This window comes from Streptomyces sp. NPDC046876 (assembly GCF_040645035.1).
Taxonomy (GTDB): domain Bacteria; phylum Actinomycetota; class Actinomycetes; order Streptomycetales; family Streptomycetaceae; genus Streptomyces.
Map to the genome: position 1 here is coordinate 1 of NZ_JBEYXK010000025.1, position 82,407 is coordinate 82,407.

Annotated in this window: 82 protein-coding genes and 2 pseudogenes; 38 read left to right on the plus strand and 46 right to left on the minus strand. The window is 72.5% G+C overall.

Going from position 1 to position 82,407, the window contains the following annotated elements; all coding sequences use genetic code 11:
* Nucleotides 1-116: 116 nt before the first annotated feature.
* The 4 genes from ilvD to ABZ924_RS16210 all read right to left on the minus strand — a co-directional run bounded on the left by ilvD (nt 117) and on the right by ABZ924_RS16210 (nt 4,678).
* Complete coding sequence (gene ilvD / locus ABZ924_RS16195; protein ID WP_361909192.1) at nt 117-1,967, minus strand: dihydroxy-acid dehydratase; 1,851 nt, start codon at nt 1,965-1,967, stop codon at nt 117-119.
* 125 nt (nt 1,968-2,092) lie between these two features.
* Nucleotides 2,093-2,782, minus strand: a complete 690-nt coding sequence (locus tag ABZ924_RS16200) for a TetR family transcriptional regulator (protein WP_361909194.1) — start codon at nt 2,780-2,782, stop codon at nt 2,093-2,095.
* On the minus strand, nt 2,779-3,615 hold the full coding sequence (locus ABZ924_RS16205; protein ID WP_361909197.1) for a sugar phosphate isomerase/epimerase: 837 nt from the start codon (nt 3,613-3,615) through the stop codon (nt 2,779-2,781). The genes ABZ924_RS16200 and ABZ924_RS16205 overlap by 4 nt, the downstream gene beginning before the upstream one ends.
* A 115-nt stretch (nt 3,616-3,730) precedes the next feature.
* Nucleotides 3,731-4,678, minus strand: coding sequence for a Ppx/GppA phosphatase family protein (locus ABZ924_RS16210; RefSeq protein ID WP_361909199.1), 948 nt, complete (start codon nt 4,676-4,678; stop codon nt 3,731-3,733).
* A gap of 63 nt (nt 4,679-4,741) precedes the next feature.
* Here ABZ924_RS16210 and ABZ924_RS16215 point away from each other — a divergent pair, with 63 nt between their 5' ends.
* Nucleotides 4,742-5,575 (plus strand): hypothetical protein, encoded by an 834-nt coding sequence (locus ABZ924_RS16215; RefSeq protein WP_361909202.1) that lies wholly within the window; start codon nt 4,742-4,744, stop codon nt 5,573-5,575.
* A gap of 102 nt (nt 5,576-5,677) precedes the next feature.
* Here ABZ924_RS16215 and ABZ924_RS16220 read toward each other — a convergent pair whose 3' ends face one another.
* Both ABZ924_RS16220 and ABZ924_RS16225 read right to left on the minus strand, forming a co-directional pair.
* On the minus strand, nt 5,678-5,878 hold the full coding sequence (locus ABZ924_RS16220; protein ID WP_361909205.1) for an antitoxin: 201 nt from the start codon (nt 5,876-5,878) through the stop codon (nt 5,678-5,680).
* Between the two features lie 83 nt (nt 5,879-5,961).
* Nucleotides 5,962-7,698, minus strand: coding sequence for a hypothetical protein (locus ABZ924_RS16225; protein WP_361909208.1), 1,737 nt, complete (start codon nt 7,696-7,698; stop codon nt 5,962-5,964).
* Between the two features lie 208 nt (nt 7,699-7,906).
* Between ABZ924_RS16225 and radA the strand changes: the two genes are divergently transcribed.
* The gene (gene radA / locus ABZ924_RS16230) at nt 7,907-9,319 is read left to right on the plus strand and encodes a DNA repair protein RadA (RefSeq protein WP_361909211.1); all 1,413 of its coding nucleotides are present in this window, start codon (nt 7,907-7,909) and stop codon (nt 9,317-9,319) included.
* Nucleotides 9,320-9,467: 148 nt separating this feature from the next.
* The gene (gene disA / locus ABZ924_RS16235; RefSeq protein WP_361909214.1) at nt 9,468-10,592 is read left to right on the plus strand and encodes a DNA integrity scanning diadenylate cyclase DisA; all 1,125 of its coding nucleotides are present in this window, start codon (nt 9,468-9,470) and stop codon (nt 10,590-10,592) included.
* Between the two features lie 78 nt (nt 10,593-10,670).
* Here the strand turns inward: disA and ABZ924_RS16240 are convergent, their stop codons facing one another.
* Nucleotides 10,671-11,483: a hypothetical protein gene (locus ABZ924_RS16240; RefSeq protein ID WP_361909400.1), complete on the minus strand. Its 813-nt coding sequence runs from the start codon at nt 11,481-11,483 to the stop codon at nt 10,671-10,673.
* A 169-nt stretch (nt 11,484-11,652) separates the two neighbouring features.
* Between ABZ924_RS16240 and ABZ924_RS16245 the strand changes: the two genes are divergently transcribed.
* The 7 genes from ABZ924_RS16245 to ABZ924_RS16275 all read left to right on the plus strand — a co-directional run bounded on the left by ABZ924_RS16245 (nt 11,653) and on the right by ABZ924_RS16275 (nt 18,485).
* Nucleotides 11,653-12,267: a phosphatase PAP2 family protein gene (locus tag ABZ924_RS16245; RefSeq protein ID WP_361909217.1), complete on the plus strand. Its 615-nt coding sequence runs from the start codon at nt 11,653-11,655 to the stop codon at nt 12,265-12,267.
* Between the two features lie 22 nt (nt 12,268-12,289).
* On the plus strand, nt 12,290-13,255 hold the full coding sequence (locus ABZ924_RS16250) for an A/G-specific adenine glycosylase (RefSeq protein WP_361909220.1): 966 nt from the start codon (nt 12,290-12,292) through the stop codon (nt 13,253-13,255).
* Nucleotides 13,256-13,418: 163 nt separating this feature from the next.
* Nucleotides 13,419-13,979 carry a SigE family RNA polymerase sigma factor gene (locus tag ABZ924_RS16255; RefSeq protein WP_361909222.1) on the plus strand — a complete coding sequence of 187 codons (561 nt, stop codon included), beginning with the start codon at nt 13,419-13,421 and terminating at the stop codon, nt 13,977-13,979.
* A gap of 38 nt (nt 13,980-14,017) precedes the next feature.
* Nucleotides 14,018-14,638, plus strand: coding sequence for a hypothetical protein (locus ABZ924_RS16260; RefSeq protein WP_361909225.1), 621 nt, complete (start codon nt 14,018-14,020; stop codon nt 14,636-14,638).
* A 9-nt stretch (nt 14,639-14,647) separates the two neighbouring features.
* Nucleotides 14,648-15,340: a two-component system response regulator CseB gene (cseB, locus tag ABZ924_RS16265; RefSeq protein ID WP_361909228.1), complete on the plus strand. Its 693-nt coding sequence runs from the start codon at nt 14,648-14,650 to the stop codon at nt 15,338-15,340.
* Entirely contained in the window at nt 15,337-16,650 is a 1,314-nt protein-coding gene (gene cseC, locus ABZ924_RS16270) for a two-component system sensor histidine kinase CseC (protein ID WP_361909231.1), read from the plus strand. The genes cseB and cseC overlap by 4 nt, the downstream gene beginning before the upstream one ends.
* Before the next feature lie 383 nt (nt 16,651-17,033).
* Nucleotides 17,034-18,485 carry a LamG-like jellyroll fold domain-containing protein gene (locus ABZ924_RS16275; RefSeq protein ID WP_361909234.1) on the plus strand — a complete coding sequence of 484 codons (1,452 nt, stop codon included), beginning with the start codon at nt 17,034-17,036 and terminating at the stop codon, nt 18,483-18,485.
* Nucleotides 18,486-18,581: 96 nt separating this feature from the next.
* Here the strand turns inward: ABZ924_RS16275 and ABZ924_RS16280 are convergent, their stop codons facing one another.
* Both ABZ924_RS16280 and ABZ924_RS16285 read right to left on the minus strand, forming a co-directional pair.
* Nucleotides 18,582-19,229, minus strand: a complete 648-nt coding sequence (locus ABZ924_RS16280; protein ID WP_361909237.1) for a M23 family metallopeptidase — start codon at nt 19,227-19,229, stop codon at nt 18,582-18,584.
* A 475-nt stretch (nt 19,230-19,704) separates the two neighbouring features.
* Nucleotides 19,705-22,230, minus strand: coding sequence for an ATP-dependent Clp protease ATP-binding subunit (locus ABZ924_RS16285; RefSeq protein WP_361909240.1), 2,526 nt, complete (start codon nt 22,228-22,230; stop codon nt 19,705-19,707).
* A 451-nt stretch (nt 22,231-22,681) separates the two neighbouring features.
* Here ABZ924_RS16285 and ABZ924_RS16290 point away from each other — a divergent pair, with 451 nt between their 5' ends.
* Nucleotides 22,682-23,299 (plus strand): SCO3374 family protein, encoded by a 618-nt coding sequence (locus tag ABZ924_RS16290; protein ID WP_361909243.1) that lies wholly within the window; start codon nt 22,682-22,684, stop codon nt 23,297-23,299.
* Here the strand turns inward: ABZ924_RS16290 and ABZ924_RS16295 are convergent.
* The 7 genes from ABZ924_RS16295 to ABZ924_RS16325 form a co-directional block, all read right to left on the minus strand.
* On the minus strand, nt 23,278-23,616 hold the full coding sequence (locus tag ABZ924_RS16295; protein ID WP_361909246.1) for an Lsr2 family protein: 339 nt from the start codon (nt 23,614-23,616) through the stop codon (nt 23,278-23,280). The genes ABZ924_RS16290 and ABZ924_RS16295 overlap by 22 nt on opposite strands.
* Nucleotides 23,617-23,780: 164 nt before the next feature.
* Complete coding sequence (locus ABZ924_RS16300) at nt 23,781-24,311, minus strand: amino-acid N-acetyltransferase (RefSeq protein ID WP_361909249.1); 531 nt, start codon at nt 24,309-24,311, stop codon at nt 23,781-23,783.
* 9 nt (nt 24,312-24,320) lie between these two features.
* A complete protein-coding gene (locus ABZ924_RS16305) occupies nt 24,321-24,854 on the minus strand; it encodes a BlaI/MecI/CopY family transcriptional regulator (protein ID WP_361909403.1) in 534 nt (177 codons plus the stop codon).
* Between the two features lie 117 nt (nt 24,855-24,971).
* Entirely contained in the window at nt 24,972-25,145 is a 174-nt protein-coding gene (locus tag ABZ924_RS16310) for a hypothetical protein (protein ID WP_361909251.1), read from the minus strand.
* A gap of 13 nt (nt 25,146-25,158) precedes the next feature.
* Nucleotides 25,159-25,923, minus strand: coding sequence for a hypothetical protein (locus tag ABZ924_RS16315; RefSeq protein ID WP_361909254.1), 765 nt, complete (start codon nt 25,921-25,923; stop codon nt 25,159-25,161).
* A 347-nt stretch (nt 25,924-26,270) separates the two neighbouring features.
* Nucleotides 26,271-26,456, minus strand: coding sequence for a DUF397 domain-containing protein (locus ABZ924_RS16320; protein ID WP_361909256.1), 186 nt, complete (start codon nt 26,454-26,456; stop codon nt 26,271-26,273).
* Nucleotides 26,457-26,563: 107 nt separating this feature from the next.
* Complete coding sequence (locus tag ABZ924_RS16325; RefSeq protein ID WP_361909259.1) at nt 26,564-27,679, minus strand: beta-eliminating lyase-related protein; 1,116 nt, start codon at nt 27,677-27,679, stop codon at nt 26,564-26,566.
* 98 nt (nt 27,680-27,777) lie between these two features.
* Between ABZ924_RS16325 and ABZ924_RS16330 the strand changes: the two genes are divergently transcribed.
* Genes ABZ924_RS16330 through ABZ924_RS16350 form a run of 5 tightly spaced genes read left to right on the plus strand, consistent with a single transcriptional unit; the run spans nt 27,778 to nt 33,273 of the window.
* Nucleotides 27,778-28,752, plus strand: a complete 975-nt coding sequence (locus ABZ924_RS16330; RefSeq protein ID WP_361909261.1) for a DUF2520 domain-containing protein — start codon at nt 27,778-27,780, stop codon at nt 28,750-28,752.
* Nucleotides 28,749-29,753 (plus strand): pantoate--beta-alanine ligase, encoded by a 1,005-nt coding sequence (gene panC / locus ABZ924_RS16335; RefSeq protein WP_361909264.1) that lies wholly within the window; start codon nt 28,749-28,751, stop codon nt 29,751-29,753. The genes ABZ924_RS16330 and panC overlap by 4 nt, the downstream gene beginning before the upstream one ends.
* Entirely contained in the window at nt 29,750-31,483 is a 1,734-nt protein-coding gene (locus tag ABZ924_RS16340; protein WP_361909266.1) for an L-aspartate oxidase, read from the plus strand. The genes panC and ABZ924_RS16340 overlap by 4 nt, the downstream gene beginning before the upstream one ends.
* The gene (gene nadC / locus ABZ924_RS16345) at nt 31,480-32,460 is read left to right on the plus strand and encodes a carboxylating nicotinate-nucleotide diphosphorylase (RefSeq protein WP_361909269.1); all 981 of its coding nucleotides are present in this window, start codon (nt 31,480-31,482) and stop codon (nt 32,458-32,460) included. The genes ABZ924_RS16340 and nadC overlap by 4 nt, the downstream gene beginning before the upstream one ends.
* Nucleotides 32,461-32,463: 3 nt before the next feature.
* Nucleotides 32,464-33,273, plus strand: a complete 810-nt coding sequence (locus tag ABZ924_RS16350; RefSeq protein ID WP_361909271.1) for a type III pantothenate kinase — start codon at nt 32,464-32,466, stop codon at nt 33,271-33,273.
* A gap of 21 nt (nt 33,274-33,294) precedes the next feature.
* On the opposite strand, the gene ABZ924_RS16355 is transcribed toward ABZ924_RS16350, so the two are convergent.
* On the minus strand, nt 33,295-33,504 hold the full coding sequence (locus ABZ924_RS16355; protein ID WP_361909274.1) for a hypothetical protein: 210 nt from the start codon (nt 33,502-33,504) through the stop codon (nt 33,295-33,297).
* A 201-nt stretch (nt 33,505-33,705) separates the two neighbouring features.
* Between ABZ924_RS16355 and ABZ924_RS16360 the strand changes: the two genes are divergently transcribed.
* From ABZ924_RS16360 to ABZ924_RS16370, 3 genes are all read left to right on the plus strand, one after another.
* On the plus strand, nt 33,706-34,104 hold the full coding sequence (locus ABZ924_RS16360; protein WP_361909277.1) for a peptidoglycan-binding domain-containing protein: 399 nt from the start codon (nt 33,706-33,708) through the stop codon (nt 34,102-34,104).
* Nucleotides 34,105-34,188: 84 nt separating this feature from the next.
* Nucleotides 34,189-35,310, plus strand: coding sequence for a DUF5937 family protein (locus ABZ924_RS16365; protein ID WP_361909280.1), 1,122 nt, complete (start codon nt 34,189-34,191; stop codon nt 35,308-35,310).
* Between the two features lie 186 nt (nt 35,311-35,496).
* Nucleotides 35,497-37,053 carry a M28 family metallopeptidase gene (locus ABZ924_RS16370; RefSeq protein ID WP_361909282.1) on the plus strand — a complete coding sequence of 519 codons (1,557 nt, stop codon included), beginning with the start codon at nt 35,497-35,499 and terminating at the stop codon, nt 37,051-37,053.
* A 328-nt stretch (nt 37,054-37,381) separates the two neighbouring features.
* Here ABZ924_RS16370 and ABZ924_RS16375 read toward each other — a convergent pair whose 3' ends face one another.
* A complete protein-coding gene (locus ABZ924_RS16375; protein ID WP_361909285.1) occupies nt 37,382-38,368 on the minus strand; it encodes an SAM-dependent methyltransferase in 987 nt (328 codons plus the stop codon).
* Between the two features lie 107 nt (nt 38,369-38,475).
* Here ABZ924_RS16375 and ABZ924_RS16380 point away from each other — a divergent pair, with 107 nt between their 5' ends.
* Both ABZ924_RS16380 and ABZ924_RS16385 read left to right on the plus strand, forming a co-directional pair.
* Entirely contained in the window at nt 38,476-39,675 is a 1,200-nt protein-coding gene (locus tag ABZ924_RS16380) for a sensor histidine kinase (protein WP_361909406.1), read from the plus strand.
* A 17-nt stretch (nt 39,676-39,692) separates the two neighbouring features.
* Nucleotides 39,693-40,367, plus strand: coding sequence for a response regulator transcription factor (locus tag ABZ924_RS16385; protein ID WP_361909288.1), 675 nt, complete (start codon nt 39,693-39,695; stop codon nt 40,365-40,367).
* Between the two features lie 19 nt (nt 40,368-40,386).
* Here ABZ924_RS16385 and ABZ924_RS16390 read toward each other — a convergent pair whose 3' ends face one another.
* From ABZ924_RS16390 to ABZ924_RS16400, 3 genes are all read right to left on the minus strand, one after another.
* The gene (locus ABZ924_RS16390; protein WP_361909290.1) at nt 40,387-41,007 is read right to left on the minus strand and encodes a hypothetical protein; all 621 of its coding nucleotides are present in this window, start codon (nt 41,005-41,007) and stop codon (nt 40,387-40,389) included.
* Between the two features lie 149 nt (nt 41,008-41,156).
* On the minus strand, nt 41,157-42,500 hold the full coding sequence (locus ABZ924_RS16395) for a PH domain-containing protein (protein WP_361909409.1): 1,344 nt from the start codon (nt 42,498-42,500) through the stop codon (nt 41,157-41,159).
* A 35-nt stretch (nt 42,501-42,535) separates the two neighbouring features.
* Nucleotides 42,536-43,027, minus strand: coding sequence for a PH domain-containing protein (locus tag ABZ924_RS16400; RefSeq protein WP_361909293.1), 492 nt, complete (start codon nt 43,025-43,027; stop codon nt 42,536-42,538).
* A 31-nt stretch (nt 43,028-43,058) separates the two neighbouring features.
* On the opposite strand from ABZ924_RS16400, the gene ABZ924_RS16405 reads away from it, so the two are divergent.
* Together ABZ924_RS16405 and ABZ924_RS16410 are read left to right on the plus strand one after the other, a co-directional pair.
* Nucleotides 43,059-44,201: an NADH-quinone oxidoreductase subunit D gene (locus ABZ924_RS16405; protein WP_361909296.1), complete on the plus strand. Its 1,143-nt coding sequence runs from the start codon at nt 43,059-43,061 to the stop codon at nt 44,199-44,201.
* Between the two features lie 44 nt (nt 44,202-44,245).
* On the plus strand, nt 44,246-45,166 hold the full coding sequence (locus tag ABZ924_RS16410; protein ID WP_361909299.1) for an arylamine N-acetyltransferase: 921 nt from the start codon (nt 44,246-44,248) through the stop codon (nt 45,164-45,166).
* A gap of 21 nt (nt 45,167-45,187) precedes the next feature.
* Here the strand turns inward: ABZ924_RS16410 and ABZ924_RS16415 are convergent, their stop codons facing one another.
* Nucleotides 45,188-45,505: a hypothetical protein gene (locus ABZ924_RS16415; RefSeq protein WP_361909302.1), complete on the minus strand. Its 318-nt coding sequence runs from the start codon at nt 45,503-45,505 to the stop codon at nt 45,188-45,190.
* A gap of 84 nt (nt 45,506-45,589) precedes the next feature.
* Between ABZ924_RS16415 and ABZ924_RS16420 the strand changes: the two genes are divergently transcribed.
* Both ABZ924_RS16420 and ABZ924_RS16425 read left to right on the plus strand, forming a co-directional pair.
* On the plus strand, nt 45,590-45,805 hold the full coding sequence (locus ABZ924_RS16420) for a hypothetical protein (protein WP_361909305.1): 216 nt from the start codon (nt 45,590-45,592) through the stop codon (nt 45,803-45,805).
* A gap of 91 nt (nt 45,806-45,896) precedes the next feature.
* Nucleotides 45,897-46,253, plus strand: coding sequence for a hypothetical protein (locus tag ABZ924_RS16425; RefSeq protein ID WP_361909307.1), 357 nt, complete (start codon nt 45,897-45,899; stop codon nt 46,251-46,253).
* A 33-nt stretch (nt 46,254-46,286) separates the two neighbouring features.
* Here the strand turns inward: ABZ924_RS16425 and ABZ924_RS16430 are convergent, their stop codons facing one another.
* Complete coding sequence (locus ABZ924_RS16430; protein ID WP_361909310.1) at nt 46,287-47,165, minus strand: NAD(P)-binding domain-containing protein; 879 nt, start codon at nt 47,163-47,165, stop codon at nt 46,287-46,289.
* Between the two features lie 114 nt (nt 47,166-47,279).
* Here ABZ924_RS16430 and ABZ924_RS16435 point away from each other — a divergent pair, with 114 nt between their 5' ends.
* Nucleotides 47,280-47,930, plus strand: a complete 651-nt coding sequence (locus tag ABZ924_RS16435) for a TetR/AcrR family transcriptional regulator (RefSeq protein ID WP_361909313.1) — start codon at nt 47,280-47,282, stop codon at nt 47,928-47,930.
* Between the two features lie 103 nt (nt 47,931-48,033).
* On the opposite strand, the gene ABZ924_RS16440 is transcribed toward ABZ924_RS16435, so the two are convergent.
* Both ABZ924_RS16440 and ABZ924_RS16445 read right to left on the minus strand, forming a co-directional pair.
* Nucleotides 48,034-48,351 carry a multidrug efflux SMR transporter gene (locus tag ABZ924_RS16440; protein WP_361909316.1) on the minus strand — a complete coding sequence of 106 codons (318 nt, stop codon included), beginning with the start codon at nt 48,349-48,351 and terminating at the stop codon, nt 48,034-48,036.
* A 62-nt stretch (nt 48,352-48,413) separates the two neighbouring features.
* Entirely contained in the window at nt 48,414-48,821 is a 408-nt protein-coding gene (locus ABZ924_RS16445) for a multidrug efflux SMR transporter (RefSeq protein WP_361909319.1), read from the minus strand.
* Between the two features lie 141 nt (nt 48,822-48,962).
* Here ABZ924_RS16445 and ABZ924_RS16450 point away from each other — a divergent pair, with 141 nt between their 5' ends.
* Nucleotides 48,963-49,409, plus strand: coding sequence for a MarR family transcriptional regulator (locus ABZ924_RS16450; RefSeq protein ID WP_361909322.1), 447 nt, complete (start codon nt 48,963-48,965; stop codon nt 49,407-49,409).
* A gap of 28 nt (nt 49,410-49,437) precedes the next feature.
* Here ABZ924_RS16450 and ABZ924_RS16455 read toward each other — a convergent pair whose 3' ends face one another.
* The 4 genes from ABZ924_RS16455 to ABZ924_RS16470 form a co-directional block, all read right to left on the minus strand.
* Nucleotides 49,438-50,628, minus strand: a complete 1,191-nt coding sequence (locus ABZ924_RS16455) for a hypothetical protein (protein WP_361909325.1) — start codon at nt 50,626-50,628, stop codon at nt 49,438-49,440.
* Nucleotides 50,629-50,725: 97 nt separating this feature from the next.
* On the minus strand, nt 50,726-51,715 hold the full coding sequence (locus ABZ924_RS16460) for an ABC transporter substrate-binding protein (RefSeq protein ID WP_361909328.1): 990 nt from the start codon (nt 51,713-51,715) through the stop codon (nt 50,726-50,728).
* A 68-nt stretch (nt 51,716-51,783) separates the two neighbouring features.
* Entirely contained in the window at nt 51,784-52,458 is a 675-nt protein-coding gene (locus ABZ924_RS16465; RefSeq protein WP_361909330.1) for an ABC transporter permease, read from the minus strand.
* 3 nt (nt 52,459-52,461) lie between these two features.
* The gene (locus tag ABZ924_RS16470) at nt 52,462-53,148 is read right to left on the minus strand and encodes an ABC transporter permease (protein WP_361909333.1); all 687 of its coding nucleotides are present in this window, start codon (nt 53,146-53,148) and stop codon (nt 52,462-52,464) included.
* Between the two features lie 152 nt (nt 53,149-53,300).
* Between ABZ924_RS16470 and ABZ924_RS16475 the strand changes: the two genes are divergently transcribed.
* Nucleotides 53,301-54,269, plus strand: coding sequence for an ATP-binding cassette domain-containing protein (locus tag ABZ924_RS16475; protein ID WP_361909336.1), 969 nt, complete (start codon nt 53,301-53,303; stop codon nt 54,267-54,269).
* A 106-nt stretch (nt 54,270-54,375) separates the two neighbouring features.
* Here ABZ924_RS16475 and ABZ924_RS16480 read toward each other — a convergent pair whose 3' ends face one another.
* Nucleotides 54,376-55,485, minus strand: a complete 1,110-nt coding sequence (locus ABZ924_RS16480; protein WP_361909339.1) for an alpha/beta hydrolase-fold protein — start codon at nt 55,483-55,485, stop codon at nt 54,376-54,378.
* Between the two features lie 153 nt (nt 55,486-55,638).
* Between ABZ924_RS16480 and ABZ924_RS16485 the strand changes: the two genes are divergently transcribed.
* The 6 genes from ABZ924_RS16485 to ABZ924_RS16510 all read left to right on the plus strand — a co-directional run bounded on the left by ABZ924_RS16485 (nt 55,639) and on the right by ABZ924_RS16510 (nt 60,615).
* Nucleotides 55,639-57,501 (plus strand): phosphatidylglycerol lysyltransferase domain-containing protein, encoded by a 1,863-nt coding sequence (locus ABZ924_RS16485; RefSeq protein WP_361909342.1) that lies wholly within the window; start codon nt 55,639-55,641, stop codon nt 57,499-57,501.
* 115 nt (nt 57,502-57,616) lie between these two features.
* Entirely contained in the window at nt 57,617-58,489 is an 873-nt protein-coding gene (gene folP / locus ABZ924_RS16490; protein ID WP_361909345.1) for a dihydropteroate synthase, read from the plus strand.
* A 40-nt stretch (nt 58,490-58,529) separates the two neighbouring features.
* Nucleotides 58,530-58,976 carry a nuclear transport factor 2 family protein gene (locus ABZ924_RS16495; RefSeq protein ID WP_361909348.1) on the plus strand — a complete coding sequence of 149 codons (447 nt, stop codon included), beginning with the start codon at nt 58,530-58,532 and terminating at the stop codon, nt 58,974-58,976.
* A gap of 130 nt (nt 58,977-59,106) precedes the next feature.
* Nucleotides 59,107-59,466, plus strand: coding sequence for a dihydroneopterin aldolase (gene folB / locus ABZ924_RS16500; RefSeq protein WP_361909351.1), 360 nt, complete (start codon nt 59,107-59,109; stop codon nt 59,464-59,466).
* Complete coding sequence (gene folK, locus ABZ924_RS16505) at nt 59,463-60,071, plus strand: 2-amino-4-hydroxy-6-hydroxymethyldihydropteridine diphosphokinase (RefSeq protein ID WP_361909354.1); 609 nt, start codon at nt 59,463-59,465, stop codon at nt 60,069-60,071. The genes folB and folK overlap by 4 nt, the downstream gene beginning before the upstream one ends.
* A gap of 55 nt (nt 60,072-60,126) precedes the next feature.
* Nucleotides 60,127-60,615 (plus strand): DUF3180 domain-containing protein, encoded by a 489-nt coding sequence (locus ABZ924_RS16510; protein WP_361909357.1) that lies wholly within the window; start codon nt 60,127-60,129, stop codon nt 60,613-60,615.
* Here the strand turns inward: ABZ924_RS16510 and ABZ924_RS16515 are convergent.
* The 7 genes from ABZ924_RS16515 to dacB form a co-directional block, all read right to left on the minus strand.
* Complete coding sequence (locus ABZ924_RS16515) at nt 60,612-61,028, minus strand: hypothetical protein (RefSeq protein ID WP_361909360.1); 417 nt, start codon at nt 61,026-61,028, stop codon at nt 60,612-60,614. The genes ABZ924_RS16510 and ABZ924_RS16515 overlap by 4 nt on opposite strands.
* 2 nt (nt 61,029-61,030) lie before the next feature.
* Entirely contained in the window at nt 61,031-61,636 is a 606-nt protein-coding gene (gene folE / locus ABZ924_RS16520; protein ID WP_361909362.1) for a GTP cyclohydrolase I FolE, read from the minus strand.
* A 109-nt stretch (nt 61,637-61,745) separates the two neighbouring features.
* Nucleotides 61,746-63,770, minus strand: coding sequence for an ATP-dependent zinc metalloprotease FtsH (gene ftsH / locus ABZ924_RS16525; RefSeq protein ID WP_361909365.1), 2,025 nt, complete (start codon nt 63,768-63,770; stop codon nt 61,746-61,748).
* A 231-nt stretch (nt 63,771-64,001) separates the two neighbouring features.
* Nucleotides 64,002-64,562, minus strand: a complete 561-nt coding sequence (gene hpt, locus ABZ924_RS16530) for a hypoxanthine phosphoribosyltransferase (RefSeq protein ID WP_361909368.1) — start codon at nt 64,560-64,562, stop codon at nt 64,002-64,004.
* 65 nt (nt 64,563-64,627) lie between these two features.
* Complete coding sequence (gene tilS, locus ABZ924_RS16535; RefSeq protein WP_361909370.1) at nt 64,628-65,683, minus strand: tRNA lysidine(34) synthetase TilS; 1,056 nt, start codon at nt 65,681-65,683, stop codon at nt 64,628-64,630.
* A gap of 205 nt (nt 65,684-65,888) precedes the next feature.
* Nucleotides 65,889-67,034 carry a zinc-dependent metalloprotease gene (locus ABZ924_RS16540; protein ID WP_361909373.1) on the minus strand — a complete coding sequence of 382 codons (1,146 nt, stop codon included), beginning with the start codon at nt 67,032-67,034 and terminating at the stop codon, nt 65,889-65,891.
* 65 nt (nt 67,035-67,099) lie between these two features.
* Nucleotides 67,100-68,539 carry a D-alanyl-D-alanine carboxypeptidase/D-alanyl-D-alanine-endopeptidase gene (gene dacB / locus ABZ924_RS16545; protein ID WP_361909375.1) on the minus strand — a complete coding sequence of 480 codons (1,440 nt, stop codon included), beginning with the start codon at nt 68,537-68,539 and terminating at the stop codon, nt 67,100-67,102.
* Nucleotides 68,540-68,722: 183 nt separating this feature from the next.
* Here dacB and ABZ924_RS16550 point away from each other — a divergent pair, with 183 nt between their 5' ends.
* The 3 genes from ABZ924_RS16550 to ABZ924_RS16560 all read left to right on the plus strand — a co-directional run bounded on the left by ABZ924_RS16550 (nt 68,723) and on the right by ABZ924_RS16560 (nt 71,682).
* Complete coding sequence (locus ABZ924_RS16550) at nt 68,723-69,214, plus strand: inorganic diphosphatase (protein WP_125541818.1); 492 nt, start codon at nt 68,723-68,725, stop codon at nt 69,212-69,214.
* Between the two features lie 212 nt (nt 69,215-69,426).
* A complete protein-coding gene (locus ABZ924_RS16555; protein ID WP_361909378.1) occupies nt 69,427-71,082 on the plus strand; it encodes a threonine/serine exporter family protein in 1,656 nt (551 codons plus the stop codon).
* Nucleotides 71,083-71,139: 57 nt separating this feature from the next.
* Nucleotides 71,140-71,682 carry an aminoglycoside adenylyltransferase gene (locus ABZ924_RS16560; RefSeq protein ID WP_361909381.1) on the plus strand — a complete coding sequence of 181 codons (543 nt, stop codon included), beginning with the start codon at nt 71,140-71,142 and terminating at the stop codon, nt 71,680-71,682.
* A 137-nt stretch (nt 71,683-71,819) separates the two neighbouring features.
* On the opposite strand, the pseudogene ABZ924_RS16565 reads toward ABZ924_RS16560, so the two are convergent.
* The 6 genes and pseudogenes from ABZ924_RS16565 to ABZ924_RS16590 all read right to left on the minus strand — a co-directional run.
* Nucleotides 71,820-72,455, minus strand: a pseudogene (locus ABZ924_RS16565) (VTT domain-containing protein); the annotation flags it as partial.
* A 165-nt stretch (nt 72,456-72,620) separates the two neighbouring features.
* A complete protein-coding gene (locus tag ABZ924_RS16570; RefSeq protein ID WP_361909384.1) occupies nt 72,621-73,379 on the minus strand; it encodes a MerR family transcriptional regulator in 759 nt (252 codons plus the stop codon).
* Between the two features lie 78 nt (nt 73,380-73,457).
* Nucleotides 73,458-73,970 (minus strand): DinB family protein, encoded by a 513-nt coding sequence (locus ABZ924_RS16575; protein ID WP_361909386.1) that lies wholly within the window; start codon nt 73,968-73,970, stop codon nt 73,458-73,460.
* A gap of 94 nt (nt 73,971-74,064) precedes the next feature.
* Nucleotides 74,065-76,143, minus strand: coding sequence for a penicillin-binding protein 2 (gene mrdA / locus ABZ924_RS16580; RefSeq protein ID WP_361909389.1), 2,079 nt, complete (start codon nt 76,141-76,143; stop codon nt 74,065-74,067).
* 104 nt (nt 76,144-76,247) lie between these two features.
* Nucleotides 76,248-77,705 carry an aldehyde dehydrogenase family protein gene (locus ABZ924_RS16585; RefSeq protein WP_361909391.1) on the minus strand — a complete coding sequence of 486 codons (1,458 nt, stop codon included), beginning with the start codon at nt 77,703-77,705 and terminating at the stop codon, nt 76,248-76,250.
* Between the two features lie 86 nt (nt 77,706-77,791).
* Nucleotides 77,792-78,670 (minus strand): helix-turn-helix transcriptional regulator, encoded by an 879-nt coding sequence (locus ABZ924_RS16590; RefSeq protein WP_361909412.1) that lies wholly within the window; start codon nt 78,668-78,670, stop codon nt 77,792-77,794.
* 344 nt (nt 78,671-79,014) lie between these two features.
* On the opposite strand from ABZ924_RS16590, the gene ABZ924_RS16595 reads away from it, so the two are divergent.
* Entirely contained in the window at nt 79,015-79,545 is a 531-nt protein-coding gene (locus tag ABZ924_RS16595; RefSeq protein ID WP_361909394.1) for an ATP-binding protein, read from the plus strand.
* Nucleotides 79,546-79,730: 185 nt separating this feature from the next.
* On the opposite strand, the gene ABZ924_RS16600 is transcribed toward ABZ924_RS16595, so the two are convergent.
* The 3 genes and pseudogenes from ABZ924_RS16600 to ABZ924_RS16610 all read right to left on the minus strand — a co-directional run bounded on the left by ABZ924_RS16600 (nt 79,731) and on the right by ABZ924_RS16610 (nt 81,996).
* Nucleotides 79,731-79,946: a DUF397 domain-containing protein gene (locus tag ABZ924_RS16600; RefSeq protein WP_360631634.1), complete on the minus strand. Its 216-nt coding sequence runs from the start codon at nt 79,944-79,946 to the stop codon at nt 79,731-79,733.
* 300 nt (nt 79,947-80,246) lie between these two features.
* Nucleotides 80,247-80,663 (minus strand): annotated as a pseudogene (locus ABZ924_RS16605) (FUSC family protein); the annotation flags it as partial.
* Nucleotides 80,664-80,820: 157 nt separating this feature from the next.
* Complete coding sequence (locus ABZ924_RS16610; RefSeq protein WP_361909397.1) at nt 80,821-81,996, minus strand: DUF2786 domain-containing protein; 1,176 nt, start codon at nt 81,994-81,996, stop codon at nt 80,821-80,823.
* Nucleotides 81,997-82,407: the final 411 nt, after the last annotated feature.

Here is an 82,407-nt window from a genome sequence, read left to right on the forward strand (position 1 = left end):
CGCGCCTCAAACGCCGGCGGGGCTGGAGTTGCCGGACCTCCGCTGCGAAAGCGCGGGGTAGCCGTGGGCTCCGCCCGGGGTGGTCGGGCGGAGCCCAGGGGTCCGGGCACGGCCCGTTAGGCCAGCTTGGAGACGTCGCGGACGGCGCCCTTGTCGGCGCTGGTTGCCATGGCGGCGTACGCACGCAGGGCCGCCGAGACCTGGCGCTCGCGGTTCTTCGGGGCGTACACGCCGCCAAGGGCCTCGCGCCGGGCCGCCAGCGTGGCCTCGTCGACCAGGAGCTCGATCGAGCGGTTCGGGATGTCGATGCGGATCCGGTCGCCGTCCTCGACCAGGGCGATGGTGCCGCCCGAAGCCGCCTCCGGCGAGGCGTGGCCGATGGACAGCCCCGAGGTGCCGCCGGAGAAGCGGCCGTCGGTGATCAGCGCGCAGGTCTTGCCCAGGCCGCGGCCCTTGAGGAAGGAGGTCGGGTAGAGCATCTCCTGCATGCCGGGGCCGCCGCGCGGGCCCTCGTAGCGGATGACCACCACGTCGCCGGGCTTGACCTGCTTCGTCAGGATCTTCTCCACCGCCTCGTCCTGCGATTCGCAGACCACCGCCGGGCCCTCGAAGGTCCAGATGGACTCGTCCACGCCGGCCGTCTTCACCACGCAGCCGTCTTCGGCGATGTTGCCCTTGAGGACGGCGAGGCCGCCGTCCTTGCTGTACGCGTGCTCGACGGAGCGGATGCAGCCGCCCTCGGCGTCGAGGTCGAGGGACTCCCAGCGCTCGGACTGGGAGAAGGCGGTGGCGGAGCGCTTGCAGCCGGGGGCGGCGTGCCACAGTTCCATGGCTTCGGCGGAGGCGGTGCCGCTGCGGGCGTCCCACGTGCCGAGCCAGTCCTCCAGGTTGGCCGAGTGGACCGTCGTGACGTCCTTGTTCAGCAGGCCGCCGCGGTGGAGCTCGCCGAGGATGGCGGGGATGCCGCCGGCGCGGTGCACGTCCTCCATGTAGTACGTGCCGCCGGGGGCGACGTTCGGGGCGACCTTCGCCAGGCAGGGGACGCGGCGCGAGACCTCGTCGATGTCCTTGAGGTCGTAGTCCAGGCCCGCTTCCTGGGCGGCGGCCAGCAGGTGGAGGATCGTGTTGGTCGAGCCGCCCATCGCGATGTCCAGGGCCATGGCGTTCTCGAAGGCCTGGCGGGTGGCGATGTTGCGGGGCAGGACGGAGTAGTCGTCCTGCTCGTAGTGGCGCTTGGTGATCTCGACGACCGTCCGACCCGCCTCCTCGTACAGGGCGCGGCGGGCGGTGTGCGTGGCGAGGACGGAGCCGTTGCCGGGCAGGGCCAGGCCGATGGCCTCGGCGAGGCAGTTCATCGAGTTGGCGGTGAACATGCCGGAACAGGAGCCGCAGGTCGGGCAGGCGTTCTCCTCGATGCGCAGGACGTCCGCGTCGGAGATGTTCTCGTTGGACGCGTCGACCATGGCGTCGATCAGGTCGAGCTTGCGGACGGTGCCGTCGACGAGGGTGGCCTGGCCGGCCTCCATGGGGCCACCGGAGACGAAGACGACCGGGATGTTGAGGCGCATGGCGGCCATCAGCATGCCGGGGGTGATCTTGTCGCAGTTGGAGATGCAGATCAGGGCGTCGGCGCAGTGGGCCTCGACCATGTACTCGACGCTGTCCGCGATCAGGTCGCGGGAGGGGAGGGAGTAGAGCATGCCGGCGTGACCCATGGCGATGCCGTCGTCCACCGCGATGGTGTTGAACTCGCGCGGGACCGCGCCGGCGGCGCGGATGGCGTCGGAGACGATCCGGCCGACGGGGGCGAGGTGGGTGTGGCCGGGGACGAACTCCGTGAAGGAGTTGGCGACCGCGATGATCGGCTTGCCGATGTCCTCGCTCGCTACGCCCGAGGCGCGCATCAGGGCGCGGGCGCCCGCCATGTTGCGGCCGTGGGTGACAGTGCGGGACCTCAGCTCGGGCATCGGGTTCACTCCCCATGAGTGCGGTGGCGTGTGTGCGCCGCCGCGACTGTGGATATGGCTCGGTTACGAGGCTACGCCCCCGGCCCGGGATACGGACAGCTCGTCCGGATGTCGGGACGGGAGGGTCAGTCTTCGGTCAGGTAGCGCTGCAGGGTGGGGGCCACCAAGGCGACGATCTCCTCCGGGTCGGCGGAGGCGAGGGGCTCGACCTGGACCACGTACCGCAGGATCGCGATGCCGACCATGTGCGAGGCGGCCAGCTCGGCCCGGAAGGTGGGCTCGGGGACGTCGAGGTCGGCGGCGACCCGCTCGAGGACGTGGCGCAGGACCAGCCCGCGCAGCACCTTGGCGGCGGCCTCGTGGGTGAGGGCCGAGCGGATCACGGCGAGGAGCGGTGCCCGGGTGACGGGGTTCTCCCAGATGCCCAGGAAGTAGCGGGCCAGGCGTTCGCCGATGCCGTCGGGGCCTTCGCCGAGGACGGCGGGGACGACGAGGGCGGGCTCCATGCTGAGCTCGATCGCGGTGGCGAAGAGCTCGTCCTTGCTGCCGAAGTAGTGGTGGACCAGGGCCGGGTCGACGCCGGCGGCTTTGGCGATGCCGCGGACGGAGGTCTTGTCGTAGCCGCGCGCGGCGAACTCGGAGCGGGCGGCGAGGCGGATGCGCTCCTGGGTGCCGGGGCCGTCGTCGGCCTCGTCCTGGCGGGGCCGGCCGGGGCCGCGGCGGCGGCGGACGGGCTTGGGGGGCTGGGGCGGCTCGGAAGCCCGGGGCGGCGGGGAGTCCTCGGGCTGCGGCGGCTCGGCGGCGGGCTCGGTCACGGGCGGCGGGCCGGGGTCGTACGGGAGGCGGAGGCCGCGGCCAGGTGGAGGCGGGTGAAGGCCAGGGCCTCGGCGAGGTCGGCCTCGCGCTCCGCCGACGACATGGCGCGGCGGGTGTTGACCTCGATCACGACGTGCCCGGTGAAGCCGTTCACGGCGAGGCGTTCCAGCAGCTCGGCGCAGGGCTGGGTGCCGCGGCCGGGGACGAGGTGCTCGTCCTTGGCGGAGCCGTTGCCGTCGGCGAGGTGGACGTGGGCGAGGCGGTCGCCCATGCGGTCGACCATGGCGGTGGCGTCGGTGCGGGCGGTCGCGGTGTGGGAGAGGTCGACCGTGAAGTGGCGGTAGTCGTCCTTCGTGACGTCCCATTCGGGGGCGTACGCGAGCATCTCGCGGTCGCGGTAGCGCCAGGGGTACATGTTCTCCACGGCGAAGCGGACGTCGGTCTCCTCGGCCATCCGCCAGATGCCGGTGACGAAGTCCCGGGCGTACTGGCGCTGCCAGCGAAAGGGCGGGTGGACGACGACGGTGCTCGCGCCGAGCCGTTCGGCGGCCGCCCGGGCGCGCTGGAGCTTGGTCCACGGGTCGGTGGACCAGACGCGCTGGGTGATCAGCAGGCAGGGGGCGTGGACGGCGAGGACCGGGATGCCGTGGGTGTCGGAGAGGCGGCGCAGGGCGTCGACGTCCTGGCTGACCGGGTCCGTCCAGACCATGACCTCGACGCCGTCGTAGCCGAGGCGTGCGGCGATCTCGAAGGCGGTCGCCGTCGACTCCGGGTAGACGGAGGCGGTGGAGAGGGCGACTTTCGCGGTCGGGATGCGGACTGGTTCTGCCACGGGGACAGGGTACCGATGGCCTGCCGGGCCGGCTCCGGGCCCGGCGCTCTCCCCCGGCGTCCGGGCGTCGGACCGGGCGTCGGACCGGCTGCCGGAACGAGCGCCGCGCCGGGCGTCAGGTCGCGAGGTGGGTGTCATTGGGCAGGTGGTCCAGGCGGCGCAGGATGACGCCCTCGCGCAGGGCCCACGGACAGATCTCCAGCGTCTCCACGCCGAACAGGTCCATCGCGCCCTCGGCGACCAGCGCGCCGGCCAGCAGCTGGGCGGCGCGCCCCTCGGAGACGCCGGGCAGGGCGGAGCGCTGGGCGGTCGTCATCGCCGCGAGCCGCGGCACCCACTCCTCCAGGTCCTTGCGGTTGAGGTCGCGCTGGACGTAGAGCCCGTCGGCGGAGCGGGCGGCGCCCGCTATGCGGGCCAGCTGCTTGAACGTCTTGGAGGTGGCGACGACGTGGTCCGGCGCCCCGAAGCGGGCGAACTCGCCGACCGTGCGGGCGATCTGGGCGCGGGCGTGGCGGCGCAGCGCGCGCACGTCGGCCGGGTCCGGCGGGTCGCCGGGGAGCCAGCCCGAGGTGAGGCGGCCGGCGCCCAGCGGGAGGGAGACGGCTGCGTCCGGGTCCTCGTCGATGCCGTACGCGATCTCCAGGGAGCCGCCGCCGATGTCGAGGACGAGCAGCTTGCCCGCGGACCAGCCGAACCAGCGGCGGGCGGCCAGGAAGGTCAGCCGGGCCTCGTCCTCGCCGCTGAGGATGGGCAGGTCGACGCCGGTCTCGGCCTTGACCCGGGCCAGGACCTCGTCGGCGTTGGTGGCCTCGCGCACGGCGCTGGTCGCGAAGGGAAGGACGTCCTCGCAGCCCTTGTCCTCGGCGGCCTGCACGGCGCCGGCGATCACCGCGAGGAGGCGCTCTATGCCCTCGGGGGTGACCGCTCCGTGCTCGTCGAGCAGCTGCGCGAGGCGCAGTTCCACTTTGTGGGAGTGCGCGGGCAGCGGGCGCGCACCGGGGTGCGCGTCCACCACGAGGAGGTGGATCGTGTTGGAACCCACGTCAAGGACACCGAGTCTCATACGAGGAAACGCTACTGTGCGGCAGGAGTATGGGTGGCGTAAGGGGCGCTTAGGCTTGGGTTTGTGCCAAATATGAAGAAGGCCAACAAGTCCAAGAACACCAAGAAGGCCAAGGCCGCCGCGGATGCCGCGGGTGCCGTGGCCGCAGTCGCCGGTGACGAGAAGGGGCTCGACTTCGCCCGGGCCTGGGTGGAGTTCCCCGACCCCGCCGACGCCGAGCAGGTCTTCCGCTGCGACCTGACGTGGCTGACCTCGCGCTGGACGTGCATCTTCGGGAGCGGCTGCCAGGGCATCCAGGCCGGGCGGGCGGACGACGGCTGCTGCACGCTGGGCGCGCACTTCTCCGACGAGGACGACGAGAAGCGGGTCGCCGAGCACGTGGCGCGGCTGTCGCCGGAGCTGTGGCAGTTCCACGACGTGGGCACCGCGTCGGGGTGGGTGCAGAAGGACGAGGACGGCGAGCGGCAGACACGCCGCTACGAGGGGGCCTGCATCTTCCTGAACCGGCCCGGCTTCCCGGCCGGTGCCGGCTGCTCGCTGCACATCCTGGCGCTGCGCGAGGGGCGCGAGCCGCTGGAGACCAAGCCGGACGTCTGCTGGCAGCTGCCGATCCGGCGTACGTACGAGTGGATCGACCGGCCGGACGACACGCGGGTGCTCCAGGTGTCGATCGGGGAGTACGACCGGCGCGGCTGGGGGCCGGGCGGGCACGACCTGCACTGGTGGTGCACGTCGGCGACCTCGGCGCACGGGGCCGGGGAGCCGGTGTACGTGTCGTACCGGGCGGAGCTGACGGAGCTGATGGGCAAGGAGGGGTACGCGGAGCTGGTGAAGCACTGCGAGGCCCGGCTGGCCTCCCTGCTGCCGATGGCCCCGCACCCCGCGGACCCGGTGTAGGTCCACCGGCGCTGACCCGGCTCCGGGCTGCGCGCGGCCCGGCCGGCCCTCTGGGGCTGCGGCCGGGCCGTGCTGGTCTGAGGGGGCGCCCGGAAGGGTCGGCTACGGCTGGGGCGGGTTCTCGCGGTCCTGCGGGTGGCCGGTGCCGAACTGGTGGCGGAGCTTCTCCTGGGCCATGTCGACCTGGGTCTGGTACTTGCTCTGGGTCTTCTCGTCGACCATGTCACCGCCCTTGTCGATGGCCTGGTCCGCCTGGGACTCGTGGCCCTTCAGCATGTGCTTGAGCTTGTCCAGCATGCTCATCTCGGCCTCCTCGGCCTCGGTGGTCCCGACCCCTCCAGGGTGGCCGCGGTGATCCCGATGCGCATGTCGTGGCCGCGGCGCACCTAGGGGGTGGCGGAGGCGGTGCCGTCCGGGGGTGCGGAAGCCGTTCCTTCGGATGCGGTCGGTGTCGGGGTGGGCGTCGGCGCCGGGGGCTCCGTGGGGGTCGGGGTCCCGGTGGGCGTGGGGGTCGGCTGCGGAGACTGCGTCGGCGGGGTCGGGGTCGGCGTCGGCTGCGGGGACTGCGTCGGCGGGGTCGGGGTGGGCGTGGGCGCGGGGCGGCCGCGGCCGCGGATGGCGATCACCGCTCCGGCCGGGTCCACGCCGACGCGGGCCGTCCAGGCGCCGACGGGCTCCTCGTCGGGGTCGACGGCGATGCGCACGGTGAGCGATGCGCCGGGGGCGAGGGTGCCGGCCGTGCGGTCGGCGCGCAGCCAGGGGGCGTCGGACCACAGCCGCCAGTCCACGGGGGCCCCGCCCGAGGCGGTGAGGGTGAGGGTGGTGGTGTTCCCGTACGAGGTGGCGGCGACGGTGAGGCGGCCGGGGGCGCCGGGTCCGCCGGGTCGGTCGGGCGCGGCCGGCGGGCCGGCGCTGATCACCTCGACGGAGACGTCGGCGGGGGGCGCGGCGCGGCCGGTGGGGAAGCCGGGGGCGCCGGTGGCGTGGGCGGTGCTGCCGGCGTTCTCGAAGGTCCTCATCGGGCGGCCGCCGGTGTGCGGCAGCGGCAGCTCGGACTCGCTGGCGGAGATCCGGGCTCCGTCGGTGCCGGGCTCGCCGGTGCTGGGCGCTCCCCGGTACGCGGCCCACAGGGCCAGGACGGGGGCGGCGACGACGGTGGCGACGACGGTGGTGGTCACGGCCCGGGCGCGCAGTCGGTCGCGGCGGGCGGCGCGGTCCCTGGGGTCCAGCGGGAAGCCGGTGCGGTCGAAGCGCGGGGCGGGGCGGCGGCCGCGGCCGGTGCGCTGCATGGCGGCGTGGACGGCGGTGCGGGGGGCTTGGACCAAGGGGAGGGCCGCGTCGACGCCGCAGGAGCCGGGCCAGGGTGCGGCGGCGTCGACGCGTTCGGCGACGCGGCGACATCGGGGGCAGTCGTCGACGTGCCGGACGAGTTCGGCGCGCAGGGTGGTGGAGAGCAGGACCTGTCCGTCGCCGGCGGTGAGCCGGGAGACCGAGGGGCAGCCGCCGGTCTCGACGACGGCGAGGGCGGCGCGGGTGCGCTCGACCTCGCAGGCGGCGCCGGCGAGGAGTTCGCGGGCGGTGGCGGGGGGCGTGCCGAGGACGGCGGCGAGCTCGGGGACGCCGAGCCGGTGGCGGACGGCGAGTTCGAGGGCCTCGCGCTGTTCGGGCGTGGTGCCGGCGGCCTCGGGCCAGGCGAGGCGGGCCAGCTCGGTGCGGCGGTAGGCGCTGACGTCAAGGGGGCGGTGTGCCTCCGGCGCCCGTTCCGCTTCGGTGTGCGCGGGCGTGCGCCGGGCGGAATGCGCCCCCTTGCGGAGGCGCCGCTGGTCGGTCAGCCGGCGCAGGCAGCCCCAGCGGGCGAGGGCGTACAGCCAGGCCCGCCGTTCGCCCTCGTCGGGGCAGCGGCCCGGGTGGCGGTCGGCGACGGCGAGGACCTCGGCCAGCACGTCGGTGGCGCTGTCGTGGTCGCACAGGACCGACAGGCAGTAGGTGAACAGGCCGTCCAGGTACGGCTCGTGCCGGAAGGGGGGCGGCTGCTGTCCTTCGGGTCCCTCGGGGGGCGTGCGCCCGTGCGCCCGTTGTGCGCCGGGGCGCCGGGCGGCGGTTTCCTGGTTGCGGCTGGTCACCCTGGCGAAGGTAGGCCGCCGTCCCGCGACGGCCGTGAAGCCTTGAGCTGTTTTAGCCCTTACGGGTGACGAGATCGAACATGCGCTGACCGCGGCCCTGACGCGTGGCGTGCGCAGCCGAGTACGCAGCCGAGTGCGGAGCCGGTCGGCAGCCGGCTGGGCAGCCGCACGGGCGGGACTGTCGGCGGGGCCCGATACCGTGGTCGGCATGGCTGCCCGTACATCCCGATCGTCCGCCAAGGACCGGCCCTCCTACCGCTGCTCCGAGTGCGGCTGGACGACCGCGAAATGGCTCGGGCGGTGCCCCGAGTGCCAGGCCTGGGGCACCGTCGAGGAGATGGGCGCGCCCGCCGTGCGGACCACCGCGGCCGGGCGCGTCTCCACCGCCGCGCTCCCCATCGCCCAGGTCGACGGCCGCACGGCGACCGCCCGCAGCACGGGTGTCGACGAGCTGGACCGGGTCCTGGGCGGCGGCCTCGTGCCCGGCGCGGTGGTGCTGCTGGCGGGCGAGCCGGGCGTCGGCAAGTCGACGCTGCTGCTGGACGTGGCGGCGAAGGCCGCGAGCGGCGACCACCGCACGCTGTACGTGACGGGCGAGGAGTCGGCGAGCCAGGTGCGGCTGCGGGCCGACCGGATCAACGCGCTCAGCGACCACCTGTACCTGGCTGCGGAGACCGATCTGTCGGCGGTCCTCGGGCACCTCGACGCCGTGAAGCCCTCCCTGCTGGTCCTGGACTCCGTACAGACCGTGGCCTCGCCGGAGATCGACGGCGCCCCCGGCGGCATGGCACAGGTGCGGGAGGTGGCCGGGGCGCTGATCCGGGCCTCCAAGGAGCGCGGGATGGCCACCCTGCTCGTCGGGCACGTCACCAAGGACGGGGCCATCGCGGGCCCGAGGCTGCTGGAGCACCTGGTGGACGTGGTGCTCAGCTTCGAGGGCGACCGGCACGCCCGGCTGCGCCTGGTGCGCGGTGTCAAGAACCGGTACGGGGCCACCGACGAGGTGGGCTGCTTCGAGCTGCACGACGAGGGGATCACCGGGCTCGCCGACCCGAGCGGGCTGTTCCTGACCCGGCGCGCCGAGCCGGTCCCGGGGACCTGTCTGACGGTGACGCTGGAGGGCAAGCGGCCGCTGGTCGCCGAGGTGCAGGCGCTGACGGTGGATTCGCAGATCCCCTCGCCGCGGCGGACCACCTCGGGCCTGGAGACCTCCCGGGTGTCGATGATGCTGGCGGTGCTGGAGCAGCGCGGGCGGATCACCGCGCTCGGCAAGCGCGACATCTACAGCGCCACCGTGGGCGGGGTGAAGCTGACCGAGCCGGCCGCGGACCTGGCCATCGCGCTGGCCCTGGCGTCGGCCGCGAGCGATGTGCCGCTGCCGAAGAACCTGGTGGCGATCGGGGAGGTCGGCCTCGCGGGCGAGGTGCGCCGGGTGACCGGGGTGCAGCGGCGGCTGGCGGAGGCGCACCGGCTCGGTTTCACGCACGCGCTGGTGCCGGTCGATCCGGGGAAGGTGCCGCCCGGCATGAAGGTCACGGAGGTCGCGGACATGGGCGATGCCCTGCGTGTTCTGCCGCGGCGGCGCTCCCGCCCGACGGCCCGCGAGGAGGCTCCGCAGTAGCCCCGCAGGAGCCGCGGGACGGCCCCGCGCAGGGGCCCCCGGGGGCGCACCTGGCCAAGCCACGGCGGGCGCGCAGCGCGCGCCGGTAGACTTTGTGCTGGTCCGCCCGGCCGTGTGCAGGCGGCGCAACCGCGACCGGAGGAGTGCAGTGGCAGCCAAGGACGGGGCAGCAGCATCCGGGAAGTCGGGCGCGAGCTCCAGGCAGGAGGCCATGATGCGTGCCTCGCTGAGCGCGGTCGCACCTGGTCAGCCCCTGCGCGACGGCCTGGAGAGGATCGTCCGCGGCAACACCGGCGGCCTCATCGTCCTCGGGATGGACAAGACCGTCGAGGCGATGTGCACGGGTGGTTTCGTCCTGGATGTCGAGTTCACCGCGACCCGGCTGCGCGAGCTGTGCAAGCTCGACGGCGCCCTCATCCTCGACAAGGACCTCACCAAGATCCTGCGGGCCGGCGTGCAGCTGGTGCCGGACGCGTCGATCCCGACGGAGGAGACCGGCACCCGGCACCGCACCGCGGACCGGGTGTCCAAGCAGTGCGGCTTCCCGGTCGTGTCCGTCTCGCAGTCGATGCGGCTGATCGCCCTGTACGTGAACGGGGAGCGCCGCGTCCTGGAGGAGTCGGGCGCGATCCTGTCCCGGGCGAACCAGGCGCTGGCCACGCTGGAGCGGTACAAGCTGCGGCTCGACGAGGTCGCGGGCACGCTGTCTGCGCTGGAGATCGAGGATCTGGTCACGGTGCGCGACGTGACGGCGGTCGCGCAGCGGCTGGAAATGGTTCGCCGGATTGCCACGGAAATCGCGGAGTACGTGGTCGAACTGGGCACGGACGGCAGGCTGCTGTCGCTGCAGCTGGACGAGCTGACGGTCGGGATCGAGCAGGAGCGCGAGCTCGTGATCCGGGACTACGTGCCGGAGCCGACGGCGAAGCGGTCGCGGACGGTGGACGAGGCGCTGCCCGCGCTGGACGCCCTGTCGCACGCGGAGCTGCTGGAGCTGGGCATCGTGGCGAAGGCGCTGGGGTACACGGGCTCTCCGGAGACCCTGGACTCGGCGGTGTCCCCGCGCGGCTACCGGCTGCTGGCGAAGGTGCCGCGGCTGCCGGGGGCGATCATCGAGCGGCTGGTGGAGCACTTCGGCGGGCTGCAGAAGCTGCTGGCGGCCGGCGTGGACGACCTGCAGACGGTGGACGGGGTCGGCGAGGCCCGCGCCCGCAGCGTCCGCGAGGGCCTGTCGCGGCTGGCGGAGTCCTCGATCCTGGAACGCTACGTCTGAGAAAAGCACCCCGCAGACGAGCCGAGGGCCCGGGCGCACCAGCGCGCCCGGGCCCTCGCCGTTGCGGTGGCCGTGTCCCTAGTCGTGCTTCAGCACGAAGGAGGTCCGTGCCACCGGCATGCCGGGGGACTTGACCTCCACCACGTAGGTGTCGGGGGCGGCGGTGCCCGCCGGGGGCGTCTGGCACTGGTCGGGAGCACTGAACCTGCGGTCCCACTCCAGGGACTGCTTCGTCTCGCCCTGCGCGGGGACGCGGAAGAAGGCGCTGCCGGCGCCCGCGGGGCAGTCCGCCGAGGACCACACCGCCTTGTTGCCGGTGGCCTGGAGGATGGTCAGCACGGCCTGCTTCGGGCCGAGGTCGACCTTGCAGGTGGTGCCGGAGACGTTGCGGGCGATCAGTTCCAGCCGGGGCTTCTCGTTGGCCTCGTACTCGTTCTTGACGCTCTTGACCTCCCACTGCAGCCCGCTCGTGGAGCAGGTGGGCAGCGGGGAGTCCGCGGGAATCGGGAGCGCGCCGCCCGCCGAGCCCGCGCCGCCGGCCCCGCTGCCGCCCGAGGCGCTGCCGCCCCCGGCGCCCGCGGCAGAACCGAAGCCCGCGCTCCCGCCCGAACCGGAACCGGCGCCCGGATCACCGTTCTTGCCGGCCGCTGCGCCCGAATCGCCGCGTCCGCCCGGGGCTTGACTGATCGCCGGGCCGCTGCCGGAGGGTCCGGGGGTGATCGAGGCGGCGGGGTCGGGTCCCTTCTGGCCCTTTCCGTTCGTACTCGACGTGCCCCCACCGGAACTGACGGCCCATACGGCGAGAAGCGCGATGAGCGCGACGACGGAAGCCAGCACGGCCCTCCGTCGCCAGTAGATGGAGGAGGGGAGCGGCCCGACCGGATTGCGCATAGATCCCACGGACGGAACTCTACGAGAACCGGCGGCCCGTTCCGTGCCCCACATGCCGCGCAACCGGCGCGTTTTGCCGATGATCATCTTGGGTGGCGGGAGCGGACCGACGAGATTCGGCCAGGGGTCCCGCACGGGGCCGCCGCCCCGTTGAGTACGGTCGGTGACCATGGATTCTTCCGGTCTTTACCGCGACATCACCGATTCCGCCCACGAGGCGCCCGGCTGGGTTCAGTCGGCGTTCGAGTCGTGGACCGAGTACGGCCTCCTGCTGTTCGGGCTGCTGTTCGTAGCCGTGTGGTGGCGGGCCCGCGGCCGCCGCGGCCCGCGCCCCCTCGCCCTGGCCGTCCTCGCCCCGCTCGCCACGGCCCTCGGGTACGTGGTCTCGGAGGTGGTGAAGTCCTTTGTGGAGGAGGAGCGTCCGTGCCGCGCGGTCGCCCGGGCCGCTGCCTCGCTCGTGCCGTGCCCGCCGCCCGGCGACTGGTCCTTCCCGAGCAACCACTCCGCGATCGCGGGCGCCGCGGCCGTCGCCCTGGCCCTCGCGGTGCGCCGGCTGGCGCTGCTGACGGTGCCGGTGGCGCTGCTGATGGCGTACTCCCGGGTCTTCGTCGGCGTGCACTACCCGCACGACGTGGGCATCGGCCTGCTGACCGGCGGCCTCACCGCCGCGCTCGCCGTCCTCGCCCTGGCCGGTCCGATCAGTACGATCACCGGCGCCATGCGGGCGAGCGACAACCGGGCGGCACGGTGGTTCACCGGGGCGGGCTCCGCGCGCCGGGCCTGAAACGTGCCAGGATTCCTGTGTCATGACTGCATCCCGGACATCCCACGAGACCCCCGAGACGACCGAGCCCATCGAGGCCGCCGAGGCCGCGGCCGCCGTCTCCCACGCGCTGCACTCCCCGGTCATCGCCTGGTTCGAGGAGCACGCCCGCGACCTGCCCTGGCGCCGCCCCGAGGCCGGGCCCTGGGGCGTCATGGTCAGCGAGTTCATGCTCCAGCAGACGCCCGTGAGCCGGGTCCTGCCCGTGTACGAGCAGTGGCTCGCCCGCTGGCCCCGGCCCGCCGACCTGGCGGCCGAGGCGCCCGGTGAGGCCGTACGCGCCTGGGGGCGGCTCGGCTACCCGCGGCGGGCGCTGCGCCTGCACGGCGCGGCCGTCGCGATAACGGAGCGGCACGGGGGCGACGTACCGCGCGAGCACGCGCAGCTGCTGGCGCTGCCCGGGATCGGCGAGTACACGGCGGCCGCGGTGGCCTCGTTTGCGTACGGGCAGCGGCACGCGGTGCTCGACACCAACGTCCGCCGCGTCTTCGCGCGGACCACGACCGGGGTCGAGTACCCGCCCAACGCCACGACGGCCGCCGAGCGGCGCCTGGCCAAGGCCCTGCTGCCCGAGGACGACACGACCGCCGCCCGCTGGGCGGCGGCCTCGATGGAGCTCGGGGCGCTGGTGTGCACGGCCAAGAACCCGGACTGCACGCGCTGCCCGGTTGCCTCGCTGTGCGCGTGGCGGCTGGCGGGCAGGCCCGCGCACGACGGCCCGCCGCGCCGCGGCCAGACGTACGCCGGCACCGACCGGCAGGTCCGCGGCAAGCTGCTGGCCGTGCTCCGCGAGGCGGTCGGACCGGTTCCGCAGGCCGTGCTCGACACCGTCTGGGACGAACCCGTCCAGCGCGCCCGGGCCCTGGACGGCCTGGTGTCCGACGGGCTGGTGGAGCCCCTCTCCGGCGGGAACTACCGCCTGCCGCAGCACCGCCCCCGAGCTGACTGATCCATTCCGCTTCCTCGTCCCGAAACCGCAGCTCACGGGCGTTGTTACACAACCTATGGGTGTCCGTGCGCCCACCGCAGGCTGGCCCGCACAGGCTCGTGACAACGCCTCCGTACCGTCGTCCCGTCGGGCAGCAGCGGTACGGAACGGGAGGCGGTCAGAGATGGCGCACGGCGAGGTACTCGGATTCGAGGAGTACGTACGCAGCCGGCAGGACGCGCTGCTGCGCAGCGCCCGGCGCCTGGTCCCGGACCCCACCGACGCCCAGGACCTCCTCCAGACCGCCCTGGTGCGCACCTACGGCCGCTGGGACGGCATCGCCGACAAGGCCCTCGCCGACGCCTACCTGCGCCGCGTCATGATCAACACCCGTACGGAGTGGTGGCGCGCCCGCAAGCTCGAGGAAGTCCCCACCGAGCAGCTCCCGGACGCCTCCGTCGAGGACGGCACCGAGCAGCGCGCCGACCGCGCCCTGCTGATGGACATCCTCAAGGTGCTCGCGCCCAAGCAGCGCAGCGTGGTGGTCCTGCGGCACTGGGAGCAGATGAGCACGGAGGAGACCGCTGCCGCTCTCGGCATGTCTACCGGTACCGTGAAGAGCACCCTGCACCGCGCGCTGGCCCGCCTCCGGCAGGAACTGGAGAGCCGGGACCTGGACATGCGCGCGCTGGAGCGCGGTGAGCACACCACCAGGTACGAGGGGCGTGAGCGGTGCGCGGCCTGAAAGGCCAAAGATTGAGCGGCAAAGGTCCGCTGGTATTGATGTCGGCGGGGACGGTCGTCCTCGTCGGCACTGTGCTGTTCGCGGCCGGCTGCTCGACCACCGGCACGGGCCTGCGCGACGGCGGCCCGGCCCGCACGGAAGCGGTGGCGAAAACGGGCGGGGCGAGCACCCCGCCGCCCTCCCCCACCCAGAGCCGCCCGTACAAGAAGGTCGACCCGATCGCCCTCCTCATGGCGGACCCGAAGGTGGGCCCCGAGGTCAAAAGGGACCTCAAGCCCTGCTCGGGCAAGGAGTACCCGGTGGACGTCAGCTACGGAAAGCTGACGGACAACACCGTCACGGACATCGTCGTCAACGTCCTGTCCTGCGCCGACGCACTGGGACGCGGCTCGTACGTGTACCGCTCCATGAACAACAAGTACGAGAATGTCTTCTCGGACGAGCAGCCGCCCGTCTACGCGGAGATCGACCGGGGCGACCTGGTGCTCACCAAGCCGGTCTACGGCAAGAGCGACGCGCTCGCCTACCCGTCCGGCGAGGACGTGATCACCTACCACTGGAACGGCGAGAAGTTCGCCGAACAGGACCGCGTGCACACCGACTACAGCAACATCGACGGCGGGGCCCAGCCCGCACCGGCGATCAGCCCGAAGAACTGAGGCCTGCGCATGACCCATGTCCTGTTCGTGGAGGACGACGACGTCATCCGCGAGGCCACGACCCTGGCGCTGGAGCGCGACGGGTTCGAGGTCACCGCCATGCCCGACGGCCTCTCCGGCCTGGAGTCCTTCCGGGCCGACCGGCCCGACATCGCCCTGCTCGACGTGATGGTCCCCGGCATGGACGGCGTGAGCCTGTGCCGCCGCATCCGCGACGAGTCGACCGTCCCGGTCATCATGCTCTCGGCCCGCGCCGACTCCATCGACGTCGTCCTCGGCCTCGAGGCCGGTGCGGACGACTACGTCACCAAGCCCTTCGACGGCTCCGTCCTGGTGGCCCGCATCCGCGCGGTCCTGCGCCGCTTCGGCCACGCGGGCAACAACACGGACAACCCCACCGACGACACCACGGAACGGGGCACCCTCACCTTCGGCGACCTCGAAGTCGACACGGAAGGCATGGAGGTCCGCAAGTCGGGCGCCCCGGTGGCCCTCACCCCCACGGAAATGCGCCTGCTCCTCGAGTTCTCCTCCGCCCCCAACACGGTCCTCTCCCGCGACCGCCTCCTGGAACGCGTCTGGGACTACGACTGGGGCGGCGACACCCGCGTCGTAGACGTCCACGTGCAGCGCCTGCGCACCAAGATCGGACAGGACCGCATCGAAACGGTCCGGGGCTTCGGATACAAGCTCAAGGGATGAGACGCTTCACCTTCCGCACGGGCATCCGCTGGAAGATCGCCACGGCCATCGCCTCCGTCGCCGCGCTCGTCGTCGTCGCCCTGAGCCTGGTCGTGCACAGCGGTGCCCGCACGTCGATGCTGGACAGCGCCCGCGAGGTGCAGCTCGACCGGGTGCAGTTCATCTCCCGCAACGTCGAGGCCGGCCGCAGACCGCCCATGGGCGCCAAGCTGAACGACCCCGACCTCCCCACCGACCTTCGCGAAAAGGCCAAATCAGGCCGCCGGGGCACCTACATCCAGGAATCCCCCAAAGGCCTCCCCGAAGTCTGGGCGGCGGTCCCCCTCGGCAACGGCCAGGTCCTCTCCCTCCACACCACGTTCAAGGACAGCGCCAAACTGATGCGCGACCTGGACCGCGCCCTCGTGGTGGGCTCGCTCTCGGCCGTCGTCACGGGCGCGGCCTTCGGCGTCCTGATCGGCGGCCAGATCTCCCGCCGCCTGCGCAAAGCGGCCGCCGCCGCCCAACGCGTCGCGCACGGCGACCCGGACGTCCGCGTCCGCGACGCCGTCGGCGGCGTCGTCCGCGACGAAACCGACGACCTCGCGCGCGCCGTGGACGCCATGGCCGACGCCCTCCAGCAACGCCTGGAAGCCGAACGCCGCGTCACCGCCGACATCGCCCACGAACTGCGCACCCCCGTCACGGGCCTGCTGACCGCCGCCGAACTCCTCCCTCCCGGCCGTCCCACCGAACTGGTCCGCGACCGCGCCCAGGCCATGCGCGTCCTGGTCGAGGACGTCCTCGAAGTGGCCCGCCTGGACGGCGCATCGGAACGGGCCGAACTCCAGGACGTGGCCCTGGGCGAATTCGTCAGCCGCCGCGTGGCAGCCCTCATGCCCGAAGCCTCCGTCCGCGTCGTCGCCGACGAAATCGTCAGCACCGACCCCCGCCGCCTCGAACGCATCCTGGGCAACCTCCTGGCCAACGCCGCCCGCTACGGCCACCCCCCGGTCCAGGTCGACATCGAGGGCCGCGTCGTCCGCGTCCGCGACCACGGCCCCGGCTTCCCCGAAGCCCTGCTCCGCGAGGGCCCGAGCCGCTTCCGTACGGGCTCCACCGACCGCGCCGGAGTCGGCCACGGCCTCGGCCTCACCATCGCCGAAGGCCAAGCCCGCGTCCTGGGCGCCCGCCTGACGTTCCGCAACGTGGCGGCCCCACCCGGCCCGGACCGCGAACCCGCCTCGGCGGGCGCCGTGGCCGTCCTCTGGCTCCCGGAACACGCCCCGACGACGACGGGCAGCTTCCCGATCATCCAGATCCCCACGTGAGCCGTCAGACCGCACAAGGAACGGCGACCGGACCGAATACCGACCCGAGGCCGCCAACCCAGGACGCCCACGCAGCGATCGAAGGCGCCCCGAACCAAGGCCCGGCATCTCGGACAAGGCCAAGAGGACACACGACCCCCTGGCCATCCTTCGGGGGCTTCCCGTCAGCTCTTTGGCATTTCGGGGTGGGACGGCGGGTCAAGGGTGGCCGAAGGCCATCGCGAAGCGACGCGACGAAGGAGCGCCCTTGACGCGCCGGCCCGCACCGAAAGGACAATGGGCGGCCGGGACGCCCCCGTACACCTCCCGATCCCGCCCGGCGAGGATCACGGATCGGCACCGGCCCGTACGGCTGTGCGGTCCGGTGTTTTAGCATCCGTGACATGACCGACGGTAAGAATCCCCCGACCAGCCCGCAGCCCGAGCCCGCCCCGGGGAACGGCGGCTACGGGTTCCCGCCGGTCCCGCCGGCACCCGGCGGCTACGGCTACCCCGGCCCCCCCGCCCCGGGCGGCGCCTTCGGCCCCGCCCCGACCCCGCCCCCGCCCGGCGCACCCGGCAACCCCGCACCCGGCGCCCCCGCGCAGCCGGGCTACGGCTACCCGCAGCCGGGCCAGCCGAACCCGTACCAGCAGGGCGCCCCGGCCCCCGGCACCCCGGGCGCTCCCGCCCCGGGCGCTCCCGCCGCCCCGGGCCCCGGCGCTCCCGCCCCCGGCACCCCCGCCCCGGGCCCCGGCACCCCGCCCGCGCCCCCCGCCCCCTTCCAGCAGAACCCCAACGTCCCCCCGGCCCAGTGGCCCCCGGCGGGCCTCCCGGTCCAGGACACCCCGATGCAGCCCGGTCCCCCCGGGGCTCCCGGGGCCCCCGGCCTGCCCGGAAACCAGCCCCCCGGCGCCTTCCTGCCGCCCCCGCCCGTATCCGACCAGCCCGACTGGGAGGCCATGGCCGACCGCTCGGCGGCCGAGCGGCGCAAGAAGAAGCTGTGGATGATCGGCGGCGGCGTGACGGTCCTGGCGCTGCTCGCCGCAGGCGGAACGTTCTTCCTCCTGGGCGGCGAGGACGGCGACGAGAACGAGGCGACGAACAACAAGCCTTCCGCCCCCGCCTCCACGCCCGCGTCGCCCTCCCCCAGTGGCTCCAAGAGCAAGGCCCCGGTCGACAACACCCCGACCGTCAAGGACGACCCGACCCAGATCCGCGACCGCGCCGGCAAGGCGCCGCTGAAGATGGGCGCCGACGCCGGGGTGTTCCCCATCGACAAGCGCTTCGAGATCCGGACCAAGGGCAGCGAGAACTCGTACGCCGAATCCGAGAAGCGCGTGGTCGACACGTCCAAGAGCTTCACCGTCTCGGCCCGCGTCTGGAACCGCTCCCCCAAGGGCCGGCAGATCGCCGTCAGCCAGGGCAACGAGAAGTCGTTCTCGTTCGAACTGGGCCTGGACCAGGTGAACGGGAAGCCGGCCTGGATCTTCCGCGTCCAGACCGGCGACCAGGGCGCCGATGCGACGACGCAGGTCGTCAGCGGCGAGAGCCCCAAGATGGAGAAGACGTTCGCGGAGCTGACGGCGACGTACGACGCCGAGCGCAAGCTCATCGCGCTGTACGTGAACGGCAAGAAGGCCGGCGAGACCGCGGTCTCCGGCATCTACCAGGCGCAGGGCCCGCTCCAGCTGGCCCGCTCCCGCCACGAGGACAAGTGGACCGCCGCGTGGAGCGGTGCCATGGACACCATCCACACCTACGACGTGGCCCTCTCCCCCGCCCAGATCGACGCCCTCAAGTCGGGCAAGGTCGACCCGTCGACGAAGCCGACGGGGGCATGGCTGCTGTTCTAGGTGCTCCAAGCCGACAGGGGCGTGGCTGAAGAGCCACGCCCCTGTCGGGCAAACACGAACCATCCCAGCCGGAACAGATCAGATCAACGGAACAGATCAGATGGTGACCCCGGCCGCCCGGAGGAAGGTCACCGGGTTCACGGCCGAGCCGTAGTTCGGGGTGGTCCGGATCTCGAAGTGCAGGTGGGGGCCGGTCGAGTTGCCGGTGTTGCCGGACAGCCCGATCAGGGCGCCCTTGTCGACCTTCTGGCCGATCGAGACCTTGATCTTCGACAGGTGCGCGTACTGCGAGTACGTGTTGTCCGCGTGCTTGATCACGATGGCGTTGCCGTACGCCGGGCCGTCACCCGCACCGTTGGGGCCGGCCTTGACGACGACGCCGTCGTGCACGGCCTTGACCGGGGTGCCGACGGGGCAGGCGAAGTCCTGGCCCGAGTGCTTGTGGGACCACAGGGTGCCGCCCTTGCCGAACGTCGCCGACAGCGTGTACACGGCGACCGGCTTCTGCCACGTCACGGCGGCGGCCTTGGCGGCGGCCTGCGCGGCAGCGGCCTGCGCCGCGGACGCCTGAGCGGCGGCCTGCGCGGCGACCAGCTCGGCGGTGCCGGTCAGGACGGTCTGGGGGGCCTCGTCGGCGAAGGCGGCGGTCGTCCCGGCTCCGAGAGCCAGGGCGGCGCCGAGGGCGGTGGCGCCGATGGCGATACGGGTGCGGCGGGTGCGGACGGTGACGCGCTTCGCGGACATGAACGGACCTCCGAGGCCGGGGACTGGGGCGCTGTGGGCCTCGTGCGCCGGTCTCGGGCAAGAAGCCACCCGGCACGTTGGAGAGCGAATGCCGGGCTTGCCCAACCTTGGTAACCCGTGCCCCCGCCCATCCCCAAACCTCCCTTTTACTACCGGCGCTCGTAGCCCACCACGGTGTGACGCATCCGGTTGACCACCCCACTCCCACACCGGTACCAGGCACAACGAGCACCCCCCACCCCCACCCCCCGACCCCCCAAAACGGACAATAGGGACATCACATCTACGAAATCCCATAGGAGGTCCGTTTTGCCCTGTGCGGCTTGTCACCGCCCTCCCCTCCCTCTCCCCCTCCTCCTGTGGCGGGACGGCTGCGCCCCAGCCCCCGCGACCGACCCACGCAAAAAAAGGGGCGGCCCCGGAACCAGATGGTTCCGGGGCCGCCCCTTGCCTCGCCGGCTAAGCCGGCCATGCCTTACGCACCCTTGCTCAGGTCCGGGCCCGAGCCCGAGGCCTCGATCGGCGGGAGGTCCGGCAGGGCCGACTTCTCCTCGCCGCGGAAGGTGAACTTGGCCTCTTCGCCCTCACCCTCCTTGCCGACGACCACGATGTGACCGGGGCGCAGCTCGCCGAAGAGGATCTTCTCCGACAGGATGTCCTCGATCTCGCGCTGGATGGTCCGGCGCAGCGGGCGGGCGCCCAGGATCGGGTCGTAGCCCCGCTTGGCGAGCAGGAGCTTGGCGTCGCCGCTCAGCTCGATGCCCATGTCGCGGTCCTTCAGGCGCTCGTCGACCTTGGCGATCATCAGGTCGACGATCTGGATGATGTCGTCCTGCGACAGCTGGTGGAAGACGACCGTGTCGTCGACGCGGTTGAGGAACTCCGGCCGGAAGTGCTGCTTGAGCTCTTCGTTGACCTTGGCCTTCATCCGCTCGTAGCCGGTCTTGACGTCGCCCTGGGCGGCGAAGCCCAGGTTGAAGCCCTTCGAGATGTCCCGGGTACCCAGGTTGGTCGTCATGATGATGACCGTGTTCTTGAAGTCCACGACCCGGCCCTGGGAGTCGGTCAGGCGACCGTCCTCCAGGATCTGGAGAAGGGAATTGAAGATATCCGGGTGGGCCTTCTCGACCTCGTCGAAGAGGACGACGGAGAACGGCTTGCGGCGCACCTTCTCGGTGAGCTGGCCGCCCTCTTCGTAGCCCACGTAGCCGGGGGGCGAACCGAAGAGGCGGGAAACCGTGTGCTTCTCGCTGAACTCCGACATGTCGAGGGAGATCAGCGCGTCCTCGTCGCCGAAGAGGAATTCGGCGAGCGTCTTGGAGAGCTCGGTCTTACCGACACCGGACGGGCCGGCGAAGATGAACGAGCCACCGGGGCGCTTCGGGTCCTTCAGACCGGCCCGCGTACGGCGGATGGCCTGGGAAAGGGCCTTGATGGCGTCCTTCTGACCGATGACGCGCTTGTGCAGCTCGTCCTCCATGCGGAGCAGTCGGCTGGACTCCTCCTCGGTCAGCTTGAAGACCGGGATGCCGGTCGCGGTCGCGAGGACCTCGGCGATGAGCTCGCCGTCGACCTCGGCGACGACGTCCATGTCGCCGGCCTTCCATTCCTTCTCGCGCTTGGCCTTCGCCGCCAGCAGCTGCTTCTCCTTGTCGCGGAGGGAAGCCGCCTTCTCGAAGTCCTGGGAGTCGATGGCCGACTCCTTGTCGCGGCGGACGCCCGCGATCTTCTCGTCGAACTCGCGGAGGTCCGGCGGCGCGGTCATCCGGCGGATGCGCATCCGGGAGCCGGCCTCGTCGATCAGGTCGATCGCCTTGTCCGGCAGGAAGCGGTCCGAGATGTACCGGTCGGCCAGGGTGGCCGCCTGCACGAGGGCCTCGTCCGTGATGGAGACGCGGTGGTGGGCCTCGTAGCGGTCGCGCAGGCCCTTGAGGATCTCGATGGTGTGCGGGAGCGAGGGCTCGGCGACCTGGATCGGCTGGAAGCGGCGCTCCAGGGCCGCGTCCTTCTCCAGGTGCTTGCGGTACTCGTCCAGCGTGGTGGCACCGATGGTCTGGAGCTCACCGCGGGCCAGCATCGGCTTCAGGATCGAGGCCGCGTCGATGGCGCCTTCCGCGGCACCCGCACCGACCAGCGTGTGGAGCTCGTCGATGAACAGGATGATGTCGCCGCGGGTGCGGATCTCCTTGAGGACCTTCTTCAGCCGCTCCTCGAAGTCACCGCGGTAGCGGGAACCGGCGACGAGCGCGCCCAGGTCGAGGGTGTAGAGGTGCTTGTCCTTGAGGGTCTCGGGCACCTCGCCCTTGACGATGGCCTGGGCCAGGCCTTCGACGACGGCGGTCTTGCCGACGCCGGGCTCGCCGATGAGGACCGGGTTGTTCTTGGTACGGCGGGACAGCACCTGCATGACCCGCTCGATCTCCTTCTCGCGCCCGATGACCGGGTCGAGCTTGGATTCGCGGGCCGCCTGGGTGAGGTTGCGGCCGAACTGGTCCAGGACGAGCGAGGTCGAGGGGGTGCCCTCGGCCGGGCCGCCTGCCGTGGCCGACTCCTTGCCTCCGCCGGAGTAGCCCGAGAGCAGCTGGATGACCTGCTGACGGACCCGGTTGAGATCGGCGCCCAGCTTCACCAGGACCTGGGCGGCGACGCCCTCGCCCTCGCGGATCAGGCCGAGAAGGATGTGCTCGGTGCCGATGTAGTTGTGGCCGAGCTGGAGGGCCTCTCGGAGCGAAAGCTCCAGGACCTTCTTCGCCCGCGGGGTGAAGGGGATGTGCCCGGACGGGGCCTGCTGGCCCTGGCCGATGATCTCCTCGACCTGCTGGCGAACAGCCTCGAGCGAAATCCCGAGGCTCTCCAGGGCCTTAGCGGCGACACCCTCACCCTCGTGGATCAAGCCCAGGAGGATGTGCTCGGTGCCGATGTAGTTGTGGTTGAGCATCCGGGCTTCTTCCTGAGCCAGGACGACAACCCGCCGCGCGCGGTCGGTGAACCTCTCGAACATCGTTATTCGCTCCTCAGAGCGGTCGGGCAGTTCGGGGTCGGTCCCCGCCCTGTCCTTCCGCATGCTAGTCCCGCGGGGCGGGACAGCTCATTCCAACTGCCGACATCCGTCCGCGGCTCACCCCCATGTCCGTGGGGAAAACCGGCTTCAACAGCCGACAACTGCTCCAACCCGATGGTGCGAGACGATGTTCCCGCAGGCCAGGCAGATACCCGTCACAGGTGTACGCCGATGGCGAACGGGAGCAGCTCAAATCAGCGTGTCGCCCCGATCCACTAGGAATGTCTTACCCGTAAGCAGTGACAGTCCATGCCGTCGGCACCGCCTCCCTCCGCTACGGGCGAACACGATTCCGTCCCGAATGTGGGACTCCACCTCGACGGACGTTTACGTTCCGCAATGATGCGGGTGCACTGCGTAACTCGAGGGTCCGTTCCGAGTTGCTCCCGACATGGCAGCCACCGACACCGTCGTGTTCCCCTCGCCCCGCGTCCCCGTCGAGGGATCCGGTTCCGGGGGGCCGGGAGGTCCGTACGCGTCCTGGTACGAGGAGGTGCTCGGCTGGACCGTTGCGGGCGGTCCGCCGCCGCAGCTGGTCACGGGGACGCGGTTCGACGTGTTCGAGCTGCCGGCCGACGCGGGCACGGCCCTGATGCGCCGGCGCGTCGCCACGGGTCCGGTGGCGGTCATGGGGCGCAGGATGCGGTTCCTGGTGGCCGCGGGGAGCGCGGAGGAGCTGCCGGGGCTGCTCGACTGGCTCGAGTGGGGCGGGGTCGCCCTGGACCTCACGGCCGTCGGCGAGGGCGGCCGGATCACGGCCCCGGCCCCTCCCGGCCGGGAGGACCTGCAGGAAAGTCCCCGGGGGGCCGCCGTGTGGCTGCGACCCCCCGAGCCGGGGTGCGAGGCACTGCTGCCCGCCCTGCCCGGCTTCGGGCAGGGCGGCGGGTCCCGACGGGAGGCCGTCGGGCCCGATCTCGTACGCCTGGTCGCGGCGGCGGCCACCGAGTGCCACCGGGCGCGCCTTCGGCGGCGTACGCCCCTGGGGGGTCAGCCCTTGGCGTTCTCGTAGGCCTCGCGGATCTCCGCCGGGACGCGCCCGCGGTCGTTGACGTTCATCCCCTGAGCCTTGGCCCACGCGCGGATCTCTGCGGTGTCCGGGTTGCCGGAGCTCGCAGTGGCGCGGCCCTTGGCACGGCCCGCGGCGGCACGGCCACCGGTGCGGCGGCCGCCCTTGGTGTACGGCTCGAGCAGACCACGGAGCTTTTCCGCGTTGGCGGTGGTGAGGTCGATCTCGTAGGTCTTGCCATCCAGAGCGAACGTCACGGTCTCGTCCGCCTCGCCACCGTCGAGGTCGTCGACAAGAAGGACCTGAACCTTCTGTGCCACCGGATTTCCTTTCATCGAAAAGCAGTACGCGGAAAGGAAACCGCTTTTGCCTGGAAAACACAAACCCCCCGGGAGAGGTTCAGGACCGCAACGAGGAGGGAAACGTACGCGATTCGGACATAGGCCACAGGTGCGTGGAGCCCGGGAAAAGCCGCCGTGATCGTTCAGAGGTGCAGAAGCATCCGGCTGTTGCCCAAGGTGTTCGGCTTCACTCGTTCGAGACCGAGGAACTCGGCGACGCCCTCGTCATAGGAACGCAGGAGCTCCATGTACACATCGGTCTCGACCGGGGTCTCGCCGATCTCGACGAAGCCGTGCTTGGCGAAGAAGTCCACTTCGAAGGTCAGGCAGAAAACCCTGCGGACCCCGAGCTCGCGGGCGGTGGCCAACAACTGGCGCAGGAGCTGATGGCCGACTCCCGCGCCCTTCAACTCGCGGTCGACGGCGAGAGTACGGACTTCGGCGAGGTCTTCCCACATCACGTGGAGAGCTCCGCAGCCCACCACCTGGCCGTCGGAGACCCGTTCCGCGACCCAGAACTCCTGGATGTCCTCGTAAAGGGTCACGGGGGCTTTGTCGAGGAGGATCCGCTGCTGCACGTACTGGTCGAGCAGTCGGCGGAGCTCGCGAACATCACCGGTACGGGCACGGCGGATGGTCACCGTTTTTGCAGGTGCAGCGGAAATCTCGGCCATGCCCGGACGCTATCGCCCCGGTCCGGGCCGGCGCCCGGCGGAGTCCCCTTCCGGGGGAAGGGTCCCGGAAGGGGCTTCCGGGGCGGCTTCGGGGGAAGCGGCTTGCGAGGCTTCTGCAGTGGCTTCTGGAGTGCCTTCCCCGGCGGCTTCCGTGGACGGTGCGGAGTCGGGTGATGACTCGTCGTCGTGCTGGACGATGCGGATGGCGTCGCGAAGGGCTTCGCGCTGTTCCGCGGACATCATGCCGAAGAAGGCCACGAGGGCGGCCGCGGGGTTGTCGCTCGTCGACCAGGCTTCGTTCATCAGTGCGGCCGAGTAGGCGGCTCGGGTGGAGACCGCCGTATATCGATAGGCCCGGCCTTCGGCTTCCCGGCGGACCCAGCCCTTCTGATGGAGATTGTCCATAACCGTCATGACCGTGGTGTAGGCGATGGACCGTTCCTGCTGGAGGTCTTCCAGGACTTCCCGAACCGTGACCGGGCGGTTCCACTGCCACACCCTCGTCATGACGGCGTCTTCGAGTTCTCCCAAGGGGCGAGGCACAAACAGCACGATAGTGCCGGTTGTGCCGAATTGCCCGGCTCATCGCCCGGCAACGCGCAACAAAAATCGGGCGTACGGCTCGAAAGCCGCACGCCCGTCGGGCATTGCCCCGTCGTACTACGAGCGGGGCGTGCTCTGCCGGGTGGCCTCGGCGCTGGAGAGCACGGCGTCGACCGCCGCGTCCTCCTTGGCCTTGTTGGCACCGCCCTGGCTCTTCACGATCGTCACCACGAGGCCGATGAAGAACGCGGCCATCACGACGGGGGGAACGAGCGCGGAAACGTAGTCCATGCCCACAGCGTAGCTACCCGGCCGCCAGCCCTGCCGCCGGGGGCGGAGCCGGCTTGCGGCGCGGCGGGAACACCTCGCCGGGGGTCGGGACGGGGCGGGAGGGTGCCGGGCCCGGCTTTGGGGTCGGGGCCGGGGCCGGGGGCTGCTTCGGGGAGGGAGTGCGGCCCGGAGTCGGGCCGGTGGGGCCCGGGGTCGGGCGGCGCTCGGGGGCGGCGGCCGCCGACGCCGTCGCGGGGATGCGGCCGCCCGGGTGGCGGGGGAGGCCGAGGAGGCCCGGGCGGGGCTCCTCGCGGCCGCCGGGCAGGGCCAGCAGGCGGGTGCGGGGGGCCGGGGGGCAGGTCGCCGGCCGGGCAGTGCCTGCGCCCACGCGGCCGGCTGCCAAACGGCGTCTGAGTGAGCGTTCCGCCAGGGCCTGGGCCCGCTCCAGCAGCGCCGCCGCGACCGGGTTCGCACGCAGGGCGCGCAGCGCCGCGAGGTCGTCGGGCGCGGGCTCGTAGCCGGCGGCCAGGGCGTCCTGGAACAGCTCCAGGTAGCCGGCGAGGCTGCCGGGCAGGGCGCTGCGGTAGCGGGCGAGGTCGGCGAGGAGGAACGCTCTGAGCCGTGCCGCCTCCTGGGCGGCGTCGTCCACGGACTGGGCCAGGTGCAGGCAGTCCTGGACCTCTGCGGCCGTCAGGGGGGCCGTGGAGGACTGGAGGGCGGCGGCGAGGGTGCGCCTGAGCACGCGCAGTTCGGCGGCGCTGAACGCCATGCCGCCGCGGGATCCGTATGGCGTGGGCATGCGCCGAAGATACGCGCTAATCGGACAAAATCCCCTGACCGTGGCCTTACCGGCGCGGCGGGGGGCGTGCCTGGCGGTGCCGGGTTCCGGGGCCCGGGTCTCCGGGTGCCGCTGCGCGGAGCTTCTCCCCGCCCCGCCCTTTCTCCGTATCCTGGGGCTCCGCCCCGGACCCGGGTCGCCTCAAACGCCGGCGGGGCTGGAAGAGCGGGGCTCCGCCCCGGACCCCGGTCGCCTCAAACGCCGGCGCGGCTGGAGGAGCCGGGCTCTGCCCCGGACCCCGGTCGCCTCAAGCGCCGGCGCGGCTTGAAGGTCGCCTCAAGCGCCGGCGGGGCGGGGTTGGGGGTTCGTCAGCCGGTTTTCTTTACCGCTTCCAGGAAGTCCGTCCAGGCCGTCTGGGTCGTGGCCAGGATGAGGTGGGCCGGGTCGGCGCGGTCGGCGACCCGGACCAGGTGGCCGGGGGCCGCCGCCACGTAGACGCAGGCGTCGCCCTCGAGGCAGTACGAGGACTTCTTCCAGGCGGGGTGAGCGGTCATGGTGTCTCTCCTCCGAGGGACGGGCTGGTACTTCCCGTGGTGGGACGGTAACCCCGGGGCGCCGGGGAGTCGGCCACTTCGGCCGAATTCGGTGCGTCGGGGTCGCGTCAAAGGCGGGCGGTGAAGGCTGCCACGGACTTCGCGACGTCCTCGGCGGTCCAGGTCAGGGCCGGCTCGGCGACCGTGACCTCGGTGACCGCCAGGCCCGGCACGGGACCCGGCGACCAGGTGCGGAACAGGACGGTGCCGGTCTCCTCCGCGAGGCGGATCCCGGCCTCCGTCAGCCGGGCCGGCTCGTACGGCAGCCACACCTGGAACTGGTGCGTGTGCGGGACCTCCGGGTGGATCCGGGACCACGGGATCCCGGCCGCGGCGAAGCCCTCGGCCAGGGCCTCCGCCACCACCCGCGCGTGCGCCACGTACGAGGGCAGCAGCGGCAGCTCCCGCTCCAGCCCGGCCAGCGCCGACAGGGCCTGCGGGAACTGGCGGAAGACCTGCCCGCCGTAGCGGTGCCGCCAGACCCTGGCCTCCTCGACCAGGGCGGCCGGTCCGGCCAGGGCGGCCCCGCTGAGGCCGCCGAGCGACTTGTAGAACGAGACGTAGACGGAGTCCGCGAGCCCGGCGATCTCCGGCAGGGTCCGGCCGAAGTGGACGGTGGACTCCCACAGCCGGGCCCCGTCGAAGTGGACCACCGCGTCGCGCTCCCGGGCCGCCGAGACGAGCTGCTCCAGCTCCTCCCACGAGGGGAGCAGGAAGCCCGCGTCGCGCAGCGGGAGCTCCAGCATCAGGGTGCCGAAGAGCTCGGCCAGCTCGGCGACCTCCTCGGGCGTCGGCTGGCGCGGCTCCCGCGTCGGGTGGACCGTGCGCAGGCCGGAGACCACGGGCAGCGCGCCGCCCTCCCACAGCTCGGGGTGGCTGCGCGGGTGCAGGGCGACCAGCGGGTTCCCGGTGCGGCCGGCCCAGCAGCGCAGGGCGATCTGCTGGGCCATGGTGCCCGAGGGGAAGAAGGCGGCGTCCTGCGTGCCCAGCAGCTCGGCGACCCGCTCCTCGAGCCGGGTCACGACCCCGTCGCCGTACAGGTCGGCCGGCTCGTCGGGGTCGGGTGCGGCCAGTCCCGCCAGCAGCTCGCCGACGGTGGCCTCGCGCACGCCGCGCCACAGGGTGCGCTCGGCCCTGCGGGCCGCCTCCACCAGCCGGTTCGCCCGTTCGATGTCGTCCGTCATGACCCAGATCATCGCTGATCGCCGTCTTCGCCCAGGGGCTAGCATGGCGGCGTATCGTCCGGTACCCCCCGCGGACTGGAACGGAAGGCCCTTCCCGCGTGAACGCACCCCATCAGACGGAACCCCGGGATCCGTCCGCCCGACCCGCCCGGCTGACCGTCGGCGTCGTCGGGGCCGGCCGGGTCGGCCCCGCGCTGGCGCGCGCCCTGCAGCTGGCCGGCCACCGCCCGGTTGCCGTCTCCGGCGTCTCCGACGCCTCCCGCCGGCGTGCGGAGCGGATGCTGCCCGACGTGCCGCTCGTCACCCCGGCGCAGGTGCTCGAGCGGGCCGACCTGGTGCTGCTGACCGTGCCCGACGACGCACTGCCCGCGCTGGTGCAGGGGCTCGCCGACACGGGGGCCGTGCGGCCCGGGCAGCTGCTCGTGCACACCTCCGGCCGGTACGGGGCCGGGGTGCTGGACCCGGCCCGGCGCGCGGGCGCGCTGCCGCTGGCGCTGCATCCCGCGATGACGTTCACCGGCACCGAGGTCGACGTGCAGCGCCTGGCCGGCTGCTCCTTCGGCGTGACGGCCCCCGAGGAGCTCCGGCTGGCCGCGGAGGCGCTGGTCATCGAGATGGGCGGGGAGCCCGAGTGGATCGCCGAGGACGCCCGCCCGCTGTACCACGCGGCCCTGGCCCTCGGCGCGAACCACCTGGTCACCCTGGTCGCCCAGGCGATGGAGCTGCTGCACAAGGCGGGCGTCGGGCACCCCGACCGGATGCTCGGCCCACTGCTGGGCGCGGCCCTGGACAACGCCCTGCGCTCCGGTGACGCGGCACTGACCGGCCCGGTGGCCCGCGGCGACGCGGGCACGGTCGCGGCGCACGTGACGGAGCTGCGCAAGCACGCACCGGGCACGGTCGCCGGGTACCTGGCGATGGCCCGCACCACCGCGGACCGGGCGCTCGCGCACGGCCTGCTCAAGCCGGAGCTCGCCGAGGACCTGCTCGGGGTCCTGGCGGACACTGCGGACGGCGTGGACACTGCGCCCGGAGACGGCGCGGACGGCGCCGGAAGGAGCGACGGCCGGTGAGCCACGAGCTGCTGCTGATCGACACCGCGGAGGAGCTGGCCAAGCTCCCGCGCTCGGGTTCCGGGCCGCGCGCCGTCGTGATGACGATGGGCGCCCTGCACGAGGGGCACGCCACGCTGGTCCGTGCGGCGCGGGCGCAGGCGGGCCCCGAGGGGCAGGTCGTGGTGACCGTGTTCGTCAACCCGCTGCAGTTCGGGGCGAACGAGGACCTCGACCGCTATCCGCGCACCCTCGACGCCGACCTGGAGATCGCCCGCGCGGCGGGCGCCGACGCCGTGTTCGCGCCGGCCGTCGAGGAGGTCTACCCCGGCGGCGACCCGCAGGTCCGCATCAGCGCCGGCCCGATGGGCACCCGCCTGGAGGGCGCGACCCGGCCCGGGCACTTCGACGGGATGCTGACCGTCGTGGCCAAGCTGCTCCACCTGACCCGGCCCGACGTGGCGCTGTACGGGCAGAAGGACGCCCAGCAGCTGGCGCTGATCAGGCGGATGGTGACCGACCTGAACTTCCCGGTCGAGGTGGTCGGCGTACCGACCGTCCGCGAGGAGGACGGGCTCGCACTGTCCTCCCGCAACCGCTACCTGTCCGCCCCGGAGCGGCGCACCGCGCTGGCCCTGTCGCGCGCCCTGTTCGCGGGCCGGGACCGGCTCGCCGCGCAGGCCGCGCTGCGGGCCCGGGCCGAGGCCAACCCGGCCAGCGACGAGCGGGCGAGCGCCCTGGCGCGGCTCGGGGAGATCCGGGCCTCGGCGGACGCGCACGCCGTGTCCGCCGCCGGGACCGGGCTGCCGGACGCCGTACGGGCCGCGGCCCGGCACGTCCTGGAGGAGGCGGGCCGGCACGAGCCGCCCCTGGTCCTGGACTACCTCGCCCTGGTGGACCCGCAGGACTTCACCGACGTCGGCCCCGACTTCACCGGACGGGCCGTGCTGGCCGTCGCAGCGAAGGTCGGCTCGACGCGGCTGATCGACAACATCCCATTGGAGTTCGGAGCACACTCGTGAGCACCCCAGGCACAGGCACCGCCGGTACCGGCATACGGCTGCACGCCCCCGCCCCCGGCTGGGCCGTCGAAGCCGACGTCGTGGTCGTCGGCTCCGGCGTGGCGGGCCTGACCGCCGCCCTGCGCTGCGCCGCCGCGGGCCGCCGTACGGTCGTGGTCACCAAGGCCCGGCTGGACGACGGCTCGACGCGCTGGGCGCAGGGCGGGATCGCCGCGGCCCTCGGCGAGGGCGACACCCCCGAGCAGCACCTGGACGACACCCTGGTCGCGGGCGCCGGCCTGTGCGACGAGGCGGCGGTCCGGCTGCTGGTGACCGAGGGGCCGGACGCGGTGCGCCGGCTGATCGACACGGGGGCGGTCTTCGACACCTCCGCCGAGACCGGCGAGATCGAGCTGACCCGCGAGGGCGGCCACCACCGGCGCCGCATCGCGCACGCCGGCGGTGATGCGACGGGCGCGGAGATCTCCCGCGCGCTGGTCGAGGCGGTGCAGGCCGCCGGGATCCGTACGGTGGAGAACGCGCTGGTCCTGGACCTGCTGCAGGACGCCGACGGCCGCACGGCCGGCGTCACGCTGCACGTGATGGGCGAGGGCCAGCACGACGGCGTCGGCGCCGTCCACGCGCCGGCCGTGATCCTGGCGACCGGCGGCATGGGGCAGGTGTTCTCCGCGACCACGAACCCGTCGGTGTCCACCGGCGACGGCGTGGCGCTCGCGCTGCGCGCCGGGGCCGAGGTCTCGGACCTGGAGTTCGTGCAGTTCCACCCGACGGTGCTGTTCCTGGGCCCGGACGCGGAGGGCCAGCAGCCGCTGGTGTCGGAGGCGGTCCGCGGCGAGGGCGCGCACCTGGTCGACGCGGACGGCGTCCGCTTCATGCTGGGCGCGCACGAGCTGGCCGAGCTGGCCCCGCGCGACATCGTCGCCAAGGGCATCATGCGCCGCATGCAGGAGCAGGGCGCGCAGCACATGTACCTGGACGCCCGCCACTTCGGCGCCGAGATGTGGGAGCAGCGCTTCCCGACCATCCTGGCCGCCTGCCGGGCGCACGGCATCGACCCGGTGACCGAGCCGATCCCGGTGGCCCCTGCCGCGCACTACGCGTCCGGCGGTGTCCGCACCGACCTGCACGGGCGGACCACGGTTCCGGGCCTGTACGCGTGCGGTGAGGTCGCCTGCACCGGTGTACACGGCGCGAACCGGCTGGCGTCCAACTCCCTGCTGGAGGGCCTGGTCTTCGCCGAGCGGATCGCCGAGGACATCGTCCGCAGCGCCGCGTCGGGCAGCGGCCCGGGCATACCGGTCCCGTCGACCGGCCCCCTGCAGCCCGCCGAGGCGCGGTACGAGGTCCAGCGCATCATGACGCAGGGCGCGGGCGTGCTCCGCTCGGCCGCGTCCCTGCGGGAGGCCGCGGCCGCCCTGGAGGACCTGTACGCGACGGCCCTGACCGCCCTGGAGACCGAAGGCAAGACGGCCGTGCCGGGCACCGAGACCTGGGAGGCCACCAACCTGCTGTGCGTGGCCCGGGTGCTGGTCGCCGCCGCCCTGCGGCGCGAGGAGACCCGCGGCTGCCACTGGCGCGAGGACTTCCCCGACCGCGACGACGCCGCCTGGCGCCGCCACCTCGTCGTCCGGCTGTCCGCCACCGAGCGGCGGGCCCTGGTCGTCACCCCCACCGACACCGCGGACCTCCCGTCCGTACAGCACCCCCTGAGCCAGGAGCAGTCATCGTGAGCACCCCCGAACTCCCCCTGATCGACCAGACCGAAGGCGGCTGCGGCGACGACTGCGGCTGCGGCGACGGCGAGCAGAGCGGCCTGGACCCGGCGCTCGCCCAGCTGCTGGCCGACGCCGGGCTCGACCCCGTCGAGGTCGAGGACATCGCGCACATGGCGCTGGCCGAGGACCTCGACGGCGGCGAGGACGTGACCACCGTCGCGACCGTCCCCGAGGAGGCCGAGGCCATCGCGGACTTCGTGGCCCGCGAGGACGGCGTCGTGGCCGGTCTGCGGATCGCCGAGGCCGTGTTCTCGGTGGTGTGCACCGAGGCCTTCGAGGTGGAGCGGCACGCCGAGGACGGCGACAGCGTCAAGAAGGGCGAGGTGCTGCTGTCGGTGCGGGCCCGCACCCGCGACCTGCTGACCGCCGAGCGCAGCGCGCTGAACATCGTGTGCCGGCTGTCCGGCATCGCGACGGCGACCCGCCGCTGGGCGGACGCGCTGGAGGGCACCAAGGCCAAGGTCCGCGACACCCGCAAGACGACCCCGGGCCTGCGCTCGCTGGAGAAGTACGCGGTGCGCTGCGGCGGCGGCGTGAACCACCGCATGTCCCTGTCGGACGCGGCGCTGGTCAAGGACAACCACGTGGTGGCGGCCGGCGGGGTCGCGCAGGCGTTCCGGGCCGTGCGCGAGGCGTTCCCGCAGCTGCCGATCGAGGTCGAGGTCGACACCCTGCACCAGGCGCGCGAGGTCATGGACGCCGGGGCCGACCTGATCCTCCTGGACAACTTCACGCCGATGGAGACCGAGGAGGCCGTGATCCTGAACCGGGAGCACAACAAGGGCCGGGCGATCCTGGAGTCCTCGGGCCGCCTGACGCTGGAGAACGCGCGGGCGTACGCCGAGACGGGCGTGGACTTCCTGGCCGTCGGCGCGCTCACCCACTCCTCGCCCATCCTGGACATCGGCCTCGACCTGCGCGAGGCGGTGTAACCGGTGCTGCTCACCATCGACGTCGGCAACACGCACACGGTGCTCGGCCTGTTCGACCGCGACGAGATCGTCGAACACTGGCGCATCTCGACCGACCCGCGGCGCACGGCCGACGAGATGGCCGTCCTGATGCAGGGCCTGATGGGCATGCACCCGATGCTCGGCAGCGAGCTGGGCGACGGCATCCACGGCATCGCGATCTGCTCGACGGTGCCGTCGGTCCTGCACGAGCTGCGCGAGGTGACGCGCCGCTACTACGGCGACGTGCCGGCGGTGCTGGTCGAGCCGGGCATCAAGACGGGCGTGCCGATCCTGATGGACAACCCCAAGGAGGTCGGCGCGGACCGCATCATCAACGCGGTCGCGGCGGTCGAGCTCTACGGCGGGCCGGCGATCGTGGTCGACTTCGGTACGGCGACCACGTTCGACGCGGTGTCCGCGAAGGGCGAGTACGTGGGCGGGGTGATCTCCCCGGGCATCGAGATCTCGATGGAGGCCCTCGGCGTACGGGGCGCGCAGCTGCGCAAGATCGAGCTCGCCCGGCCGCGGCACGTGATCGGCAAGTCGACGGTCGAGGCGATGCAGTCGGGCGTGGTGTACGGGTTCGCGGGGCAGGTCGACGGGGTCGTCACCCGCATGGCCCGGGAGCTGGCCGGCCCGCACGGCGACCCGGACGACGTCCGCGTCATCGCCACCGGCGGTCTGGCGCCGATGGTGCTGGGCGAGTCGTCGGTGATAGACGACCACGAGCCGTGGCTCACGCTGATCGGGCTGCGCCTGGTGTACGAGCGCAACGCGCCGAACTTCGCTTGAGGTGCTCCGGCCCGGGCCCTTTCAGCAGGGCCGGGGCCGGGTGAGCAGGCGGCGGAGGGCGGCGCGCCAGGGGTGGTGGGCCGCCCGCCCGTCCAGGACCGCCCGGAACTGCTCGTAGGTGCGGGCCGCGCGCAGGACGGCGACGTCGTCACGGCCCGGCGGCGGGGGCATCGGGTCACCGTGCTGGGAGGCCCGGTAGGTGTCGATGAGGTACTGCTCGATCGCTGTCATGCCTCCACCCTGAACCCTGTGGCGGCGAGCCGCTCGTCGATTGACGTGCAGCGTCAATCGACGCCCTGACCTGCAAGGAATGGTTTCTTCGAACAACCGGGAACCGGGCGTGAGCGGACCGCCGTCCCCGTTGATGATCAACACTGGGCGGCCACGAGCCGCACAGCACGACCATCAACGGGGATTTACATGATCAAGAAGATGGCAGTCCGCGCCGGCGTCCTGGCGGCGACCGCCGCACTCGCCGCAGCTGGCCTGGCCGGCACGGCGCAGGCCTCCACCGGCGCCTCCTACGTCGGCCGCGGCTACGCCGAGCAGGGCGACGGCGTCTGGTGCGTCCAGCACCTCGCCAACGACCTCGCCCGCCAGCGCGGCCGCGCCACCGTCAAGGAGGACGGCTACTGGGGCCCGAAGACCGAGGCCCAGGTCCGCTGGTTCCAGGGGCAGTTCTCGCTCAACGCCGACGGGATCGTCGGCCCGAAGACCGGCGACCACCTGCTGCTGTGGGGCAACTGGCCCTACGGCGGCAACGGCGACTGCATGAGCAAGATCCCGAGCAGCACCGACCACTTCGACATCCCGCACACCCGTCTGGACTGAGTAAGTGCGGCGGGGCGGCACATCCGGTGCCGCCCCGCCGCGGCGGTACACCCCGTCGCGGCGCTCACCGGCCAGAATGGCCCGATGAGCGTCACGATCGACATCGCCGGGCTCCCCGACGAGAGCATCACCTTCGCGCCCTCTCCGCTCGCCGAGCTCTGCATGACCCTGCACGCGCTCTCGCAGCCCGCCCACCACCCCGGCCTCGCCTCCTGGACCACCGCCACCGCGGCCTCCCTCGACCCGTGCCTCGCGGACCGGCTGCTGGAGGGCGACTTCATGTGGCGCTCCTCCTTCGCCGACATCTTCATGCCCTTCGCCGGGGTCCCCGGCGGCACCGGCCGGCCCGCCCCGACGCTGGCCGAGGAGCTCGACGTACTCGACCGGCTGGACGACGAGCGGTTCGTGATGGCCGCCCTGGAGCACTGCTGGCTGGCCCTGTACAACGAGGGCGGCGGGCCGTCCCCGCTGACCGACGCGGGCGCCCGCGCCAAGGTGCTGGAGACCGCCGCCGCCCGCGGGCCCGGCCGGCTGGAGTTCTCCCGGCGGCTCCTGGACGACACCGCGGCCGTACGGGTGTGGATGCGGCGGCTGCTGGAGGACTGCGACGAGGCCTTCTTCGGCGAGACCTGGCGGCGCATCGAGCCCGAGCAGAGCGCGGACGCCCGGCACAAGACCGAGGTGCTGCGGCGCAAGGGGCTGCCCGCCGTCCTCAAGGAGGTCTCCACCGCCCTCGGCGTCGACGAGGCGCGCACCGTCATCACCGTCGACAAGCTGGTCACCGGGCAGGCCACCGCGACCGACCCCGAGATAGGCCCCGGCCTCGTCTTCGTGCCGACGCACTTCGGCTGGCCGCACCTGCTGGTGCTGCACGCCCCCGGCTGGCGGCCCGTGGTCCACTACCCGCTGCGCTCCCCCGAACTGCCCTCGTCCGGTTCGGTGGAACTGCTCCAGCGGCGGATGGAGGCCCTGGCCCACCCGATGCGGATGATGCTGTGCCGCAGCCTGGCCCGCGCGCCGTACACCACGAGCGAGCTGGCCACCGTACTCGGGATCACCCCGCCGGAGGTCTCCCGGCACCTGTCGGTGCTGAAGAAGGCGGGCCTGCTGCACACGCGGCGTCAGGGCCGCTACGCCCAGCACCAGTTGGACCTGGGCGTGGTCGCCCGGATCGGCCCCGATTTCATAGAAGGCATCCTGCGCTAGGCCGGAACACCGGAGTTGGCCGGATTCCGACGGCGCGTACGCACCGATATACGGAATTCACGAACCGGAATCAGTTCAAGGTCTGGCCAGATCCGCCCGCAGGTCTATACCGTGCGTCCACCACTCCCCCCACGTACCGCGCATCGCTTCCGTCTGCCAGCTCGCACCTGTCGTGGAAGGACCTTCATGCCGTCACGCCGTATAGCCGCCGCAACCGCCGCCCTCGCGGTCGCCGCCCTCGTCTCCCCGCTGCTGCTGGCCGGGCCGGCCGGCGCCACGGGCAGTCCGCAGAGCGACGCCGCCCGGGGCGACGCCCTGGCCAGGAAGCTGGTCAAGGACTCCACCGGCAAAGGCGCCAACAACCACCTGAAGGTCTTCCAGTCCATCGCCGACTACAACAACGGCACGCGCGTGGCGGGTTCGAAGGGCCACGTGCAGTCCGCCCAGTACGTCGAGGCGGTGCTGAAGGCCGCCGGGTACAAGGTCTCCCGCAACGAGTTCGAGTTCGTGTACGTGGAGACGATCGCCGAGACGCTGAAGGTGAACGGCGCGAGCGGGCGGGACGTCCCGATCAAGCTGATGACGTACACCGCGAGCGGCCCGGCGAACGGGGTGACGGCGCAGATCGCCGCCGTCCCGGTCGACGCGGACAACACCACCGGCTGCCAGCCGGAGGACTTCGCGGCGGGCGCCTTCACCGGGAAGATCGCGCTGATCCGGCGCGGCGGCTGCACCTTCGCGGTCAAGCAGGCCAACGCGGCGGCGGCCGGCGCCGTCGGGGCGGTCATCTACAACAACACCGACGGCGCCCTGAACGGCACCCTGGGCGACGCCAACGCCGGGAAGATCCCGACCGGCGGCATCACCAAGGCAGAGGGCGAGAAGCTCGCCGCCGAGGCCGCGGCCGGGCCGGTCGAGGTCACCCTGGACATCCGCGAGTTCCGCGAGAACCGCAAGACGTTCAACGTGATCGCGGAGACGCAAGGAGGCGACGAGAACAACACGGTGTTCCTCGGCGCGCACCTGGACTCGGTCGCCGCCGGCCCCGGCATCAACGACAACGGCTCGGGGTCGGCCGGCATCCTCCAGGTCGCACAGCGGCTCGCGGGCGACCAGAAGAAGATCAAGAACAAGGTGAAGTTCGCCTGGTGGTCGGCGGAGGAGTTCGGCCTGCTCGGCTCCGAGGCGTACGTGGGCGGGCTCACGGACGCACAGAAGAAGCAGATCAAGCTCTACCTGAACTTCGACATGATCGCCTCGCCGAACGCGGCGTACTTCGTCTACGACGGCGACGACTCCGACCACGTCGGCTCGGGCCCCGGCCCCGAGGGCTCAGCCCAGCTGGAGAAGGGCATCACCGACTTCCTCGACGCGCAGGGCATCCCGCACGAGGGCTCGGACTTCACCGGCCGCTCCGACTACGGGCCGTTCATCGAGGCGGGCATTCCGTCGGGCGGCACCGACACCGGGGCCGAGGGCATCAAGACGGCGGCGCAGGCGGTGAAGTTCGGCGGTGAGGCGGGTGTCGCGTACGACGTGAACTACCACGGCAAGGGCGACACGATCGCGAACATCAACCAGAAGGCGCTGGACATCAACGTCGACGTCATCGCCAACGCGGTGGGCCACTACGCGTGGGACCTGGCTCCGCTGGCCCGCCCGGTCGTCTCCGCCCCGACGGGCGGCTCCGCCGGCAGCGGCGGCGGCCTCCGCGAGGGCCACGCCCACGAGTCCACGGAGTAACCGTCCCGGGCCCCGCCCCACGCCATCACCGTGCCGGCGGGGCCCGGCCGACCCGCCGCTGCGCGGGGCCTGTCCCCTCCCCGCCCCTTCTCCCCCGGCTACCGCTGGGAGGTGCCCCCAGAAACCGGGTCCTGCGGCCCCGGCCCCCGCTCCGCCTCAATCGCCGGCGCGGCTCAAAGATTCGGGGCTCCGCCCCCGGACCCCCGAATCTTTGAGCCCCGCCGGCGATTGAGGCGTTTCTGGGGGCACCTCCCAGCGGTAGCCGGGGGAGAAGGGGCGGGGTGGGGGAACGGCTCCGCGCAGCGGAAACCGGCGGCGACGGCCGCGGTCAGAGGGGCCAGGCGGGGATACCGCCGACGCCCTCGGCCAGCCAGAGGAAGTCGCCCAGGCCACCGCGGGCGGTGAGTTCCGCGGCTTCGCCGGCCGACGCGAGGGCGCGGACGTAGGCCGCGGGATCCGCCGAGGCGAGGGACAGCGGCGGTCGGGCCCCCGAGACGCCGAGCGCCCCCAGGGCATCGCGCTGCGTCAGCAGCACGGCCCCCGCCCCCGCGCAGGAATCCAGCGCCACGTGCGCCGTGACGTCACAGCTCCCGTCCGGCACGGGCGCCACCTCCCGCCCCTCCCGAAACCCGGTCAGGGTGCCGTACACCGGCCGCCCACCGGCCAGGGTGTGGGCGTAGTCCACCGCCACCGCCAGACCCCGGTCCACGGTGGCGACGGCCGCCGCCCACGCCTCGTCCCGGGCCCGCCCGATCTCGGCCCGGCCGGCCCCCGGCCACCACCGCTCCACCCAGGCCCGGTCGGCGCCGGACAACACCTCGCCCGGGCTCTCGCTCCCGTCGGCGGCGACCAGCACGTACCGCCCGCCCTCCGCCACGTCCAGCGGCACGTTGTCCAGCCACTCGTTCGCGAACAGCAGCCCCACCGCCCCAGCGGGCGGCTCCGCCACCCACCGGATCCGCGGGTCCAGCCCGTCGGGCCGCGCCGCCTTCTCCACCGCGTACGCCCGCACCCGCTCCGCCGTCCGCGCCGGCAGCGCCGCCAGCACCCCGGCGGCCAGCTCCCCGCGCCCGGCCCCGACGTCGACGAAGTCCAGCCCTTCCGGGTGCCCGAGCTGCGCGTCCACCCGGCACAGCAGCCGCGCGACCGCGCCCGCGTACAGCGCCGAGGCGTGCACGGACGTGCGGAAGTGCCCGGCGGGCCCCGGGCCGCCGGGGCGCACGTAGAAGCCGCCGGGCCCGTACAGCGCCGTCTCCATCGCCGTCCGCCAGCGGACCGGCTGCCCGTCTTCACCCTGAGTGCCCTGCGTGCTCATCCCCCACAGGCTAAGCTCGCCCTCCACCTTGCGGAGTACACCCCCGGATGACGGATCGCCCCTGTGGTTGACTCCAGCACCTTTCTCCCTTGCCTACTCTGGGTTACGTGCAGCGCCTCTACGACTTCCTCCGCAGACACCCGACGGGCGTCGACACCTTCTGGGCTGTCCTCCTGTGCGGGATCGCGATGCTGGAGGTCACCGGCAGGGGGGTCGGCGCGGCCCCCAAGCTGCTCGCCGTGCCGTCGGTGCTCGCGATGGGCGCCGTCGTCTCGCTGCGCCGCAAGTGGACGCGGCCGATGTTCTGGACCGCGGTCGGCACCGGGGTCTACCAGCTGCTGACCGGCACCGAGGCCCATACGGCCGACTTCGGCATGCTGATGATCCTCTACACGGTGGCGGCCTCGGCCGAGGTCTCGCGCCGGTTCTCCCGTACCGCGTTCGCCATCGGAATGACCGCATCCCCCCTGTACGCCCTGCGTTTCCACGTGGACAAGGGCGACACCACGGACAACGTCTTCTTCACGCTCTTCGCGATCGTCCCCTTCGCCCTGGCCTGGGTGCTGGGCGACTCCCTGCGCACCCGCCGCGCGTACTACGCCCAGCTCGTGGAGCGCAACCAGCGCCTGGAGAAGGAGCGCGAGGCGCAGGCCAAGGTGGCCGTCGCCGCCGAGCGCGCCCGGATCGCCCGCGAGCTGCACGACGTGGTCGCGCACAACGTCTCGGTGATGGTGGTGCAGGCGGACGGGGCCGCGTACGTGATGGACGTGGCGCCGGAACAGGCCAAGGAGGCCCTGCAGACCATTTCCGGCACCGGCCGGCAGGCGCTGGCCGAGATGCGCCGCCTGCTGGGCGTGCTGCGCACCGGGGAGCCGCAGGAGTCCGAGGACTACGTGCCGCAGCCGGACGTCGAGCAGATCGAGGTGCTCGTGGAGCAGGTGCGGGCGGCCGGCCTCACCGTGGAGTTCGAGGTCGAGGGCGCGCCCCGCAAGCTGCCCAGCGGCGTTGAGCTGACCGCGTACCGGATCGTGCAGGAGGCGCTGACGAACACGCGCAAGCACGGCGGCCCGGACGCCAAGGCGAGCGTCCGGCTGGTCTACTTCGACGACGGGCTCGGCCTGCTCGTCGAGGACGACGGCCGGGGCGCGGCCCACGAGCTGTACGAGGACGGCGGCGCGGACGGCGCCGGGCACGGGCTGATCGGCATGCGGGAGCGGGTCGGTATGGTCGGCGGAACCCTGGACGCGGGCCCGCGCCCGGGCGGAGGCTTCAGGATCAGCGCTCTGCTCCCCCTCAAGAAGAAATGACGAGGTCGAGGTAACTGATGTCCATCCGAGTGATGCTGGTCGACGACCAGGTGCTGCTGCGCACGGGTTTCCGGATGGTGCTCGCGGCCCAGCCGGACATGGAGGTCGTCGCGGAGGCGGGCGACGGCCTGGAGGCGCTGGAGGTGCTGCGGGCCACGAAGGTGGACGTGGTGCTGATGGACGTGCGCATGCCGCGGCTGGACGGGGTCGAGGCCACGCGGCGGATCTGCGAGCCCGCCGAGCACCCCAAGGTGATCATCCTGACCACCTTCGACCTGGACGAGTACGCGTTCTCCGGGCTGAAGGCGGGCGCGAGCGGGTTCATGCTCAAGGACGTGCCGCCGGGCGAGCTGCTGGCCGCGATCCGCTCGGTGCACAGCGGTGACGCGGTGGTGGCCCCGTCCACGACGCGGCGGCTGCTGGACCGGTTCGCCCCGATGCTGCCGACCAGCACGCAGGAGCCGCAGAACAAGGAGATCGAGCGGCTGACGGAGCGCGAGCGCGAGGTCATGCTGCTGGTGGCCCAGGGGTTGTCGAACGGCGAGATCGCGGCCCGGCTGGTGCTCTCGGAGGCCACGGTCAAGACGCACGTGGGCCGCATCCTGACCAAGCTGAACCTGCGGGACCGGGTGCAGGTGGTCGTGCTCGCGTACGAGTCCGGCCTGGTCAGGGCGGGCGGCGGGGCGGGCTAGGGCCGGGCGGGCCCTCGGGTCAGCGCTGGACGAACTCGCACTGGGCGCCGGCAACGAGGGTGTCGAGTGTGGCGCTGTCGGCCACGACGAGGTCGAAGCCGGGGCCGCACGAGATCTTGTCGAAGCCGCCGTTGCGGCTGACGATCGTGTCGTTGCCGCCCCGCCCGACGAAGGTGGTCTCGCCCGGTGTGGAGCCCCAGCCGTCCGGGTCGGTGAGCCGGTCGTTGCCGTTTCCGCCGACGAGGATGTCCTGCCCCGGTCCTCCGTTCATGTCGCCGGGCAGGGTCGCCGTGTCGTTGGTGGCCGTGTCGTTCCGGTCGCCGAGGTTGGCGACGATCCGGGTGACGCCGTCGGTCGGGCCGGCGCAGATCACCGTGTGGCCGCTGCCGACGCAGCCCGGGCCCGCGGTGAGGTTGCTGGTCGTGTCGGTGACCCGGAGGGTCCCGGCGCTGAAGTCGTCGAACGTGACGGTGTTGACCTCGCCCGGCAGGGCGGTGAAGGTGAGCCGGCCGTTGATGATCGCCACGAAGGCGGGGCTCGCGGACGCGGGGCTCGCCAGGGCCATGGTCAGGGTGAGCGCGGCCGCGGCGGGCACTGCCAGACGGGCGGCGGTCCGGAAGCGGGAGGGCTTGAGGGGCATGGTGCTGTCGGTCCCTTGGGTCGCTGGGGCGCTGGTCGCGGACCCGGTCGAGGGGCCGCCGCCAGTCCTTACCCGGAGAGACCGGAGCCCTCTTGCGCTGCGCGCGGAGTTACCACGGCTGCGCCACGGCCGCCGTCCGAACGGACCCGTCAGGTCATCCAGCGGTCCGGGCCCGCCACCGCCCGCCCGGTGCGGGACCGGTCCGCCTGGGCCAGCAGCAGCTCCGCCGCCTCCCCAGCGCCGCGCAGCCGGGCCGTGACCGTGCCGTTCGCCCCGGTGTCGACGTGGACGTCGGCCACGCCATGGGCCCGCTGCCAGGGGCCCTGGGTGAGCCGGACGCTCTGCACCTTGGCGTGCGGGACGATCTCCGTCCGCCGGCACAGCAGGCCGCGCCGGGTCGCGAAGACCTCCGGCGAGACGGCCAGGCCGTAGCCCCTCCACCACACCGGCACCACCCAGCGCGCCCCGCGGCGCGGCGCGGGGTCGAAGTCCAGGGCGGCCGGGTCGGCGCCCGGCAGGACCCGGGCGATCAGCGCCTGTGCCTCGGCCCGCGGGGCCACCGGGGCCAGCACCCCGTTCTTCGAGCCGGCCACCGACAGTTCGATGCGGACCCAGCCGCGGCGCCGCCACAGCAGCGGCTCCACGATCCGTACGGACTGCACGCGCCCCGGCGGCACGGTCTCGTGGGCCCGGTCCAGCAGCCCGTGGTCCAGGCGCAGCCCGTCGGGGGACTCCGCGACGCGCCAGTCGTACTCCTCCATGAAGCGGCCGGCGGTGCCCGCCCAGGCCCCGCCGAGGAGCGGCAGCAGGATGCCGAGGGCGGCCCACGGGTTGTCGCTGAGCCACCAGACCACCACGGGCGCGGCCGCCACCACGGGCAGCGCCCACCAGGCGGACAGGGTCAGCGCGAGGGAGACGGCGAGGTCGCGCGGGCGCACCCGCAGCAGCTCCCGCTGCGGGGCCTCGCCGACGGCCGCCGCCTGCTCCGGGGCGAAGCCGGCGGCCCGGGCCAGCAGCTCGGCGCGCAGGGCCGCGGCCTCCCGCTCGCCGAGGAAGGCCAGCTCGTCCTTGTCCTCGGTGCCGATGACGTCGATCCGGAGGGCGGCGACCCCGGCGATCCGGGCCAGCAGCGGGCGGGTGACGTCGATGGCCTGGATGCGGTCCAGGCGGATGTGCGCGGTGCGCCGGAAGACCAGGCCGCTGCGGATGCGCAGCTCGGTGCCGGTGACGGCGTAACGGGTGGACCACCAGCTCAGGAACCCGTACAGGCCGAAGAGCAGGACGAGCGCGGCCAGGGAGAGCAGCTGCAGGGCGGGGGTCAGGCCGCCGATCCACTCGGCGAGCCGCTCGCCCTGCTGGACGGCCACGCCGCCGGTCGCGGCGATCGGCACCCAGGCGCGGCGCAGCGGGGTGAGCACGTGCAGCCGCCGCTCGGCGGCGGAGCCGGCGCCCGGGGCGGTGTCAGCGGCAGCGCCGGTGCCGCAAGCGTCCACGGGGTCGGCGGCGCCGGCGTCCACGGGGTCGGCGGTCACAGGCCCGCCGACCTTGCCCCGCCCAGCTCCGTCAGCCGGTCCCGCAGCCGCTCGGCCTCGGCGGGCGCGAGCCCGGGGATCTTGGCGTCGGTCGCCGCGGCCGCCGTGTGCAGCTGTACGGAGGCCAGCCCGAAGCGCCGCTCCAGCGGGCCCGAGGCCACCTCGACCAGCTGCATCCGCCCGTACGGGACCACGGTCTGCTCCTGCCACAGCACGCCCCGGCTGATCAGCAGGTCGTCGGCGCGCTCGGCGTACCGCCAGGACCGCCAGTTCCGGCCGAGCAGCACCCACCCCCAGGCCAGGACGGCGAGCCAGAGGAGCCCGCAGGCCGCCCAGGCGGGGCCGGCCAGCAGCCCGGGCACGAGCGCGGTGACGGCGGCGAGCGGCACCGTCCACACCACCAGCAGCAGACGCCTCAGCCGCAGCAGCCCGCCGGGCAGCCGCACCCACTCGGGGCGGCTCGTCTCACCCTTCGTCCCCGTTTCCATGCCCCCACCCTAGGGCTGCGAGAATGCCCGCATGACGGAGACGACGGTCGGCATCGGCGGCGCGGCGGAGAGCACCGACATGGTGCTCAACATCGGACCGCAGCACCCTTCCACGCACGGCGTGCTGCGCCTGCGCCTCGTCCTGGACGGGGAGCGGATCGTCAGCGCCGAGCCGGTGGTCGGCTACATGCACCGCGGTGCGGAGAAGCTGTTCGAGGCCCGGGACTACCGGCAGATCGTGATGCTGGCCAACCGCCACGACTGGCTGTCCGCGTTCTCCAACGAGCTCGGCGTGGTCATGGCGGTCGAGCGGATGCTCGGCATGGAGGTTCCCGAGCGGGCCGTGTGGATGCGGACCCTGCTCGCCGAGCTGAACCGGGTGCTGAACCACCTGATGTTCCTCGGGTCGTACCCGCTCGAACTGGGCGGGATCACCCCGATCTTCCACGCGTTCCGCGAGCGCGAGGAGCTCCAGGCGGTCATGGAGGAGATCTCCGGCGGCCGCATGCACTACATGTTCAACCGCGTCGGCGGCCTCAAGGAGGACCTGCCGGCCGGCTGGCTCGGCCGGGCGCGCGCCGCGATCGCCGACGTCCGCACCCGCATGGACGTGTACGACAAGCTGGTCCACGGCAACGAGATCTTCCGCGGCCGCACCCGCGGCGTCGGCGTCCTGTCGGCGGAGGCGGTGCACGCGTACGGGGTCTCCGGCCCGATCGCCCGCGCCTCCGGCGTCGACTTCGACCTGCGCCGCGACGAGCCGTACCTGGCCTACGGCGAGCTGCAGGACGTCCTGAAGGTGGTCACCCGCGAGGAGGGCGACTGCCTGGCCCGCTTCGAGTGCCTGCTCGACCAGACCCACAACTCCCTCGACCTTGCCGAGGCCTGCCTGGACCGGATGGCGCAGCTGCCGCCCGGGCCGGTCAACCAGCGCCTGCCGAAGGTGCTGAAGGCGCCCGAGGGGGCCACGTACGCCTGGACCGAGAACCCGCTCGGCATCAACGGCTACTACCTGGTGTCCAAGGGTGAGAAGACCCCGTACCGGCTGAAGCTGCGCTCGGCCTCGTACAACAACATCCAGGCGCTGTCGGTGCTGCTGCCGGGCACGCTGGTCGCGGACATGGTGGCGATCCTCGGCTCGCTGTTCTTCGTCGTCGGCGACATCGACAAGTGACAACTCCGAGGAGCCGGAAGGCGGTTTGCGCCTAGGGTGCGGGGATGACCCCACGCATAGGCGACGACTACGACGGCTTTGACGGTTTCGACGGTTTCGACGGTTTCGACGGTTTGCCCGGCTACCTCCGGCGGCTCGGCTTCGCACGGCCGCCCCGGCCGACCGCCGAGGCGCTCTTCGCCCTCCAGCGCGCCCACCTCGAGCGCATCCCGTACGAGAACGTCGACATCCAGCTCGGCCGGCCGGCCGGCATCGCGCCCGAGCTGTCGGTGCGGCGCCTGGCCGCCGGGTACGGCGGCTACTGCTTCCACCTCAACGGGGCCTTCGCCCTGCTGCTGGAGTCCCTCGGGTACGAGGTGACGCGGCACGTCGCGGGCGTGCTCGGCCCGGCGGACCGCGAGCGGCACGACGTGAACGGCGACCACCTCGCGCTGACGGTGCAGGTCGAGGGCGAGGAGTACTTCGTCGACGCAGGGCTCGGCGACGGCCCGCACGAGCCGCTGCCGCTGCGCGCAGGAACCCACCGGCAGGGCGCCTTCACGTACGGGCTGGCCCCGTTGGAGGGGGACGCGCCCGGCTGGCGGTACGTGAACGAGGCCGCCCCCTGCCCGGTGGTCAACATCCTGTCGGCGCCCGCCGCGACGGCCGACTTCGAGGCTCAGCACGAGCGGCTGTCGACCTCGCAGGACTCCGGCTTCGTCCGCACCCTGGCCCTGCTGCGGCGCGACCCGGACGGCGTCGACACCCTGCGGGGCCGGGTGCTCAGCCGGATCGACCCGCAGAAGGGCACGACCGAGCGGGTCCTGGACACGCCCGGGGAGTTCTTCTCGGTGATCGGCGGCGTCTTCGGCCGCGCCCTGGACGACCTGACGGCAGCCGACCGGGAGGCGCTGTGGGCCCGGGTGCTCACGGCCCACGAGGCGTGGCTGGCCTCCCGGGAGGGCGCGAAGGCGGAGCGGGAGTAGCGGCCCCGCCGCCCGGAGGCCCTACCGGCCCGGGGGCCGGCCCGCCGCGCCGGGCGGGCGGTGCGAGAACGGGATCAGCGACAGCGCCAGCAGCATGACGGTGACCGCCGGCACCCCCAGGGCCGTGCTGTGCGCGGGCTCCACCGCGAGGAGCGCGACCAGTTGGACCCCCAGCGCCAGGCCGGCCACCACCTGGGCCCAGCCGAACAGGCCGGGCCGGCGGACCAGCCCGCGCTGCCGGCGCGGCATCCAGCCCCGGGTGAGCGTGGCGGTGCCCGAGCAGAGGAACAGCAGCGCCATCACCGCGATCGGCGCGGCCGCGCACAGTCGCCATCCCATCCCGGGCCCCTCTCCGTCGGCTGCCGCAGATGATGCCACGGGGCCGGCCGGGGTCCTGTCGGTGGGGGCGGGCACACTGGGGGCATGGCCCATTCACCCCGACGTTCCTGCCCCGTGTGCGGGCGCGACTGCGCCGTGACCGCCGGCCGGATCGCCCGGCACGATCCGCCGTCCGGGCGGGAGCGGGCCGGACTGGTGTCCTGTCCGGGGTCCCGGGCGCGGGTGGTGCTCGGCGCCTCGGCGCCGACGCTGGACGGGTTCGTGCTGTCCGAACTGCCCGGGCAGTTGCCCCTCTTCTGAGCCCCGCGCCGGCGGAGCTGAGTACGGCGGAGCGCCGGGCTGAGTAGTTCCGCGCATCCGCGGGCCGGGCCGGGCGGGCCATGATGGCGGCATGACCTGGAACCAGCCGTACGACACCACCACCGCTGCCGCTCCCACCGCCGCCGCGGCGCGGGCCGGCGGCCCGTCGATGGGGATGCGCCGCAGCTCGGGCATCGCCGGCGTGCTGCTGCTGCCCGCCCTGGTGGCCGCGAAGGTCGCCGTGCTGATGTCGGAGACGGGCAGCCGGTGCCTGATGTACGGCGGCTGCCGGCCCTTCCCCTTCGCCCTGTTCGGGGCGGTGTGCATCGCGGTCCTGGCCGCCGCGGCCGTGGTGATGACCGCGCCGCGCAGGTACCAGTCCGCGGCGCTGACGGTGCAGTTGCTGCTGGAGGCGGCGGCCGTGGTCATGGTGTGCGCCTATCCCTGAGCGGGCCGGGGGACGGGCCGGGGCACTCGGCCCTCAGGCCGCCGGCTGCTCCACCGGGGCGAGCAGCTCGACCAGGCGGCTGCTGCTGTCCGCCCCGAAGCCGGCTTCGACCCCGCGCCGGTACAGGTCGGCGTGGGCGGCGAGGATGCCCGTGTCCACGCCGGAGTCCGCGGCGGTGTGCAGGACGTGCTCGACGCTCGCGGCGCACATGGCGAGCCGGTCGACGGCGCCGGCGTGGTCGTGCGCGTCGATGCGGGGGGCGTAGAAGTCGAGGAAACCGCGCATGCTGTCGGTGGTCGCGGCAGCGTACGGACGGATGTCGGCGGCCGTCAGGCCGTTGGCCCGGGCGACGGCGACGGCCTGGTGGAAGCCGGTCATCGCCGTCCAGAACATGATCATGTTGAGCTGGTAGTACAGCTGCGCGTGGCCGGGGTCGGTGCCGCGGAAGTCGGTGGTGCCGAGGACGTCGAGCGCGGCACGGTGCGCGGAGTAGAGGGCCTCGGGGCCGCTGACGAAGATCGGCGACTCGGGCTTGCCGACGCCGGACGGCGGCACGTTGACCCCGCCGGTCAGGTACCCGGCGCCGCGGCCTCCGGCCCACCGCGCCGCCTTGCGCGCCCGCTCGGGGACGTCGGAGGACAGGTTGGCCAGCGTGCGGCCGGCGAGGTCGGCATCAGCGAGGGCGGTGAACAGGGCTTCGACGTCGATGAGGCTGACGACGGTGAGCCCGCTCGCGCGGACGGCGTCGGCGGCGGAGCCGGCCCGGCGGGCGCCGCGGGCGACGAGGTCGGCGTCCTTGCCGGCACTGCGGTTCCAGACGGTCACGCCGTAGCCGGCGTCGAGATAGGCGGCGGCCATGGCCCGACCCATGGGTCCCAGGCCGATGACGGTGACGGTGCGGTGCTGCTGCATGACGGAGTCCTCCCCCGGTCGAAGCTCTAGAACGAGCGCTCTATCCAGCGCCCGGGGCGACCGTAGCACGACTAGAACGAGCGCTCTATCCAATGGGCGGGGTAGGATCCCGACATGGCAGCCACGGCATCAGCAGCGAAGAAGGCGACGACGGCCAAGACGGCACGGGCGGCGCAGACGGCGCAGACGGCCGCGCCGGGCACGCGCGAGCGGCTGGTCCGCACCGCCTCCCGCCTCATGCAGCACGGCGGCTACGAGAACACCCCGGTCAAGCAGCTCGTGCGCGAGGCCGAGGCCACCCTCGGCTCGCTGTACCACTTCTTTCCCGGCGGCAAGCAGGAACTGGCGGTGGCCGCCGTCCACTTCGGTGACGAGGAGTTCGCCGAGCAGCTGCGCACCGGGCTCGGCTCCGACCCCGACCCCGCCCGCGCCCTGGAGGCCCTCACCGTCCTGCTCGCCGACGCCCTGGAGGCCTCCGACTGGCGGGACGGCTGCCCCGTGACCGCGACGGCCCTGGAGACCATCGGCCGCCTCCCGGAACTCCAGGCCGCCTGCGCCCGGGCCTTCCTCAACTGGCAGGAGCTCGTGGCCGCGAAGCTCCTGGCTTCGGGCATCCCCGAACCGGAGGCGCGCGACCTCGCGGTGACCGCCGTATCCACCCTCGAGGGCGCCGAAATGACCGCCCAGGTCACCCGGAGCCGCACCCCGCTGCTGCTGGCGGGCCGTCACCTGGGCCGCCTGGTGGCCTCGTACGCCGCCGCCTGAGGGCCGCGGAGGCACCAGGCCGGCGCGCCGCGCCCGCCCGGCATCCGACCGGTGGCGGAAGTCGACCGCGTCCGGCCCCGGTGGTTCCTGTGCGTCGCCCCGCTCAGGCCGAGGTCAGGCGCAGCAGGAGCGCGCCGCCGATGATCGAGGCGAAGGAGAGCAGGCGGGCGGGCGTGATCTTCTCCTTGAAGATGATCGAGCCGAGGGCGACCGTGCCGACGCCGCCGATGCCGGTCCAGATGGTGTAGCCGACGCTGACGTCCAGCTCCCGCAGGGCCAGCGACAGGGTGTAGATGCCGCCGGCGGCGGCGCCGAGGGTGAGCACGGACGGCCAGAGGCGGGTGAAGCCCTTGGTGGCGTTGGTACCGAGCGCGAAGGCGATCTCGAAGAGGATGGCGATACCGAGGAAGACCCAGGTCATGGCAGGTGTCCTTCTGGAAGAGGGCGCTGGGCGGCTGTGGGGTGTGCGAACGGTGCGGGCCGTCAGGCGACGGGCTGGGTGAGCGGGGCGGCCTCGGCCGCGGCGGCCTTCCTGGCCGCGACCGTGTCGGAGATCCGCAGGCCGAGGGCGCCGCCGATGATGAGGACGAAGGCGAGGACCTTCCAGGCGGTCATGGACTCGCCGTAGACGAGGGTGCCGAGGACCACGGTGCCGACGGCGCCGATGCCGGACCAGACGGTGTAGCCGACGCCCACGTCGATGGTCTTGAGCGCCTGGGACAGGGTGTAGATGCCGCAGGCCGCGGCGGCGGCCGTCAGGAGCGAGGGGCCGAGCTTGGTGAATCCGTCGGTCGCGTTGGTGCTGAGCGCGAAGGTGATCTCGAACAGGGACGAGAAGAGCAGCCAGGCCCAGCCCTTGGACACGGAGTGGCCCGTCGCGGTGGCAGACACAAGAACCTCCAGATAGTTGCTTGTACGTGCATGCATTATTGGTCCGCATTTTTCCCTGGGCGGGACCGACAGCGAGGCGATAAGCTTGCTTGAGCATGTATGTGGTTGTCAACGCGACGACAGATGAGGAGTCGAGGCGCCATGACCTCACCCACGACCGCACCTCCCGCCTCCTCCGACCAGGCGATGTGGGCCCGCGTGCTCACCCTGCACTCGCGCGTGGAGCGGCAGCTCGCCCAGGCCCTCCAGCGCCACCACGGCATAGGGCTCTCGGAGTACCGGGCCCTGGAGGACCTGTCGCAGGCGTCCGACGGCGAGCTGCGCATGCAGGAGCTGGCCGACCGCGTCGGGCTGGGCCAGAGCTCGGTGACCCGCCTGGTGGGCCGGCTGGACTCGGCGGGCTACGCGTACAAGGACCTGTGCCCCGACGACAAGCGCGGCGTGTACGCCGTCATCACCGACGAGGGCCGGCGCACGTACGGCGCGGCGCGCTCCACCTACGCCGAGGTCCTCAGCTCCGCCCTGAACACGGCCCACTCGGATCCCGACCTGGCCCGTACGGTGCAGTCGCTGCGCAACGCCCTATGAACAGCGCCCCTCGGCCCCGGTCGCAGCGCTAGGAGATGGCGCTGCGCAGGCGGACGACGTCGATCGGCTCGGTCTCGTCGTGGGCCGTCAGGTCGATGACCTGCCCCATGGCGCGCTGCTCCGGGGTGGCCGGCTTGAACTCCGGCTCGGCCGCGGCCCGGTCCTCGGTCTCGGCCTTGTGGACCGCGAGGGCCTCGGCGCCGACCACGTCGGCCAGGTCCTCGTTCTGGACGGACTCGATGACCGCGCGGGCCCGCTCGGCGCTCTTCGTCCCGAAGAAGTCGAAGCCGCCGACGGTGCGGGAGGCGGGCCGACGGGCCGCCTGGTACGGGGCCACGGGCGCGACCGGACGACGCGCCGGCAGGCCGGAGCCGGTGGTGGCGGCGGTCGCGGGCGCCGCGGCGGTCGCACCGGGCACCGGCGCGTCACCGGGGCGGCGGTGCTGCGCAGCGGCCGGTCCACCGCCCGGTGCACCCTCCAGGGCCCGGCGCTGCGCGGATCCGGCAGCAGCGGCGGCGGCTGCGGCCGCCGGCCGGGCCGGCGCCGGAGCGGAAGCGGCAGAAGCGGCGGAAGCGGCAGGAGTGGCGGGAATGGCAGGAGTGGCGGGAATGGCGGGCTGCTCCGCCCCGTCCGCGGCCTTCTGCGCCAGGGCGACCAGGGCCGCGTGGGCCCGGGCGTAGCCGACCGACGTGGGCGCGCCGCTGGAGGTGCGCTCCTCGCTCACCGCCGGAAGTTCCTTCGGGCCGCCGGCCGCCGGCGTCGCCGAGGCCTCGATGGCGAGCAGGCGGCGGCCCTCCAGGGCGCTGGCCCGCTCGGTCTCGGCGGTCGCGTACCGGCGCAGCAGGGCGGCGTGCTCGCCGCGGAGCCCGGCGAGTTCGACCCGCTTGGCCCGCAGTTTGGCGTCCAGCTTGGCGCGCAGCGCCCGGGCCTCTTCGAGGTCGGACTCGAGCTCGGCCACCCGCTCCTCGGTCCGCCACTCGTCCTTGACCCGCTCGCGCGCGAGCTCCGCGACGCGCCGGCCGGCCGCCCGGTCCCAGGCGCGCATGACGACGGCCCCCGCGATGCCGGCGGCCGCCGTGACGGCCACGAGCAGTCGCAGCGGGACGGGTTCCGCGAGCAGCCAGGCCACGGCCGCGCTGGTGAGGGAAACACCGGCGACGGCCGTCGGAAGGAGCAGCCGGTGCAGGGGTTCGGGATTGCGGTGGCGTCCACGGGGCATGGCCAGAAATTTACAGGGCGTGGGGGTCGTATGGGATGGCCGCCCGGCAATCTGTTCCCGGGCAGTTACCCGTCGTTTCTCCCCAAACCCGGCACCTCTACTGCTTCAGGAGGCCCTTCCCCTTCAGATAGGCCTTCGCGGCGTCCGCCGGCTTCTCGCGCAGGGCGTCCACGCGGTGGTTCAGGTCGATCAGGTCGGCCGTGGTGAGCGCCTTGGTCAGCTTGTCCAGGGCGGCCGCGATCTCCGGGTCGGCCGCGTCCTTGGCGTTGACGACCGGAAGGACGTTGTCGGCGTTCTGGAGCTTCTTGTCGTCCTCCAGCAGGACCAGTCCGAAGGAGTCCAGGGTCGCGTCGGTGGTCGTGGTGAGGACCAGCTGGTCGACGCCGTCCTTGACGGCCTGCTTGGCCTGCGGGGTGCCGACGCCCTTGGGATCGATGCCGGAGACGTCGATTCCGTACGTCTTCTTCAACCCGGGTGCGCAGAAGGGACGTACGGCGCACTCGTCGCCCGCCGCGATCTTCACCTTCTGCCCCGACCTGCCGAGGTCGGAAAGGGTCTTGATGTTGTTCTTCTGCGCGAAATCCTTCGAGACCGCGAAGGCGTTCTGGTCGACCGCGGCGCCCGCCGGCAGCGCCTTCAGGCCCAGCGGGCCCGCCAGCTTCTCCAGCCCCGCCACCGTCGCCGCGACGTCGCCGGAGGCCACCGGCTTCTCCTCGGGCGCCTTCGGCCCGTTGACCTTGGCGTTCAGGAACTCCGCGAGGGTCGCCGCGTACTCCGGGACGATGTCGATCTCGCCCTTCTCCAGGGAGGGCTCGTACAGCTCCCGGTTGTTGACCGTCGTGATCGAGGTGCTGTAGCCCGCGTCCTTCAGCACCTGCGCGTACAGCTCGGCCAGCACGTTGGACTCGGTGAACCCGGCCGCGCCGATCACCAGCCTGCCCTTGCCGGAGCCGGAGCCGGATTCCGCGGGCGCGGAGGCCCCGGCGTCCTTGCTCTTCTCCAGGCTGTCTCCGCCGCAGGCGGTGAGCGAGGCGGCGAGGGCCAGCGCCCCCAGGGCCGCACCGAGGGCGCGCGTGGACGTGATCATGTTGTGCTCCTCCGGAGGAGTGGAAGCGAACGGGGGACGACCGCGGGCCGGTCGGCAGGGGTGTGCGCTCAGCGCGCCGCCGGGCGGGGGAAGAGCCGGTCCGCCGCCACGAGGACCCCCTCGACCAGCAGGGCCAGCGCCGCCACGAGCAGGGCGCCCGCGACGACCTGCGGCGTGTTGTACGTGTTGAAGCCGGCGGTGATGATCCGGCCGAGGCCGCCCTGGCCGACCATCGCCGCGATCGTGGCCGTGGCGATGACCTGCACGGCGGCCGACCGCAGTCCGGTCATCACCAGCGGCCGCGCCAGCGGCAGTTCGACCCGCAGGAAGAGCTGGCCGCCGGACATGCCCATGCCGCGGGCGGCCTCCACCACGGAGCGGTCGACCTCGCGCATGCCGACGTACGCGTTCGTCAGCAGCGGCGGCAGCGCGAAGAGCACCAGCGCCGCCACGGTGGGCAGGTAGCCTGCGCTGCGCAGCGGCGAGACCATGAACAGGGCCAGTACCGCGAAGACCGGCACGGCCCGCCCGGCGTTGGACAGGTTCACCGCGAGCGCGCCGCCGCGGCCGATGTGACCGAGCCACAGGCCGACCGGCAGCGCCACGGCGCAGGCGATCGCGAGGGCGATCCCGCTGACGTACACGTGCTCGCCGAGGCGGTGCCACACCCCGCTCTCCCCGGACCAGTTGGACCCGTCCGCCAGCCAGTCGCCGGCCCCGCCCAGTACGCCCGCCATGCTCATCGCTCAGCCACCCGTCCCCGCCGCCGCGGCGCGCGTCCACGGCGTGAGCAGCCGCTGCAGCCCGAGCAGCAGCAGGTCCGCGACCAGCGCGAGCAGCACGCACAGCACGGAGGCCGTGAGCACCTGGGCCTTGAAGGAGCTGTTCACGCCGGGGCCGATCAGGTTGCCGAGGCCGCCCTTGCCGACGATGGAGCCGACGGTGGTCAGGGCCACCGTGGAGACGGTCGCGATGCGCACCCCGGCGAGCAGCGCGGGCAGCGCCAGGGGCAGTTCGACCTGCCACAGCAGCCGCCCGGGCCCGTACCCCATGCCGCGCGCGGCCTCGCGCACCTCCTCGGGGACCGCGTCCAGGCCGGCCATCGCATTGCGGACCAGGATGGTCAGCGAGTACAGCACCAATCCGGTCACCACCAGGGAGGCCGACAGCCCGAACAGCGGCAGCAGCAGGGAGAACATGGCGAGCGAGGGGATCGTGTAGAGGAGCGTGGTCGCGCCCAGGACGGGGGCGGCCCAGCGCCGGCCGCGGCGGGCCAGCAGGGCCAGCGGCAGGGACACGGCGAGGCCGATGAGCACCGAGACGGCGGTGATCCAGACGTGCTCGACGGTGGCGTCGGTCAGCTCCTGGGAGCGGGAGGTGACGTACTGCCAGCACAGCCAGTCGTTCGCCACCAGGCAGTTCTGCCCGGCCATGTCCCCACCCCCCGCCGTTCGTTCGCACACGCATCCGACAACACACTCTCAGGAGCGACCATAACCCCCACCGGCCGCGATGGCCGGAATCCTTCGCAGTCGGGCAACACTCCCTTCACACTTCCGCGTCGCGGGTAGGGAAGGATGGCGGTGTGATCCGATTCGAGCATGTGACCAAGCGCTACCCCGACGGGACGACGGCCGTCGACGACCTGTCCTTCGAGGTGGCGGAAGGCGAGCTGGTCACGCTCGTCGGCCCGTCCGGCTGCGGCAAGACCACCACGATGAAGATGGTCAACCGGCTCATCGAGCCGACCTCCGGCCGCATCCTGCTCGACGGCGAGGACATCGCCGCCGCCGACCCCGTCGCCCTGCGCCGGCGCATCGGGTACGTCATCCAGCAGGTCGGGCTGTTTCCGCACAAGACCGTCCTGGAGAACACCGCGACCGTGCCCCGGCTGCTGGGCACCTCCAAGGCCGCGTCCCGCGCCCGCGCCGCCGAACTCCTGGAGCTCGTCGGACTGGACCCGGCCGTGTACGGGGGCCGCTACCCGCAGCAGCTGTCCGGCGGGCAGCGCCAGCGCGTCGGCGTGGCCCGTGCGCTGGCCGCCGATCCGCCGGTGCTGCTGATGGACGAGCCGTTCGGCGCCGTCGACCCGGTGGTGCGCGAGCGGCTGCAGAACGAGTTCCTCGCGCTCCAGCGGACCGTGCGCAAGACGATCCTGCTCGTCACCCACGACCTGGACGAGGCGATCCGGCTCGGCGACCGCATCGCCGTCTACGGCGAGGGCACCATCGAGCAGTTCGCCCGCCCGGCCGAGGTGCTCGGCGCGCCGGCCACCGACTACGTCGCCTCCTTCGTCGGCGCGGACCGCGGGCTCAAGCGCCTCGCCGTCACCCCCGTCGAGGCCGCCGACCTCACCCCGGCCGATGCCGGCGGGGCGCCGCCGGCGGTCTCGGTGCCGCTCGGGGCGTCGCTGCGCGAGGCCCTGGCGACCCTGCTCCAGGAGGACTCCGGGCGGATCGGGGTCACGGACCCCGACTCCGGCGCGCTGGCCGGCGTACTGACCCCGGAGGGCGTGCACCGGGCGCTGCGGCGGGCGCAGGAGCAGCAGGCCTGAGGCAACCGGCGGCAACGGCGGCACCGACGACACCGGCCGGCAAAAAAGCGAGTGGCCGGCCCCCTTCGGGGTCGGCCACTCGTGGTCGTGCTCGCGCCGGCGCGGGTCAGGCCTGGATGCGGTTGCTCATCCACACCAGCATCGGAGGGATCTCGCGGCGCCAGGTGTTGAAGTTGTGGCCGCCGCTGTCGAGGATGATCGACGAGACCCGGTCCGGGCTCTTGACCAGCTTGATGAACTTGCGGGTGTCCGTGATGTTCGGCTCGCCCTTCTCGCTGCTGGTCACCAGGAACGAGGTGCCGCTCGGCTTCTTGTGCTCCATGCTGTACAGCACGTCGGCGCGCTTCTTCAGCTTGTCGTCGCCCATGAACAGGTTGCCCGTCGTGGCGTCGTTCGCGGCGTCGAAGTACGCCGACAGACCCACGGCGGCGCCGAAGGTCTGCGGGTAGTGCGCGGCGATCTTCAGGGCGCAGTAGCCGCCCGTGGAGTTCCCGATGAAGCCCATGTTCTGGGCCTTCTTGCCGACGCGGAACGTGCTCTGGATGGCCTGCGGCAGGTCCTGCGCGAAGAAGGTCTCCGTCTGCGGGCCACCGGGTATGTCCACGCATTCGGTGTCGCGCGGCGGCGCGACCGTCGGGCGCAGCATGACCAGGATCATCGGCTTCATCTTGCCCGCCTTGGCCTGCTTGAAGGCCGTCATCGGGTAGTTCAGCCCTTTGATCAGGTTCTCCGCGGTGCCCGGGTAGCCGGTCAGCACGATCGACGCCGGGAACGTCTTGTCCTTGTGCTGGGGCTGGAAGTACTCCGGCGGGAGCCACACGTAGCCGGGGCTCGTTATTTTCGACTTCTCGCCGGTTATGGCAACCTTCAGGATCTGCCCGCCCACCTGGGGCTGGGCGCCGCCCGGAACGTCGAGCTTCTGCTTGTCGACGACCTTGATGTCCTTGCTGCTCATCGAGTGGTCGACGACCTTGCCGACCGACGTCTCCTGGCCGAACAGGTCTGCCCATGAGCCGTAGAAGGAGAACGACTGGTTCGCCGCCAGGCCCACTGCTGCGAAGACCGCCAGCTGCGTCGCGAGCAGGAGGCCGATCCGGCCGAGCAGCGCACGCCAGGTGCGGCCCGAGAGCCGGGGCCACAACCACACCGTGGCTGCGAACAGCAGCACACCGGCGGCGACGGCCAGCGCCAGAACCGTATTACTGGTGAGACCCATGAGCAGTCAGTCGACTTTCTGATGGCAGGGCTAGTTTTTCTGGGCGGAAGAGTGAACCCGCTCGGCCCCGGTGTCGTCCTAGTGGACGCACCACACTCCGGAGGCTGTCGCGGCCTTCGGCCACATGATCTCTCGCGGAGCAACGGGAAAGCGATGTCTAGCAGGATAGATGGCGATAAGTCGGGACAGGTTCCGAGCGGGGTGCGCCGAATCTTCCGAGGGCCACGACCGGAGGCGGTGCCGACCCTGGTCGGCACGGCCGCCATGGTCGTCGGCCTCCTCGACGTCGCGGCGGGCGTCTTCCCGCGCTTCCGGCACAGCCGGATCCACGCCCTGACCGAGGTGCTGCCCGGCTCGCTGGGCCCCTTCGCGGCCGCCCTGTCGATCAGCGCGGGCGTCCTGCTGCTCCTGCTCGCCCACGGCCTCAAGCGCCGCAAGCGCCGCGCCTGGCGGGCCGCCGTCGTTCTGCTGCCCGCGGGCGCGGTGGCGCAGTTCACGTACCGGCACTCCGTCATCGGCGTGGTCATCGCCGCCCTCCTGCTCGCACTGCTCGTCCGCCACCACGGCGAGTTCAAGGCGCTGCCCGACCCGCGCAGCCGCTGGAAGGCCCTCGCCAACTTCGTGCTGATGAGCGCCGGCTCCATCGGCCTCGGCCTGGTCATCGTCAACTCCCACCCGGGGCGTGTCGTCGGCCATCCGGGTATTTACGAGCAGATCACCCACGTCGTGTACGGCCTCTTCGGCTTCGAGGGCCCGGTCGACTACGCCGGACGGGTGTCCTGGACCGTCGGCTACTCCCTCGGCGCCCTCGGCCTGCTGACCGCGCTCACCACCGCCTACCTGGCGCTGCGCCCCGAGCACCCGGCCGCCCGCCTCACCGCCGACGACGAGGCCAAGCTGCGCGAGCTGCTCGCCAAGCACGGCGCCCGCGACTCCCTCGGCCACTTCGCGCTGCGCCGCGACAAGGCCGTCGTCTTCTCCCCCAGCGGCAAGGCCGCCGTCACCTACCGCGTCGTCTCCGGCGTGATGCTCGCCTCCGGCGACCCGATCGGCGACGTCGAGGCCTGGCCCGGCGCCATCGAGCGGTTCATGGCCGAGGCCAAGGCCCACTCCTGGACCCCGGCCGTCATGGGCTGCAGCGAGACCGGCGGCGAGGTCTGGACCCGGGAGACCGGCCTGGACGCCCTCGAGCTCGGCGACGAGGCGATCGTCGACGTCAAAGACTTCTCGCTGACCGGCCGCCCCATGCGCAACGTCCGCCAGATGGTCAAGCGCATCGAGCGCAACGGCTACACCACCAAGGTCCGCCGCGTCGCCGACCTGACCGAGGAGGAGCTGGAGCAGGTCCGCGGCGCCGCCGAGGCCTGGCGCGGCACCGACACCGAGCGCGGCTTCTCCATGGCCCTGGGCCGCGTCGGCGACCCCGACGACGGCGACTGCATCATCGCCACCGCCCACCGCACCGAGGAGGGCGACACCAGCCCCTTCGGCGACCTCAAGGCCATCCAGCACTTCGTGCCCTGGGGCAAGGACGGCATGTCGCTGGAGCTCATGCGCCGCGACCGCGCAGCCGACCCCGGCATGAACGAGCTGCTGATCGTCGCCTCCCTGGAGGCCGCCCCCGGCCTGGGCATCGAGCACGTCTCGCTGAACTTCGCGATGTTCCGCTCCGCCCTCGCCCGCGGCGAGAAGATCGGCGCCGGCCCGGTCCTGCGCGCCTGGCGCAGCCTGCTGGTCTTCCTGTCCCGCTGGTTCCAGATCGAGTCGCTGTACAAGTTCAACGCGAAGTTCCGCCCCCGCTGGGAGCCCCGCTTCGTCGTCTTCCGCACCACCCGCGACCTGCCCCGCATCGGCTTCGCCGCCATGCAGGCCGAGGGCTTCGTCACCCTGGCCCTGCCCCGGCTGTTCGCGAGCCGCCGCGGACCCAAGCCGGCCCGCGCCTGCGCCCACACCCACCTGAGCGCCGCCGTACCGGCCCAGGCGTCGGCCGAGCAGCGCGAGGTCCGGGCCGCCTGACGGGCGCGGCCACCGGTATACGAAGGACGCACGCACACACACGCACCGCGCAGGGCCCCGGCAGCCGACAGGCCGCCGGGGCCCTGCCGCATCCGGGCAGCCCTACCCTGGGACCATGAACAACACGCACGGGGCCGCCGGCAGGGGCCGGATCGCAGGCCTGCCGGAATGGGACCGCTGCGGGGTCATGGGCGTCGTCAACGTCACGCCCGACTCCTTCTCCGACGGGGGCCGCTGGTTCGACACCACCGCCGCCGTCAAGCGCGGCCTCGACCTCGTCGCCCAGGGCGCCGACCTCGTCGACGTCGGCGGCGAGTCCACCCGCCCCGGCGCGACCCGCGTCGACGAGGAGGAGGAGCTGCGCCGCGTCGTCCCCGTGGTCCGGGGCCTCGCCTCCGAGGGCGTCACCGTCTCCGTCGACACCATGCGCGCCTCCGTCGCGGACCGGGCGGTCGCCGCCGGAGCCGCCCTGGTCAACGACGTCAGCGGCGGGCTCGCCGACCCCGGCATGATCCCGGCCGTGGCCGCCGCCGAGGTCCCGTTCGTGGTCATGCACTGGCGCGGCTTCAGCGCCGACATGAACCGCCTCGCCGTCTACGGCGACGTCCTCGCCGAGGTCACCGCCGAGCTGCGCACCCGCATCGACGCGGTCACCGCCGGCGGGATCGCCCCCGAGCGCATCATCGTCGACCCCGGCCTCGGCTTCGCCAAGAACGCCGAGCACGACCTCGCCCTGGTCGCCCACCTCCCCGAGCTGCGCGCCCTCGGCTTCCCACTGCTGGTCGCCGCCTCGCGCAAGCGCTTCCTCGGCCGGGTCCTGGCCGGCGCAGCCGCCGCCACCCTGCCGCCGGCCCGCGAGCGCGACGCCGCCACCGCCGCCGTCTCCGCCATCGCCGCCCACCAGGGCGCCTGGGCCGTACGGGTCCACGAGGTACGGGCCACGGCCGACGCGGTTCGGGTGGCCCGCGCGGTGGAAGGGGCTCTGTGACCCGGCCCGCATCCCGGGCCCGTACCGCCAGGGAAGGGGCATGGTGAGCCGAAGCGACATCGAAGCCGTCGAAGGGGCCAACACGGCCTTCTACGAGGCCATGGAGCAGGGGGACTTCGACGCGCTGTCAGCGCTCTGGCTCGAGGACGAGATCTCCTGCGTGCACCCCGGCTGGCCCGTGCTCACGGGCCGCGGCGAGGTGCTGCGCTCGTACGCGCTGATCATGTCCCACACGGACTACATCCAGTTCTTCCTGACCGACACCAAAGTCAGCGTCCTCGGCGACACCGCCCTGGTCACGTGCACCGAGAACATCCTCAGCGGGGGCCCCGCCGAGGACGGCGGAGAGCTCGGCCCGCTCGTCGGCCAGCTGGTCGTCGCCACGAATGTGTTCATCCGCACATCCGACGGCTGGCGCCTGTGGTCCCACCACGGTTCTCCCGTGCTGACCGAGTCCGACGAGGACGAGGAAGAGGCCTCCGGCTGACCCCTCCGACGAGGTCCGGCCCCTTTCGCAGGTAGATTCGAAGGCGGACGACGCCGACCGCACTCGGCGCAGGACCATGGATCCGGGGAGTCCCGGACCGGATGCACCTACGAAAGCAGGAGTGATTCGCGTGGATCGTGTCGCGCTGCGCGGCCTCAAGGCTCGCGGGCACCACGGCGTCTTCCCCCGGGAGCGCGAGGAGGGCCAGACTTTCATCGTCGACCTCGTGCTGCACATCGACTCGCGCCCCGCCGCCGCGGACGACGACCTGGCGAAGACCGTCCATTACGGCGTCGTCGCCGAGGAGGTCGTGGACGTGGTGCAGGGCGAGCCCGTGGACCTGATCGAGACGCTGGCCGAGCGGATCGCCCAGCAGTGCCTGAAGCACGAAGCGGTCGCCGAGGTGGAGGTCGTCGTGCACAAGCCGGACGCCCCCATCACCGTCCCCTTCGACGACGTGACCATCACGATCACCCGGAGCCGCGCGTGAACAACGAACAGCACGCCCAGAGCGACCCCACCGTCCAGCCCGTCCCCGCATCCGTCGTCGAGGCGGTCGACGCGGCCGACGTCACGCTCTCCAACCCCAAGTGGGCCGTGATCGCGCTCGGCTCGAACCTCGGCAACCGCATGGACACCCTCCAGGGCGCCGTCGACGCCCTCGGCGACACCCCCGGCGTGCGGGTCAAGGCCGTCTCGCCGGTCTACGAGACCGAGCCGTGGGGCGTCGAGCCCGGCTCGCAGCCCTCGTACCTCAACGCGGTGGCGCTGGTGAAGACCACCCTGCCGCCGTCCTCCCTGCTGGAGCGCGGCCACGCCATCGAGGAGGCCTTCGACCGCGTCCGCGAGGAGCGCTGGGGCCCGCGCACCATCGACGTCGACATCGTGTCGTACGCCGACGTGGTCTCCGCCGACCCGGTCCTCACCCTCCCGCACCCCCGGGCCCACGAGCGCGCCTTCGTGCTGGCCCCGTGGAACGACGTCGACCCCGAGGCCGAGATCCCCGGCCGCGGCCCCGTCGCCACCCTCCTGGCCGGAATCGGCCTCGCCGGCGTCACGCCGCGCCCCGACCTGGAACTCCGCCTCCCCGAGTAATCGTTAGCGTGTGGTCTGCGGACCACACACGATGCAGGAAGCGGGGAACGGGGACGTGAAGCAACTGAGGCCGGCGGTCCTGGCCGGGATCTTCGCCGTGGCCGGAGTGCTGTCCTGGGCGGGGGCCCGCCTGTGGAACGCGTACGGGACGCTGCCGGGCATCCCGCTGTTCGCGCCCGTCGTACTGGGCGCCATCGCGGTCGTCCTGCTGGCCACGGCCCTCTCGCTGCGCGCCCGCCTCAAGGCCCAGCGCGAGCGGCGCCCCGGGGCCAAGGGCGTGGAGCCGCTGATGGCGGCCCGCGCGGTCGTCTTCGCCCAGTCCAGCGCCCTGGTGGCGGCCCTCGTGGCGGGGCTGTACGGAGGCGTGGGCGTCTTCCTGCTGGCCGATGGCCTGGACGTACCGGCCCGCCGGGACCAGGCCTGGTACGCCGGCTTCTCGGTCCTGGCCGGCGCGGCGGTCATCGCCGCCGCCCTCTTCCTGGAACACGTCCTGAAACTCCCCGAGGACGACGACACCACCCCCCAGTCCCCGGCCCGCGCCTAGGCCGGCTCTTCGCCGTCGGGGAGGAGCTGCTGCCACAGCGGGCGACCCAGCAGGTTCGCGTCCTCCCAGAGGGCGAGCTCCAGCTCGGTCAGGTACTCCCCGCCCCAGGCGAAGACGAGCGCTTCGCCGAGCAGCCGGCCGGAGGGCGCCCGCACCAGCCGGGACGCCACCACCGGGCCGTCCTCGCCCGGCACCGCCGGCGGGGCGGCCCCTTCGTCCACTTCCAGGTACACGCTCCCGCACGGGCAGGTGCAGCCCGGCGCCATCCGCGTGTACGGCAGCTGCGCCCGGTAGGCGCGGTGGGCCTCGGTGTCCTCGCGCAGGACCAGCTCCAGGGTGCGGCGCACGTCCTCGCTCAGCGGCTCCCAGACCGGCTCGGCCGCCGCCTGGCCCGAGGCTCCCCCCGGAGCCACCGTCAGCGGGCCATTATCAGGCTCATCGCCTCGTTGCGGGTGGCCGTGGCGCGCAGCTGGCCCCGGACCGCCGAGGTGGTGGTCTTCGCGCCCGGCTTGCGGATGCCGCGGACCGACATGCACATGTGCTCGGCCTCGACGACGACGATCGCGCCACGCGCCTCCAGGATCTCCATCAGGGAGTCGGCGATCTGCGTCGTCAGCCGCTCCTGCACCTGCGGACGCCGCGCGAACACCTCGACCAGGCGGGCCAGCTTCGACAGCCCGGTGATCTTGCCGCTCTCCGCCGGGATGTAGCCGACGTGGGCGACACCGTGGAACGGGAGCAGGTGGTGCTCACAGAGGCTCACGATCTCGATGTCCTTCACGAGGACCATCTCGTCGTGTCCGAGGTCGAACGTCGTCGTCAGGACGTCCTCGGGCTTCTGCCACAGTCCCGCGAGGATCTCCCGGTACGCCCGGGCCACGCGCGCCGGCGTCTCCAGAAGGCCCTCGCGGTCCGGGTCCTCGCCGACCGCGATGAGGAGCTCTCGAACGGCGGCCTCGGCCCGCTTCTCGTCGAACACGCCGATCGTGCCCTCGCCGTCCAGGGTCACTGGGTCGGTCATCTGTGCCTCGTTCCTGTCTGCGCTCACACGGGCATACGAAAATGCCGCGCCCCCCAGGCTAGAACCTGGGGGGCGCGGCATTCATTCCGGGCCCGGTGCCGGCCGCCTGCTACTCGGCGCGGTCCTCCGGGGCGGGGTCCTTCTCCACCGACACGGCCGACGCGGCGGCCGCGGAGGTGCCGTTCGCCGAGTTCGTCAGCTGGAGCTCCTTGGGCGAGAGCACCGGCGGGCGGGTCGACGGGGTGCGGTGCGCGGAGCCGGTCCACGCGGGGCGGGCCGGGCGCTTGACGACCGTCGAGAAGATCTCGGCGATCTCCTCCTTGCCCAGCGTCTCCTTCTCCAGGAGGGCCAGGACCAGGTTGTCGAGCACGTCGCGGTTCTCGACCAGGATCTCCCAGGCCTCGTTGTGCGCGGTCTCGATGAGCTTCTTGACCTCTTCGTCGACCAGCGCCGCGACCTCTTCCGAGTAGTCCCGCGGGTGCGACATCTCGCGGCCCAGGAACGGCTCGGTGTTGTCCCCGCCGAACTTGATCGCGCCGAGGCGCTCGGTCATGCCGTACTGCGTGACCATCGCGCGGGCCGTGGCCGTGGCCTTCTCGATGTCGTTCGCGGCGCCCGTGGTCGGGTCGTGGAAGACCAGTTCCTCGGCCGCGCGGCCGCCCAGCATGTACGCGAGCTGGTCGAGCATCTCGTTGCGCGTGGTCGAGTACTTGTCCTCGTCGGGCAGGACCATGGTGTAGCCCAGGGCCCGGCCGCGGGACAGGATCGTGATCTTGTGGACCGGGTCCGAGTTCGGCGAGGCCGCCGCGACCAGGGCGTGGCCGCCCTCGTGGTACGCGGTGATCTTCTTCTCGCGGTCCGACATGATCCGGGTCCGCTTCTGCGGGCCCGCCACGACGCGGTCGATCGCCTCGTCGAGCATGTGGTTGTCGATCAGCTTCCGGTCCGAGCGGGCGGTCAGCAGGGCCGCCTCGTTCAGCACGTTGGACAGATCGGCACCGGTGAAGCCGGGGGTGCGCCGGGCGACGGCCGCGAGGTCGACGTCCGGGGCGACCGGCTTGCCCTTCTGGTGGACCTTGAGGATCTCCAGACGGCCCTGCATGTCCGGGCGGTCGACCGCGATCTGCCGGTCGAAGCGGCCCGGGCGCAGCAGCGCCGGGTCGAGGATGTCCGGACGGTTCGTGGCGGCGATCAGGATGACGCCGCCCTTCACGTCGAAGCCGTCCATCTCGACGAGGAGCTGGTTCAGGGTCTGCTCGCGCTCGTCGTGCCCGCCGCCGAGGCCCGCACCGCGGTGCCGGCCGACGGCGTCGATCTCGTCGACGAAGACGATCGCCGGGGCGTTCGCCTTGGCCTGCTCGAACAGGTCGCGGACGCGGGAGGCGCCGACACCGACGAACATCTCGACGAAGTCGGAACCGGAGATCGAGTAGAACGGGACGCCGGCCTCGCCGGCGACGGCGCGCGCCAGCAGGGTCTTGCCGGTGCCGGGCGGGCCGTACAGGAGCACGCCCTTGGGGATCTTGGCGCCCACGGCCTGGAACTTCGCCGGCTCCTGGAGGAACTCCTTGATCTCGTGGAGCTCCTCGACGGCCTCGTCCGAGCCGGCGACGTCGGCGAACGTCGTCTTCGGGGTGTCCTTGGTGATGAGCTTGGCCTTGGACTTGCCGAAGTTCATCACCCGGGAGCCGCCGCCCTGCATCTGGTTCATCAGGAACAGGAAGACGACCACGATGAGGACGAAGGGCAGGAGAGAGAGCAGCACGCTCAGGAACGGGCTGGTCTTGTCCGGGGCGACCTCGTACCCGCCGGGGATCTGGCCGGCCTCGTACTTGGTCTGGAGGTTCTGGGCGAGCTGGACGCCCTGGTCCCCGATGTAGTTGGCCTGGAACTTCGAGCCCGACTTCTCGCCGAGCTTCTCGTTCTTCTTGAGGTCAATCTTGATCATCTGGCTGTCGCCGGTGGTCAGGCGCGCCTGCTCGACCTGGCCACTGTTGATCGCCTTGATGACCTCGCTGGTGTCCACCGACTTGTAGCCGCCGCCACCGCCGACGACATTCATCAACACGACCACGGCGAGGACGGCCAGCACGATCCACATGACCGGCCCACGGAAGTATCGCTTCACGTCCATCCATACGGGGCGCCGGGCGCCCCGTCCCTCCTGCCCGTAGGTAAATGCTGCTGCGAGTAAAGACTGTTCTTCGGACTGTTCTTCGGACTGTTCTTCGGAATCTACCCCTGTATTGTCACCCGCGGCCCCGTGGGACGGCTGACAGAACTGCTTTCCCCTGCTCCAACGGCGGGAAGCGTTCCAGGGTTCCCCTGCGGGGGCCCCGATCGGGACCCCCGGGCACGGCGTGCGTCAGCCGCCGTAGACGTGCGGGGCGAGGGTGCCGACGAACGGCAGGTTGCGGTACTTCTCCGCGTAGTCGAGGCCGTAGCCGACGACGAACTCGTTCGGGATGTCGAAGCCGACCCACTTCACGTCGATGGCGACCTTCGCGGCGTCGGGCTTGCGCAGCAGCGTGACGACCTCGAGGGAGGCCGGCTGGCGGGAGCCCAGGTTCGACAGCAGCCAGGACAGGGTCAGGCCCGAGTCGATGATGTCCTCGACGATCAGGACGTGCTTGTCCTTGATGTCGGTGTCGAGGTCCTTGAGGATCCGCACCACGCCGGAGGACTGGGTCCCGGCGCCGTAGGAGGACACCGCCATCCAGTCCATGGTGAGCGGGGTGGACAAGGCGCGCGCCAGGTCCGCCATCACCATCACGGCGCCCTTGAGGACGCCGACGATGAGCAGGTCCTTGCCCGCGTACTCCGCGTCGATCTTCGCGGCCAGCTCGGCCAGCTTCGCGTCGATCTCTTCCTTGGTGATGAGCACCGACGCCAGGTCGTTGCCCATGTCCTTCTCGTCCACCCGCATCACTTTCGTTGTCGGCCGGGACTCCGGGGGTGCCCCCGGAGGACTCAGCCGTGTTTCAGCACCAATCAGCCCTGCCGGATGACAAGTCTGCCACCCTGGCGCTGGGCCTCGACCCGGCCGGGCAGGTTGATGGCCCCCTGACCGCGCCATCCGGTGATGAGCCGGTCGACTTCCTCGATGTGGCGGGCGAAGAGGGAGCCTGCGGGGGAGCCTGCGGCGACGACGGCGCGGCGCAGGACGCGCCGGCGGACGGCGGGGGGCAGGGCGTAGAGCTTGGCGCACTCCAGGCGGCCGTCCGCGTCCGTCACGCCGGCCTCGGCCTCGGCGGCCCAGGCGTCGAGTGCGTCGGCGTCGTCGCGGGAGAGCTGGGCGGTGCGGGCCAGCGCCTCGACGACCCCCTTGCCCAGCGCCTTCTCGAGGGCGGGCAGTCCCTCGTGGCGGAGCCGGGAGCGGGTGTAGGCGGGGTCGGTGTTGTGCGGGTCGTCCCAGACGGGCAGGGACTGGACCATGCAGGCCTTGCGGGCGGTCTGCCGGTCGATCTGGAGGAAGGGGCGGCGGTAGCGGTGGGTGCGCCCGGTGGCGCCGGAGACTTCGGCCATGCCGGACAGGGAGCGGATGCCGGAGCCGCGGGCGAGGCCCAGCAGGACGGTTTCGGCTTGATCGTCCCGGGTGTGGCCGAGCAGCACGGCCGCGGCGCCGAGCCGGTCGGCGGCCTCGTCCAGGGCGGCGTAGCGGGCGTCGCGGGCGGCGGCCTCGGGTCCGCCGTCGCGGCCGACGCGCACGGCGACGGACTCCACCGGGTCGAGGCGGAGTGCGGTCATGCGGGTGACGACCTCGGCGGCGCGCAGGTCGGAGCCCGCCTGGAGGCCGTGGTCGACGGTGATGCCGCCCGCCCGGATGCCGAGCTTGGGCGCCTCGAAGGCGAGGGCGGAGGCCAGGGCCATGGAGTCCGCACCGCCGGAGCAGGCGACGAGGACCAGCGGCGGGGCCCCCTCCGCAGCGGCGCCGCGGCCGGCGGCGGGCCGTTCGGCAGCGGGTCGTTCGGTGAGGTCGGTCAGGACGTCGTGGAGAACGCGGCGGACCGCCAGGCGTATCGCCGCGACCGCAGGATGGGGACCCATGTCCGGTGCCCTTCGGTGGAGTTCGGATGCCTCTGAAGGCTTCGGAGGCTCGGCACTGCCCCTGCGAGAGGGGGTTGTCACTCAGAGTGCGTCGATGGTGACAGAACCGAGCCGTTCCCTGAGCATCGCACGCCCTTCCACGCCCCACGGTCCCTCGGACGGGTGACGCTTCTTCCCCCAGTGAGACATGTTTACGCCCCCTGGGTCACTCCCCTTCGCTCGGTTCGCTCCCCCTGCGGTGCACGCGGGCCACCCAGTCCGCGGGCCGCGCGATCTCGGCCTTGGTGGGCAGCGTGTTCGGGGACGTCCACACCCGGTTGAAGCCCTCCATGCCGACCTGGCCGACGACGGCGCGCACGAAGCGCTCCCCGTCGCGGTACTGGCGCAGCTTGGCGTCGAGGCCGAGCAGCTTGCGCAGGGCGGCGTCGAGGCGGCCCGCACCGCTGACCCGGCGCTGCTGGAACTTCTCGCGGATCTCGGCGACGGAGGGCACGACCTCGGGGCCGACGCCGTCCATCACGAAGTCGGCGTGTCCTTCGAGCAGGGACATGACGGCGGTGAGGCGGCCGAGGACCTCGCGCTGCTCGGGGGTCTGGACGAGCTCGACGAGGGAGCGGCCCTCGTCGCCCTGCTCGGAGTCGGGGCGGGCGCCGGCCCAGGACTGGACGGCCTCGCGCAGGCGTTCGAGGATGGTCGCCGGGTCCATCTCGGTGGCGCCGAGGAAGGTCTGGATCTCGCCCTCGAGGTGGTCGCGCAGCCACGGGACGGCGGTGAACTGGGTGCGGTGCGTCTCCTCGTGGAGGCAGACCCACAGCCGGAAGTCGTGCGGGTGGACCTCCAGCTCGCGCTCGACGTGGACGATGTTGGGCGCGACGAGCAGCAGCCGGCCGCCGCCCGCGGGCGAGCCCGGCAGGTCCCCGCCGAGCGGGGCGAAGGTCTCGTACTGGCCGAGCACGCGGGAGGCGAGGAAGCTCAGCAGCATGCCGAGCTCGACGCCGGTGACCTTGCCGCCGACCGCGCCGAAGACGGCCGCGCCGGGGGTGCCCGCGCGGCGCTCCTGCATCTTGCCGAGCAGCGGCGCGAGGAGCTCGCGGAACCCGGCCACGTTGGCCCGGACCCAGCCGGGCCGGTCGACGACGAGGACGGGCGTATCGGCGACGGCGGCGCCCTCGGGGATCATCCGGGTGAACTCGCGGACGTGGCGCTCGGAGGTCCTGGCATGCCTGCGCAGCTCCGCGACCACGGCCCGGGCCTCGTCGCGGCTGACCTCCGGACCCGGCCGGACCAGCCGGATCGCGGTCGCCACCGCGAGGTTCCAGTCGACCATCTCCGCACCACCGATGCTCGTCATGCGTCAACGGTACGTGGACCAGCGCGGATGCGGATCCCCTGTGGACGCCCCGGTCGGCCCGCGCCTCAGCGCGGCGCGCCGGCCACGGCTGCCGCGAGCTTGTCCAGCCCCTTCTCGGCGGCTCCTCCGTCGGGTGCGTTCGCGGTCAGGAAGGCGAAGGCGAGCAATCGCCCGGAGGGGTCCACGACCGTGCCGGAGAGGGAGTTCACCCCGGTCAGGGTGCCCGTCTTGGCCCGGACCAGGCCGGCGGCCGGGGAGCTGCCGGCGTTGCGGGCGCGCAGGGTCCCGGTGAAGCCGGCCACGGGCAGCCCGGTGAGGACGGGCCGCAGCTCGGGGTGGCGGGGGTCGGCGGCCCGGGCCAGGAGGCCGGTGAGCAGGCCGCTGCTGACCTTGTCGGCGCGGTTCAGGCCGCTGCCGTCGGCGAAGCGGGAGCCGGCCACCTCGACGCCGAGAGCGGCGAGGCGGTCCGTGACGGCCTTCTCGGCGCCCTCGAAGCTGGCGGGCTGCCCCGAGGCGAGGGCGGTCTGCCGGGCGAGGGCCTCGGCGATGTCGTTGTCGCTGTTGGTCAGCATCCGCTCGACGAGGCCGGCGACCGGCGTGGACAGGGTGGCGGCGAGCGGCGGGGCGCCCGGGGCGGGCTTCGCCCTCGCCGGGTCGGCGGTGACCTTGATGCCGCGCTCCTTCAGCAGGGCGGCGAAGGCGGCGGCGGTCTCGGCGGCCGGGTCCTCGACCCGGTCCACGGGGCCGGAGGTGGAGTCGTCGGGGCGGCCCTCGTCGGCGGCCAGGGGCGTGACGAGGGCGATGTTGGCGTTGACGCCGATCGGGTGGCGGGCGGCTCCGGTGTAGAGGGAGTCGTCGTAGCCGAGGGTGACGCTGTCGGTGCCGGCGGCCTTGAGGGCCTGGGCGGTGTCGGCGGCGAGCGCGACGAGGCTGCCGCCGGACCCGGCGGGGCTCTTCTTCTTGGCGGTCAGGGAGGGGTCGCCGCCGCCGACCAGGACGATCTGGCCGGGCGCCGGGCCGGCCGCCACGGTGGTGCGGATGCGGTGCTCGGGGCCGAGCGCGGCGAGGGCGGCCGCCGCAGTGGCGATCTTGATGGTGGAGGCCGGGGTCATCGGCTCGTGCGGCCCGGACTCGTAGAGCACCTGCCCGGTCGCGGCGTCCACGACCGAGGCCGTACGGACGCTGCCGAGCGCGGGATCGGCCAGCAGGGGCCGCAGCAGCTCGGCCAGCTTCGCGGAACCTGCAGCTCCGTCGGCGGCCGCGGCCTGGCGCGGCGCGCCCGGCCCGATCCCGGCGAGCACGCCGGGAGCGCTCGGCGCGGCCTGCGGCAGCGGGCCGGCGCCGTGATCTGCGCCACCCGTCAGGCCCCAGGAGGCGGCCCGGTCCCGCTCGGCCTTACGCTGGCCGGAGTCCCAAGGACCGGCGGCGGAAACCGCCGCCACCGACAGGGCGAGACCGGCAACGGTCGACCCCGCGATGAGCTGCCACGTCTTGACCAATGGCACCTCGGACCAGCCCCTTTCGCGATCACACACATGCGTGAGGGACACTTAACCACTGCGTCTTGCCGCGAGCATGGCACCCCACCCGGCTGGGGGTACCTCCCAGGCGCTGGGCCGGACGCGCTATCACTCGGATGCACATCAAGCTGCGGCACAGGGCCGGAGCTGATCATGGAGGAGCAGGACGTGGAGTTCGACGTCACCATCGAGATCCCCAAGGGTTCGCGGAACAAGTACGAGGTGGACCACGAGACCGGCCGGATCCGTCTGGACCGTCGTCTGTTCACCTCCACCAGCTACCCGACGGACTACGGCTTCGTCGAGAACACCCTCGGCGAGGACGGCGACCCGCTGGACGCGCTGGTCATCCTGGACGAGCCCACCTTCCCGGGCTGCCTGATCAAGTGCCGCGCCATCGGCATGTTCCGCATGACGGACGAGGCGGGCGGCGACGACAAGCTGCTGTGCGTGCCGGCCTCCGACCCGCGTGTCGAGCACCTGCGCGACATCCACCACATCTCGGAGTTCGACCGCCTCGAGATCCAGCACTTCTTCGAGGTCTACAAGGACCTGGAGCCGGGCAAGTCGGTCGAGGGCGCCAACTGGGTCGGCCGCACCGAGGCCGAGGCCGAGATCGAGCGCTCCTTCAAGCGTCTGCAGGAGCAGGGCGGCCACTGAGCCCCCGGGCTCGCGGGCCGCTGGCCCTGAGCCCTGAGCCCCTGGGCTCTGCGCCGCCGAGCGCCTGAGCCAGAACCGCCGAGCGGGCGGCACCCCATGCGGGTGCCGCCCGCTCGCCGTGTACGGCCCCCGGAGGCCGCCGGGGTCTTGGTCGCCGTGGATGAAACGATTCCGCATACTGATACCCGGGCCGGTCAGGGACGGGAGGACGCGTGGCGGAGGACGGGGAATCCGGCGGCACGGAGGACCGGAAGCCGATATCCGACGAGGCGCACAGCGCCTTCACGCCGCCGCCCGGGATGGAGCCGGAGGCCGGCGGCGACGAGCAGCCGACCTCGGAGTTCACCGTGCCGCAGGGGCTCCCGGTGCTGTCCGGTCCGGAGCCGGAGGGCTCCGCGTTCACACCCCCGGCCACCTACAGTGCCCAGCACTCGCCGCCCGCCCACCTGCCCGGCCAGGGCCTGCCCCTCGCCCCGCTGACGGAGTCCCCCTGGCAGGACCGCATGCGCACCATGCTGCGCATGCCGGTGGACGTCCGGCCGGTGCCCGAGCCGGTGCAGAAGCACGGCGAGGCCGGACCGGCCGTGGGCCGCGTCCTCGACCTGACCCTGCGCATCGGCGAGCTGCTGCTGGCGGGCGGCGAGGGCGCCGAGGACGTGGAGGCCGCGATGTTCGCCGTGGCCCGCTCCTACGGGCTGGACCGCTGCGAGCCCACGGTCACCTTCACCATGCTGTCGATCACCCACCAGCCCTCCCTGGTGGACGACCCCGTGTCGGCGAACCGGACCGTGCGCCGCCGCGGCACCGACTACACCCGCCTGGCGGCCGTCTTCCGGCTGGTGGACGACATCAGCGCCCCCGAGGTCGAGGTCTCGCTCGAGGAGGCCTACCGGCGGCTCGCCGTGATCCGGCGCAACCGGCACCCGTACCCGACCTGGGTCCTCACGGCTGCCACCGGGCTGCTCGCCGGGGCCGCCTCGATCCTCGTCGGCGGCGGCGTGATCGTCTTCTTCGCAGCCGCGATCGGAGCCATGCTCGGCGACCGGCTGGCCTGGCTGTGCGCTGGGCGCGGGCTGCCCGAGTTCTACCAGTTCGTGGTGGCCGCGATGCCGCCCGCCGCGATCGGGGTGGCCCTGTCGCTGTCCGACATCAACGCGCTCGCCTCCGCGGTGATCACCGGCGGGCTGTTCGCGCTGCTGCCCGGGCGGGCCCTGGTCGCGGCCGTGCAGGACGGCCTGACCGGCTTCTACATCACCGCCTCGGCCCGCCTGCTGGAGGTCATGTACCTCTTCATCGGCATCATCATGGGCGTCCTGGTGGTGCTCTACCTCGGCCTCCAGCTCGGCGCCGCGCCACGGCCCGAGGAGGCCCTCCAGATCACCCAGCGGCCGCTGATCCAGATCGCCGCCTCGATGGTGCTGGTGTTCACGTTCGCGATCCTGCTCCAGCAGGAGCGGTCCACCGTGTGGATCGTGACGCTGAACGGCGGGGTCGCCTGGGTGACCTTCGGGGCCCTGCACTACGCGGGCGGCATCCCGCCGGTCCCCTCCACGGCCATCGCCGCCGGGCTCGTCGGCCTGTTCGGCCAGCTCTTCTCCCGCTACCGCTTCGCGTCCGCGCTGCCCTACGTCACCGCCGCCATCGGCCCGCTGCTGCCCGGCTCGGCGACGTACTACGGGCTGCTCCTGATCGCCGAGAACCAGCTCAACAAGGGGCTCGGCTCCCTGACCAACGCGGCCGCGATCGCCCTGGCCATCGCCATCGGCGTAAACCTCGGGCAGGAGGCCTCGCGGCTGTTCATGAAGATCCCGGGAGCCGCGAGCGCCGCCAGCCGCCGCGCGGCCGCCAAGCGCACCCGCGGCTACTGACCCCCGCAGCCGAAATCCGGATGCCCGGGCCGCGGCTGCCGCGTAGCCTCCGCTGCCATGGACACCGAGCGCACCGCCCTGCAGCTGCGGCTCATCGCCGACACGGTGGAGGCCGCCGGGGCCGCCGGGACACAGGTGTGGCTCCGCGGGGGCTGGGCCATGGACTTCTTCCTCGGCGGGCCCACGCGCGACCACGAGGACGTCGACTGGTTCACCTGGGCCGCGGACGCGCCCCGGCTGGCGGCGGAGCTGCTGCGCCGCGGCCACGAACCGCTGCCCGGACCGCCTCCGGACCAGCAGCTCGACTTCGTCCGCAGCGGCGTGGAGAGCCAGTTCGCCCTGCTGGACCGGGACCGCGCCGGCCGGGTCGTGGTCGCCGGCGGCCCCTGGGCCGGAGAGCCCTGGCCGGACGGCATGCTCGACGCCCCGCCCGCCTCCGTCGGGGCGGTGCGGTGCCCGATCGTGAGCCCCGCCGCGCAGATCGAGATCAAGCGGATGACCCCGGTCTGGCTGCCGGGGCTGCCGCGCCGGCCGAAGGACGCCGAGGACATCGCCCGCCTGGAGGCGGCCCTGCGCGCACAGGACGCCCTGCCCCGCTGACGACCGGCCCCGGACATGCCTGCGCCCCGGGACCGCAGCGGGTCTGCCGGGGCGCAGGGGGCGGGCGTACGGGCTCGGGGAGCCGGTCAGCGCTTGGCGTGGCGGCGGCGCTCGCCCGGGGCCGGGACCCCGCCGGCGGCGGCCTCGGCGGCCCTGGCCTCCTTGCGGGCCTTGAGCACCTCGAAGGCCACCGGGATCAGGGACAGCAGGACGATCAGGACGAGGATCGCCTCGACGTTGTTCTTGATGACGGTGATCTGGCCGAGCCAGTAGCCGGCGAGCGTGATGCCGACGCCCCAGGCCACGCCGCCGATGATGTTGTACGTCAGGAACGTGCGGTACTTCATCGAGCCGGCGCCCGCGACCATCGGGGCGAAGGTGCGGATGATCGGCACGAAGCGGGCGAGCACGATCGCCTTCGGGCCGTGCTTGTCCATGAACTCGTGCGCCTTGTCCAGGTTCTCCCGCTTGAAGAGCTTCGAGTTCGGCCGGTTGAAAAGCTTCGGCCCGAAGAACTTGCCGATCATGTAGCCGACCTGGTCACCGATGATCGCGGCGGCCGCGATCAGGGCGCACACCAGCGCCAGCGGCTGCTTGATGTACTCGCCGTTGGCGACCAGCAGACCTGCCGTGAACAGCAGCGAATCGCCGGGGAGGAAGGCGAAGAGGCCCGATTCCGCGAAAACGATGACCAGGATGCCGACCAGGCCGAAGTGCGAGATCAGATAGTCCGGGGACAGCCATTCAGAGGCGCCGAGCGCAAGCGTGTACACGGGTGCGGGTCTCTCCTGGATCGGGGGGCGTCCGCGGGGGTGGAGGGGGGTGGGGCGGACGAAGAGGATCGTCTCAATTATCAACGCACTCGGCCACCACCCGGTTCCAGGTACCGGATGGCGGCCGGGGGGCCGCCGGGCCGCGAGGGCCCGGGAGGCCCCGTGCTAGGCGTTGCGGGCGGCGTTCGCCACGATCGCGTCCCGCAGGAACACGGCGAGGCCCGGGTGGATGGCCTCGTAGAACGCGGTGAACCGCTCGTCCGCCACGTACATCTCGCCGAGGCAGGTGTGCATCTCGTACGCGCAGGTGTAGTGGTTCCGGTTGAGCCAGCCGCGGTGCTCCTCGGCGAGGTCCATGGCCTCCTCGGAACCGGCGGCGGCCCCGGTGTCCATCAGGGCGGCGAGGCGGCCGTGGATCCCGTTGGCCTCCTCCATGATCCGCTGCCAGTCCTCCTTGCCGTACGAGGCCGACCGGCGGGCGGACTCCTTGTACTGCTCGGTGTCGCCCCAGCGCTCCTCGGCCTCCGCCGCGTACTGGTCGGGGTCGAAGTCGCCGAAGACCTCGAACTTCTCCTCGGGCGTGAGGTTGATGCCCATCCTGTGTGCCTCCATGGCGTGCTCCACGGCCTTGGCCATCTGCTGGAGCCGGTCGATCCGGTCGGACAGGAGGGCGTGCTGCCGGCGCAGGTGCTCCCTCGGGTCCGCGTCCGGGTCGTCCAGCAGGGCTGCGACCTCTTCGAGGGGGAAGCCGAGCTCCCGGTAGAACAGGATCCGCTGCAGCCGGTCGAGGTCGGCGTCGTCGTAACGCCGGTGCCCCGCCCCGCTGCGGCTGCTCGGGGAGAGCAGGCCGATCTCGTCGTAGTGGTGCAGGGTGCGCACCGTCACCTTGGCGAATCCGGCGACCTGTCCCACGGAGTAGCTCATGGCTTCCGCCCTTCTTCTTCGGTACGCCACCGACTGTGCTGCCTCACGCCGCGTGAGGTGCAAGTCGTCCGCCGAGGGCTATCCCATGGCCTTCGTGCCGTCCAGGGACTCGCGGATGACGTCCGCGTGGCCCGCGTGGCGCGCGAACTCCTCCACCAGATGCAGCAGCATCCAGCGCATCGAGACCTTGGCGTCCTTGGGGAACCAGGGCGCCTCGGGCAGCGGGAACGTCTCGTCGAGGCTGGGCAGCGCCCGGACGAAGGCCGTCAGCTCCGCCGTGACCCCCTCCCAGAAGGCCTGGATGGCCGGGACGGTCTCGTCGCCGACGAGGCGGAAGCCATCGCCCCACGTCTCGGGGGTGCGCTGGATCTCGTTCGTCCGCTGCTGCGCCATCCGCAGCCAGGTCAGCTCGACCTCGGCGACGTGCTTGAGCAGCCCGGACAGGGACAGCTCGCTGGCGCTGGGGCGGCTCGCCGCCTGCTCCTCGGTGAGTCCGGCCAGCGATTCGCGGATCGCCGTGCGCTGGGCTTCGACGAAGAGCAGAAGCGTGCCGCGCTCGTCGCCCGCGATCTCTTCGGAGAGGTGAGCCATGACCAACCGCCTTTTCTGTGGGTCGTCCTGCTGACAGGAACCACACTACGGAGGATTGAGGTCAGGCTCCGTCCTAAATTCCCGTCGGGCGCGGTCAGTTCGCACCGTCCGGGCGGATGGCCGGCAGCTGCGTCATCGGCTTGGGCAGCAGGGCCTTGGAGAGGTCCTGGGCGCCCTTCTCGTCGAGCCCGTACATCGCCTCGTAGATGTGGCGGACGGCGGGCCCGGAGGCGCCAGAGCCGGTGCCGCCCTGGGAGATCGTCATGACGATGGCGTAGTCCTCGGTGTACGAGGCGAACCACGAGGTGGTCTGCTTGCCCTGGACCTCGGCGGTGCCGGTCTTGGCGTGCATCGGGATCTGCTTCTGCGGCCAGCCGCCGAACCGCCAGGCGGCGCTGCCGGAGGTGACCACCGAGGCGAGGGCGGCGTCGATGTCGTCGCGCAGCTCCGCGTCCATGGGCAGCCGGCCCTGCTCCTTGGGGGCGATCTCCTTGACCGAGGTGCCGTCCGCGCTGACCAGCGCCTTGCCGATGCTGGGCTGGTGCAGCATGCCGCCGTTGGCGATGGCCGCGTAGATCGAGGCCATCTGGATCGGGGTGACGAGGGTGTCGCCCTGGCCGATCGAGTAGTTGATCGCGTCGCCCTCGCGCAGCTGGTTGCCCTGGCGGCAGTTCTCGTACGCGATCCTCTCGGCGTAGCTGCCGTTCTGCTTGCCGTCGCGGCACCAGGCGGCCTTGTTGGCCTCGAAGAAGTCCTTCTTCCACTGGCGGTCGGGGACCCGGCCGTTCACCTCGTTGGGCAGGTCGATGCCGGTCGCCTTGCCGAGGCCGAAGGCGTGGGCGGTCTTGAGGAACCAGTCGGCGGGCTCCTTCTTGGGGTTGATCCCGCCGTCCTTCTTCCACTCCTGGTCGGCGATGGCGTAGTAGACCGTGTCGCAGGAGACCTCCAGGGCGCGGCCGATGGTGATGTCGCCGTAGCCCTGGGACTCGAAGTTGGTGAAGGTCTGGCGGCCCACCGAGTACGAGCTGGGGCAGCCGTAGCGGCCGTTGAAGGGGTAGCCCGCGTTGACCGCGGCCGTCGAGGAGACGACCTTGAAGATCGAGCCGGGGGCGGCCTGGCCCTGGATCGCCCGGTTGAGCAGCGGGTAGTTGGAGTCCTTGTCGGTCAGTGCCGCGTAGTCCTTGGCGGAGATGCCGCCGACCCAGGTGTTGGGGTCGTAGGTCGGGTTCGAGGCCATGGCGACGACCCGGCCGGTCTTGGCCTCCATGACGACGACCGCGCCCGCGTCGGCCTCGTAGTTGCGGTGCGTGTTCTTGTCGTAGCCCTTGCGGGCCTCGACCATCGCGTTGTTCAGCTCGCGCTCGGCGACCGCCTGCACGCGCGCGTCGATCGAGGTGACGACGTTCGCGCCGGGGGTGGGCTTGTCCGCCTGGGCCTGGCCGATGACCCGCCCGAGGTTGTCCACCTCGTAGCGGGTGACGCCGGCCTTGCCGCGCAGCTCCTTGTCGTACGTGCGCTCCAGGCCGGAGCGGCCCACCTGGTCGGAGCGCAGGTAGGGCGAGTCGGTCTTCTTCGCCTTGGCGATCTCCGCGTCGGTGACCGGCGAGAGGTAGCCGAGGACCTGGGCGGTGTTGGCCTGCTCCGGCGCGGGGTAGCGGCGCAGGGCGGTCGGCTCGGCGGTGATGCCGGGGAACCGCTCGGCGTGCTCCCTTATCTCCAGGACCTGGTCGGTGGTGGCCTCGTCGGTGATGGGGATCGGCTGGTACGGGGAGCCGTTCCAGCAGGGCTTGGGGGTCTTGGCGTCACACAGCCGGACGCTGTTGACGACGTCGTCCGCCTTGAGGCCGAGGACTCCGGCGAGGCGGGTGAGGACGTCCTTGCCCTTGTCCTTCATCCTGCTGAGGTCGGTGCGGCTCGCGGAGACCACCATGCGCGTCTCGTTGTCGGCGAGCGGAACCCCGCGGGCGTCGAGGATGGAGCCGCGCACCGCGGGCTGGACGACCTGCTGGACGTGGTTGTTCTTGGCCTCGTCGGTGTACTCCTGGCCGTTGCGGATCTGCAGGTACCACAGGCGTCCGCCCAGGGTGAGCAGCAGCGAGAAGACGACCACCTGGATGACCACCAGGCGGTTCTGGACCCGGGGCGTGCGCCCCGTCTCCGGAATGTTGCTCAACTCGAAACTCCCCCGAAGCGCTGCCCGCCGCCGACTCCGCCGAGTCTAGAGCGACCGGTGGGGCGAGGGGGGCGGAGGGGGAAGCGGAACGGTCCCGGAGGCGGTCAGAAGGGGAAGCTGCTCCGGCCGTGCTGCACGGAGATCCACTTCTGGGTGGTGAAGGCCTCCACGGTTGCCTCGCCGCCCAGCCGGCCCAGCCCCGAGGCCTTCTCCCCGCCGAACGCCGCCAGTGGCTCGTCGCCGATGGTGGAGTCGTTGACGTGCATCATCCCGGTGTCGATGCGCTGGGCGAAGCGGACGCCGCGCTCCACGTCGCGGGTGTGGACGGCGCCGCTGAGCCCGTACGGGGTCGCGTTGGCCATCCGTACGGCCTCCTCCTCGCCGTCGAAGACCATCAGCAGGGCGACCGGGCCGAAGATCTCCTGGCCCAGGAGCGGGGAGTCCTCGGGGATCCCGGCCAGCACGGTCGGCTCGACGAGGTTGCCGCGCGTGGAGCCCCGTACGAGGGCCTGCGCGCCGGAGGCCACGGCCTGGTCCACGAGGGCGGTCAGGGCGTCGGCCTGGAAGGAGTTGATCAGCGGGCCGATGTGGGTGTCGGCCTCGCGGGGGTCGCCGGTCCTCAGGGCCCGGACCCGGGCGGTGAACTTCTCGGTGAACTCCTCCGCGATCGAGGCGTCGACCAGGATCCGGTTGGCGGCCATGCAGACCTGCCCCTGGTAGACGAAGCGGCTGAAGACGGCCGCGTCGACGGCGTAGTCGATGTCGGCGTCGTCGAGGACGACGAGGGCGCTGTTGCCGCTGAGCTCCAGGACGGTCCGCTTGAAGTGCCGGGCCGCGACCGCGCCGACGTGGCGGCCGACGCGGTCGGATCCGGCGAAGGAGATGACCTTGGGGACCGGGTGCGTCAGGAGCGCGTCACCTATCTCGGCTATGTCGGTGACCAGGACGCCGAGCAGCCCGGCCGGCAGGCCCGCGTCCTCGAAGATCTTGGCGATGACCCCGCCGCCGATCACGGGTGCGTTCTGGTTCGGCTTGATCACGACGGCGTTGCCGAGGGCGAGGGCCGGGGCGACCGACTTCAGCGTGACCAGGAACGGGAAGTTGAAGGGACTGATCACGGTCACGACGCCGACCGGGAGCCGCTGGACGCGGCTCTCCTTGCCCGGGATCGGCGAGACCATGATCCGGCCCTCGGGACGCACCGCCAGCTGCATCGACTCGCGCAGGAACTCCTTGGCGAGGTGGATCTCGTACTCGGCCTTGGACCGGGTCCCGCCGAGCTCGTCGATCATCGCCTCGACGAGTTCCTTCTCGCGCTCCTCGGTGATCCGCAGGGCGCGCTCCAGGACGGCGCGTCTGGTGTAGGGGCTGGTCGCCGCCCACTCCCTCTGGGCCCGCTCGGCCGCGCGGTAGGCCTCGTCCACCTGCTCGACGGTGGCCACGGTGATCGCCGCGAGCTTCTCCCCGTTGTACGGGTTGACGTCGATGATGTCCCACGATCCGGTGCCGGCCAGCCATTTGCCGTCGATGTACTGGTGAGCCAGGTCCTCGAATATGGACATGCCATCCCTTACTGCGAGCGCGCACCCGTGCGCTGCACCGGAGACCGATCGGTCATGCACTGATCAGACGTCATAGTACGTGCGATTCAAGACAGTTGGAGGAGACCGCGGAGAAGATCCCGGGTCTGGTCGGGGTCGGGGCAGTCGGCCTGGAGCCGCGCCATCGCCCGCTCGTACTGGGCCACTTCCTCGTCCTTGTCCAGGTAGAGCGCGCTGGTGAGCTGTTCCAGATAGACGATGTCCTGCAGGTCGGACTCGGGGAAGCGCAGCAGGGTGAACGCCCCGCTCTCGCCGGCGTGGCCGCCGAAGGAGAACGGCATCACCTGGAGCTGCACGTTGGGCCGCTGGGAGACCTCGATCAGGTGCTCCAGCTGGCCGCGCATGACCTCGCGGTCGCCGTACGGGCGGCGCAGGGCGGCCTCGTCGAGGACGGCGTGGAAGACCGGGGCGCTCTCGGAGACGAGCACCTTCTGCCGCTCCAGGCGCAGCGCGACGCGTCGGTCGATCTCGGCCTGGGAGGCTCCGGGCATGCCGCGGCTGACGACGGCCTGGGCGTAGGCCTCGGTCTGCAAGAGGCCGTGGACGAACTGCACTTCGTAGATCCGGATGAGCGAGGCGGCGCCCTCCAGTCCGATGTACGTCTGGAACCAGCCCGGCAGCACGTCGCCGTAACTGTGCCACCATCCCGCGGCGTTGGCCTCGCGGACGAGCCCCAGGAGGGACTCCCGCTCCGTGCCGTCCGTGACTCCGTAGAGCGTGAGGAGGTCCTCCACGTCTCGTGCCTTGAAGCTCACCCTTCCCAACTCCAAGCGGCTGATCTTCGATTCGGATGCGCGGATCGAGTAGCCGGCCGCTTCACGGGTGATGCCGCGGGATTCTCGGAGTCGCCTGAGCTGTGAGCCCAGGAGGATGCGGCGCACCACGGAACCGCCTGCTTCTGCGGTCACTAGTCCTGCCCTCCCCATCGCCATGGATACGCGTGGTCTGCGCGTGTGCTGCGTCGCTGGGCCCCCGAACCCCAGGCCCCGCAGTCTGCCACCAAAACGCATCGGCCCGTACTCGTTCTGTAACGGAATCCGGGCGGCCGCAAAAGAAGTCCGTAAGTGTGCGTAGGAAGAAATGAGCAAGAACCATCACGGGAGGGGACAGGTCCGGCGCGTGCACGTGCATCTGCCCTTGCATCCAGCTTCTGCATTCGGAACGATGGTGCCGCGCACCTGCGTGCTCTTCGCGCCGGCGCCGGACCCACCCCGCTGTTCTTTCTGGACGCACACCGCCGCTCCGTCCGCGAATCCCGGGAGTGCCTCGCATGGGGACGAATGGATCGACCATGCTCGAGCCGTTACGGCAGGGGCTGCCCCCGGTCGACCCCACGGCTGTGTCCGGGTCTGCCTCCTGCGCCCTGCCCGCCCGCTTCGAGGCGGTGCGCGGCGCCCGCTCGTTCACCCGGTCGACCCTGGCCCAGTGGAGCCTGGACGACCGCTTCGACGATGTGGCCCTGGTCGTCTCCGAGCTCGTCACCAACGCGCTGCGCCACGCCCTGCCGGGCGAGGCTCCGCGGTCCGGGGCGGGTGCGGGACCGGGGGGCGGGGAGCCCGAGGCCACCGTGCGGCTGCACCTGATGCGGTGGAGCTCCCGCCTGGTGTGCGCGGTGCGCGACCCCAGCGAGGACCGGCCGGGCGGATCCTTCGAACCGGAGCGCACGCAGGAGAACTGCGACCTGGAATCGGGGCGCGGGCTCTTCCTCGTGGACGCGTACAGCGACAGCTGGGGCTGGCACCCGCTTGCGGGGCGGCTGACCGGGAAGGTCGTCTGGGCGCTGTTCATGCTCCACGACTGAGCGGGCCACGGCGGGGACGGACGCCGGAGGCCCGCCGGACGCATGCCGGAAGTTCAGCGGAATCGAGGCGGGAACACGACGACTGGCCGGGACCGATCTGTGTGATCGTTCCCGGCCAGTGCACGTGCATGGCTTGATCAGTGGCACGGTTCCTGAGTGGTGCGGGCCCGCTCCCCTTCCGCTCCTCAGCTGATCAGGTGGTCGAACTCGCCGTCCTTGACGCCCAGCAGCAGCGCCTCGATCTCGGCCGGCGTGTAGACGAGTGCCGGTCCGTCAGGAAAGCGCGAGTTGCGCACGGCGACAGCGCCTCCTGGCAGTTTCGCGAACTCCACGCAGGAACCCTGCGAGTTGCTGTGCCTGCTCTTCTGCCAGGTCACCCCGTCGAGTTCTGCAGCTGCCATCCCGTTGTACGCGTGGTCCACAGGAAGCCCCCGATAGTGCAGATGTCAACTCCTCCGGATCATAGCTGTGTTCAGATGCACCCGCATGGGCAGATGCACGTGCACGCGGAGGGTGCCGCCTTGATCACTGTGAGGGGCGGACCGGGGCAATCAGGGCCGCATCGCCGCGGAGCCCTCGTCGAGGGAGGTCAGCCGCTGTGCGACGGCACCGCGCAGCACGCAGGCTCCCGGGGCGGATGGGCGTGGTCGGGCAGGTGGGCCTCCAGCAGCACGGCGCTGCGGCCCAGCCCGCCCAGGTGCGAGCCGGTCGGCGAGGCGGGTGCGCAGCCGCGGGGTCTCCCAGGCCGTGTAGAGGGCGTACGAGAGCATGCCAGCAGCCCGCCGACCAGTGTGAGGGCGCCCCGGTCGGGCACGTTCTGCGGCGCTGACGACCGCGAGCAGCCCCGACAGGTACGGGCCCGGCTGGGCGAGCTGTACGACGGCCGTGGCGACGGCGACCCCGGCCAGGGTTCCGCAGAAGCGGGCCGGCGGGACGGCCCGGGCGTAGGTCTGACTGAAGTCGGGCCGCATCACCATCAGGGCGGCCATCAGCGCCCAGTAGGCGTGCGCGAACGGCAGCGCGCGGCCGAGCAGGCAGCCGGCCGAGGCGGCGGCGGTGACGCGCACGGCGTGCCGCAGGACGGGCGAGCCGGAGCGCAGCTCGGCCCGTACGGCCCGAGGAAGCCGAGCCCGGCCCCGATGGCGAGCGCGAGGCCGGCGGCGGACCGCAGGGCGGCGAGTGGCTCGAGGCCGGTCCGCTCGACGGACGCCCCCGTCCGGACGCCGTCCTTCGGCGCCTTCGGCCGGCTCATGGCCCGAGCCTACGGCCGGCGCCCTACCCGGGCAGCGGCCTGCGCCCCTGGCCGCGCCCCACATGGGCCCGATCGGCGGCAGCGGTCCCGTCGTTCCACCCGGCGAGGTCACTGGCCCCGCGCAACCGGGTCGTGGTCGTCCTGGGAAACATCTCGTCCGCCCGGGCGGTGACGGCGACGTCGCGGGCCACCAGGGCCGGCAGGTAGTCGGGGGTCTCGGCCGCGGTGTGCTCGGCGGTCTCGGCGAGGCGCTGGCCGAGCCGGCTGGCGTACGCGAGCAGGAACGACTGCCGGAACGTTTTGGTCCGCTTGCGCCCGCCCGCCCGCTGGCCGGCCTCGGCCCGCGTCATGGCGGCCGTACCCTGCACGAGCAGCGAGGTGTAGAGCAGCTCGACGGCCTCGAGATCACTCTCGAACCCGACAACGGTGGAAAACTCAAAAGCGCCGTTCCAGACGGCCCGACAGCGATTCGCGGTGGCCACCGCATCGAGCAGCACCGCCTTGGCCTCCTCGTAGGGCGGCTCGACCCCGATCCGGCAGGCCGCCGGCGCCCGGTCCGCCCCCTTCCCACTGGCGGCGAGCAGCGCCTCGTCGACGGTGTGCCGGGCCATCAGCTCCTGGGCCTTGGCGCTGAGCGCCTCCGCCTCCTCCGGGTACGTCGTCGCCTCGGCCTTGGCGAGCAGCGCTCGGATCCGGCCCAGCATGCGGGGCTCGATGTGCGCGTGCTGGAGGGCATCGGCCGCGGGATCCCCCGGAACCGGGCCCACCGGCTCGATCCCCGGCAGCCGGATCAGCAGCCGGAACAGCTCCAGCACGGCGGTGGCCAGGGAGAACCGGTCCGCCCGCTCCCGCTGCGCGAGCTGCTCCCCGTACCGGGCATCGTCCCCCCACCACACCCGAGCGTCGCTCCACCGCTCGGGCAGCCGCGCATACCGTCGGCCCTCACCGGCAACGAAGTCCCCGAACACCCGCACGTGCCGCTCGTCGAGGTCCCGCCGCACCAGCCGCTGCACGTCGGCCGGCTGCCAGCCGCGCTCCCAGGCCTGCCGTACGTACGCCTCCCCGCGCGCGAGCAGCTCCCGGGCCACCCCGGCCCACGCCGCGCCATCGGCCGCGAGCAACGAGGCCCCGGCATCCAGCCCGGCGTCGCCGTCCCCATAAAGCGCAACCTCACAGGCCCGCCCCACCACATCCACCACCCCCCAAGCTTCCCACGCCCCCTCCACACCCAGCCCCGCCGGCAAATCCAGCCCCGCCGGCGCTCGAGCCGCGGGATCTGCGGCCGCGCCCCGGCACCCCGGCTCCGCCGACCTTCGCAGCCGGGGGTCGGGCAATTCCAGCCTCGCCGGCGCTTGAGGCGCGGGGTCTGGGGCGGAGCCCCAGAAGCCCAGCCGGCTCGGCCCGCCACGTGAGCCGGGGGTCCGGCCGACTCAGCCTCGCCGGCGTTTGAGTGGGGGTCCCCCGGACGGAGTCTGGGGGAGGGCCCGGGCAGAGCCCGGTGCCCGGCGGAGCCGGGGGGCGGTGGGGGGGGGCCCCAAGAACCCCCGCCCGCCCCACCCGCCCGGGGGGGGAGGGGGGCCCCCCCCCCCCCCCACACACCCCGCCACGGC

What these genes read in the sequence shown, in the direction of transcription:
- ABZ924_RS16300 (WP_361909249.1), bottom strand. Translation starts at nt 24,311, where the DNA reads ATGGCCGAGATTTCCGCTGCACCTGCAAAAACGGTGACCATCCGCCGT.
- ABZ924_RS16260 (WP_361909225.1), top strand. Translation starts at nt 14,018, where the DNA reads ATGTCGGCGGGGACGGTCGTCCTCGTCGGCACTGTGCTGTTCGCGGCC.
- cseC (WP_361909231.1), top strand. Translation starts at nt 15,337, where the DNA reads ATGAGACGCTTCACCTTCCGCACGGGCATCCGCTGGAAGATCGCCACG.
- ABZ924_RS16220 (WP_361909205.1), bottom strand. Translation starts at nt 5,878, where the DNA reads ATGAGCATGCTGGACAAGCTCAAGCACATGCTGAAGGGCCACGAGTCC.
- ABZ924_RS16425 (WP_361909307.1), top strand. Translation starts at nt 45,897, where the DNA reads ATGACCTGGAACCAGCCGTACGACACCACCACCGCTGCCGCTCCCACC.
- ABZ924_RS16310 (WP_361909251.1), bottom strand. Translation starts at nt 25,145, where the DNA reads ATGGACTACGTTTCCGCGCTCGTTCCCCCCGTCGTGATGGCCGCGTTC.
- ABZ924_RS16280 (WP_361909237.1), bottom strand. Translation starts at nt 19,229, where the DNA reads ATGTCCGCGAAGCGCGTCACCGTCCGCACCCGCCGCACCCGTATCGCC.
- ABZ924_RS16385 (WP_361909288.1), top strand. Translation starts at nt 39,693, where the DNA reads ATGTCCATCCGAGTGATGCTGGTCGACGACCAGGTGCTGCTGCGCACG.
- ABZ924_RS16210 (WP_361909199.1), bottom strand. Translation starts at nt 4,678, where the DNA reads ATGAGACTCGGTGTCCTTGACGTGGGTTCCAACACGATCCACCTCCTC.
- folP (WP_361909345.1), top strand. Translation starts at nt 57,617, where the DNA reads ATGAACAACACGCACGGGGCCGCCGGCAGGGGCCGGATCGCAGGCCTG.
- ABZ924_RS16325 (WP_361909259.1), bottom strand. Translation starts at nt 27,679, where the DNA reads ATGACGGACGACATCGAACGGGCGAACCGGCTGGTGGAGGCGGCCCGC.
- ABZ924_RS16485 (WP_361909342.1), top strand. Translation starts at nt 55,639, where the DNA reads ATGTCTAGCAGGATAGATGGCGATAAGTCGGGACAGGTTCCGAGCGGG.
- tilS (WP_361909370.1), bottom strand. Translation starts at nt 65,683, where the DNA reads ATGGGTCCCCATCCTGCGGTCGCGGCGATACGCCTGGCGGTCCGCCGC.
- ABZ924_RS16465 (WP_361909330.1), bottom strand. Translation starts at nt 52,458, where the DNA reads ATGAGCATGGCGGGCGTACTGGGCGGGGCCGGCGACTGGCTGGCGGAC.
- ABZ924_RS16360 (WP_361909277.1), top strand. Translation starts at nt 33,706, where the DNA reads ATGGCAGTCCGCGCCGGCGTCCTGGCGGCGACCGCCGCACTCGCCGCA.
- ABZ924_RS16600 (WP_360631634.1), bottom strand. Translation starts at nt 79,946, where the DNA reads ATGGCAGCTGCAGAACTCGACGGGGTGACCTGGCAGAAGAGCAGGCAC.
- folE (WP_361909362.1), bottom strand. Translation starts at nt 61,636, where the DNA reads ATGACCGACCCAGTGACCCTGGACGGCGAGGGCACGATCGGCGTGTTC.
- ABZ924_RS16245 (WP_361909217.1), top strand. Translation starts at nt 11,653, where the DNA reads ATGGATTCTTCCGGTCTTTACCGCGACATCACCGATTCCGCCCACGAG.
- ABZ924_RS16405 (WP_361909296.1), top strand. Translation starts at nt 43,059, where the DNA reads ATGACGGAGACGACGGTCGGCATCGGCGGCGCGGCGGAGAGCACCGAC.
- ABZ924_RS16250 (WP_361909220.1), top strand. Translation starts at nt 12,290, where the DNA reads ATGACTGCATCCCGGACATCCCACGAGACCCCCGAGACGACCGAGCCC.
- ABZ924_RS16240 (WP_361909400.1), bottom strand. Translation starts at nt 11,483, where the DNA reads ATGCGCAATCCGGTCGGGCCGCTCCCCTCCTCCATCTACTGGCGACGG.
- ABZ924_RS16255 (WP_361909222.1), top strand. Translation starts at nt 13,419, where the DNA reads ATGGCGCACGGCGAGGTACTCGGATTCGAGGAGTACGTACGCAGCCGG.
- ABZ924_RS16590 (WP_361909412.1), bottom strand. Translation starts at nt 78,670, where the DNA reads ATGGGGAGGGCAGGACTAGTGACCGCAGAAGCAGGCGGTTCCGTGGTG.
- ABZ924_RS16420 (WP_361909305.1), top strand. Translation starts at nt 45,590, where the DNA reads ATGGCCCATTCACCCCGACGTTCCTGCCCCGTGTGCGGGCGCGACTGC.
- ABZ924_RS16595 (WP_361909394.1), top strand. Translation starts at nt 79,015, where the DNA reads ATGGGGACGAATGGATCGACCATGCTCGAGCCGTTACGGCAGGGGCTG.
- ABZ924_RS16370 (WP_361909282.1), top strand. Translation starts at nt 35,497, where the DNA reads ATGCCGTCACGCCGTATAGCCGCCGCAACCGCCGCCCTCGCGGTCGCC.
- ABZ924_RS16315 (WP_361909254.1), bottom strand. Translation starts at nt 25,923, where the DNA reads ATGCCCACGCCATACGGATCCCGCGGCGGCATGGCGTTCAGCGCCGCC.
- ABZ924_RS16355 (WP_361909274.1), bottom strand. Translation starts at nt 33,504, where the DNA reads ATGACAGCGATCGAGCAGTACCTCATCGACACCTACCGGGCCTCCCAG.
- ABZ924_RS16430 (WP_361909310.1), bottom strand. Translation starts at nt 47,165, where the DNA reads ATGCAGCAGCACCGCACCGTCACCGTCATCGGCCTGGGACCCATGGGT.
- ABZ924_RS16585 (WP_361909391.1), bottom strand. Translation starts at nt 77,705, where the DNA reads ATGTCCATATTCGAGGACCTGGCTCACCAGTACATCGACGGCAAATGG.
- ABZ924_RS16575 (WP_361909386.1), bottom strand. Translation starts at nt 73,970, where the DNA reads ATGGCTCACCTCTCCGAAGAGATCGCGGGCGACGAGCGCGGCACGCTT.
- ABZ924_RS16410 (WP_361909299.1), top strand. Translation starts at nt 44,246, where the DNA reads ATGACCCCACGCATAGGCGACGACTACGACGGCTTTGACGGTTTCGAC.
- ABZ924_RS16495 (WP_361909348.1), top strand. Translation starts at nt 58,530, where the DNA reads ATGGTGAGCCGAAGCGACATCGAAGCCGTCGAAGGGGCCAACACGGCC.
- cseB (WP_361909228.1), top strand. Translation starts at nt 14,648, where the DNA reads ATGACCCATGTCCTGTTCGTGGAGGACGACGACGTCATCCGCGAGGCC.
- ABZ924_RS16450 (WP_361909322.1), top strand. Translation starts at nt 48,963, where the DNA reads ATGACCTCACCCACGACCGCACCTCCCGCCTCCTCCGACCAGGCGATG.
- ABZ924_RS16440 (WP_361909316.1), bottom strand. Translation starts at nt 48,351, where the DNA reads ATGACCTGGGTCTTCCTCGGTATCGCCATCCTCTTCGAGATCGCCTTC.
- ABZ924_RS16480 (WP_361909339.1), bottom strand. Translation starts at nt 55,485, where the DNA reads ATGGGTCTCACCAGTAATACGGTTCTGGCGCTGGCCGTCGCCGCCGGT.
- ABZ924_RS16285 (WP_361909240.1), bottom strand. Translation starts at nt 22,230, where the DNA reads ATGTTCGAGAGGTTCACCGACCGCGCGCGGCGGGTTGTCGTCCTGGCT.
- ABZ924_RS16470 (WP_361909333.1), bottom strand. Translation starts at nt 53,148, where the DNA reads ATGGCCGGGCAGAACTGCCTGGTGGCGAACGACTGGCTGTGCTGGCAG.
- ABZ924_RS16390 (WP_361909290.1), bottom strand. Translation starts at nt 41,007, where the DNA reads ATGCCCCTCAAGCCCTCCCGCTTCCGGACCGCCGCCCGTCTGGCAGTG.
- ABZ924_RS16415 (WP_361909302.1), bottom strand. Translation starts at nt 45,505, where the DNA reads ATGGGATGGCGACTGTGCGCGGCCGCGCCGATCGCGGTGATGGCGCTG.
- ABZ924_RS16460 (WP_361909328.1), bottom strand. Translation starts at nt 51,715, where the DNA reads ATGATCACGTCCACGCGCGCCCTCGGTGCGGCCCTGGGGGCGCTGGCC.
- ABZ924_RS16400 (WP_361909293.1), bottom strand. Translation starts at nt 43,027, where the DNA reads ATGGAAACGGGGACGAAGGGTGAGACGAGCCGCCCCGAGTGGGTGCGG.
- ABZ924_RS16540 (WP_361909373.1), bottom strand. Translation starts at nt 67,034, where the DNA reads ATGACGAGCATCGGTGGTGCGGAGATGGTCGACTGGAACCTCGCGGTG.
- ABZ924_RS16455 (WP_361909325.1), bottom strand. Translation starts at nt 50,628, where the DNA reads ATGCCCCGTGGACGCCACCGCAATCCCGAACCCCTGCACCGGCTGCTC.
- ABZ924_RS16435 (WP_361909313.1), top strand. Translation starts at nt 47,280, where the DNA reads ATGGCAGCCACGGCATCAGCAGCGAAGAAGGCGACGACGGCCAAGACG.
- ABZ924_RS16290 (WP_361909243.1), top strand. Translation starts at nt 22,682, where the DNA reads ATGGCAGCCACCGACACCGTCGTGTTCCCCTCGCCCCGCGTCCCCGTC.
- radA (WP_361909211.1), top strand. Translation starts at nt 7,907, where the DNA reads ATGGCTGCCCGTACATCCCGATCGTCCGCCAAGGACCGGCCCTCCTAC.
- ABZ924_RS16365 (WP_361909280.1), top strand. Translation starts at nt 34,189, where the DNA reads ATGAGCGTCACGATCGACATCGCCGGGCTCCCCGACGAGAGCATCACC.
- ABZ924_RS16375 (WP_361909285.1), bottom strand. Translation starts at nt 38,368, where the DNA reads ATGAGCACGCAGGGCACTCAGGGTGAAGACGGGCAGCCGGTCCGCTGG.
- ABZ924_RS16320 (WP_361909256.1), bottom strand. Translation starts at nt 26,456, where the DNA reads ATGACCGCTCACCCCGCCTGGAAGAAGTCCTCGTACTGCCTCGAGGGC.
- ftsH (WP_361909365.1), bottom strand. Translation starts at nt 63,770, where the DNA reads ATGGACGTGAAGCGATACTTCCGTGGGCCGGTCATGTGGATCGTGCTG.
- hpt (WP_361909368.1), bottom strand. Translation starts at nt 64,562, where the DNA reads ATGCGGGTGGACGAGAAGGACATGGGCAACGACCTGGCGTCGGTGCTC.
- ABZ924_RS16560 (WP_361909381.1), top strand. Translation starts at nt 71,140, where the DNA reads ATGGACACCGAGCGCACCGCCCTGCAGCTGCGGCTCATCGCCGACACG.
- ilvD (WP_361909192.1), bottom strand. Translation starts at nt 1,967, where the DNA reads ATGCCCGAGCTGAGGTCCCGCACTGTCACCCACGGCCGCAACATGGCG.
- ABZ924_RS16275 (WP_361909234.1), top strand. Translation starts at nt 17,034, where the DNA reads ATGACCGACGGTAAGAATCCCCCGACCAGCCCGCAGCCCGAGCCCGCC.
- ABZ924_RS16570 (WP_361909384.1), bottom strand. Translation starts at nt 73,379, where the DNA reads ATGAGCTACTCCGTGGGACAGGTCGCCGGATTCGCCAAGGTGACGGTG.